Annotated in this window: 90 protein-coding genes and 1 tRNA gene (1 of these 91 cut by a window edge); 46 read left to right on the plus strand and 45 right to left on the minus strand. The window is 62.4% G+C overall.

Annotation, left to right across the window (positions count from 1 at the left end; all coding sequences use genetic code 11):
- Both IE095_RS08245 and IE095_RS08250 read right to left on the minus strand, forming a co-directional pair.
- Nucleotides 1-127, minus strand: the start of a protein-coding gene (locus IE095_RS08245) for a MarR family winged helix-turn-helix transcriptional regulator (RefSeq protein ID WP_189411149.1). 347 nt of this gene lie to the left of the window's left edge; only the first 127 of its 474 coding nucleotides appear in the window; it begins with the start codon at nucleotides 125-127; its stop codon lies beyond the left edge, outside the window.
- The gene (locus tag IE095_RS08250) at nucleotides 114-1,265 is read right to left on the minus strand and encodes an Acg family FMN-binding oxidoreductase (RefSeq protein ID WP_189411150.1); all 1,152 of its coding nucleotides are present in this window, start codon (nucleotides 1,263-1,265) and stop codon (nucleotides 114-116) included. The genes IE095_RS08245 and IE095_RS08250 overlap by 14 nt, the downstream gene beginning before the upstream one ends.
- A 124-nt stretch (nucleotides 1,266-1,389) precedes the next feature.
- Between IE095_RS08250 and trpB the strand changes: the two genes are divergently transcribed.
- The 3 genes from trpB to IE095_RS08265 all read left to right on the plus strand — a co-directional run bounded on the left by trpB (nucleotide 1,390) and on the right by IE095_RS08265 (nucleotide 4,028).
- Nucleotides 1,390-2,622 (plus strand): tryptophan synthase subunit beta, encoded by a 1,233-nt coding sequence (trpB, locus tag IE095_RS08255; protein WP_189411151.1) that lies wholly within the window; start codon nucleotides 1,390-1,392, stop codon nucleotides 2,620-2,622.
- Between the two features lie 324 nt (nucleotides 2,623-2,946).
- A complete protein-coding gene (locus IE095_RS08260) occupies nucleotides 2,947-3,462 on the plus strand; it encodes a hypothetical protein (protein WP_189411152.1) in 516 nt (171 codons plus the stop codon).
- An 8-nt stretch (nucleotides 3,463-3,470) separates the two neighbouring features.
- Nucleotides 3,471-4,028, plus strand: a complete 558-nt coding sequence (locus IE095_RS08265) for a helix-turn-helix transcriptional regulator (RefSeq protein WP_189411153.1) — start codon at nucleotides 3,471-3,473, stop codon at nucleotides 4,026-4,028.
- Here the strand turns inward: IE095_RS08265 and IE095_RS08270 are convergent.
- The 4 genes from IE095_RS08270 to IE095_RS08285 all read right to left on the minus strand — a co-directional run bounded on the left by IE095_RS08270 (nucleotide 4,013) and on the right by IE095_RS08285 (nucleotide 6,835).
- On the minus strand, nucleotides 4,013-4,390 hold the full coding sequence (locus tag IE095_RS08270) for a DUF2237 family protein (RefSeq protein ID WP_189411154.1): 378 nt from the start codon (nucleotides 4,388-4,390) through the stop codon (nucleotides 4,013-4,015). The two genes, IE095_RS08265 and IE095_RS08270, sit on opposite strands and share 16 nt — an antisense overlap.
- Before the next feature lie 79 nt (nucleotides 4,391-4,469).
- Nucleotides 4,470-5,507 carry a DUF2332 domain-containing protein gene (locus IE095_RS08275; protein ID WP_189411155.1) on the minus strand — a complete coding sequence of 346 codons (1,038 nt, stop codon included), beginning with the start codon at nucleotides 5,505-5,507 and terminating at the stop codon, nucleotides 4,470-4,472.
- A complete protein-coding gene (pth, locus tag IE095_RS08280) occupies nucleotides 5,507-6,199 on the minus strand; it encodes an aminoacyl-tRNA hydrolase (RefSeq protein ID WP_189411156.1) in 693 nt (230 codons plus the stop codon). The genes IE095_RS08275 and pth overlap by 1 nt, the downstream gene beginning before the upstream one ends.
- A gap of 48 nt (nucleotides 6,200-6,247) precedes the next feature.
- Nucleotides 6,248-6,835 carry an NAD(P)H-dependent oxidoreductase gene (locus IE095_RS08285; RefSeq protein WP_189411157.1) on the minus strand — a complete coding sequence of 196 codons (588 nt, stop codon included), beginning with the start codon at nucleotides 6,833-6,835 and terminating at the stop codon, nucleotides 6,248-6,250.
- 100 nt (nucleotides 6,836-6,935) lie between these two features.
- Here IE095_RS08285 and IE095_RS08290 point away from each other — a divergent pair, with 100 nt between their 5' ends.
- A complete protein-coding gene (locus IE095_RS08290; RefSeq protein ID WP_189411158.1) occupies nucleotides 6,936-7,514 on the plus strand; it encodes a TetR/AcrR family transcriptional regulator in 579 nt (192 codons plus the stop codon).
- Nucleotides 7,515-7,572: 58 nt separating this feature from the next.
- On the opposite strand, the gene IE095_RS08295 is transcribed toward IE095_RS08290, so the two are convergent.
- Both IE095_RS08295 and IE095_RS08300 read right to left on the minus strand, forming a co-directional pair.
- Nucleotides 7,573-8,169 (minus strand): 50S ribosomal protein L25/general stress protein Ctc, encoded by a 597-nt coding sequence (locus tag IE095_RS08295; protein WP_189411159.1) that lies wholly within the window; start codon nucleotides 8,167-8,169, stop codon nucleotides 7,573-7,575.
- A 59-nt stretch (nucleotides 8,170-8,228) separates the two neighbouring features.
- A complete protein-coding gene (locus IE095_RS08300; protein ID WP_189411160.1) occupies nucleotides 8,229-8,675 on the minus strand; it encodes an Rrf2 family transcriptional regulator in 447 nt (148 codons plus the stop codon).
- A gap of 49 nt (nucleotides 8,676-8,724) precedes the next feature.
- On the opposite strand from IE095_RS08300, the gene IE095_RS08305 reads away from it, so the two are divergent.
- A complete protein-coding gene (locus IE095_RS08305) occupies nucleotides 8,725-9,648 on the plus strand; it encodes an NAD(P)/FAD-dependent oxidoreductase (protein WP_189411161.1) in 924 nt (307 codons plus the stop codon).
- A 25-nt stretch (nucleotides 9,649-9,673) separates the two neighbouring features.
- On the opposite strand, the gene IE095_RS08310 is transcribed toward IE095_RS08305, so the two are convergent.
- Nucleotides 9,674-10,816: an alpha-hydroxy acid oxidase gene (locus IE095_RS08310; protein WP_189411162.1), complete on the minus strand. Its 1,143-nt coding sequence runs from the start codon at nucleotides 10,814-10,816 to the stop codon at nucleotides 9,674-9,676.
- Nucleotides 10,817-10,932: 116 nt separating this feature from the next.
- Nucleotides 10,933-11,394 carry an ester cyclase gene (locus IE095_RS08315; RefSeq protein ID WP_189411163.1) on the minus strand — a complete coding sequence of 154 codons (462 nt, stop codon included), beginning with the start codon at nucleotides 11,392-11,394 and terminating at the stop codon, nucleotides 10,933-10,935.
- Between the two features lie 162 nt (nucleotides 11,395-11,556).
- On the opposite strand from IE095_RS08315, the gene IE095_RS08320 reads away from it, so the two are divergent.
- Genes IE095_RS08320 through IE095_RS08330 form a run of 3 tightly spaced genes read left to right on the plus strand, consistent with a single transcriptional unit; the run spans nucleotide 11,557 to nucleotide 13,321 of the window.
- On the plus strand, nucleotides 11,557-12,360 hold the full coding sequence (locus IE095_RS08320) for a LytTR family DNA-binding domain-containing protein (RefSeq protein WP_189411164.1): 804 nt from the start codon (nucleotides 11,557-11,559) through the stop codon (nucleotides 12,358-12,360).
- Entirely contained in the window at nucleotides 12,357-12,746 is a 390-nt protein-coding gene (locus IE095_RS08325; protein WP_189411165.1) for a nuclear transport factor 2 family protein, read from the plus strand. Before IE095_RS08320 ends, IE095_RS08325 begins: the two co-directional genes overlap by 4 nt.
- Nucleotides 12,743-13,321, plus strand: a complete 579-nt coding sequence (locus IE095_RS08330; RefSeq protein ID WP_189411166.1) for a GNAT family N-acetyltransferase — start codon at nucleotides 12,743-12,745, stop codon at nucleotides 13,319-13,321. Before IE095_RS08325 ends, IE095_RS08330 begins: the two co-directional genes overlap by 4 nt.
- Before the next feature lie 134 nt (nucleotides 13,322-13,455).
- Here IE095_RS08330 and IE095_RS08335 read toward each other — a convergent pair whose 3' ends face one another.
- Nucleotides 13,456-14,697, minus strand: coding sequence for an AAA family ATPase (locus tag IE095_RS08335; RefSeq protein ID WP_189411167.1), 1,242 nt, complete (start codon nucleotides 14,695-14,697; stop codon nucleotides 13,456-13,458).
- Nucleotides 14,698-14,973: 276 nt separating this feature from the next.
- Here IE095_RS08335 and IE095_RS08340 point away from each other — a divergent pair, with 276 nt between their 5' ends.
- Genes IE095_RS08340 through IE095_RS08355 form a run of 4 tightly spaced genes read left to right on the plus strand, consistent with a single transcriptional unit; the run spans nucleotide 14,974 to nucleotide 19,855 of the window.
- On the plus strand, nucleotides 14,974-15,309 hold the full coding sequence (locus tag IE095_RS08340) for a DUF8846 family protein (RefSeq protein WP_189411168.1): 336 nt from the start codon (nucleotides 14,974-14,976) through the stop codon (nucleotides 15,307-15,309).
- Nucleotides 15,302-16,441, plus strand: a complete 1,140-nt coding sequence (gene dapE, locus IE095_RS08345) for a succinyl-diaminopimelate desuccinylase (RefSeq protein WP_189411169.1) — start codon at nucleotides 15,302-15,304, stop codon at nucleotides 16,439-16,441. Before IE095_RS08340 ends, dapE begins: the two co-directional genes overlap by 8 nt.
- A gap of 41 nt (nucleotides 16,442-16,482) precedes the next feature.
- Nucleotides 16,483-18,732, plus strand: a complete 2,250-nt coding sequence (gene rnr, locus IE095_RS08350) for a ribonuclease R (protein WP_189411170.1) — start codon at nucleotides 16,483-16,485, stop codon at nucleotides 18,730-18,732.
- A gap of 1 nt (nucleotide 18,733) precedes the next feature.
- On the plus strand, nucleotides 18,734-19,855 hold the full coding sequence (locus IE095_RS08355; protein ID WP_189411171.1) for a lytic murein transglycosylase: 1,122 nt from the start codon (nucleotides 18,734-18,736) through the stop codon (nucleotides 19,853-19,855).
- Here the strand turns inward: IE095_RS08355 and IE095_RS08360 are convergent.
- Entirely contained in the window at nucleotides 19,845-21,998 is a 2,154-nt protein-coding gene (locus tag IE095_RS08360) for a calcium-binding protein (protein WP_189411172.1), read from the minus strand. The genes IE095_RS08355 and IE095_RS08360 overlap by 11 nt on opposite strands.
- Before the next feature lie 391 nt (nucleotides 21,999-22,389).
- Here IE095_RS08360 and metG point away from each other — a divergent pair, with 391 nt between their 5' ends.
- The 7 genes from metG (at nucleotide 22,390) to IE095_RS08390 (ending at nucleotide 28,363) form a co-directional block, all read left to right on the plus strand.
- Nucleotides 22,390-24,108: a methionine--tRNA ligase gene (gene metG / locus IE095_RS08365; protein ID WP_189411173.1), complete on the plus strand. Its 1,719-nt coding sequence runs from the start codon at nucleotides 22,390-22,392 to the stop codon at nucleotides 24,106-24,108.
- 171 nt (nucleotides 24,109-24,279) lie between these two features.
- Nucleotides 24,280-24,435, plus strand: a complete 156-nt coding sequence (locus IE095_RS18315; protein ID WP_229804641.1) for a hypothetical protein — start codon at nucleotides 24,280-24,282, stop codon at nucleotides 24,433-24,435.
- Nucleotides 24,416-25,105: a response regulator transcription factor gene (locus tag IE095_RS08370; protein ID WP_229804642.1), complete on the plus strand. Its 690-nt coding sequence runs from the start codon at nucleotides 24,416-24,418 to the stop codon at nucleotides 25,103-25,105. Before IE095_RS18315 ends, IE095_RS08370 begins: the two co-directional genes overlap by 20 nt.
- Entirely contained in the window at nucleotides 25,090-26,049 is a 960-nt protein-coding gene (locus IE095_RS08375; RefSeq protein ID WP_189411175.1) for a sensor histidine kinase, read from the plus strand. Before IE095_RS08370 ends, IE095_RS08375 begins: the two co-directional genes overlap by 16 nt.
- A gap of 63 nt (nucleotides 26,050-26,112) precedes the next feature.
- Nucleotides 26,113-27,150 carry an aldo/keto reductase gene (locus IE095_RS08380; RefSeq protein WP_189411176.1) on the plus strand — a complete coding sequence of 346 codons (1,038 nt, stop codon included), beginning with the start codon at nucleotides 26,113-26,115 and terminating at the stop codon, nucleotides 27,148-27,150.
- 56 nt (nucleotides 27,151-27,206) lie between these two features.
- Complete coding sequence (locus IE095_RS08385) at nucleotides 27,207-27,842, plus strand: hypothetical protein (RefSeq protein ID WP_189411177.1); 636 nt, start codon at nucleotides 27,207-27,209, stop codon at nucleotides 27,840-27,842.
- Entirely contained in the window at nucleotides 27,830-28,363 is a 534-nt protein-coding gene (locus IE095_RS08390; protein ID WP_229804643.1) for a lipocalin family protein, read from the plus strand. The genes IE095_RS08385 and IE095_RS08390 overlap by 13 nt, the downstream gene beginning before the upstream one ends.
- A gap of 210 nt (nucleotides 28,364-28,573) precedes the next feature.
- Here the strand turns inward: IE095_RS08390 and IE095_RS08395 are convergent, their stop codons facing one another.
- Complete coding sequence (locus tag IE095_RS08395; protein ID WP_189411178.1) at nucleotides 28,574-29,425, minus strand: helix-turn-helix domain-containing protein; 852 nt, start codon at nucleotides 29,423-29,425, stop codon at nucleotides 28,574-28,576.
- Nucleotides 29,426-29,533: 108 nt separating this feature from the next.
- Here IE095_RS08395 and IE095_RS08400 point away from each other — a divergent pair, with 108 nt between their 5' ends.
- Nucleotides 29,534-30,463: a fatty acid desaturase gene (locus tag IE095_RS08400; protein ID WP_229804644.1), complete on the plus strand. Its 930-nt coding sequence runs from the start codon at nucleotides 29,534-29,536 to the stop codon at nucleotides 30,461-30,463.
- Here the strand turns inward: IE095_RS08400 and IE095_RS08405 are convergent.
- Complete coding sequence (locus IE095_RS08405) at nucleotides 30,439-30,846, minus strand: DUF983 domain-containing protein (protein WP_189411180.1); 408 nt, start codon at nucleotides 30,844-30,846, stop codon at nucleotides 30,439-30,441. The genes IE095_RS08400 and IE095_RS08405 overlap by 25 nt on opposite strands.
- A 126-nt stretch (nucleotides 30,847-30,972) precedes the next feature.
- On the opposite strand from IE095_RS08405, the gene IE095_RS08410 reads away from it, so the two are divergent.
- The 4 genes from IE095_RS08410 (at nucleotide 30,973) to IE095_RS08425 (ending at nucleotide 33,036) form a co-directional block, all read left to right on the plus strand.
- Nucleotides 30,973-31,518 carry an EF-hand domain-containing protein gene (locus IE095_RS08410; protein WP_229804645.1) on the plus strand — a complete coding sequence of 182 codons (546 nt, stop codon included), beginning with the start codon at nucleotides 30,973-30,975 and terminating at the stop codon, nucleotides 31,516-31,518.
- Nucleotides 31,519-31,586: 68 nt separating this feature from the next.
- Complete coding sequence (locus IE095_RS08415) at nucleotides 31,587-32,192, plus strand: RNA polymerase sigma factor (protein WP_373295406.1); 606 nt, start codon at nucleotides 31,587-31,589, stop codon at nucleotides 32,190-32,192.
- Nucleotides 32,193-32,195: 3 nt separating this feature from the next.
- Nucleotides 32,196-32,540, plus strand: coding sequence for a dihydroorotate dehydrogenase (locus IE095_RS08420; protein WP_189411181.1), 345 nt, complete (start codon nucleotides 32,196-32,198; stop codon nucleotides 32,538-32,540).
- A 4-nt stretch (nucleotides 32,541-32,544) separates the two neighbouring features.
- Complete coding sequence (locus IE095_RS08425; protein WP_189411182.1) at nucleotides 32,545-33,036, plus strand: periplasmic heavy metal sensor; 492 nt, start codon at nucleotides 32,545-32,547, stop codon at nucleotides 33,034-33,036.
- On the opposite strand, the gene IE095_RS08430 is transcribed toward IE095_RS08425, so the two are convergent.
- On the minus strand, nucleotides 33,033-34,400 hold the full coding sequence (locus IE095_RS08430) for a diguanylate cyclase (RefSeq protein WP_189411183.1): 1,368 nt from the start codon (nucleotides 34,398-34,400) through the stop codon (nucleotides 33,033-33,035). The two genes, IE095_RS08425 and IE095_RS08430, sit on opposite strands and share 4 nt — an antisense overlap.
- A gap of 127 nt (nucleotides 34,401-34,527) precedes the next feature.
- On the opposite strand from IE095_RS08430, the gene IE095_RS08435 reads away from it, so the two are divergent.
- The 6 genes from IE095_RS08435 to IE095_RS08460 all read left to right on the plus strand — a co-directional run bounded on the left by IE095_RS08435 (nucleotide 34,528) and on the right by IE095_RS08460 (nucleotide 40,678).
- Entirely contained in the window at nucleotides 34,528-34,809 is a 282-nt protein-coding gene (locus tag IE095_RS08435) for a DUF3572 domain-containing protein (protein WP_189411184.1), read from the plus strand.
- A gap of 46 nt (nucleotides 34,810-34,855) precedes the next feature.
- The gene (locus IE095_RS08440; protein WP_189411185.1) at nucleotides 34,856-35,548 is read left to right on the plus strand and encodes an HAD family hydrolase; all 693 of its coding nucleotides are present in this window, start codon (nucleotides 34,856-34,858) and stop codon (nucleotides 35,546-35,548) included.
- A gap of 84 nt (nucleotides 35,549-35,632) precedes the next feature.
- Nucleotides 35,633-37,189 (plus strand): trimethylamine methyltransferase family protein, encoded by a 1,557-nt coding sequence (locus IE095_RS08445; protein ID WP_189411186.1) that lies wholly within the window; start codon nucleotides 35,633-35,635, stop codon nucleotides 37,187-37,189.
- A 77-nt stretch (nucleotides 37,190-37,266) separates the two neighbouring features.
- Entirely contained in the window at nucleotides 37,267-39,018 is a 1,752-nt protein-coding gene (locus IE095_RS08450; RefSeq protein WP_229804647.1) for a DUF4153 domain-containing protein, read from the plus strand.
- 65 nt (nucleotides 39,019-39,083) lie between these two features.
- The gene (locus IE095_RS08455; protein ID WP_189411188.1) at nucleotides 39,084-39,677 is read left to right on the plus strand and encodes a heme NO-binding domain-containing protein; all 594 of its coding nucleotides are present in this window, start codon (nucleotides 39,084-39,086) and stop codon (nucleotides 39,675-39,677) included.
- Entirely contained in the window at nucleotides 39,674-40,678 is a 1,005-nt protein-coding gene (locus tag IE095_RS08460; protein WP_229804649.1) for a GGDEF domain-containing protein, read from the plus strand. The genes IE095_RS08455 and IE095_RS08460 overlap by 4 nt, the downstream gene beginning before the upstream one ends.
- Before the next feature lie 35 nt (nucleotides 40,679-40,713).
- Here IE095_RS08460 and IE095_RS08465 read toward each other — a convergent pair whose 3' ends face one another.
- Complete coding sequence (locus IE095_RS08465; protein WP_189411260.1) at nucleotides 40,714-41,511, minus strand: lytic murein transglycosylase; 798 nt, start codon at nucleotides 41,509-41,511, stop codon at nucleotides 40,714-40,716.
- Nucleotides 41,512-41,668: 157 nt separating this feature from the next.
- Here IE095_RS08465 and IE095_RS08470 point away from each other — a divergent pair, with 157 nt between their 5' ends.
- Entirely contained in the window at nucleotides 41,669-43,291 is a 1,623-nt protein-coding gene (locus IE095_RS08470; protein WP_189411189.1) for an FAD/NAD(P)-binding protein, read from the plus strand.
- Here the strand turns inward: IE095_RS08470 and IE095_RS08475 are convergent.
- From IE095_RS08475 to IE095_RS08485, 3 genes are read right to left on the minus strand one after another with little or no spacing between them, the layout of a single operon-like run.
- Entirely contained in the window at nucleotides 43,288-43,536 is a 249-nt protein-coding gene (locus IE095_RS08475; protein WP_189411190.1) for a DUF2934 domain-containing protein, read from the minus strand. The genes IE095_RS08470 and IE095_RS08475 overlap by 4 nt on opposite strands.
- 39 nt (nucleotides 43,537-43,575) lie before the next feature.
- The gene (gene glgX, locus IE095_RS08480; protein ID WP_189411191.1) at nucleotides 43,576-45,621 is read right to left on the minus strand and encodes a glycogen debranching protein GlgX; all 2,046 of its coding nucleotides are present in this window, start codon (nucleotides 45,619-45,621) and stop codon (nucleotides 43,576-43,578) included.
- 14 nt (nucleotides 45,622-45,635) lie between these two features.
- Nucleotides 45,636-46,874, minus strand: a complete 1,239-nt coding sequence (locus tag IE095_RS08485; protein WP_229804650.1) for a sugar phosphate nucleotidyltransferase — start codon at nucleotides 46,872-46,874, stop codon at nucleotides 45,636-45,638.
- 214 nt (nucleotides 46,875-47,088) lie between these two features.
- Between IE095_RS08485 and IE095_RS08490 the strand changes: the two genes are divergently transcribed.
- Complete coding sequence (locus IE095_RS08490; protein WP_189411192.1) at nucleotides 47,089-47,583, plus strand: PRC-barrel domain-containing protein; 495 nt, start codon at nucleotides 47,089-47,091, stop codon at nucleotides 47,581-47,583.
- A gap of 52 nt (nucleotides 47,584-47,635) precedes the next feature.
- On the opposite strand, the gene IE095_RS08495 is transcribed toward IE095_RS08490, so the two are convergent.
- Nucleotides 47,636-47,983, minus strand: coding sequence for a hypothetical protein (locus IE095_RS08495; protein ID WP_189411193.1), 348 nt, complete (start codon nucleotides 47,981-47,983; stop codon nucleotides 47,636-47,638).
- A gap of 265 nt (nucleotides 47,984-48,248) precedes the next feature.
- Between IE095_RS08495 and IE095_RS08500 the strand changes: the two genes are divergently transcribed.
- Together IE095_RS08500 and IE095_RS08505 are read left to right on the plus strand one after the other, a co-directional pair.
- Nucleotides 48,249-49,601 carry an MATE family efflux transporter gene (locus IE095_RS08500; RefSeq protein WP_189411194.1) on the plus strand — a complete coding sequence of 451 codons (1,353 nt, stop codon included), beginning with the start codon at nucleotides 48,249-48,251 and terminating at the stop codon, nucleotides 49,599-49,601.
- Nucleotides 49,601-50,038 carry a glyoxalase superfamily protein gene (locus tag IE095_RS08505; RefSeq protein WP_189411195.1) on the plus strand — a complete coding sequence of 146 codons (438 nt, stop codon included), beginning with the start codon at nucleotides 49,601-49,603 and terminating at the stop codon, nucleotides 50,036-50,038. The genes IE095_RS08500 and IE095_RS08505 overlap by 1 nt, the downstream gene beginning before the upstream one ends.
- A 60-nt stretch (nucleotides 50,039-50,098) precedes the next feature.
- Here IE095_RS08505 and IE095_RS08510 read toward each other — a convergent pair whose 3' ends face one another.
- Nucleotides 50,099-50,272 (minus strand): DUF1328 domain-containing protein, encoded by a 174-nt coding sequence (locus IE095_RS08510; protein WP_189411196.1) that lies wholly within the window; start codon nucleotides 50,270-50,272, stop codon nucleotides 50,099-50,101.
- Nucleotides 50,273-50,422: 150 nt separating this feature from the next.
- The gene (locus IE095_RS08515) at nucleotides 50,423-50,620 is read right to left on the minus strand and encodes a CsbD family protein (protein ID WP_189411197.1); all 198 of its coding nucleotides are present in this window, start codon (nucleotides 50,618-50,620) and stop codon (nucleotides 50,423-50,425) included.
- 120 nt (nucleotides 50,621-50,740) lie between these two features.
- Here IE095_RS08515 and IE095_RS08520 point away from each other — a divergent pair, with 120 nt between their 5' ends.
- The gene (locus IE095_RS08520; protein ID WP_189411198.1) at nucleotides 50,741-52,537 is read left to right on the plus strand and encodes an AI-2E family transporter; all 1,797 of its coding nucleotides are present in this window, start codon (nucleotides 50,741-50,743) and stop codon (nucleotides 52,535-52,537) included.
- A gap of 12 nt (nucleotides 52,538-52,549) precedes the next feature.
- Here IE095_RS08520 and IE095_RS08525 read toward each other — a convergent pair whose 3' ends face one another.
- Both IE095_RS08525 and IE095_RS08530 read right to left on the minus strand, forming a co-directional pair.
- A complete protein-coding gene (locus IE095_RS08525; protein WP_189411199.1) occupies nucleotides 52,550-53,641 on the minus strand; it encodes a sensor histidine kinase in 1,092 nt (363 codons plus the stop codon).
- A 140-nt stretch (nucleotides 53,642-53,781) separates the two neighbouring features.
- A complete protein-coding gene (locus IE095_RS08530; protein WP_189411200.1) occupies nucleotides 53,782-54,285 on the minus strand; it encodes a YciE/YciF ferroxidase family protein in 504 nt (167 codons plus the stop codon).
- Nucleotides 54,286-54,431: 146 nt separating this feature from the next.
- Here IE095_RS08530 and IE095_RS08535 point away from each other — a divergent pair, with 146 nt between their 5' ends.
- The 4 genes from IE095_RS08535 (at nucleotide 54,432) to IE095_RS08550 (ending at nucleotide 56,821) form a co-directional block, all read left to right on the plus strand.
- Nucleotides 54,432-54,956, plus strand: coding sequence for a hypothetical protein (locus tag IE095_RS08535; RefSeq protein WP_189411201.1), 525 nt, complete (start codon nucleotides 54,432-54,434; stop codon nucleotides 54,954-54,956).
- Between the two features lie 104 nt (nucleotides 54,957-55,060).
- The gene (locus IE095_RS08540; RefSeq protein ID WP_189411202.1) at nucleotides 55,061-55,579 is read left to right on the plus strand and encodes a hypothetical protein; all 519 of its coding nucleotides are present in this window, start codon (nucleotides 55,061-55,063) and stop codon (nucleotides 55,577-55,579) included.
- A complete protein-coding gene (locus IE095_RS08545; protein ID WP_189411203.1) occupies nucleotides 55,576-55,953 on the plus strand; it encodes a phage holin family protein in 378 nt (125 codons plus the stop codon). The genes IE095_RS08540 and IE095_RS08545 overlap by 4 nt, the downstream gene beginning before the upstream one ends.
- The gene (locus IE095_RS08550) at nucleotides 55,940-56,821 is read left to right on the plus strand and encodes a hypothetical protein (protein ID WP_189411204.1); all 882 of its coding nucleotides are present in this window, start codon (nucleotides 55,940-55,942) and stop codon (nucleotides 56,819-56,821) included. Before IE095_RS08545 ends, IE095_RS08550 begins: the two co-directional genes overlap by 14 nt.
- Nucleotides 56,822-56,875: 54 nt before the next feature.
- On the opposite strand, the gene IE095_RS08555 is transcribed toward IE095_RS08550, so the two are convergent.
- From IE095_RS08555 to IE095_RS08570, 4 genes are all read right to left on the minus strand, one after another.
- Nucleotides 56,876-58,429, minus strand: a complete 1,554-nt coding sequence (locus IE095_RS08555; RefSeq protein WP_189411205.1) for a phospholipase D family protein — start codon at nucleotides 58,427-58,429, stop codon at nucleotides 56,876-56,878.
- Between the two features lie 92 nt (nucleotides 58,430-58,521).
- Nucleotides 58,522-60,282: a sensor histidine kinase gene (locus IE095_RS08560; protein WP_189411206.1), complete on the minus strand. Its 1,761-nt coding sequence runs from the start codon at nucleotides 60,280-60,282 to the stop codon at nucleotides 58,522-58,524.
- 6 nt (nucleotides 60,283-60,288) lie between these two features.
- Entirely contained in the window at nucleotides 60,289-60,852 is a 564-nt protein-coding gene (locus IE095_RS08565; protein ID WP_189411207.1) for an RNA polymerase sigma factor, read from the minus strand.
- Nucleotides 60,849-60,980: a NepR family anti-sigma factor gene (locus tag IE095_RS08570; RefSeq protein WP_189411208.1), complete on the minus strand. Its 132-nt coding sequence runs from the start codon at nucleotides 60,978-60,980 to the stop codon at nucleotides 60,849-60,851. The genes IE095_RS08565 and IE095_RS08570 overlap by 4 nt, the downstream gene beginning before the upstream one ends.
- Before the next feature lie 130 nt (nucleotides 60,981-61,110).
- On the opposite strand from IE095_RS08570, the gene IE095_RS08575 reads away from it, so the two are divergent.
- Entirely contained in the window at nucleotides 61,111-61,920 is an 810-nt protein-coding gene (locus IE095_RS08575; RefSeq protein WP_189411209.1) for a response regulator, read from the plus strand.
- Between the two features lie 106 nt (nucleotides 61,921-62,026).
- Nucleotides 62,027-62,527 (plus strand): hypothetical protein, encoded by a 501-nt coding sequence (locus IE095_RS08580; RefSeq protein WP_189411210.1) that lies wholly within the window; start codon nucleotides 62,027-62,029, stop codon nucleotides 62,525-62,527.
- An 89-nt stretch (nucleotides 62,528-62,616) separates the two neighbouring features.
- On the opposite strand, the gene IE095_RS08585 is transcribed toward IE095_RS08580, so the two are convergent.
- The 9 genes from IE095_RS08585 to IE095_RS08625 all read right to left on the minus strand — a co-directional run bounded on the left by IE095_RS08585 (nucleotide 62,617) and on the right by IE095_RS08625 (nucleotide 71,246).
- Nucleotides 62,617-62,691, minus strand: a tRNA-Glu gene (locus IE095_RS08585).
- Between the two features lie 69 nt (nucleotides 62,692-62,760).
- The gene (gene recJ / locus IE095_RS08590) at nucleotides 62,761-64,503 is read right to left on the minus strand and encodes a single-stranded-DNA-specific exonuclease RecJ (protein WP_189411211.1); all 1,743 of its coding nucleotides are present in this window, start codon (nucleotides 64,501-64,503) and stop codon (nucleotides 62,761-62,763) included.
- Nucleotides 64,504-64,659: 156 nt separating this feature from the next.
- The gene (glpX, locus tag IE095_RS08595; RefSeq protein ID WP_189411212.1) at nucleotides 64,660-65,625 is read right to left on the minus strand and encodes a class II fructose-bisphosphatase; all 966 of its coding nucleotides are present in this window, start codon (nucleotides 65,623-65,625) and stop codon (nucleotides 64,660-64,662) included.
- A gap of 72 nt (nucleotides 65,626-65,697) precedes the next feature.
- A complete protein-coding gene (locus IE095_RS08600; protein ID WP_189411213.1) occupies nucleotides 65,698-66,996 on the minus strand; it encodes a homoserine dehydrogenase in 1,299 nt (432 codons plus the stop codon).
- Nucleotides 66,997-67,062: 66 nt separating this feature from the next.
- Nucleotides 67,063-67,233, minus strand: coding sequence for a hypothetical protein (locus IE095_RS08605; protein ID WP_189411214.1), 171 nt, complete (start codon nucleotides 67,231-67,233; stop codon nucleotides 67,063-67,065).
- On the minus strand, nucleotides 67,233-68,144 hold the full coding sequence (locus tag IE095_RS08610) for a pirin family protein (protein WP_189411215.1): 912 nt from the start codon (nucleotides 68,142-68,144) through the stop codon (nucleotides 67,233-67,235). Before IE095_RS08610 ends, IE095_RS08605 begins: the two co-directional genes overlap by 1 nt.
- 96 nt (nucleotides 68,145-68,240) lie before the next feature.
- Nucleotides 68,241-68,843 carry a TadE/TadG family type IV pilus assembly protein gene (locus IE095_RS08615; protein WP_189411216.1) on the minus strand — a complete coding sequence of 201 codons (603 nt, stop codon included), beginning with the start codon at nucleotides 68,841-68,843 and terminating at the stop codon, nucleotides 68,241-68,243.
- Between the two features lie 13 nt (nucleotides 68,844-68,856).
- A complete protein-coding gene (locus tag IE095_RS08620) occupies nucleotides 68,857-69,405 on the minus strand; it encodes a TadE/TadG family type IV pilus assembly protein (protein WP_189411217.1) in 549 nt (182 codons plus the stop codon).
- Nucleotides 69,402-71,246 carry a TadE/TadG family type IV pilus assembly protein gene (locus IE095_RS08625; RefSeq protein ID WP_229804660.1) on the minus strand — a complete coding sequence of 615 codons (1,845 nt, stop codon included), beginning with the start codon at nucleotides 71,244-71,246 and terminating at the stop codon, nucleotides 69,402-69,404. The genes IE095_RS08620 and IE095_RS08625 overlap by 4 nt, the downstream gene beginning before the upstream one ends.
- A gap of 335 nt (nucleotides 71,247-71,581) precedes the next feature.
- On the opposite strand from IE095_RS08625, the gene IE095_RS08630 reads away from it, so the two are divergent.
- Nucleotides 71,582-73,015: a Glu/Leu/Phe/Val family dehydrogenase gene (locus tag IE095_RS08630; protein ID WP_189411262.1), complete on the plus strand. Its 1,434-nt coding sequence runs from the start codon at nucleotides 71,582-71,584 to the stop codon at nucleotides 73,013-73,015.
- 29 nt (nucleotides 73,016-73,044) lie between these two features.
- Here IE095_RS08630 and IE095_RS08635 read toward each other — a convergent pair whose 3' ends face one another.
- The 3 genes from IE095_RS08635 to IE095_RS08645 all read right to left on the minus strand — a co-directional run bounded on the left by IE095_RS08635 (nucleotide 73,045) and on the right by IE095_RS08645 (nucleotide 75,774).
- Nucleotides 73,045-73,473: a VOC family protein gene (locus IE095_RS08635; protein ID WP_189411219.1), complete on the minus strand. Its 429-nt coding sequence runs from the start codon at nucleotides 73,471-73,473 to the stop codon at nucleotides 73,045-73,047.
- A gap of 31 nt (nucleotides 73,474-73,504) precedes the next feature.
- Nucleotides 73,505-74,809 (minus strand): tetratricopeptide repeat protein, encoded by a 1,305-nt coding sequence (locus tag IE095_RS08640; protein ID WP_229804651.1) that lies wholly within the window; start codon nucleotides 74,807-74,809, stop codon nucleotides 73,505-73,507.
- Between the two features lie 110 nt (nucleotides 74,810-74,919).
- Nucleotides 74,920-75,774 (minus strand): hypothetical protein, encoded by an 855-nt coding sequence (locus IE095_RS08645; RefSeq protein WP_189411221.1) that lies wholly within the window; start codon nucleotides 75,772-75,774, stop codon nucleotides 74,920-74,922.
- A gap of 212 nt (nucleotides 75,775-75,986) precedes the next feature.
- Between IE095_RS08645 and thyX the strand changes: the two genes are divergently transcribed.
- From thyX to IE095_RS08660, 3 genes are all read left to right on the plus strand, one after another.
- Nucleotides 75,987-76,892: an FAD-dependent thymidylate synthase gene (gene thyX / locus IE095_RS08650; protein ID WP_189411222.1), complete on the plus strand. Its 906-nt coding sequence runs from the start codon at nucleotides 75,987-75,989 to the stop codon at nucleotides 76,890-76,892.
- A gap of 63 nt (nucleotides 76,893-76,955) precedes the next feature.
- Nucleotides 76,956-77,138, plus strand: coding sequence for a hypothetical protein (locus IE095_RS08655; protein WP_189411223.1), 183 nt, complete (start codon nucleotides 76,956-76,958; stop codon nucleotides 77,136-77,138).
- Nucleotides 77,135-77,434: a type II toxin-antitoxin system RelE/ParE family toxin gene (locus IE095_RS08660; RefSeq protein WP_189411224.1), complete on the plus strand. Its 300-nt coding sequence runs from the start codon at nucleotides 77,135-77,137 to the stop codon at nucleotides 77,432-77,434. The genes IE095_RS08655 and IE095_RS08660 overlap by 4 nt, the downstream gene beginning before the upstream one ends.
- Here the strand turns inward: IE095_RS08660 and IE095_RS08665 are convergent.
- The 3 genes from IE095_RS08665 to IE095_RS08675 form a co-directional block, all read right to left on the minus strand.
- Entirely contained in the window at nucleotides 77,431-79,314 is a 1,884-nt protein-coding gene (locus tag IE095_RS08665; protein WP_189411225.1) for an AMP-binding protein, read from the minus strand. The two genes, IE095_RS08660 and IE095_RS08665, sit on opposite strands and share 4 nt — an antisense overlap.
- A gap of 78 nt (nucleotides 79,315-79,392) precedes the next feature.
- Nucleotides 79,393-79,743: a diacylglycerol kinase gene (locus IE095_RS08670; protein WP_189411226.1), complete on the minus strand. Its 351-nt coding sequence runs from the start codon at nucleotides 79,741-79,743 to the stop codon at nucleotides 79,393-79,395.
- 40 nt (nucleotides 79,744-79,783) lie between these two features.
- A complete protein-coding gene (locus IE095_RS08675; RefSeq protein WP_189411263.1) occupies nucleotides 79,784-80,494 on the minus strand; it encodes a M48 family metallopeptidase in 711 nt (236 codons plus the stop codon).
- A 115-nt stretch (nucleotides 80,495-80,609) separates the two neighbouring features.
- Here IE095_RS08675 and IE095_RS08680 point away from each other — a divergent pair, with 115 nt between their 5' ends.
- Nucleotides 80,610-80,855 (plus strand): DUF8831 family protein, encoded by a 246-nt coding sequence (locus tag IE095_RS08680; RefSeq protein WP_189411227.1) that lies wholly within the window; start codon nucleotides 80,610-80,612, stop codon nucleotides 80,853-80,855.
- Here IE095_RS08680 and IE095_RS08685 read toward each other — a convergent pair.
- Nucleotides 80,852-81,295 (minus strand): META domain-containing protein, encoded by a 444-nt coding sequence (locus tag IE095_RS08685; protein WP_189411228.1) that lies wholly within the window; start codon nucleotides 81,293-81,295, stop codon nucleotides 80,852-80,854. The two genes, IE095_RS08680 and IE095_RS08685, sit on opposite strands and share 4 nt — an antisense overlap.
- Nucleotides 81,296-81,452: 157 nt before the next feature.
- Nucleotides 81,453-82,286, minus strand: a complete 834-nt coding sequence (locus IE095_RS08690) for a glycoside hydrolase family 16 protein (RefSeq protein ID WP_189411229.1) — start codon at nucleotides 82,284-82,286, stop codon at nucleotides 81,453-81,455.
- Nucleotides 82,287-82,385 lie beyond the last annotated feature (99 nt).

Genomic DNA, 82,385 nt, shown 5'->3' on the forward strand with positions numbered 1-82,385 from the left:
GGCCGGGCGGCATCCGTGCCTCAAACATCGCGGCCGACAGTTGCGCGAGAATGCCGATTTCGTTGAACAGGACAAAGAAGGCGGCCAGCGCCGCCCCCCGATCCGATCCCTGTTCATCCTGCGCCATTTGCAATCCGTGTTTCCAACGGCCAGCGGGGGCTGGGGCCAACCTCTGGCCCGAAGCCGATCCTGCCCAACATCTGAACCGTCCCGCCATTGGGCGCAAGCCTTGCGTGGATGTCACGGTAAGGGCCGGCCATTTCCGGGAATTCCTGCAAGGCTTGGCTTAGCGGTTGCAGCGACAGCCCCGCCGCCGTCGCCGCCAGATGCAGGCGCAGCCAATCCTCGCCCACTGCCAATTGGCTAGCCCTGTCATTGGCGGGGGTCACCAGCCAGACATGGCCCATCGCCGTATCGCAATTGGCAAAGACGGCGGCCATGCCCTGTTGATAGACGGTGCTGGTCGTGTCCAGCGCCGTTTCGCGGGTGAATTGGCCGGTGGCCGCCAGCATTTCAAAGAGCGGGCCGCCAAAGTCGATCCCATCGGGGTTGGCATCGGTTTCCTTGGCCCCGATGCGGAACAGGTTGACGCTTTCGGCATAGGTGCGTGGCGTGGCTACTTCGATAGCCAGCGCGTTGTGGGTGAATTCGCGCAGGGATTGGACATGCGCCGGATCGACCGAAGCGCCAAAGTCGGAAAAGATCACCGCCTTGGCCATAGGTTCAAGCAGGGCAGAGGGCACGGGGCGGGTCAGGTCATAGGGTTCCTTGACCGAACGCCGCGCCAGAACCTGCGCAAACAGCGGGTCGGGCAGGGCCTTGCTGTCCGGCGTCAGGCGGATATGGGCGATGGGGCGGGCGTCTAGCCCTTCCGGGGTCTCGCCCATAGGAAAGGGCGTGATCTCGGCCCGCAGACCGTCTTGCAAGGCGGCCATCCGCAGCAGGCCAAGGAAGGCACCCAGCCCCACGGTGATCTGCCGGTTCATCGGGTCGGTTTCCGGCAGCAGGCGGTTCAGGTCGGCGAAAAGCGTGATTTCGTTAGGCGTTGCCAGATCGACCAGCCAAGGCTGACGATTGTGCGGGTTCGGGGCCAGCAGCGCATAGGACAGCGCCCGGATGCGCGGATCATCCCCTTGCCCCGCTTGCCCCCAGGGCAAAAGCGCCGTCTGTGGTGCGCGCATGGCGACCTTAGCCCCGACAGCGGTGGCAGCAAGGATGACACCCCCGCCCAGAATGAACAGCGATTTCCGACGCGACAGGCTCATGGCTTCCTCCATATAATCCGATATCGCACTATTTAGTGCGATATCGGATTATATGCAAGCCCCCTGATCCGGCTTTACCCTTGCCCCCAGCAAGGCTACATCACGGGGGACAGCAAAGGGGCGCGTGATGGACGACGGAATCAACAGCTATATGACCGGGCCGGACGAACAGGGGCGCTTTGGCCTGTTCGGGGGGCGGTTCGTCAGCGAAACCCTGATGCCGCTGATCCTAGAGCTGGAACAGCGGTATGAATTCGCCAAGACCGACCCCAGCTTTTGGGCGGAAATGGACGATCTATGGAAGCACTACGTCGGTCGCCCCTCGCCGCTGTATTTCGCACCGCGCCTGACGGAACATCTGGGCGGGGCCAAGGTCTACTTCAAACGGGACGAGTTGAACCACACCGGCGCGCATAAGATCAACAATGTCTTGGGCCAGATCATTCTGGCCCGCCGCATGGGCAAGACGCGGATCATCGCCGAAACCGGGGCAGGCCAGCATGGGGTGGCCACCGCCACGGTCTGCGCCAAGTTCGGGCTGGAATGCGTGGTCTATATGGGCGCGCATGATGTGGAACGGCAGGCGCCGAACGTCTTCCGCATGCGGCTTTTGGGGGCCAAGGTGGTGCCGGTGACCAGCGGTCGGGGCACGCTGAAAGACGCGATGAACGATGCCCTGCGCGACTGGGTGACCAATGTGCGCGATACGTTTTATTGCATCGGCACGGTGGCGGGCCCGCATCCCTACCCGGCCATGGTGCGCGATTTCCAAAGCATCATCGGCAAAGAGGTGCGCTGGCAGCTTGAGGAGCAGGAAGGCAAGGGCCGCCTGCCCGATACGGTGGTTGCGGCGATTGGGGGCGGATCGAACGCGATGGGGCTGTTCTTCCCCTTCCTCGATGATCCTTCAGTGAACATCATCGGGGTGGAGGCCGGAGGTAAAGGCGTCGATGATCGGATGCAGCATTGTGCCAGCCTGACCGGCGGGCGTCCCGGCGTGTTGCACGGCAACCGGACCTATCTGCTGCAAGACCCGGATGGGCAGATTTTGGAAGGTTTCAGCATCAGCGCGGGCCTTGATTACCCCGGTATCGGGCCGGAGCATGCCTGGCTGCATGATACGGGCCGGGCGGAATATGTGTCGATCACCGATGCCGAGGCGCTAGAGGCGTTTCAGCTTTCCTGCAAGCTGGAAGGGATCATTCCCGCGCTGGAGCCGAGCCACGCGCTGGCCCATGTGATGAAGATCGCGCCGAAACTGCCGCGCGAGCATATCATTGTGATGAACATGTGCGGACGGGGGGATAAGGATATCTTTACCGTCGCCAAGCATCTGGGCTTTGATATGAAGGTCTGATGAAAACGGCCCTAAACCAAAGTTTAGGGCTTTTTTTATTGGGATCACGGCCGTCCCATAAACCTTTTCCCGATAGACCGCCCGCCTGCCGCAGGGGCAAGGCAGGGAAGGGTCGGCACAGGTGGATTTGTCCGGCCTGGCAAAACCTTGCGGACCTCCATCCCCTTGGTCCGTTTGGGGTTGGCACCGGGCCTGTCACACACCGGTTGCGACCATGCTTGATCCAAGGTCTCTGCCCCTTCATTCTAAGGGGCAGAGATCAGATTTTTTGTGCCGTGATTCGCGGCAGTTTCGGGCCAAGCCCGGTTTGGGAAAGGATCGCCGATGCGGGCCAGTTTGTTGCCGCAGGCCAGTCTTGTGGGATTGCTGATGATGGCGGGGACGGCTTTGGCCAACCCGCTGACGGATGACCTTGTTGCGCAGTTGCGCGGGCAGGGGTTTCAGAAGGTTACAATCACGCGGACTTTGCTGGGGCGGGTTTTGATCCTAGGTTCAGCGGCCGAGGGCCAGCGCGAGATCGTGTTGAATCCCAACACCGGAGAAATCCTGCGCGATTATTTCCGGCCAAGGTCAGACATGGTCGTCTCGCCCGCGAACGGCGGAGATACCTTGCTGGTGCGGGGAGATCACGGTTTGGACCAACAATCAGGTAATGGGGGCGACCAGACGGCAACGGGGCCGACGGACAGGCCGGATGGCAGTAGCGATGAAACGGCGACGGGTCCCGTGGATGATCCGAGTGGCCGTGGGGGCGGTGGCGGCAAGACGCCCGCCGAACAGGGCAAGGGCGGTAAGGGTGGCAAGAACGCCGGGAACAACGGTAAGTCCAAGGAAAAATAGGCGCTTTCATGCTGCGGATTTTTAGTAAGCTTTCGATTGTCGTCCTTGTGGCGCTACTGGTGCAGGTCTTCAGTGCGGGTTTCTTTATTTTTGACATCCTGTCGTCGCTGTTCGGTTTCTGGACGGTGCCTTTTGACTGGCAGACGCGGGAATATCTGGAAATCGGTGCGGCGCTGGGGTTGCTGCTGGGTGTGATCATGGGGATCGTGACCCTGTATCATGCGCTTTGGCAGCAAAGCCGGGCCGAAGAACAACTGCGCCGGGCCAGTGTGGCCTTTATGGATCTGCTAGAGGAACAGTTTACCGAATGGGGGCTGACCCCCGCCGAGCGGGATGTGGCGCTGTTTGCGATCAAGGGCCTTTCGACCGCCGAAATCGCGGCGCTGCGGTCCACCAGTGAGGGCACGGTCAAGGCGCAAACCAACGCGATCTACCGCAAGGCGGGGGTCAGCGGGCGGCCGCAACTGCTAAGCCTGTTCATTGACGAGCTGATGCAGGACGCGCCGATGGCGCAGCGGCTGGCAAACGCAAATACGCCGGTGCAGGCGGTTCAATCGGCGGCGTAGCTCTGGAGCAGTTCCAGCGGGATCACATCCAACGCGCGCATATGCGTGGCCGCAAGGCGCACCTTGGGGGCCGCGCCTTCGGCATGGGCCTGAATGAAACGGGTGGCGCAAAGGCACCACTGATCTCCGGCCTTGAGCCCGGCAAAGCCGTATTCGGGGCGGGGGGTTGAAAGATCGTTGCCCAGATATTTTGACATCGCCAGAAATTCATCGGTCATGACCGCGCAAACCGTGTGCTGCCCCGCGTCCATCGGCCCGCTGTCGCAGCGGCCATTGCGGAAATAGCCGGTCAGGGGATCCTGCGAACAAAGCTCCAGCCGCCCACCAAGAACGTTGAGGGAAGGGTAACGTTCGCTGGACATGCGGACCTCCTACAATACAGGTTAAATCGTAAACAATCGCCACAGGTTAACAATCTGATTCTTTAGGTTGATCAGATGCTTAAACGATTTCGGGACTCCATATTATCCACCGACCGTGAGCATCCGCACGCCCTAGTTGCAATTGCAGCATTCCCGGCCAGAGCGTGATGCGCAGGCCGACACCCGGCTTTCGTCCATCTTCTTCCATCGCTAAATGCGCCAAAGGTGCGTCAACCGTGGCTTTGGCCCCGGCCTGTGCGATCAATCCCTCACCCTCGGCGCGCTCTGTAGGGGTCAGATATTGCCAGACTATGGTGTGATAGAGCAGGTGCAGACGTCCCGGATAGGCTATCGCCAAGCGTTTTCTGATCCACGGCAAAGCCTCTCCTTTTTCGGGCCGGACCCCAAGAAAAGCTACGAGATCAAGAGCCTTTTCCGTGCGAGCAAGCCTGTCGGCCTGGTCAGCCCATATATAGGAAAGCAAGCGTTCGCGGTCTCGGGTCGGATCAATCGGCGAGCGGTCGACACCCGCGCGGGACAGGACCACGGGGCTAACTGTCGGTGGAAAATCGCCTTCCCATTGAGGGGATAGCGTTAGGGGCGCGTCGTTTGGGCCGTAGGTTTGGCCCCCGAGGTGAAGGGCATAGTGATCCCAGATCATGTTCAGGCCAGCCGAGGCACCAATTTCAGACAGTTCCAATGGAAGTTTGAAACGGTCGCTGAGCCAATGGGCTGCCGCAATCAAAACTGCCGAACGTCGCAATTCATTGGTCTGGGGCGGACTGTCCAGCCACGCGTTCAGATATATTGCATGTTCTGCAAGGGCGGCCCGGAGGATGGTGATTGCTTGCTGGTCGTCAAATTTCTGGTTCGATCTATAGAAATTTTGCAAATCGGTCGCATTACCGGATCGAACAAGGCTGTGAAGCCCGCCAGCGAGCCGCAAAGGAAGAGCGTCGCTGGCGGGGCCAGGCCAGCCCAGAACACGTTCTGTCAGTGGATTGCCAAGAGCGATATCCGAGGCAAGCAATGAGAGAATGCGTGCTGTTAGCGGCGAACCCATCGCCAAACAGGACCGCGACTGTTGTAAGAACTGCTCGCGGACAGATTGGCCCATCAGCGAAACCGATCCATCAATCTTTGCAAGGAACTGCGGTTGTCTTCGTCTTTTGGCTCGGCCTTGGGGATTGTGGCGGCGGGCTCTCGTTCAGGTTTGGCCTCGGCCTTGTCCGACGAACGCGGCGGGTTGGTCCGCAGGGCCACGGCGTTCTGGAAGCGGCTGGCATCACCGCTGGCCAGTGAAACGGCCCCATCCGAAATGCCGCGCAGCAGGTCGTCCAGCCAATCCTGTTCGACCTTGGCGAAATCGTTCAGCACATAGGCGGCAACGGCATCCTTGTGACCGGGATGGCCAATGCCCAGACGGACGCGGTGATAAGCCTCGCCCAGATGGGCATGGATGGATCGCAATCCGTTATGGCCCGCATGACCGCCGCCCGTCTTGACCCGGCATTTGCCGGGGGCAAGGTCGAGTTCGTCGTGAAAGACGGTGATGTCACCAATGTCGATCTTGTAGAACGCCACGGCGGCTTGCACGCTTTCGCCGGACAGGTTCATGAAGGTCTGCGGTTTCAGCAGCAGCACCTTTTCCGCGCCCAACCGCCCTTCGCTGATCTGCCCTTTGAACTTGGCCTGCCAAGGGCCAAAGCCATGATCTGCGGCGATACGCTCCAGCGCCATGAAGCCGATGTTGTGGCGGTTGCCCGCATATTTCGCACCGGGATTGCCCAGCCCCACAAACAGCTTCATCACACTCTCCTTTCCCCCTGAAATAGGGGGAAAGCGGGCAAACCGCAATCAGGCGGCTTGGCGTCCCAAGGCGGCGACCTGTTCCAGCCATTTTTGGCGCAGGACATCGGTGGAATGTTCGACGGGAGAGAAATGGGTAAAGGCCGTGGGGCCAATGCCGACATAGCGCAGGATCTGGCGCGTGACCTGCCGCTTCATCGGGCTGCCCATCGCCCAGCGGAAATACCATTGCGGCGTGTCCGAGGTCAGGATCAGCCGCGCGGTGCGGCCTGTCAGCAGGGGCTTGGGCAGGCCCAGTTTCTTGATGCGCGGGTCAAAGGTGCGGCCGGGCAGGAAGGCGCGGTCGAACAGCGCCTTGGCCTTGCCGGGCAGACCGCCCCACCACATCGGCGTGGTGATCAGCAGGTGTTCGGCCCATTCCAAATGCGCCATGAAGGTTTCAAGGTCAGGCTCCAGCGCCTTGGCCCCTTTGAAGCCCGCCTGCCCGAAATCCATGTCAAAGGCCAAGTCATGCAGATGGCGGATGCGCGTTTCATGCCCCGCCTCACGCGCGGCCTGGGCATAGCTTTCGGCCAAGGCGCGGTTCAGCGACTGAGCGGCGGGATGAAGATTCAGGATCAGGATCTTGCGGGACATGGTGATTCTTTCAAATATGACCGCAGTCACATAAATATTGACCGTGGTCATATTGCAAGCATGAAATTGACCAAGGTCACGTTTTGCGCCATAAGGGGACATGGCCCGCCCCGTGCAACAGCGCAGCATCCAGACCCGCGACCGGCTTTTGCAGGTGGCGGGGGCTATGGCCTTGGATCAGGGGCTAGCGGGGCTGCGCACCGAGGCGATTGTCGAAAGGGCGGGGGTGGCCAAGGGCACGTTCTTTGCGCATTTCCCTGACAAGGATCATCTGGTGGCGGAACTCGTGGCGCGGCGGATGGCCGGGCTGATCCCGACGGATGCGCCGAATGTGGCGGGCTTTCTGGCGGGGCTGGAACCGCTGTTCGCGCTGATGACGGCTGAGGCCGAAGTCTTGGACATTCTGGCCCGCTTTGCCGGGCCTGCGGGCCAGGCGGCGGGGCTGGATGTGGTGATCTGCGATCTGATCGCGGCGCAGGCGGGGCAATTGGGGGCGTTGCAGGGACTGGGGTTGGTGCGCCCGTCGCCCGACCCGGCCACCTTGGCCGAAGGGGTCTTTGCCTTTTTGCTGCATGCCGCAGCCAGCGCCCAATGCCCTATCAGCGCGCCGGATCGTCTGGCGCGCCAGCAAGCGGCGCGCGACCTCTTGGCGCGGCTGGTTTCGGCGTGGATCACCTAAAACAAAACGCGCGGCAGGTTTCCCCGCCGCGCGTTTCGATTCGTCATCGCAAAGGCGATTATTCGGCGTCAGCCTCGGCCACCAGACCCGACGGTGCTGCGATGTTCGCAATCACAAAGTTCCGGTCGATGGTCGGCTTTGCGCCCGAAGGCAGCGTCACATCATTGATGTGAATCACATCGCCGATTTGCTTGCCGGTCAGGTCCACGGTGATGTGGTCCGGGATATCGCTTGCCAGCACTTCCAGTTCCACTTCGGGGCGCACAATCGTCAGTGTGCCGCCACGTTTCAGGCCGGGGGCGGCTTCGTGGTTGATGAAGGTGACATGGATGAACAGCTCGATCCGCGAATCATCGCTCAGACGCAGGAAATCGACATGCGTCGGCAGGTCTTTCACGATGTCGCGCTGAACGGCGCGGCACACCACATGAACATCCTTTTGGCCTTCGACCTTGAGGTTGATCAGGGTTTGCTTGAAACGGCCAGCTTTCAGCTTTTTCAGCAGTTCATAGTATTTCAGGTTGATCGGCTGGGGATCGGTGCCCCCACCATAGATAATGCCGGGTACGTAGCCATCACGACGGGCTTGACGGGCGGCCCCCTTGCCTGTCCCCGTCCGTACCACAGCGTTCAGATCCGGGATCTCACGCGCCATAGTTCTTCTCCAATGTATAAGTCCGCCGCCCTCCAAGGGTGCGCGGCGCGACCGGGGGGCTATAGCGGGGTTTTGGTGGGATGCAAAGGGGAAATTGCCCCATCCATCGCATCGGCCAGATCCTGCAAGGATCGCTCGCGGAAATGCCGCAGGATGACCTGTTCGGCCTCGGTTTGCGCGGCCTGGACGGTTTCGAACATGGCGCGCTGAATGGCGCAGGTGGTGGGACCAAGTTCGACGGGGCTGACAAAGGGCTCGGCGATGGCCGTATAGACATCGGCGACGGTGATCTGATCGGCGGGCCGCGCCAGTTGCCAGCCGCCCGCATGGCCCTTGTCCGACCGCACGACCCCCTGTTCGCGCAGCAGGCCCAAGACGCGGCGCACAACAACGGGATTCGTGGCGTTGTGCTGGGCAATCAGGTCCGAGGTCATGGGCGTGCCCGGCGCACGGGCCATATGGCCAAGCGCGTGCAGGGCGAGGGAGAGCTTGCTGTTCTGTTTCATGTAACTATATTGGTTACGAGAATCGTTATCATGAGGCAAGGCTATGGATATGGCAGTGGAAAGACCAGAGTTTGTTGACGTTGTGGTGGTCGGTGGCAGTTTTGCAGGGCTGTCAGCGGCAATATATTTGGCGCGGGGGCGGCGTCGGGTGGTTGTGGTGGACGAAGGGCTGACGCGGAACAGGTTCGCCCCGGCAGGGCATTCGCTGTTTGGCTTTGATGGTCGTCCCCCGGCGGAAATCCGGGCGGCGGGGATGCGGGATTTGCTGGCCTATCCGACTGCCCGTGTGGTGCAGGGGCGGGTGGCGACGATCACGGAAAATGCGGGGGTGTTTGATGTGAAAGGGCAGGGCGTGGCCTTGCGGGCGCGGCGGATCATTCTGGCGCATGGGATGCGGGACATCTTGCCCGACCTGCCGGGGCTGGATCAGGTCTGGGGGAAACAAGCGTTTCAATGCCCCTATTGCCATGGATATGAGGCGGCGGATCGGCCGACAGCGATCTGGATGAACGCGCATATGGGCGTGGATCATGCGCTGTTCCTACGGCAATGGGCGGGGCGTGAGTTGACGCTTTTGACCAATGGCGCGGCGGTGCCTGAGGGGGCAGAGCGGCTGGCGGCTGCGGGGATCGGGGTAGAAACCGGGCGGCTGCAAGGGGTTTCCCTGCGGGACGGACAAATGGTGGGTCTTGTGCTGGACAGTGGGGAATTGCCCGCCGAGGTGCTGTATATGATGCCCCGCAGTGAACCCGCCAGTGATCTGGCCGCGCAACTGGGGCTAGAGATGGTCGAGGGTCCAGCAGGGGCCTATGTGAAGGTGGACGAGATGAAACAAACCAGCCGCAAGGGCGTCTTTGCGGCGGGTGATCTGATCCGACCCATGTATGGCGCGGCCTTTGCGGTGGCCGATGGTGCGATGGCAGGGCCCGCTTGCCATCGGTCATTGGTGATGGAGGATTTGGGGAGAGGATAGCGCCATCCCCGGTGCGAGGGGGCCTTTAGCCCCCGTCCACCAAATTCTGCCGCCCCACATCCTGAACCGACCGTTCCCCGAGCAGCGCCATGGTCACGTCGATTTCCCTTTGGATCACCTGAAGCGCTTTTGTCACCCCCGGCCCGCCCATTGCGCCCAAACCATAGACGTAACTGCGCCCGATCATCGTGCCCTTGGCCCCCAGGGCCAGGGCTTTCAGCACGTCTTGGCCCGAGCGGATGCCGCTGTCCATCCAGACCTCCACCCGATCCCCCACCGCCGCCACAATGCGGGGCAGCATGCGGATGGTGGAGAGGGCGCCGTCCAACTGCCGCCCGCCGTGATTTGACACGATGATTGCATCCGCGCCGAAATCGGCGGCGATTCGGGCGTCTTCTTCGTCCAAGATGCCTTTCAGGATCAGTTTGCCGCCCCATTGGTCGCGGATGCGTGCGACCTTGGCCCAATCGAGTTTCGGATCGAACTGTTCATCCGTCCAGCGCATGAGCGAATGCAAATCATCGACACCCTTGGCGTGGCCCACGATGTTGCGGAAGGTGCGCCGTTTGGTCTGGGCCATGTTCCAGCACCAGCGCGGCTTCGTGGCCAGATTGATCAGGTTCTTGACCGTCAGGCGCGGGGGGGCGGTCAGGTCGTTTTTGATGTCCTTGTGCCGCTGGCCCAGAATTTGCAGGTCCAGCGTCAGCACCAAGGCCGAGCATTGCGCCGCCCGTGCCCTCTCGATCAGCGCGGCCGTATAGTCCTGATCGCGCATCACATAAAGCTGGAACCAGAAGGGCGCGCCTGTCGCCTCTGCCACGTCCTCGATTGAACAGATCGACATGGTGGAAAGGGTATAGGGCACGCCGAAATCGCGTGCGGCGCGGGCCGCCAGAATCTCACCATCGGCATGCTGCATCCCCAGCATCCCGATGGGGGCCAGCGCGACAGGCATGGAAACCGGCTGGCCCAGCATCGTGCTGGCGGTGCTGCGGCCCGACATATCGACAGCGACGCGCTGACGGAAACGGACCTTGGCAAAGTCGGACACATTCTCACGAAAGGTCTGTTCAGTGTAACTGCCGCTTTCACAATAGTCATAGAACATCCGCGGCGCACGGCGGCGGTGCAGTTGTTTCAGATCGTCGATGCAGGTGACGGGTGGCATGCTGGGGCCTTTGGCAACGGCAAAAGAGGTTGGCCCAAGGTCTTGCGGTGTCTGGCGCAGGTCAAGGCAAAAACGCCGCGGTTTTGGTGTTGCCGCCCGGCCCCTGCGCCGACAGATTATTCACCCAATTGCGCCATCAGGGCGGCGACTTCTTCGACATGCCATTGTTCGGTGATCCTTCCGTCGTGCAGGCGGAAAATGTCCACGCCGTCGAATTCGACCGGTTTTCCGGCGGGGGGATAGTTGAGGAAGGGGCCGGTCTGTGTTCCGGTGAAGGTGAAATGCACCATGATGCGGCCGTCGGAGAGGGTTTCGACAGTATTCAACTGGCGTTTCCCGTCGGGCAGTCCGGTGTTGAGGGCGGCGACAAGGCCAAGGATGAGATCACGGTCTGACGCCTCGGGCGGGCCGGGGATGCGGTCGTGGTCGGTGTAATCCTCGGCATAAAGCGCAGAAAGGGCGGCGGGGTCAAAGGGCTGGGCCTGCATGGTGGCGTAAAGGTTTTGGGCGAAGCTTTGGGCGTCTTGGGCTTGGACGGGAAGGGCGAGAAGGGTCAGGAAGGCGATGGATTTGAGCATGGGATCCTCCGGTTACTGTCGGCGCATGAGGCGGCTTTTGCGGGGCGAGCCAAGGGGAATGGCGTGAAAGGGCGCGGGAATTTCGTGAAATGCACTTGGCGTTGCGCGAAATGCAGGGGGATGGGCTGGGCGCTTGGGTTTCCGGCGGGATAGAGTGACGCCATGCATAGGGTCTTGGAACATCTGTCGGTCGATCTGCGCGCCTTTTTGGGGCAGGGGCGGGTTTGGGCCGTGCTGGCGGTGGCGATCCTGCTGTTCGCCTTGGCGGGGCCGTTCGGGTCTTATGGGGTTTTGGGTTTTCCCATGCGCTTGGCGATGTGGGCCTTGGTGGGGCTGGCGGCCTTTCTGGCGGGGGTGCTGGCGTTTTTCGGGACGCTGGCGCTGTTGCCGCGACATCCCTTGCAGGGATGGGTGGCGGCGCTGGCGGCCTCGGTTCCCGTCACGCTGACCGCGCTTTGGGTGGACAATCTGTTTGTCGCGGTGCCGATGACGTTGGAGCGGGCGGTGGCGGATTGGCTGCATCTGACGCCCTTTGTTCTGGTGCTGTGCTGGCTGCTGGGGCAGACGCCTTTGGCGCGGCAATCGGTGGAGGCTCGGCTGCTGACGCCTGCGCCCCTGCTGGAACGGTTGCGGCCGGGGATGGGGCGGAACCTCGTGTCGCTGACGGCGCGGGATCATTATGTGGAGGTGGTGACGGATCTGGGCCGTGATCTGATCCTCTATCGCTTTGCCGATGCCTTGGCGCAGGTGGAAGGCTTGGGCGCGCAGATTCACCGTTCGCATTGGGTGGCCGCGCGGGCAGTGGTCGGCCGTGAACGGCAGGGTGGCAAGCTGTGGGTGGTGCTGCGCGACGGGGCGCGGCTGCCGGTCAGCCGCAGCTATGCGCAGGCTTTGGGCCCCTTGCTTGGCGCGGGGAATGCCAGCAATCTGGGGCGTGATTTGGGGCAGAAGGAACGGGTCGGATGAGTGATGTGATCGCGCGCTATTACGCGGCTTTCAACGCGGGGGATGCGGCGGGGATGCTGGATTGCGTGACCGAGGATGTGGAACACCGCGTCAATGAGGGCGGCATCCGGCGGGGCAAGGCGCTGTTTGCCGAATTCTGCGGGCATATGGGCGTCAGCTATGCCGAGGAATTGCGCGACATGGTGATCTTTCAGAACGGCGCGCGGGGCGCGGCGGAGTTTGTGGTGCATGGGCGCTATCTGCAAACCGATCCGGGCCTGCCCGAGGCGCGGGGGCAGGTCTATGTTTTGCCGGCGGGCGCGTTCTTTGATCTGCGGGATGGGCTGATCAGCCGGGTGACGACCTTTTACAATCTGCGCGACTGGGTGGCGCAGGTTTCGGCATGATCATCCGCGCCCTGCGGGGCGAGGCCTTGGGGGCGGCGCTAGGGGATGTGGCGGCTTTGCGGATCCGCGTGTTCCGCGACTGGCCCTATCTTTATGACGGCGATCTGGAATATGAGCGGCAGTATCTGACAGCCTATGCTGCGCCGGGGGCTTTGGTTGTGGGGGCCTTTGACGGGCCGCGTCTGGTGGGGGCGGCGACGGCGGCGCGGATGGAGGATCACGCCAGCGATTTCGGGGCCCCGTTTCGGGCGGCGGGGATTGATCTGGGGCAGGTCTATTATGCGGCGGAATCGGTGCTGCTGCCGGAATACCGGGGGCGGGGGATCGGGCATCGTTTCTTTGATCTGCGGGAAGAGGAGGCCCGGTTGCAGGGGCGGAAAGCGATGGCCTTTTGTGCGGTGATCCGCCCTGCGGAGCATCCGGCGCGACCGGCGGATTATCGGCCCTTGGACGGGTTCTGGCAGGCCAGAGGCTATGCGCCGGTGCCGGGGCTGGTGGCGGAGTTTGGGTGGAAAGATTTGGGTGAGGCGGGCGAAACGCGGAAGCGGTTGCAGTTTTGGATGCGGGATTTGTGAAGGGTTTTTCACGCGTGAAATGGCATTCAACCATCTGATAGATAATTTATATTCATAAAGTTGAATGATTTATCGTGGCCGCTCGTGCGGGGATGCGGGCACGCCTTGACCAATTTTCCGCCCGATGAGCCAACCTAGGCCGCCGCAAGCAGGGCCCTTTGTAAAAGACCCTCGGCTTGGGCGGCTTGGGCAGGATCGTGGGCGTTGGCCAGAAGCCAGCCTTGCAATTCTGCCGGGGTGAAACGCGCCGCGCCCAGCCGTCGCACAAAGCTTTCGGCCATCTGCGGATCGTTGGGAAAGAACCGCGCAAAAAGCCGCCCGGCCGCGACCGCACCCACCCTGCCCAGTTCCACATGCAGATCGGCGCGGCCCGGACGGATCAAGGCCGGGTCCAGCCGTTCGATGTGGTTCGTTGTCATGATCAGCGCGCGGCCCTCTTGTGCGCCGACCCCGTCAATCGCGTTCAGCAGCCCGGAAAAGCTGATCCCCGCCGCCTTCGCGCCCACTTCGCGCTGGCGGAAAAGCGCATCGACATCTTCGAGCGTGATCAACGCCCGCTGCGGGGCCTGATTGAAGGCGCGCACAAGCCCGTCGTCGGTCAATCCTGGCCTTCCCAGATCAATAGAGGCGACGGCCAGACGCAATTCGCTGGCCAAGGCCCGGATGGCCGAGGATTTGCCCGTGCCCGGTGGACCATAAAGGAGGTAGCCGCGCCGCCAGGGCACACCGCGTTGCAGATACCAATCTTCGCTGGCCAGAAAATGACGCAGATCGGAGGCCAATAGGTCCAGCCGGTCGTCTTCGGTGATCACACTGGCCAAGGGGCGTCCACTGACATGGCCGAGGCTTTCCCAATAGCCGTCATCCAGCACATAGACCTCGGGGCCTTTGGCCTCGGCATTGGCCAGAAGATGGGCCCCCTGATCCAGCCATTGATGGATGGTGGCCAACCCGCCGCCCAAGATGGACAGGGTGAGCGTTTCTTCCATGCGGCTGGACTGGCCTTGGCCGACCTGCCTGCGGTCGCTGATGGCGCGTTCAAAGCGGCAGATCACGCCGCCAAGGCGGAACCAATGCGTGCCCGGTTCGGGGCCAAAGCGCGGGCCGCGACCGTCGCGCAGGTCGGTGACGCGCACTTGCCGGACGTGGGCCAAGACGCGGGAGTTTTCGAGCCAAGCATAGATCTGGCGATAGGCGTGGCTGCGGTTGTCAACCGTCAGTCGCGCAATGCAGCGGCGCGCAAGAAGGCGTTGCGCGGCTAAGAGGCCGAGTTGGGCGGAACGGAGAAACAGGCCGAGACAGCCCAAAACAAGGCCGCCGGCAAAGAAATCGCTGGCGGTGGCTTGGGTCAGATAAAGCGCAATCTGGTCAAACATAGGATAGCATCCATCCGGCGCGGGGCCGTTTCGGTCAAAGCAATGCCGGAGGATGGACCGTCAGTTTCGGTCAGACCGGCAGGTAAAGCGAGGGTTGGTTCAGCGTCGAAGTCATCAAGCCCTCCTTTCCTGCGGGGGTGTTGTTGCGAGAGGGGGGCGATACGACTGTTGGTTGATTCGGTGCAAGGGCTTTTCTATGAGGGCAACATGGCTGTTGCAGAATTGCTGCGTGGTGCTGCCCTTGACAGCCATGCCCCCGCGCGCCATCCAAACGGCATGGAACAAGAACCCGAAAAACCCGTCTCGAAACAGAAAGTCTATACGCTGGTGGTCGAGGTGGGCCGCAAGGCAGGGGATGGTTTGCCGGACAAGGCGACCGGGGCGGCGCTAGTGATCTATGCCAGCGGCGTGGATGAAGCCGAAGCGGTGCGGGAAACCGTCGCAGTGCTGAAGGTCGCCGATCTGGCCCCGTTGGATGTGTCGGGCTATGGCACGCTGGAGGAACGTTTGGCCGAGGGCGACGAGGTGCCCGAGGAGGAGCGGGAACTGATGCAGCGGGCCTTGGATGAAAACTCGGTCGTCGTGGCCCAGATGACGCCTTTCTATGATTGATGCGGTGGATCTGACGGCGCGGTTGATCCGCTGCCCTTCGGTGACGCCCGAGGAAGGCGGCGCTTTGGTGCTGTTGGCCGAGGTGCTGGAAGGGGCGGGCTTTACCTGCGCGCGGGTGGACCGGAACGGGACGGCGAACCTGTTTGCGCGCTGGGGTGTTCGGGGGGCGAACAAGACGTTCGGCTTCAACGGGCATACCGATGTGGTGCCGGTGGGGGATGCTGGGGCCTGGACGCAAGACCCGTTCGGGGCGGCGGTGGTGGATGGCTGGATGTACGGGCGCGGGGCGACCGATATGAAGTCGGGCGTGGCGGCCTTTGTGGCGGCGGCCTGTGATTTCGTGAAGGACACGCCGCCGGATGGGGCGATTGTGTTGACCATTACGGGGGATGAGGAAGGCGAGGCGAAGGATGGGACCGTCGCCTTGCTGGACTGGATGGCGGCGAACGGCGAAAAGATGAGCCATTGTCTGGTGGGGGAGCCGACCTGCCCGAACACAATGGGCGAGATGATGAAGATCGGGCGGCGGGGCAGCATGACGGCCTATTTCACCGCCGTCGGTGTGCAGGGGCATTCGGCCTATCCGCACCGGGCGAAGAACCCGCTGCATGCTTTGGTGACGTTGCTTTCGCGGCTGACGGCGGAACCTTTGGATCAAGGGAGCGATCATTTCGATGCCTCGACCCTGCAAATCACGACGATTGATTGCGGCAATCCGGCGAACAATGTGATCCCGGAAAAGGCGCGGGCGACGGTGAACATAAGGTTCAACGATCTGCATTCGGGGGAATCTCTGGGGCGCTGGCTGACGGAACTGGCGGGCGAGGTGCATCTGGAAACCGGGGTGCGGCTGGACATGCGGCTGTCGGTGTCGGGGGAAAGTTTCCTGACCGAACCGGGGGAGTTCGTGGCGCTGGTGGCGGGAGCGGTGCAGGCGGAAACGGGCGTGGTGCCGGAATACAGCACAAGCGGCGGGACGTCGGATGCGCGGTTTGTGAAGAACCATTGCCCGGTGGTGGAATTCGGGCTGGTGGGCAAGACGATGCATCAGGTGGATGAACGGGTCGAAGTGGCGCAGATCGGGCAGTTGAAGGCGATCTATGGCCGGGTCTTGCGGGATTACTTTGGTTAAGCGGCTTTCTTGGCTGGACTTGGCATGTTAGGCCAATAGCTATGGAAAACCTGCCCAGCAAAGACGAGATCCTGAATTTCCTGCGGGAAAATCCCGGCCTTTCGGCCAAGCGCGACATTGCAAAGGCTTTTGGCATCAAGGGTGCTGGCCTGCGGATGGAGTTGAAGCGGCTTTTGAAAGAGATGGAGGCCGAAGGGGCCCTGACGCGCAAGGCGCGTCGGATGCGGGCCTTTGGGGCTTTGCCGCCGGTGGCCTTGTTGCGGGTGATCGGGCCGGATGGGCAGGGCGATCTGTTCGCGGAAGCGACGGGGGAAGATATTGGTGAGGGGCCTTCGCCTCGAATCTTGGTTAGTCCGCAAAAGGGCGATCCGGCGCTGGGCGCGGGGGACCGGATTCTGGCGCGGTTGACGGCGACGCCGGGGGAGGGGGCGGATTACACCGCGCGGCTGATCCGGCGGATCGGGCACAATCCGCTGAAAATTCTGGGGATCTTCCGCAAGCAGGGCGATGGGGGGCGGATCGTGCCCATCGACAAGGGCGCGGATAAGGAATGGCGGGTGGCGGCGGATGCCACGAATGACGCGCGGGATGGAGAGCTGGTCGAGGCGGAATTGGCGGGGCCAAAGCGGATGGGTCTGCCTGCGGCGCGGATCACGGCGCGGCTGGGCGATCCGGGGGGGCCTAAGGCCATCAGCCTGATTGCGATCCATCAGCATGGTATTCCCGACCGTTTCCCCGATGCGGCCATGGCCGAGGCGGAGGCGGCGAAGCCCACGGCTTTGGGCAAGCGGACAGATCTGCGGGACATTCCCTTGGTCACGATTGACCCGGTGGATGCGCGGGACCGGGATGATGCGGTGCTGGCCGAGGCGGACAGCGACCCAAAGAACCCCGGTGGGCATATCCTTTGGGTCGCGATTGCGGATGTGGCGCATTATGTGCGGCCGGGCAGTGCGCTGGACGCCGAGGCGCGCAAGCGGGGGAATTCGACCTATTTCCCCGACCGGGTGGTGCCGATGCTGCCGGACGTTCTGTCGGGCGATCTGTGTTCCTTGCATGAACATGTGGACCGGGCCTGTCTGGCGGTGCGGATGGTGATCAATGCCGAGGGGCAAAAGATCGGGCATAAGTTTATGCGGGGGCTGATGCGGTCGCAGGGCAGTCTGCATTATGCGCAGGCGCAGGCGGCGATTGATGGTGCGCCGGATGATCAGACCGGGCCTTTGCTGGAACCCGTGCTGAAACCCCTTTGGGCGGCCTACGGCGCGTTGAAGGCGGCGCGGGCGGATCGGCAGCCGCTGGAGCTGGACCTGCCGGAACGCAAGATTGTGCTGGGTGAGGATGGCAAGGTTCTGTCGGTGTCTTTCCCGGAACGGCTGGATGCGCACCGTTTGATCGAGGAATTCATGGTGCTGGCGAATGTGGCCGCCGCCGAGGAATTGAACGCGCGGCGGACACCGCTGTTGTTCCGGGTGCATGAAGAGCCGAGCCCGGAAAAGCTGGACGCTTTGCGCGAAGTGGCGGAAGGGGCGGGGTTCACGCTGGCCAAGGGGCAGGTGCTGAAAACGCGGCATCTGAACAATCTGCTGGCGCAGTCGCAGGGGACGGAATTTGACGAGCTGATGAACATCAGCACGTTGCGGTCGATGACGCAGGCCTATTACGCGCCGGAAAACCTTGGGCATTTCGGACTGGCCTTGCGGAACTATGCGCATTTCACCTCTCCGATCCGGCGCTATTCCGACCTGATCGTCCACCGCGCGCTGATTGCGGCGCATGATTGGGGTAAGGATGGGCTGACGCCTGCCGATATCGAAAAGCTGCCGGAAACCGGCAAGCTGATCAGCGATAGCGAGCGGCGGTCGATGGCCGCCGAACGCGACACAAACGACCGCTATCTGGCCGCTTATCTGTCGGATCGGGTGGGGGCCTCTTTCGAGGGGCGGATTTCTGGGGTGCAGAAGTTCGGGCTTTTCGTGCGGTTGCTGGAAACCGGGGCGGATGGGCTGATTCCGGTGCGGTCGCTGGGGCGCGAGTTTTTCCGCTATGACGAGGGGACGCAGACCCTGACGGGCGAGGAAACCGGGCAGATTCTGGGGCTTGGGCAAAAGGTGACGGTGAAATTGGCCGAGGCGGTTCCGGTGACGGGGGGGCTGACGCTGGAACTGCTGGCAGTGGACGGGGCCCATCTGCGGCGGGCCGGAATGATCAAGGGACGGCGTGCGCCTGCGGGGCGGGGGCGGCCGGATGGCGGGACAAAGCGGCGCGTTGTGCGGCGGCGGAAGGGATAAGATGTCGGATTTTGAGAGCTGGAAAGCGGGTTTTGCAGAGCGGGCCGAGGCGGCTGGGCTGCCTTCTGACGTGGTGGCGGCGGCCTTGAAAAGCGTGTCGTCAGACCATGAGGTGATCGTGAAGGATCAGCGCCAGCGGGAATTCGGGATGCCGATCTGGTTCTATCTGGACAAGGCGGTGTCCGAGACGCGGCGCGAGGCGGCAAAGGCCGGATTGGAACGCAAAGAACGGCTGTTTGACAGCATTGATGCGGGCTGGGGCGTGGATCGGGCGGTTCTGGCGGCGATCTGGGCGATTGAAACCCAGTGCGGCGAGATCATGGGGGAGTTCGACACGATCCGTTCGCTGGCGACTTTGGCGCATGAGGGGCGGCGGGGCGCGTTCTTTGAGGCCGAATTGATCGCGGCGCTGCGGATTTTGGCCAGCGGTGTGGTGTCGGACCTGCGCGGCAGTTGGGCGGGGGCGATGGGGCATATGCAGTTCCTGCCCAGCACCTATTTGGCGCATGGGGTGGATGCGGATGGCGACGGGCGGTCGGACATTTGGGGGGAGGATCCCTCGGATGCTTTGGCCTCATGCGCGACCTATCTGGCGGGGATCGGCTGGCAGGCGGACAAGGTCTGGGGGGGCGAGGTGACGCTGCCCGAGGGGATGGATCTGCGGCAGACCGGCTGGGCCGGAACGCGGCCTGTGGCCGATTGGGTGGCGATGGGCGTTCAGGGTGATTTGCCCGTGACGGGGGATGTGGCGGTGATCCTGCCTGCGGGGATCAAGGGGCCGGCTTTCTGGATTGGCGAGAATGCACGGGTTCTGGCGCGGTATAACCCGGCGGAAAGCTATGTGCTGGCCGTGGGGATGATGTCGGATTCGCTGTGCGGGCGGCCTGCGGTGCAGAAGGACTGGCCAAGGGCGGGGCGTGGGTTGGCGCAGAACGAGCGGTTCGAAGTGCAGCGTCTGCTGACCGAGCTGGGGCAGGATCCGGGCGGGATTGACGGGCGGATCGGGCAGAACAGCAAGGCGGCGATCCAGAATTGGCAGGTGTCGGTCGGGCTTCCGGCGGATGGCTATGCCGATGTGGCGCTGCTGAAGGCGCTGGAAGAGGCGGCGGCCGCTAAAGGATAAAATCCGCCTCGGTCAGGGGTTTGGTGAGGTTGATCTGAAGGGCCAAGTCGGCACGGCCGTCGGCGTTCAGGTCAATCTCGACCCGCCAGCCTTGGGCTTTGATCAGCCGAACCCCGGCGTGTTCGCCATCGAAGGCGTCAGTGCCGAAGAAGCGGAGTTTGGGGCCGGTGAGGGTCGAGACGTCGATCTTGTCCTGACCGGGGCGGAAATCGGTGATCGTATCGGGCTGGCGCAGGTTGCTGTCGGCTTTGGTGGCAAAGACAAAGCGATCGGCGCCCTGACCACCGGTCAGTTGATCAATGCCTTGGCCGCCTGTCAGGCGGTCGTTGCCAGCACCGCCTTGCAGGCTGTCGGCGCCGCCAAACCCGATCAGGCGGTTGTTGCCGGTGTTGCCCTTGATCAGATTGGCCTGGGCATTGCCGGTGGCCCAAAGATGGGCGGAGCCCAGCAGGTCAAGCCGTTCGATGTGGTTGGCAAGGGTGAGGGATTTGAGGGTTTGAACCCTGTCCTGGCCTTCGCCTGCGCGTTCGGTGATGCTGAGGCCGTTAGCCCCAATCAAATAGAGGTCATTCCCGAGGCCGCCTTCGACGATCCCTTCCAAGCGGCCCAAGCGGCAATCGAAGGTGTCATCCCCGGCCATCAACTGGACGCTGCCGCGCATGAGCCCCGTGTTGACGACAGAGTCGCGCCCCTCGGCCCCGATGAGGGCGGCGCGACTGCCGTCAATGAGGCCGGCATTGGTGAGGGCGTTGAGGTCGCCCGCCAATTCGACCGCGGCGCCGCGCTTGGCGACGACCTGCCCCGTGGCGGCGACGCTGATCCAATTGCTGCCGTCCTGCCCGAGGAGGCGGATCGCGGCAAAGTCACCGAAGCTCGCCGAAACCTCAATCCGGCCAGCGACCGTGACGCCCGCGCTGTCGGGCCCGGTGGACTGGATTCCATGCTGATTGAGCAGGGTCAGAGCCGCATCTTCAGCGATGGTCAGACTGGCCCCCTGGGCCATCAATTGCGTCAGATGTTGCGCGCCCGTAAGGGTCGCCGCATCGTTGACCTGTGACACGCGCAGATCCAGAATGCGGGCCATTATATCGGTGTTGGGATTGGTGCCCTGTGTCCAGGCGGCCAGAAGCCGCCCATCGGCGAGCAGCGTAACGGACAGATGGGCTTGCTGGGTAGGGTCGGGGTCGTGGAGGCACGTGGCGGCGCCGAGTATCTGATCCTGTGCGTCAAAGCGCTGTATCCAAAGATCGCCGTATTCGCCCGCCGCCTTATCCCAAAGGACGGCATAGCCGCCGTCAGACAGGGCGACGAGGCGGATTTGTGTTGAGCCCATTTGGGCCGGATCGACCATAAAGGCGTCACTTTTGGCGGTGCCATCGGCCGAAAATCGTCGGGCCCAAAGGACGGCGGTCCCCGTGCTTTCATCGGCCCAAGCCGCCAGAAGATCACCATCGGCCAGTTCAGTGACCGCGGGGCTGCCTTGCCAGCCCGTGAGATTCTGGTTCAGGGCGAAAGGGGGGCCTAAGGGGGTGCCACTGGCATCGAAGCGGGCGGCAACGACGTCATAGCCTAGCGGGTTGACTTGTTCCCAGCAGGCGAGAAAGCCGCCATGGCTGGTGGGGGTGAGGCGGACATTGCCTTGGAGCAGCGCCGGTTGGGCGAGGAGAGGGACAGGATCCGATGGGATGCCCTGATCGTCGAGGCGGAGTTGCATCAACTGCTTTTGGTCGCCGTTCGCTTCGGACCAGGCGACATAAAATCCGTCGGTCAGGCCGAGGATCTGCGGCGTGGATGCGGGGCCTGGGCGGTCGGCGGTCAGGGTAGCGCCGGGACTGGAGGTGCCGTCCGGGGCGAGGGTGAGGCTTTTGATGCCCCAGCCGGCGGGTGTTCCGGTGGCCCAGACCAACCGCATCTGGCCATCGGCGCCCAAGGCGCCAGTATAGCCTGCAACGCCGCTGGCCAAAAGGATATCGCCGCTGCGGGGTTGGCCATCGGCGCTGAAAAGGCGGGTCATCAGTTGTGAACCCGTCAGCCAGCAAACTGCAAAACCGCCATCCGCAAGGGCAAGGGTGACCGGCGACTTCTGCGCCCCGATCGGGTCACTTTGGACGGTAAAAATAGGATCCGACAGCATGGCTGTCATGGCAACACCTGAAGGTTCTTTGGATTATTTGAATTTGCCTAAAATGCAGCCAAGGCCAGTCGATGTTCAAAAAGCGGCATTTGCAGAGAGTTGCTGCCCAATTGATTAATGAATGAATAACACCACCGGGGCGTGTTTTGGCGAATGTGAAGCGGAAGGTGGTGCAGAAGGTCAGTCCTTGTCGGAAAGGGATCAGCCGGAACACGATCGAGATCATCGGAGGGGAGGGTTGACGGGAACGATCCGATACCGCGATTTTGGTTTAGCGGCGAAGGTGGGGGCGGTGCGGCTGGACATCCGGGCGGCAATTGCGCGGCAACCGTAAGCAGGCTCTGGCCTTGCCATCGGAAGGGCGGTAAACCGCCTGCAAACCTAGGCGCGGGCGGCACATATGGCACGGATTCTGATCACCTCGGCAATTCCCTATATCAACGGGATCAAGCACCTGGGCAACCTTGTGGGCAGCCAACTGCCCGCCGACCTGTTCGCCCGCTACAAAAGGGGCCGTGGCGATGAGGTGATGTTCATCTGCGCCACGGATGAGCATGGGACGCCTGCGGAACTGGCGGCGGCCAAGGCGGGGCAGCCGGTGGATGTGTTCTGCGCGGAAATGCATGAGGTTCAGAAAGAGATTGCGGCGGGGTTCCGGCTGTCGTTTGACCATTTCGGGCGGTCTTCCAGCCAGCGGAACCACAAACTGACCCAGCATTTTGCGGGGGTTCTGGCGGACAACGGGTTTATCGAGGAGGTGGAGGAAGAGCAGGTCTATTCCATCGACGATGGGCGTTTCCTGCCGGATCGCTATATCGAAGGCACCTGCCCGAACTGCGGCTATGACAAGGCGCGTGGGGATCAGTGCGAGAATTGCACGAAACAGTTAGACCCGACCGATCTGGTGAACCCGCGTTCGGCGATCAGCGGCTCGACCCGGCTGGAGGTGCGGAAGACGAAGCATCTGTATCTGCGGCAAAAGGCGCTGAAGGGGCGGATTTCGGACTGGATCGACAGCAAGACGGATTGGCCGATCCTGACGACCTCGATTGCCCGGAAGTGGCTAGATGACGGCGAGGGGTTGCAAGACCGGGGCATCACGCGCGATTTGCATTGGGGCGTTCCGGTGCGGCGGGGCGATCAGCCTTGGCCGGGGATGGAGGGCAAGGTCTTTTACGTCTGGTTCGACGCGCCCATCGAATATATCGCGGCGACCGCCGAATGGGCGGATGCAAACGGCAAGGATGATGCGGCGTGGCAGCGCTGGTGGCGGACGGACAAGGGGGCGGCGGACGTCACCTATTTCCAGTTCATGGGCAAGGACAATGTGCCCTTCCACACGCTGTCTTTCCCCGCGACGATCTTAGGTTCGGGCGAGCCGTGGAAGATGGTCGATTACCTGAAATCCTTCAACTATCTGAATTATGATGGTGGGCAGTTTTCGACCTCGCAAGGGCGGGGCGTGTTCATGGATCAGGCTTTGTCGATCCTGCCTGCGGATTATTGGCGCTGGTGGCTGTTGTCGCATGCGCCGGAGAGCAGCGACAGCGAGTTCACATGGGAGAATTTCCAGGTTTCGGTGAACAAGGATCTGGCGGATGTGCTGGGGAACCTGGTCAGCCGCGTCACGAAATTCGCAGCGTCGAAATTTGGCGCGGGTATTCCGGCAGGCGGTTCGCATGGGCCGCTGGAAACGGCGCTGATCGCGGATATTGGCGCAAAGCTGCGGGCCTATGAGGCGGCGATGGACGCGATGGAGGTGCGCAAAGCCTCGGGCGAATTGCGGGCCATCTGGGTGGCGGGGAACGAATATCTGCAGGCGGCGGCGCCTTGGACGGTGTTCAAGACCGACCCGGAGCAGGCGGCGGGGATGATCCGCTTGGCGTTCAACCTGATCCGGCTTTACGCGGTGATCTCGCGGCCGTTCATCCCGGATGCGGCCGAGGTGATGATGAAGGCGCTGCATTGTGACGATTGGTCCTGGCCGGGGGATGCCTCGGCGGCTTTGGACCTGCTGAAAGCGGGCGATGCCTATGACGTGCCGGAGAACCTGTTCCGCAAGATCACGGATGAGGAACGGGCGGATTGGCAGGTGCGGTTTGCGGGGGTGCGGAAGTAGGGTTCCCGCCCTGAGACCAGCTGGGCCGTGCCCGCCGCCGCCATGGGTGGACCCGGTCCTTACCGCGATGAATGAGTGTTGATTGGCGGCCCTCATCAAAATCTGCACATCCTCTGCCCATGGCTTGCCCTTGCGGCCCCGCAGAAAGGCCCAAAGCAAAAGGGGCAGGACATGAAGAAACTGATTTTGCGCGGGGTGCCGCGGTCGATCTTGCAGGATGGTTGGTGGTTGGGGGAAACAGTGGGGGCTTTGCCTTTGGCCCCCCTTGCGCTTAACCTGCCCGAGCAATCGCAAGAACAGGCCCGCCGTGAAAATTCTGACCGTTGATGACGATCCGCGGATCCGCGAGGTTCTGACCATTGCCCTGGAACGGGCGGGGTTTCAGGTGATCACGGCGAATGACGGGCAATCGGCCCTGCGCAATGCGCGGCGGGACAATCCTGATCTGATCGTCTTGGACGTGGGCCTGCCGGAAATGGACGGGCTGGAGGTTTGCCGGAAGTTACGCGCCAGTTCAGACGTGCCGATCCTGTTCCTGACGGCGCGGGATGATGAGGTGGACCGGATCATTGGGCTGGAGCTGGGGGCGGATGACTATGTGACCAAGCCCTTTTCACCGCGTGAATTGGTGGCCCGGATCAAGGCGATTTTGAAACGTTCGGCGGCACCCTCTAGCCCCGTGCCGCGGGCGCTGGAATGTGGGGCGATCCGGCTGGACCGGGCGCGGCATGAGTGTTCGGTTTCAGGGCAGGCGGTGAGTTTGACAGCCACGGAAATGGCGATGCTGGCACGGCTGATGCAGGCTCCCGATCTGGTGGTCAGCCGGGTGCAATTGGTGAATGCGGTTTACGGGGCGCATAGCCCGGTGTCGGACCGGACGGTGGACAGCCATCTGCGCAATCTGCGGGCCAAGCTGGCCGAGGCGCTGGGCGGGGAAGACCCGGTGGAAACCCTGCATGGGGTCGGGCTGCGGATGAAGCAATGGCGCGACGCCTAGACCGGAAATGGCGGCCGCCGCTGCTGTTGGTGCTGGGCGGGGCCTTGGCGGCGGTTTTGACGCTGCCGATCCTTGGGTTGTTTGCCTTGCGGATGCTGGCCCCGGATTGGGGCTTTCGGCTGGCGGCGCTGACCATCGGGGCAGTGGTTCTGCTGGCGACGGCGGTGCTGGCCTTTCTGCTGTGGCGGCTGTTGCTGCGGCCGATTCAAGCCTTGGCGCGGCGGGCGGCACGGATCCGCGCGGGTCATGCGGTGGGCGATCAGGTGCTGAAGCATTTCGGAACGCAGGAATTGCGCGATCTGGGGCAAAGCGTGCTGGACATGGGGGCGACGCTGCAAAACCGGGAATCGACGATCCGCAGTTTCACCGACCATGTGACGCATGAATTGAAAACGCCGCTGACCGCGATCAAGGGGGCGGGGGAAATGCTGGAGGATGGGGAGCCTGCGGACCCGCGTTTGCTGGCGACGATCCGGGCGGCGGTGGCGCAGATGGAACGGCAGTTGGTGGCGCTGCGGCGGGTGGCGGCGGCGCGGGAACCGATGGCGGGGGGGCGTGCGACGCTGGACGATCTGGCGGCGGATCTGCGGGCGGCGCATCCGGGGTTGGAACTGGTGATTGACGGGGGGCAGGTGGCGCTGCCAATCGCGCCAGCAAGGCTGGAGGCGGCGTTGACGCAACTGCTGGCGAATGCGGCGCAGCATGGGGCGGGGCGGGTGGTGATGGTGGCGGGTGAGACGCCGGAACTGATTGTCGAGGACGACGGGCCGGGCATTTCCGAAGGCAACCGGGACCGGATTTTTGCACCGTTTTTCACCACGCGGCGCGAGACGGGCGGCACGGGGATGGGGCTGAACATCGCGCAGGCCATTCTTCAGGCGCAGGGGGCCGAGATCATTCTTCTGCCGGAACGGCCCGGCGCAGCCTTTCTGATCCGTTTCTGACAGCTGGTCTTGTGGCGACGGGGATGAAGGTTAATCTGCGGCGCAACAAGTAAAGGAATCGCTATGCCTTTGATCCCGCTTGGCCGGACCGGCCTGATGGTTTCCAATCTTTGCCTGGGGACGATGACCTGGGGCACGCAGAACTCTGAATCCGATGGCCATGCGCAGATGTCGATGGCGACGGATCACGGGGTGAACTTCTGGGACACGGCGGAAATGTATCCGGTGAACCCGGTCAGCGCCGAGACGGTGGGCCGGACGGAAGAGATTATCGGCACATGGTTTGCCGCCCATGGCGGGCGGGACCGGGTGGTTCTGGCCAGCAAGATCACGGGGCAGGGACAGGTGGTGCGGCCCGGTGCGCCGATCACGGGGGCAAGCCTGCGGGCGGCTTTGGAAGGCAGTTTGCGGCGGTTGCAGACGGATTATCTGGACCTCTATCAACTGCACTGGCCGAACCGGGGTTCCTATCATTTCCGGCAGTCCTGGCGCTATGCGCCGAAGGGGGATGCGGCGGCGATCCGGGCGAATATGGAGGATGTGCTGCGGGTGGCGGACGATCTGCGGCGCGAAGGCAAGGTGCGGCATTTCGGCCTGTCGAATGAAAGCGTCTGGGGGGCGGCGAACTGGTTGTCGCTGGCGGAAAGCCTGGGCCTGCCGCGGATGATGACAGTGCAGAATGAGTATTCGCTGCTGTGTCGGCAGTTTGACAGCGATTGGGCGGAATTGTCGGCCTATGAGGATATGCCTTTGCTGGCATTCTCGCCCTTGGCCTGTGGGTTGCTGTCGGGGAAATATGCGGGGGATGTGATCCCGACCGGGACGCGGCGAGAGTTGAACAACGACCTGAGCGGGCGGGTGACGCCGCAGGTGTTCCCAGCGGTGGCGGCCTACTTGCAGGTGGCGGCGCGGCATCATCTGGACCCGTGCCAGATGGCAATCGCCTTTCTGAAATCGCGGCCCTATCCGGTGATCCCGATCATTGGGGCGACCACGCTGGACCAGTTGCGGGTCAATCTGGGGGCGGCGGATCTGGTGCTTTCGGCGGAAGTTCTCGCAGATATAGCGGAGGTCAGGCGGGAACACCCCCAGCCCTATTGACCCGACGCATGGGTTTGGGCCATCTGGCGAAACAATCCCTGCCGGATGGAACGCCCATGCGCCGCCTGATCCCTGCCCTGTTCCTGTTGCTTGCTGCCTGTCAAACGGGGGGCAAGCCGAATGCGGCGGCGGAAACCGCGCCCATCACGGGGGCGATTGCGGGGCCTGAAGTGGCGACGACGGCGCTGGAGGCTCCGAAGGGGGGGGCAAAACCTGCGGTGAAACTGCCGGACCCGGTGGCGGGGGGGATGGTGGACGCGAGCATGGAGACGGGGACGGCAGCCTTGCCGGTGGAAAAGACCAAGGGCAAACCGGTGGCCGAACCTGTGGCCGAGACCCCGGCGGAAGATGCACCGCTGTCGCCCGTGCCCGAGACTGCCGAGCCGGACGACAGTCTGGATGATGCGGTGGCGGTGGAAGAAGCCGAGCCGGAACTGCCCCCCGCGCTGAAATCAGCGGCGCAGAAGAAATGTGAAAGGGGCGATGGCAGCTATGTGGCTGTGGGCGGCAACAAGGACATGCGGACCTGCGTGAAGCGGACGCGGGATGCGAACAAATCCTGCGATGCGGACAGCGATTGTCAGGGCAAATGTCTGGCGCGGTCGCGGACCTGCGCGCCGATTGATCCTTTGCTGGGGTGTAACGACATTCTTAACGACTATGGGCTAGTGCTGCGGGAATGCGTGCAGTGATCCGTTTCCTTGTCGGTCTGTGCCTGCTGGCCCTTGCGGCCTGTGGCGGCAAAGGGTCGCGGGAGTCGTTCCGGGATGCGGGGCTTTCGGTCTATTCCTCAACCATCGTGCAGCCGGGGGCCTTGGCGGGGAACTGGCAGCAGGCGGCGGGGTTTCAGCGGCCGAACAACCAGAATTGCGGTGGCGGGCAGGTGCAGTTCGGCGCGGTGGATGCGGCGGGCCGTGTGCCGGTGGCTTTGAACCTGTGCCTTTCGGGGCGGAGTGTCAGCTATCGGGGGCTGGCCGATGTGACGGGGCCGGGGCGGCTGCGTCTTTCGGGGGCGGATCCGCAGGGGATTGGGCAGGAATGGTGGATCCTGTGGGCCGACATCGACATGCGGACGCTGGCGGTGGGGACGCCTTCGGGCGATTTCGGCTTTGTGCTGAACCGGGGCGGGGCCTTGCCGGTGGACCGTTTGAATGCGGCGCGGGAGGTGCTGGATTTCAACGGCTATGATTTGACGAAGTTGCGGGTTTTCTGAAGGCTATGTCTTTGAGCAGGCCGACATCGCGGTGAGGGCCGTGCCCGCCGCGGGGGGGGCGCTGCAACGGCTGTTTCCCTTGATTTATGGTTCAAACCCGGACGACCTTGCGCTTGCAGCCAACCTTGCAATCGCGCCCGCCCGGGGGGGCGGCGGGTGCGGTCCGGCTGGTCGCCGGACGGGGTTTGTGGCGCGCGTGGTTCAGTTCAACTAAACCAGTCTGTCGCGCAGGCCTTGCAGATGGGCGGCAAAATCCCTTGCGCCCAAGGCGGATTCGCGGACCAATCCGTCAAAGTGCTGGCTAACGGCGGCGACGCGGGCGCTGTCGCGGAAGGCGATGTAGTGGCGGCCAAGGTAGACGACGGCGAGCAGCGGGCCAAAGATTGTGACCGGGGCGGAAAACAGGCGGCGGGCATCAAACAGATAGACGCGGAGCGAGGGGTAAAGCTGGTCATAAAGCGCCAGAAGCCGGTCGATCTGATCGCGGCGGATGTCCAAAGGCAGGCCGTGATAATAGCCCGTCGCGGTGGCGAAAGCCTCCAGTTCATGCAGGGGCAAAGCGATTTCATAATCAGAGCGCGCACCGCGCATCCATTGCAACTGATCCTCGAACGCACCCAAGGCCTGTTCGGCGGTGCGGCCCAGTTGGGGGCGATATTCCCATTCGACCATGGCGCGGGTTTTCAGCATGTCGGGCAGGGTGGCGGGGACATGGCGGATTTTGTAACCCGCGGCCTCACGGTGCCAGCCGATGATCGCCTCGTCAAACAGGGCGCGGGGGGCTTCGGTCAGTGTCAGAGAGGCCGCCAGAAGTTCCGCCATCGTACCGGGGCGGTCGGTCAGGCCCAAAAGCCAATCGGCGCTGGTGCCCAAGGCCTGCGCGCAGTCGGCGGCAAGTTGGGCGTTGGGCAGGCGCTGGCTGTCGGGGGTCAGAAGCTGGGAAATGGTGGAACGGTCAACCCCGGTGGCGCGGGCCAAGCCGCTTTGGGTGACGGATTTCTGCGCCATCGCTTGGGCCAGACGCTGGCGGAACAGGGGGGCGCGGTCGCGTTTGTCGATCATAGCCAGCCTATGGTGATGAAAATCAACAAAGTTGAGTTTACGTTGCCAAAGCCCGGAATTCCAGCCTTTTGCGACCGGGCGTATCCTGTTGAAAAAAGGATGCTTGTGATGGGGCAAAGGGCCGAATGGCCGACATTGGCGATGCTTGGGGCGAGCTATGGGCTTTGGGCCTTGGGGACGACCTGGGCCTGGGGTGTTCCGGTTCTGGCGATTGTGCTGACGGGGATCGCCATCGCGCAGTTTTCATCCTTGCAACATGAGGCGCTGCATGACCATCCTTTCCGGTCGCGGCGGGTGAATGAGGCGCTGGTGTTTCCTGCGCTGACGCTGACGGTGCCCTATCGGCGGTTTCGGGCGACGCATCTGGCGCATCACCATGATCCGATTTTGACCGACCCCTATGACGACCCGGAGTCGAATTACTTTGATCCGGCGGTCTGGTCGGGCTTGCCGAACGGGCTGCGGTTGATCCTGCGGGTGAACAACACTTTGCTGGGGCGGGTGCTGCTGGGGCCGCTGATCGGCAATCTTTTCTGGCTGGGGAATGAGGCGCGGCTTATCTGGATTGGCAAGCGTGGGGTTCGGCTGGCCTGGGGGCTGCATCTGGTGGGGCTGGTGCCTGTGATCCTATGGCTGTGGTTCGCGGCGATGCCGTGGTGGGGCTATCTGCTGGCCTGCTATCTGGGCCATGCTTTGCTGAAAATCCGGACCTTTCTGGAACACCGGGCGCATGATCTGGCGCGGGGGCGGACGGTGATTATTGAGGATAAGGGGCCTTTGGCGCTGCTGTTTCTGAACAACAACCTGCATGCGGTGCATCACATGCATCCGGGCCTGCCTTGGTATGATCTGCCCGCGACCTATGCGGGCCGGCGGGACCATTATCAAAAGCGGAACGACAATTACGTCTATCGGTCTTACGGGCAGATTTTCCGGCAGCACCTGTTGCGGGCGAAAGACCCGGTGGCGCATCCGATCTGGCCCGTTGAAAAAGGCGGGCTGGAAAAGGGTAATCAGTCCGAAACGGGTTCCGGCTGATGGCCAAAGCCGTGCATCCGTTTGGACCATTGGATGGCGACCATGATGCCCTTCATGCGGGGCAGCAGGAACAGGGACAGGGCGACGCAGCCCAAGCCAAAGACCCAGATCATCGTCATCGGCTCTAGCCGCCATTTCATATAGACGAACAGCAGGACGGGGGCGAGGATATGGCCTACGATCATGATGGTCAGATAGGCGGGGCCATCATCGGCGCGCTGGTGGTGCAGCGCCTCGCCGCATTTTGGGCAATTGTCGCGGACCTTGAGATAGCCTTGCAGCAATTTCCCCTCGCCACAGGCGGGGCAGCGGCAGCGCCAGCCACGGCGCAGGGCCTGGCCCATCGGGCGGTCATCGGGATCGTGCAGGGCAATATCGGTCATGACAGATTCCTTGTTGCCGAAGATATAGGCGATTGGGGCGGGCAGGACCATTGCAGAAAAGTGCAATCCGCTGCGACGGAACCGCACAGATGCGACGTTTTCAATGCAGAGCGACGGGAAAGACCCGTGGCCGAGCAGAAAATGGAGCAGAGAATGCACAGCGAGTTGAAAGCCCTGTTGATTGCCAGCGTGACCGTGATGGGTCTGGGCGTGGTGCCGGCCTTGGCCAAAGGCGGGCCGATGGGGATGGGTGGGCCGATGGGCGGTCCGGGGATGATGTTGAAGTTCGAGGATTTTGACGCGGACAAGGATGGCAAGGTCACCGAGGCCGAGGTGGAGGCTTTCAAGGCGGCGCAGTTTGCCAAGATCGACGCGAACAGCGACGGGAAGGTGACGGCCGAGGAACTGGTGGCCTTCCATGAGGCGCAGGAAGCGGCGCGGAAGACCGAGATGGCGGGCAAGATGATCGAGCGGATGGATACGGATGCGGATGGCGCGCTGACGGCCGAAGAACTGGCGGCGGGGCCGCAACCGAAATCTTTGTTTGAGCGGCTGGATGCGGATGGAGATGGGGCCGTCAGCAAGGCCGAGGCGGATGCGGCGATGGACCATCACGGCAAACGGGGTGAGCGCGGCGGCTGGATGCGTGGCATGATGGGCGGCGACAACTGAGCCTGCGCTGAGGAATGGCCCCCGCCCGCGTGATTGCGGGCGGGGGAGAAACCTTTAGACTGTTGCGGATGACGATGGCTTTGGACACGGGCGAGGCGGGCGAAAGCGACGAGGTTCTGGTGGCGCGCTATGCGGCGGGCGACCGGGTGGCGGCGCGGTTGCTGACGCTGCGGCTGGTGCCAAGGCTTTTGGGCTTTGCGCGGCGGATGCTGGGGGGCGACGGGGCCGAAGCCGAGGACGTGGTGCAGGAAACGCTGCTGCGTCTGTGGAAGGCGGCACCGGGCTGGCGGCCGGGCGAGATGCAGGTGCGGGCCTGGATTTACCGGGTGGCGGGGAACCTTTGCACCGACCGGCTGCGGGTGCAGTCGCGGCGGCGGCATCAGCCGATGGAAGCAGGCGAAGAGGTGGCGGATGGCGGGGCTTCGGCCGCGGCGCAGATGCTGGAGCGCGATCGGATGGCGGCCTTGCAGGCGGGGCTTGATGCCTTGCCGGAACGGCAGCGACAGGCGGTGATCCTGCGGCATATCGAGGGGCTGTCGAACCCCGAGATTGCGGTGGCGATGGAGATTGGTGTGGAAGCGGTGGAAAGCCTGACGGCACGGGGAAAGCGGGCCTTGGCCGCTGTGCTGGCGGGACAGAAGGCGGCTTTGGGTTTTGAAGATGAAGGGGTCTAGGGGATGATGACGGACAAAGAATTGGACGCCCTGTTCAGCGAAGCGCGGATAGCGAAAGCCGACCCTTCGGTGGATTTCATGGCACGGATGCTGGATCAGGCCTATGCGGCGCAGCCGGTGGCGGTGGTGCCGCAGCGGGCGGTTGTGGTGCAGAAAAGCGGCTGGCGGTCGTGGCTGGTGGGCTGGCCTGCGGGGCTGACGACGGCGGCGTTGAGCGGGCTGTGGCTGGGCTTTGCGGGGCCGGGCGTGGCGGATGTGGCGGGCGGTTTGGGCTTGGTCGAAGCGGCGCAGACGGTGGAAATGTTTCCGGGCTATGACACGGCGGATGTCATCCTGAGCGAGGGTTGATGTGATGAGCGAGCAATCTGTGGATCCGGTCGCAAAACCGCCGCGCAACCGTTGGCGGATGGCGTTCTTTACGCTGCTGGCGGTGAACCTTGGGGTGATGGGCCTGATGGCGGGGGCGGTGATGCGGGATGGCGGGCCGCGGGAAAGGATGATCAAGGATCTGGCCTTTGGTCCGTTCACCGAGGCTTTGTCGGAAGAGGATCGCAAGGAATTGCGGCAGGGATTTTTGCGGAAACTGCCGGATTTCCGGGCGGATCGGATGGCGATGCGGGCGGATGCTTTGGCCTTGATCGGGGTGCTGCGGGCGGATCCCTATGATCCGGCGGCGCTGCGGGCGGCTTTGGATCAGGTGCAGGGGCGGATGCAGTCGCGGGTGGCGGTGGGGCGTGACCTGCTGCTGGAGCGGATTGATGCGATGGATGTGGCGGCGCGTCAGGCCTTTGCCGACCGGCTGGAAGCGGGGCTGCGGCATGGTGGGGGCAAGAAGGGCGACTAGGCGGCGTTCTGCGCCGAGGTGACGCGGTTGCGGCCTGCGGTCTTGGCGCGCAAAAGCGCCTGATCGGCGCGTTCAATGACATCGGCCAGCGTTTCGGGGATCAGCAAGCCCGGAAGGCCAGTGGCCAGACCAATCGAGACGGTGACCGGAAGGCTGGTGCCATCGGGCAGGAGGCAAGGCCGGACATTCACGGTGTCACACAAGCGTTCGGCAATCCGGTGGGCCTGATCGGCATCGGTGTCAGGCAGGCCCACCAGAAATTCTTCGCCCCCCATGCGGGCCAGAAGATCGCCTTCGCGCAGGTTGGCGGTGAGGCGGCGGGCGACCTTGATCAGCACCTGATCACCCGCGGCATGGCCATATCGGTCATTCACTAATTTGAATCGGTCGAGATCCACGACAAGCACGGAATAGGGCAGGCCTGCTGCGTGGGAGCGGCTGACAATGCCGGGCATGTGGGCGAGCGCATGGCGACGGTTCCAGAGACCGGTGAGGTCGTCGGTGACAGCGGCGCGCATGCTATCGGCGACCGAGGCGCGGATACGGTCGGCATGTTGTTTGCGGCGAATCAGTTTGGTCAGGCGCAGGGCGAGTTCCGCCGGATCAAAATCGGCGGGAATCACCTGATTCGCGCCCAGATCATAGGCCATAGCGACGCCCGCCGCGCTGTTGCCGGTGCAGATGACACAGATTGCGGCATGGCGGGTGGTCGGTCGGCTGCGCAGTTCCGACAAAAGTTGCAGCCCCGCCTGACCCTGACTGCAATCCGCCTGAAGCAGGATGACATCCGGAGCCGGGCCAGCGGGGCCGCTGATACCCAAGGCCTGATTGGCGGTCACGGGTTGCAGCCGAGCCGCCAAGAAAGGGGTCAGGTCTTGCTGCCAGCGAAGGGTTGTCTGTTCCGCACCGGCGATCATCGCAATCAAGCCCGGGGTTTCGAAGATGGTGGGTTCTTCGGCGAGGCCGGTCAGAGCGGCGGGTTCGGCCCCCCCTGCGCTGCTGCCGACCAGATTGCGAAGACGGGCGATAAGCAATTGATCGTCAATGGGTTTGGCGATGAAATCATCGGCCCCGGCCTGCAAGGCCCGAAAGCGGAGATCGGGGTCACCGCAAGAGGCGAGATAGAGGATGGGAATGGCCGAAAGACCGGGGTCGGCGCGGAGCAGGGCCAGGGCCGTCAGCCCATCCATATCGGCCAATTGATCGGCGATCAGGATAAGATCAGGCTGTTCGGTTTTTGCGATATGCAGGCCCGTGGCGCCATCGGAGGCCAGAAGCGGGCGATACCAAGCCGCGGCCAACTTGGCCCGGAGCACGATGCGATTGGTCGCAACGTCATCAACGATGAGGATCTTGCCCGTCATGGCCCGGTTTGCAGCCCTTCCCAATTCCTGCTTCAATCTTCGCGCATACTGGTTAACAATTCCTTTCCAGTTTCCCGTCATACTGGCAGGAAGTTCCGATTTCAGGCTGTCGATTGCAGGTGCAGTGATGATTAAGCGCGAAGTGGCAGAAACCGTGGCGGTTCAGGCGTTGACTTGGATGGTGAGCGAGACCGAGGTTTTGCAGATCTTTTTGAATGAGACCGGGGCCAGCGCCCAGGATCTGAAGGAAGGGATCAAGGAACCGGAGTTTCTGGCCTCGGTTCTGGATTTTCTGATGCTGGATGATGATGTGGTGATTGCCTGCTGTTCGGCACTGAACCTGCCGAATGACAGTCTGCTGCGGGCAAGGATCAGCCTGCCGGGGGGCTTTGTGCCCGACTGGACCTGAGGCACGGGACGGGTTAGGCCTTGGTCGCAGGCAAAAGGGGCAGGGCATGATCCGGGGCGTGGTTTTCGACAAGGACGGGACGCTGTTCGACTTTCGCAAGGCTTGGGGGCCTTGGGTCGAGACCGTGGTGCGGGGTCTGGCCAAGGACGAGGCCGAGGCCGTGGCGATGGGGCGGGCGATTGGGTTTGACCTGCCGACGCATAGCTTTGCGCCCGACAGCCCGGTGATTGCAGCCACCGTGCGGGATTCGGCGCGGATTCTGCTGGATTTCCTGCCGGGGCGGGAATTGGACGAATTGTCGGACGAGTTGGACGCCGCCTCAATGGCCGTGACTTTGGTCGAAACGGTGCCTTTGGTCGATTTCCTGCAAGGGCTGCGGGATCGGGGGATCAAGGTCGGTCTGGCGACGAATGACACGGAAGAACCGGCGCGGGAGCATCTGGCGCGGTTCGGGGTGTTGCATCTGTTCGATTTCGTGGCGGGATATGATTCTGGTTTCGGGGGCAAGCCGGGGCCGGGGATGCTGAACGCGTTTCTGGCGCATACGGGGCTTGCGGCGGAGCAGGTGGCGATGGTGGGCGACAGCCGGCACGACCTGACGGCGGGGCGGGCGGCGGGCATGGCCTGTGTGGGTGTGCTGACGGGAATCGCCAAGAAAGACGAGCTGGCGCCGCATGCGGATGTGGTTTTGGCCGATATAGGGGCGCTTCCCGCATGGATCGCGGGGCGGGCGGCCTGAAAACGACAGATTTGGGTCGGCTGTGGAAGGGGTTTTCGTTCTGCGCCTAGGCATCCTTGGGGAAACGCAAGGCAAGGGGCGATCATGACCGAAGAACAGGGCCGCAAGCGTCGGGCCGGGGGCCGGGCGGGCATGAAGGAACGGGCGGGGACGGCGGCGATCGACCAGATGCCTTGGCGGCGGGTGGAAAACAGCGACCGACCGACCGAGCCTTTGGATGCGGACGGGGTGGCCGCGCTGCATCGGGGGGCGATGCGGATCCTGTCGGAGATCGGCATCGAGATGCTGAACCCCGAGGCGATAACGATCCTGAAACAGGCGGGTTGCCTTGTGAACGGCACGAATGTGCGGTTCGATGAGGCCTTTGTGATGGAAATGCTGGGCCATGCGCCGGGGCCGTTCAACGTGACCCCGCGCAATCCAGAGCGGATGATCACGATGGGCGGCAAGTCGATGGTCTTCGGGGCGGTCGCCTCGCCGCCGAATGCCTGGGATCTGGAGCGGGGGAAACGGTCGGGGGATTTCACCAGCTTTCAGGAATTCGTCAAACTTTCCCAATATTTCAACTGCATCCACATCAACGGCGGCTATCCGGTGGAGCCGGTGGATATCCATGCCAGCGTGCGGCATCTGGATTGCTTGCAGGAACTGCTGACGCAAACGGATAAGGTCGTTCACGCCTATTCGCTGGGCACGGAACGGATTGAAGACGCGATGGAGATGGTGCGTCTGGCGGGGGGCCTGTCGCATTCGGAATTTGAGGCGGCACCCCGGATGTTCACCAACATCAACTCCGTCTCGCCCCTGAAACATGACCATCCGATGCTGGACGGGGCGATGCGGATGGCGCGGCGGGGCCAGCCGGTGGTGGTGACGCCCTTTACGCTGGCGGGGGCGATGGCCCCGGTGACGATGGCGGGGGCGGTGGCTTTGTCGCTGGCCGAGGCTTTGTCGGCGATTGCGCTGCTGCAATATATCAAACCGGGCTGTCCGGTGATGATCGGAACTTTTACCTCGAACGTCGATATGCGGACGGGTGCGCCGGCGTTTGGGACGCCGGAATATATGCGGGCGACCCAGATGACGGGGCAGATGGCGCGGTTTTATGGGCTGCCAATGCGGTCGTCTGGCGTTTGTGCGGGCAATGTGCCGGATGCGCAGGCGATGTGGGAGACCTGCAATTCGCTTTGGGCGGGGGTGCAATCGGGCAGCCATATGATCTTTCATGCAGCGGGCTGGTTGGAGGGCGGGTTGATTGCGTCGCCTGAGAAATTCGTGATGGATTGCGAAGTGTTGCAGATGATGCAGCGCTATTTCGAACAGCCGACTTGGGCCACGACGGACGATGACATTGCCTTGGACGCGATCCGCGAAGTGGGGGCGGGGGGGCATTACTTTGGCTGTGCGCATACCCAAGCGCGGTATTCGACGGCCTTTTATGCGCCCTTCGTCAGCGACTGGCGGAACTATGAGGCCTGGCAGCAGGACGGGGCGGTCTGGACGGCCGAGCGGGCGCATCGGCTGTACAAGCAGATCTTGGCCGAGTTTGAGGCCCCGGCGATGGACCATGTGGCGCAGGAGGAACTGGCGCGGTTTGTGGCCAAGCGCAAGCAAGAGGGCGGGGCCCCGACCGATTTCTGAGGGTGAGGTTTGCCGCACTTCCCCAAGTGCCGCCAACGGGATAGCCTGCCGGAAATTCCTTTGGGGGCCTTGCTATGTTGACCGATCAATTGCGCCATCGCTGGATCATGGCGGGCCTGGGGGCGGCGGCGGGGCTGTCGATCTGGGCTTTGGCCGAGGTGGTGGAGGCCGATTGGCTGACGGGGCGCTGGGCGATTTTCATCTGCACGCTGACGGCGGGGTTCTTTGCGGCGCTGCTGGCCTTGGCCGGGCAGATGCGTTGGGGGCAGGCTTTGACCGGGGCCTTGCTGGCGGCGCTGCCGCCTGCGGCCTTGCTGACATGGGTCAGCCTGCGGCATGACGACCCCTATGATCTGTTCGATCAGGGTTTCGGCTTTCTGGCGGCCTTTGTTCTGGGGCTGATCCCGCTGCCGTTTCTTTTGGCGCGGGCGTCTGGTCCGCATTGGCGGGACTATGGCGCGCTTTTCAACCATGCTTGGGGGCTGACCATCCGTGCCCTTGCGGCGCTGGTCTTTGTCGGCGTCGTCTGGGTTCTGGTGTTTCTGTCGGATGCGCTGTTGTCGCTGGTGGGCATCACGCTGATCGAGGAATTGCTGCGCGAAGAGGCGGTGGGCTTTGTGCTGACGGGCACGGCGATTGGTCTATCGCTGGCGGTGATTTCCGACCTTGGCGACTATGTGTCGCCCGATCTGCTGATCCGGCTTTTGCGGTTGCTGGCCCCGTTGGTTTTGCTGGTGACGGCGGTTTTCCTGCTGGCCTTGCCGGTGAAGGGCTTGTCGAACCTGTTTGGGGGGCTTTCGGCAGCGGGGGTGCTTTTGGCGATGGCGGCCGTGGGCGCGGCGATGGTCAGCATGGCGATTGACCGGGCGGATGATCAGGCGGCGGCAAGTCCCGTGATCCGGCAATCGGCGCGGGGTCTGGCGGTTTGTGTGCTGCTTTTGGCGGGGTTTGGCGCTTGGGCCGTCTGGCTGCGGGTGGGGCAATATGGGCTTTCGCCGGAACGGGTGTTGGCCTTGCTGGCGGCCGTGGTGGCCTTGGGCTATGGGCTTGGCTATGCCGTGTCGGTGGCGCGTGGGGCGGCCTGGATGCAGGGTATCCGGCAGACGAATGTCTGGATGGCCTTGGGGATGGGGGCAATGGCCGCGCTGACGCTGACGCCGGTTTTGGATGCCGAACGGCTGTCGGCGAACAGTCAGATGCGGCGGGCGATTGCCTTGGCGGAACAGGGCGAGGTGGCCGATCTGCGGGCGCTGAACCGCTGGGGCCGGGCGGGGGCGGCGGCTTTGACGGCGTTGGAGGGACAGGCGAAGGCGTTGGCTTTGCCCAAATTGGCCGAGGCGACAGGGGCGGCGCGGAGTGAGGGGACGACGATCAGCTATGGGCCGACGCCGGAAATGAAGGCCGAGTTGAAGGCGATTTTGCCAGCGCAGCCCGCGCGTTCGGGCGCGATGCGAGACGGGCTGGTGGCTTGGATGGACGATTACCAGGTGATGGCGCTGCATGAAGCCTGCACGACGCCGCTGCCGGGGGGGACGCCGGGCTGTGTGGCGATGTTCTATGATGCCCTGCCTGAAGAGCCGGGGGAAGAAGCCTTGCTGCTGTATCGCGGCAAGTCTGGGGATCTGCGGGTCGAAGGCTATGGCACGACAGACGATGGCGCGACCTGGGTTTGGCAAAGTCTTCAGATCGACGGGCCGCAGATGTGGGAGAGGGCCGTGGGTGAGGCGCTGATTGCGCAACTTCAGGCGGGAGAACCCAAGCTGCGGCCCGTGACGCTTCAGGCGCTGGTGGTTGGGCAAAACGAAATTCTTTTCGTTCCGCAAAATTGAGGCCAGTTTTGGAAGGCAATTGTTAACGCTGGGCCGCTAGGCTGAATGCAGTTTTGGGGGCATTCATGCACGGTCTGGTCAATAAGGCTTTCCAATCTTTTGTGCGCGACACCTTTGGTGTGGCGGCTTGGATCAGTATCGCCCGCCACGCCGAACTGGGTTTTGAAGGTTTCGAGAGCCTGACCCACTATGATCCGACGCTGACTGGGCGGGTTGTTGATGCGATGGTGGTGGTGTTGAACCGCCCTCGCGAAACCCTGTTTGAGGATATGGGGAATTATCTGATCTGCCATCCGAACTGTCAGGCCTTGCGTCGATTGCTGCGGTTCGGGGGCGCGGGTTTTGTCGATTTTCTGTTTTCGCTGGATGAACTGCCGGAGCGGGCGCGGCTGGCTTTAGCAGATCTTGATCTGCCGCAAATGGTCTTGACGCAAATGGGTGACGATCATTTCGTTGTGCGGGTGCAGGGAGCCCTGCCGGGCTGCGCTTATGTGCTGGTCGGGTTGCTACGAGCCTTGGCGGATGACTATGGCACCTTGGCTGTCATCGAACATCACGGCGATGGCCAAGGGGGTGAGGTGGTGGGTGTCCGCGTTTTGGAACAGGGGTTTGCCGAGGGGCGCCATTTCGACCTGGCAACGGCAGGGGCCCTGTCGTGACGGGGGAACGCTGCGATGTTCTGGCCTTGGAGATGGATGCCTTGGAGTGTCTGATGCCGATGTATATGGCGCTGGATGCGGTGGGACGGATCATTTCGCTGGGATCGACGTTGCAGAAAATCCTGCCAAAGTCGGTTCGACAGGGGGCATTCTTCTTTGATCTTTTTACCGTGCGCCGCCCCGGCCGGGTGCATTCGATGGCGCAGTTGTGTCCCGGCAAGGGGCAGAAGGTGGCTGTGGCCCTGTCCGAACGGGGGCATGCCAGCTTTCGGGGGGCGGTGGTGCCCTTGGCGGGTGGTGGAGTGTTGTTGAACCTGTCGTTCGGGGCCGGAGTGTTGGAGGCCGTGCGACGGTATGCGCTGACGGAGGCTGATTTCGCGCCAACCGATCTGGCGATGGAAATGCTTTATCTGGTCGAGGTCAAAAGCGTGCTGACCGAAGATCTGCGGCAAAAGAACGCGCGGTTGGAGGGGGAAAAGACACAAGCCAAAGCCGAGGCGCAGACCGATCCGCTGACAGGGCTGTACAATCGGCGGGCCTTGGATCAGGCGCTGGACCAGTTCATTGCGACGCAGACACCCTTTGCGCTGATGCATCTGGATCTGGATTTCTTTAAGAGCGTGAATGACACCTTGGGCCATGCGGCCGGAGACTATGTGTTGCGCGAAGTGGCTGCAGCCCTGCGCCGTGAAATGCGCGAAAGCGATATCGTCGCAAGGGTGGGGGGGGATGAATTCGTGACTGTGCTGCCGGGCCTTGTGGCGGTGGCCAAGTTGCGTGCGGTCGCGCAAAGGATCATCGGACAAATCCTGCGCCCGATGGTTTATGAGGGGCGGCCATGCACCGTTTCGGCCAGCATCGGCATGACGGTATCAAACCATTACACCAGCCCAAAGGCCGCGGAAATGTTGGCTGATGCCGATATGGCGCTTTATGCGGCAAAACGCGCAGGGCGTGGCCGGGCGCGGATGTTTCAGTCTTTGATCCCGAAACCGGCCTAGATTGGGGCCTGCCGCAACAGACCCCGTGCAGAGGCCTAGCCGTCGATGCGGCCGCCCATGATGGCGATGGCCTGCTGATAGACGGTGGCCGCATTCCATTGCTTGATCACGGCAAAGTTCGGCTCGCCCTCTTGATAGCCCTTGCCCGGCTGCCAGCCCTTTTGCGCCAGAAAATTCGCGGTGGAGGCCAAGGCATCGGCCTGATTGGCCAGATCGACAGCGCCGTCGCCATTGCCATCGACGGCATAGGCTAAGACATTGCCCGGCAGGAATTGGGTATGGCCGACCTCACCATGGCGGGCGCCGATGGTCTGGGTGGTGATCACACCCTGATCGACCAGTTTCAAAGCGGCTTGCATATGGCCGGTGAAGAATTCGGAACGGCGGCAATCATAGGACAGGGTGGCGATGGCCGAGACGACATTGGTGTCGCCCATGAAATTGCCAAAGCCGGTTTCCATGCCGTGAATGGCGATGATCACGCCCGCAGGCACGCCATAGCGGGCCTCGAGCCCGGCATAGAAATCGGCGGATTTGGCCTTGCGCTTGCGGCCTTGGCTGACGATGGCTTCGGCCCCGCGCACCTCCATGAATTTTTCCAGCGAGTATTTGAAGGATTTTTGGCCACGGTCGGCCTTGATCGTCTGGGTGGAGTAGGAGGTACCCAGTAGCGCCTCGATCCCGCGTTTGCCCACACCGGCAGCCTTGGCTTCTGCGGCGGCGACGGGTTTCCAGGCCTCATACCCCGAACTGTCATTGCCACAGGGGGCGGCTTGTACGGCGCCAAAGGCGGCCAGACTGAGGGACAAGGAAACAATCGAAATCTTCGTCAGCACGCTCGCGGCTCCATCCTGCGAAATATTTCCCGCAGTGTAGGTTATTTGTGGATAATCGCAAGTTGCTGGCCAAAACTTGCCGTGATCAGGGACATTTGCAGCACGGAACCCAAGGGGTGAGGCGGGGGTTGTTCTGCGTCAAGAGGAGAGCGTGATGCCGCAGCGGATTGCGATTGTAGGAACAGGGCCGACGGGGATTTACACGCTGAAGGCCTTGGCCGATCTGGGGTTGGCGCGGGCTGTGACCTTGTTCGAAGGCGGGCCGCAGGCGGGGCGGGGGATGCCCTATGCACCGGGGCAGAACACGCCGGAAATGCTGGCGAATATCGGCAGTATTGAGATTCCGCCCTTGGGGCAAAGCTATCTGGATTGGCTGGAAGGAGCGGGCGCGGGGCGGTTGGCGGATTATGGGCTGGGGCCAGAGGTTGTGGATGAGCGGGCCTTTCTGCCGCGCCTTTTGCTGGGCGATTGGTTTGCCGATGAATTGGCGGGGCTGGTGCAGGCGACGGGTGCGCGGGTGTTGACCGGAGCCGAGGTGGTGGATGTGAAGCCGGGGGCAGGCGAGGTGCGGCTGGTCTGGCGGCAGGATGGCGCGCTGCATGAGGCGGAGTTTGACCGGGTGGTGCTGGCGACGGGGCATGTCTGGCCCGAGCAGGATCAGGCGGCGGTGGGGCGTTTCACCTCGCCCTGGCCTGCGATGGCGCTGGGCGATGTTGGGGCCGAGACCGTGGGCATTCTGGGCAGTTCGCTTTCGGCGATTGATGCGGCGCTGGCCTTGGCCTGTGCGCAAGGGCGGTTTGAGCGGGTGAAGGGGGAGTTGGACTATATTGGCGATCCGGGCAGCGAGGGGCTGCGGATGGTGATGCTGTCGCGGAACGGGCTGCTGCCCGAGGCGGATTTCTGGTGCCCCTTGCCCTATGAACCCTTGGTGGTTTGCACGGATGAGGCTTTGGCCAAGGCACGGGGTTTGGGCAGCAAGGGTTTGCTGGACCGGGTCTTTGCGCTGATGAAGGCGGAAATCACCCTGGCCGATCCGGGCTTTGCGGCGCGGCGCTATCTGGGCAAGGCGCGGGTGGAGGATTTTCCGGCGCTGGTCTTTGGGCGGCGCAAGAAGATGGACGCGTTTGATTGGGCCGAGGCCAATCTGGCCGAGACTTTGGCGAACCATAAGGCGCAAAAGGTGGTGGGTTGGCGCTATGCGATCCTGCGGCTGCATGAAGAGGTGGGGGCCTTGCTGCCAGCGATGACGGCGGCGGACCGGACGCGGTTTGAGCGGTTTTTAAAGCCGGTCTTTACCGACAATTACGCGGCAGTGCCGCCCTTGTCGATTGAACGGCTGTTGGCGCTGCATCGGGCGGGGCGGCTTCGGGTTTTGGCGATGGGGGAGAATTATCGGCTGCGGCCTGCGTCTTCGGGCGTGACGCTGGCCTGCAAGGCGGGGCGGTTCCGCTTTTCGGTCTTTGTCGACGCGCGGGGGCAGGGCAAGCGGGGGCAGGGGCAATGGCCCTTCCCGACGATGCGGGCGATGCTGGGGCGCGGGGCGGGGCCGATGGATCTGGACGGGGCGTTCCGGCCCAAGGGGATGGGGCGGGTGCATGTGCTGGCGCTGCCTTGGCTGCTGGAGCGGAACCCTTTCGTGCAGGGCATTGGGGCCAGCCGTGACTTGGCGGCCAGGGTGGCGGCGGCGGTGGCCGTGGAAAATGCGATGATCCCGGCGGAAGGGCCGGGATCTTTGGGTCTGTGGGCCAAGCAAAGGGCCGGGTCGCGCTGGGCTTAGCTTGCCTTGCGGCGGCTGCGGGGCGGGGCCTTTGTTTCGGTGGTGGCCGAGGCATCGGCCAAGGCCACCTGCGCGGGGCTGCCCTTGCCACGGCTGCGTTTGGGCTTCACGGCGGGTTCATTGGCGCGGGCGATGTCGTCCTGGGCCTGCTGCCAATGGCGTTCGCTGGCGCCTTCGGGGCGGCCCTCGGCCTCCCACATGTCATAGGCGCGTTCGCGGATCAGTTGTTCCTGATGGGCGGTCATGAGGATTCCTTTCGCTGTGAGAAGACACGGCCCGAAGGATCAGGCCTTTTCAAAGAGAGTGACGCTTTGCCAGCCAAGACCCACCTTGCCATGCTCTGTCCCATCGGCCAAGCGGCCTTGTTCGGTGCTGGTGTCGGCCCGACGGTGCCAATCGCCCTCGGGCAGGGTCAAGGTGGCATCATCGCCCCGGTTCAGCACGATCAAAAGGGCAGGGCGTTCTGCCCGTTCCATGTGCAGCGCAAGGGTGCCTGCCTGCGGATCGTGCCAATCGGCATCCTCCATCCAGCGGCCTTCGGGGTGCCACCACCCGGCTTTTAGGCTTTCGCCCCCGGCGAAGTCGGCGGTTGAGAGTGCGAGTTCCTGACGGAGCGCGATGAGGGCCGCGACGGTATCGGCCAGTTCGGTGCGCGGGTTGGACCAGTCGATCCAGGCGAGTTCATTGTCTTGGGCATAGGCGTTGTTGTTGCCCTGCTGGGACTGGCCGATTTCATCGCCCGCCAGCAGCATGGGCACGCCTTGCGACAAGATCAGGGTTGCCAGCATAGCCTTGGCGCGGCGGATGCGGGCGGTGTTGATGCCTTGGTCGTCGGTCGGGCCTTCGGCCCCCAGATTGTGCGATAGGTTGTTGCTGTGGCCATCGGCCCCATTCTCGCTGTTCGCGTCGTTGTGCTTTTCGTTGTAGGAAACCGTGTCCCAAAGGGTAAAGCCGTCATGGGCGGCGAGGAAATTGATGGACGAGGTGGCCGGGCGGCGGGAATGGTCGAATTGGGTGGGCGAGCCGAGCAGGCGCTGCGAAAGGCGGGGGGCCAAGGCATCATCGCGCCGCCAGAAGGCACGGGTGTCGTCGCGGAATTTGTCGTTCCATTCGCGGAAGGGCCAGGGAAAGCCGCCGACCTGATAGCCGCCGTCGCCGATGTCCCAAGGTTCGGCGATCAGTTTCACTTGGGACAGGACCGGGTCTTGGCGGATGGCGTTGAAGAACGCGCCTTCGCGTTCAAAGCCGCTCGATTCCCGGCCAAGGGTTGAGGCAAGGTCAAAGCGGAAGCCATCGACATGGCAGACCTGCACCCAATAGCGCAAGGAATCCAGCACCATGCGCAGGACCATCGGATGGGCGATGTTGAGCGTGTTGCCGCAGCCCGTGGTGTCAAAGCAATGGCGGGGATTTTCGGCCAGCATGTAATAGCTGGCATTGTCGATGCCCCGGAAGGACAGGGTGGGGCCCAGTTCGCTGCCCTCGGCGGTGTGGTTGTAGACGACATCCAAGATCACCTCGATCCCCGCGGCGTGGAAGCGTTTCACCGCCTCTTTCACCTCGCGGATGCGGCCGGTTTTCAGATAGGGGGCGTTGGGGGCGAAAAAGCCCAAGGAATTGTAACCCCAATAGTTCGACAGGCCCTTTTCGATCAAATGGCGGTCTTGGGCGAAGAAATGGATGGGCAAGAGTTCGATGGCGGTGACGCCCAGCTTTGTCAGATGGTCCAGCACGGGTTGGCTGGCGAGGCCTTGAAAGGTGCCACGGTCATCTTCGGGGATATCCGGGTGGCGCATGGTCAGGCCCTTGACATGGGCCTCATAGATCACGGTTTTTTCCCATGGGTGGGAAAGGGTGCGGTCGGCGTCCCAGTCAAAGGCGGGGTCGGCGACCACGGCCTTGGGCATGAAAGGGGCGCTGTCACGGTCGTCGCGTTCCAGATCCAAGCCGCCGACCGGATAGCCGAACAGCGCATCATCCCATTGCAGCGGCCCGCGAATTTCGCGGGCGTAAGGGTCGAGCAGCAGCTTGGCGGGGTTGAAGCGGTGGCCCTGTTCCGGCGCATAGGGGCCGTGGACGCGGTAGCCGTAAACCTGCCCCGGCCCGGCCCCTTGGACATAGCCGAACCAGATGCCGCCTTCCATCTGGGGCAGGTCAAAGCGGGCGATTTCGTTGCGGCCTTCGTCGTCGTAAAGGCAAAGTTCCAACCGTTCGGCATGGTCGCTGAACAGGGCAAAATTGGTGCCTTCGGCATCGCATTCCGCGCCCAAGGTTTCGGGGCGGCCCTTTTCGGGGACAAGGGTCAGCGTCTGTTTTTTCACGTCGAACATGGGGAACCTTTGGGTCAGGCGCGCAGCGGCGCGAATTTCGGGGCAAGGCCGGAAAGGGGCAGACGGCTTGGGCGACTCATCGCGCGGCGCACGATCATTTGGGTGGTGATCAGTGTGGTGCCGCCTTCGGTGCGGCGGAACCAGCGGGCGTCTTCCTCGGGGTCTTCGCCGACGACAAGGCCCGCAGGAACATTGGTGCCGGGGGCGACGATGACATTGCTGAGGCGAACGCCGGTGCCCAGACGCGCGCCGGGGAGGATCACGCTGTTTTCGAGCAGGGTCCAGCGGTGGGCGGCGTCGGGGCGGTGGCGGGGGGCGCGCAGCGACAGACCGGCGATGCCCAGGGAAAAGCCGAATTGCAGCGCGTCATGGGCGGAGGGTGCGCCAAGGCCAGGCAGGGCAAAGGGCGGCTGTCCGGACTGGAAATCCAGTTGCGCGGTGCGATAGGCGTCGAGGGTGCCGACATCGCGCCAATAAGGCTCGGCCCCGGCTGCGCCGCTGCGCCAGACCTGCATTTGGGTCGAATGCACCGCCACGGGCAGAATGTCCTTGCCGAAATCATGGCTGGACAGCGGATCGGCGGCATCGGTGGCCAGAACCGCGCGCAGCCAGCGCCAGTCAAAGACATAGATGCCCATGTTCACCAGCGAACGCCCCGGCGCATCGGCCAAGGTTGGCGGATGCAGCGGCTTTTCGACAAAGCCGGTGACGCGGCCTGTGGCATCCGCCTCGATCACGCCGAAACCGCGCGCTTCGGCCATGGGGACGGTGGTCGCCGCCAAGGTGACATCGGCCCCGCTGGCCCGATGGGCGTCAATCATCGCGGCATAGTCCATTTGATAGACATGATCGCCTGACAGAACGATGACCTGTTCCGTGCCCAAGGCATCCAGTTGTGCTGCATTGGCCCAGACGGCATCGGCGGTGCCCAGATAGCCGCGCGCGGTGGTGGCCATGCCTTCGCGCAGGATCAGCCCGTCGCTGGGGAAATGGCGGCCCCATTGCGCGGGGATATGCGCGTGCAGCGTTTCTGGGCGATACTGGGTGGCGACGATCAGGTTTTCGATGCCCGCCTGCACGGCATTGGCCAAGGTAAAGTCGATGATCCGCCGGTTGCCGCCGAAGAACACCGCCGGTTTCGCCTCGGCCTTGGTCAGTTCATGCAGCCGCGTGCCCTGACCCCCGGCCAGCAAAACGGCCGTCACACCTTTCATCGAAACATGCGACTGTTGCCGCTGAACCGCGATGTTCATCGTCCTCTCCCGTCTTTTATTGATGCGGGTGGAACGCGGCTGGGGGCGGTTTGGTTCCGCAACCTTGGCGGGTTTCTGCGCAAGCAGCATGAGGATGGGCCGCATTCCGCCGAAAGGGTGGAAAGGGCAGAAATGTCGGAACCATATCGACCGCCGTGCATTGGTTGGGCAAGCGTGATGACACGCCAAATATCGGAAAAGATGGAGAAATGTTATGAAACATCTTATGCTTTCCACGGCGCTTTTGGCCGGTTCGACCTTTGCAGTGATGGCGCAGGACACGACCTTGCCTGCGGAAACCGCCCCCGAAATCGTGGCCCCGGATGCGGGCACGGGCGATGTGGCGGTGGCGCCGGAAGTGATGCCGGAGGCGACCGAAGAAGCACCTGCCGTGGCCGACGCGACCCCGGTCGAGGACTATGAGGCTGTTGATACGGCAGCGCTGACCAGCGAAGAACTGACCGGCGCGCGGGTCTATGACGCGAATGACGAATGGATCGGCGAAGTGTCGGAACTGGTGCTGACGGACGAAGGCCAAATTGCCAACGCGGTGGTCGATGTCGGTGGGTTTCTGGGGATTGGCGAAAAGCCGGTTGCCTTGGAACTGGGCGAGATGAACATCGTGCGGGATGCCGATGGGTCAGAGCTGCGCATCGAAGTGGCGATGACGAAGGAACAGCTGGAGGCGCTGCCGCGCTTTGAAGGCTAAGCTTCGTCGCAAGAGGGGAAAGGCCCGCCGGTTGGCGGGCCTTTTTCCATGACTACCAAGCGCAGACCGAGACGGTTTCGTTCTGCCAACAGGCCTCATTCCGGCGCAAAGTGCCCAAGGGCGCATGGGCGCGGGAGGTTGGAACATAGGCCCCGCCGCTGTCTTGATCGGCGTTCCAATGGCCCATGGCTGTGCCATCGGGATCAACATAGACATAGGCGAACCACGGGTTGTCGGGCGCGCTGATCTGAAAATCGCCGCCATCGCCCATCGGGCTGAATTCACAGGGACCGTCCATATAGGTGGTCCCTTCAACAGTCAGTTGGCATTTGGCGGATTTGGCGAAACCGGGGCTTGCGAGGATGGTTGCCGCAAGGATGCAAAGACTAAGTTTGCGCATCAGAATGCTCCTAAAAGAAAATTCAAAATCGAGATCTGAGCGTAGCAAGCAAAGCTGCGACTTGGCCAGAGCGAAGTCAGCCGTTGCCCACGGCCTTGACACCCCCCCGCAAAGCCCCTAAGCAGACCGCCGGTATCGGGCACCGGCCGCCTGCGACGCAAGTCACGGTGAAGCCCGAGGAATGACAACTCACCCTCGAAGCATTTCGCAGGTGGGCAATGCAGGCTCCCATCCATCCTGAAATGCCTTGAAAGAGGAGTGAGCGATGTCAAAAGGGCACGCTGCGAACAATGCGTTTTTGTCGGCCCCGGTGGGTCGGCTTTTTATGTCCAACGCTTTGCCGATGACGGTGGTCCTGTCGATGGGCGGGATTCTGAGTGTGGTGGATGGGGTCTTTGTTGGCCATTTTGTCGGGGCCGAGGCCTTGGCAGCGGTGAGCCTTGGCTTTCCGGTGGTGATGATCCTGACGGCGCTGTCCACGCTGATCGGCGGGGGTATGTCTAGCCTGATGGCGCGGCAGTTGGGGGCGGGGGATAGGGAGGCCGCAGGGGCCAGTTTTGCGCGGGCGCATGGGCTGGCGCTGGTTCTGTCGGGCTTGGGTATCGGGTTGTTCCTGATGGGGGGCAGGGCGATGCTGGGGGCCCTCGCGCCGGAGGACGGGCCGGTTGCGGCGATGGCCTATGGCTATCTGCTGATCCTGATTTTGGCGATGCCGGTGCAGTTGATCTTGGGCCTGCACGCCGATGCCTTTCGCAATGAGGGGCGGGCGGGGCTGGTGGCGCTGCTGTCGTTTTTCGTAAACCTAGCGAATATGGCGGGCAATTATGCGCTGATCGTCTGGTGTGATCTGGGCCTTGCCGGATCTGCCTTGGGCACAGTGCTGGCACAGGTTTTGGGGTTGGGGCTGCTGATCCTTGTGCGGGCGCGGGCGGGGCAGGGCCTGCCCTTGGCGATGCTGTGGCGGCATCGCTGGACGGGGGGCTGGGGGCCTATGCTGCTGTTGGGCGCGCCGCTTTGTCTGGGGTTCATCGGGATCGCTGTGGTGGCGATGGCGGTGATCGTGACCCTGCGGATGGTGGCGGGGGCGGACTATGGCGTGCTGGTGGCGGGCTATGGGGTGGTGACGCGGCTGCTGGGTTTTGCTTTTCTGCCGCAGATGGCAATGGCCTTGGCGATGCAAAGCATCGTGGGGAACAACCACGGGGCGGGGTTGCAGGATCGGGCTGTGGCGGTGCTGCGGTTGGCGATGGTCTGCGCCTTTGTCTGGTGCCTGATGGTGGCGGTGGTGTTGGTGGGGTTGGGGCCAAGGGTGGGCACGATCTTTGCCAATGATGCGGCCTTGGGCGAGGCGGTGAGCGGAATGCTGCGGCCGATGATGGGGCTTTATGCGTTTTCCGGCCCCGTTTTGGTTCTGGCGCTGTATTTTCAGGCGGTGGGGCGGCCTGCGGCAACGGCTTTGCTGACCTTGGTCAAGCCTTGGCTGCTGACGCCTATTTTGGTGCTGTTGGCTGGTTTCTTGTGGGGGGCTGGCGGGATCTGGTGGGCCTATCCGCTGGCGGATGGGGGGATGGTGATGGCTGCGCTTTGGTTGCTGCGGTGGGTTCGGAAGGGGGCGTGATGCTGGAAACTGTTGGAGAGGCGAAGGCGCAGGCGAAATTGCTGCGCAGCAGGCTGCTGGCGGAGGGGCAGGTGATCAGCCACTCGGAGGCGTTGGAGCGGGTGGCGCATTTGGCGGGGGCGCGGGACTGGAACACGCTGCACGCGCGGCTGGCCAAGGGGCAAGCTCGGGTGGAGCTGGCCTTGGGCGATGCGGTGCGGGGGCAGTATCTGGGACAGGATTTCACCGGGCGGATCATGGCGCTTGCCGCCGAGGGCGACGGGCGCGCGGTGGAGATACGCTTTGACGAGGCGGTGGATGTGGTGCGTTTCGACAGCTTTTCCAACCTGCGGCGGCAGGTGCGGGGGGTGATTGATGCCTGGGGAAATTCGGCTGAGAAAACCTCGGACGGGGTGCCGCAATTGCGGGTGCGGCGGGTTTTGTCCGATCCGCGCTGATCGCAAGGGAAAAGCCGCCAGATTTCTCTGGCGGCTTTTGCCCTTTGGTCTGGCAGGGGATCAGACCGGGGGGCGTCCCTGAATCGCGCGGGCGATCATCGCCACCACGAACAGAACGATAAAGATGAAGAACAGGATCTGTGCGATCCCGGCGGAAGTGCCGGCGATGCCGCCAAAGCCCAAGGCGGCGGCGATCAAAGCGACAACAAGGAAGGTCAGTGCCCAACCCAGCATGATGGTCTCCTTTGTGACAGAAGGCGCGGTGTCGCGCCGATTGAACCGTTAACGCGATGGTCTGCGGGCGGTTCCAAGCGATGCAAAGAAAATCGGGGCGCAAAGAAAAAGGCCCGCCTTGGGGGCGGGCCTTTCTGGACTGGGGCGCGGTTAGAGGGTGCGCATCCAGTTTTCAACCTCGCGCTCGGCCTCTTCCTTGGCGCGGCCATAGCGGCTTTGGACAAGGCCCACGATCTCTTCGCGCTTGCCTTTGATCTTGGCCCAATCGTCGCCGGTGATGTCGCCCCAGGTCTGTTGGGCTTTGCCGGCGAATTGTTTCCAGCCGCCTTCGATCTGATCCCAGTTCATGGTCGATCCTTTCATGTTACATCTGCACCACAAACGCCCGGCGGCGCGGTTGGTTCCCGAAAGGTGCAGGGAACCGGCGGGGGGTGGCCGTTGTTCATGAGGATCAGTCAGGGGGGCGTCATGGGTTACATTCCGGCGGGCAAGGACGGCAGGTATTGGGTGCAGCCCCCGACGCAGGGGGGGGCGATCACGCCGACGGTGGTGATCAGCACGATTGTCGCGGTGGCCGTGCTGCATGTCGGGCAAGAGGTGTTCCTGCCGCTGGCGATTGCCTTGCTGATCACCTTTGCGCTGTCGCCCTTGGTGACGATGCTGCGCAAATTGGGCCTGCCGATGCTTCTGTCGGTGCTGGCTGTGGTGACCTTTGCCTTTCTGCTGATCGGGGCCTTTCTGTTGCTGGTCGTGTCGCAGCTGGGCCTGTTGGCGCAGAACCTGCCGACCTTTCAGGCGAATATCCTGACCAAGCTGGAGGCGTTGCAAGGCGAAGGAAGTGGGTTGATGGCGCGGTTGGCGGATATGCTGACCGTGATCAACGAACGGATTTCTGCAGCCGTGCCGGGGCCCGAGACGCAACAGCCGATGCCGGTGGAGGTGGTGGAAAAGCAAAGCGCCGTCGATATGTTGCGCGATCTGGTGCTGCCCTTGATCAGCCCGGTGGCGACGACGGGGCTGGTGATGGTGGTCGTGATCTTCATGCTGCTGGAGCGGGAGGAACTGCGGGATCGTTTCATTCGGTTGATTGGGGCGAATGACCTGCACCGGACGACGGAACTGCTGGAGGATGCGGGGGCGCGGGTCGGGCAATATCTGCTGATGCAGTTGTTGGTGAACACGATCTATGCGGTGCCGGTTGGGTTGGGCCTGTGGATGATCGGGGTGCCGAATGCGCTGCTTTGGGGGATGCTGACGCTGGTCTTGCGTTTCGTGCCCTATATCGGGTCGGTGCTGGCGGCGGCCTTTCCGCTGTTCCTTTCCTTTGCGGTGTCGCCCGATTGGTCGGCGGTGTTGTGGACCGGGGCGCTGTTCGCGGGGGTGGAGGCGCTGACCTCGAATGTGATCGAGCCTTGGCTTTACGGATCGCGGACGGGGGCCTCGCCCTTGGCGATCATTGTGGCGGCGATTTTCTGGACCTGGATCTGGGGGCCGTTGGGTCTGGTGCTGTCCACGCCCCTGACGGTCTGTTTGGTGGTGTTGGGGCGGCATATTCCGCAGTTTAAGTTGTTCGATATCCTGTTCGGGGATGAGCCAGTCTTGCCACCGCATGCGCGGCTGTATCAGCGGTTGTTGGCAGGCGACGCGGTGGAGGCGGCGGCGCGGGCAGATGAGGCTTTGCGGGCGCAGAAGCTGGAGGATTACTATCGCGATACCGGGATTCCCGCGCTGTTGTTGGCGCAGTCGGACTATGACCGGGGCGTGCTGAGTGCGGCGCAAGAGGACCGGGTGGCCGAGGTGGCGGGCCAGTTGGTGAATGATATGGCAGCGGTGGCCGAGGATGAGGGGCAGGGGGCCGAGGCCGGGCCGGGCGTGACGCTGGTCGGGGGGCGGACCTCGCTGGATGATGTGTCGGCGGTGATGTTGGGGCAGATGTTGGAGGCGCGGGGGCAGAAGGTGCGGGCCTTGACCCATGCCGATCTGATGCCCGCGCGGCTGGGGGCCTTGGCCGATGGGGGGCAGGCGGTTGTGCTGTGCTTTCTGGATCCGGCCCCGTCACGGGCGTCCTTGCTGCATATCCGGCGGATCAAGCGGTCGCATCCGGGGCTGCGCGTGGGGGTGATGATCTGGGGCGTGCCCGAGGGCCTGGACAAGAACGGCATCCGCAGCCCGGTGGAGGCCAAACTGGCCGAAGCGGGCAGTCTGGGCGCGGATTTTGTGGTGTGCAGTCTGGACGGGGTGATGGTGGAACTGGGAGTCGGCTGAGGCGCGGGCGTCTTAACGAACCGGCACCGCGTCAAAGGCCAAGGTTGACAGCGCGCCGCCACCCGGCGCGTTGGTGATGGTCAACTGACCGCCCAATTGCGCAGCGAATTGGCGGGCGATGCCCAGACCCAGACTGCGGCTTTTTTCGACGGCGAAACCTTCGGGCACGCCTGCGCCATGATCACGGACGGCGATGACGACATGGAAGGCCCCTTCTTCCTCGGGCGAGGGGGCGACCTGCATGGTGATTTCGATGGGCTTGTCTGGCCCAGCCTCGGCCCCGTGTTCGACGGCATTCATCAACACTTCGCTGACGATCAGGCCCAAGGGAATGGCCTTGTCATGCGCCAGCGCAAAGGACTGCGTTGACAGCGTGACCTTCTGCGCCTCGGCGGCGCCGGCGGCATCGAGGCAGTCGTCGACCAAGTCTTGCAGGAAAGCGCCGATGTCGATGCTTTGGATGTTGGGCGAATGCAGCCGCCGTTGCAGGCGTGAAATGGTGCTGATCCGAAGCTGCGCTTCGGACAGGGCCTTTTTGCCATCGGCATCCTCAACCCGGCTGGCCTGCATCCGCAGCAGGGCGGCGACGGTGGCCAGATTGTTCGACACGCGATGCTGCAATTCGTTGAACATCAACTCCCGTGCATGGGCGAGTTCAAAACTGCGCTTTTCTTCGCGCGCGAGGCGGCGGAGGGCGACACCGGTGGCGGCGATGAAGGTAAGTTCGGTCGTCACGACAAGGGTGTAGAACATCATGGCGACGATGGAGCCGCCGTTGATGTGAAAGCTCCAGACCGGTGGGATGAAGAAGAACCACGACGAAAGGCCGCTGACGACGGCCACCGCGATGCCCAAGCGCATGCCGGAAAATACCGAAGTGATCAGGACTGCGGGGAAGAAGGTCAGAAACGGAAAACCGGGGGGCAGTTGTTCATCAAAGATGAACCGCACGGCAAGGGCCGTGGCAAAACACAGCACCGCAAAAGCATAGCGGAAGGCCGGACTGCGGGGCGTCAGGATCAGTTCGCCCAGCTCGCCCAGAAAGTCGGGTTTTCCATTGCGGCGCTTTAAAGCCAATCCGCGCCGCCGTTCGAGTCGTTCCATCCGCACTCCTTGGCGCGTCATGATTCGCGGCCCGATCTATATGGACATTAACATCGGTTTGGCTGGGAACAGCAAGAGAACAAGATACCAAAACAGCCGCGCCTTGCGAGCGCGGCTGTCTGGGGTTGAAACGTGGATGTTTACGCAGCCTTGGCGTTCAACTGCCCCTCGGCCAAGGCCGAGAGCGACTTGTCCGCCGCGTATTCCTGATCGAGGATTCCCTTGATCAGCTTGGCGGCCTCTTTCATTTTCAACTGCACCGCATAGGCATGCATCGAACCGTAGCGGCTGATCTCATAATGCTCCACCGCCTGGGCCGAAAAGATGATGGCCGAGTCGTTGGCGGCGCCATCCTGAAAATCTTCCAGCAGGCTGGTCGCCTCTTCCAGAATGCCGTCCATCGCGTCGCATTTTTCGGCCTTGGGGCGTTTGCCCAAAAGTTCAAAGACCTGCTCCAGTACCTCGATCTGGCTTTGGGTTTCATCGCGGTGGGCGGTTAGCGCGTCTTTCAGCGCCGGGTCGTTGGCCGCCTTGATCATCTTGGGCAGCGAACGATAGATTTTCTTTTCGGCGTAATACATGTCTTTCAGGGCATGTTCGAACAGGGCGTCCAGACCCATCGTTTCCTTGGTCTTGGTGGTCATGTCATTTCTCCCATCAGGGCGGCGGTTGGCCGCGATGGGGACACAACGCGGGGATGTGGGACGGGTTCCAAGTGTTGTGAAAGGCGCGGCGGGGAACCGCTGGGCGGTTTGGGCGTTGTCGGCGCATCAGATGAAAGGTGCTTCCGATGAAAAACGCAGGAACATCGCAAAAGGGCCCGCTGTTGGTCGTCACTGCCGCTGCCATCGCGCATCCGGCGGTCGAGGCGCATGTGGCGCGGGGCGGGCGGCTGGTGGTGGCGGGGGATGATCCGATCCGCATGTCGCTGGCGGGGGCCTTGTTCCCGCAGGCCGGTCGGGTCTGGACGAACCTTTCGTCCTCGGCGCAGGTGAATGCTTTGGCGGCACAGGTCGGGCCTTGTGATGGGTTTCTGCATCTGGTGGCGCCGGGTGCCGATACGGCGCGTGAGACGATGGTGGTCATCGGCTTGATCCTGGCGTTCCTGCCGAACCTTTCGGCGGGGGCCAAGGTGCAGGTGGTGGGGTCGAATGCGGCGATGCTGGCCTCGCTGAACACGCTGGCGGCGCGGTTGAAAGGCCGCCGGATGCCCGCTTTCTGCTTTGATGGTGACACCGCACATGAGCCTGCGTTTTCGGCGCTGAATTTCCTGAAAGCCGCAGGGAACCCGATCGCGCGACCGGCGTTGATCTGACAGACGGACGGGCGATAGGTCGCCCGTTTTGAGAAAACCTAACAACCGTTCACTTTGAACCTGCCTTGGGGCGGGATGGTGAACTTTTGACGAAGGAGAAGGCCATGAACGCGACAACGATCAAAGACCGTGCGGCGGAAGCGGCAGAGAACCTGAAAGACGCGGCCCGCGAAAAGCTGGGCCAAGCAAGCGACAGCGCGCGCAGCATGGGCGTGACGGTGAAGGAAAAGGCGGGTGAAACGGCCAGCGCTGTTCTGGATGCCGCCGCATCGCGCGCCGATGTCGCCAAGGACAAGCTGGTGGACGGCGCGGATCGTCTGGAAAACCGGCTGCGGGACATGGCTTCGGAAGACGAAAGCCTTCAGGCCCGGCTGCTGGGTAAGGCGGCGGATGGTGTTTCGGCGGCGACTGACAGCCTGCGCGACCGCAAATTGACCGATCTGGCCGAGGATGTGAAGGCCTTGGCGCGGAAACATCCGGGGGCCTTTGCGGCAGGTGCGGCGGTGCTGGGTTTTGCCCTGGCCCGTTTCGTGCGGTCGTCGGCGCGCAATGCGCGGATCGCGCGGAATGTCGACAACGCCGATCTGGCGCGGCACTGGCCCAAGGATGGAGGGCGGTCGTGAACCCGCTGAATGACGTTCTGGCCAGCTTGTCCCGGTTGATCCGGGGCGAGTTGGCCTTGGCCCGGACCGAGGCGGAAGAAGCCGCCCGGCGGGCTGGTCAGGGCGTGGTGCATCTGCTGGTGGCTTTGGTCGCGGGCATGGTGGCGCTGAATGTTCTGGCCGGGGCCGCCGTGGCCGGTGTCGCGGCCTTGGGCGTCGGGCCGCATTGGGCGGCGCTGATTGTGGGCGTGGTTCTGGCGTTGATCGCCTTGGGCTATGCGCAATATGGGCTGTCGATGCTGAAAATTCGCTCGCCCTTTCGGCGTGCGGGCCGTGGCCTGCGCCGGGATGTGGAAACTCTGAAACAAGCAGGAGGCGACAATGCACATGCATGATCCTCAGATGCACGCGGCAACGCGGATTGAAAACGAGCTGGAGGTGGAACGCACCCGGCTGGCCAAGGCGCTGGAGGCGCTGCAAGAGCGGATCTCTCCGGTGACTTTGTTGCAGGAAAACCTGCATCTGCCGGTCGAGGCCATTGACCGCGCGGTGCGGCGAAACCCGATGGCGGTGGCTTTGGCGGGCGCAGGTCTGGTTTGGCTGTTGCTGGGCCGCAAGGGCGAGCCTGCGGAGGCCAAGGCCGAAAAGCTGATGCTGAAGCGGGATGAGCTGGTGCGTTGGGAAGATGAGGGTGGCCCGCCGCCGCCGGTGGTGGATGATCAAGACGACTGGATGGATGAGGCCGAGGCGCTGCGCCAGCGGGCCTTGGCAAGTCTGGGCCGTCTGGACAATGCCGCGCGGTCGCGCCTTGCCTCGGTCGAAGAGGTGGCGCGGGCCAAGGGCCGGGTTCTGGCCGATCTGGCCGATGATCTGAAAGGCGCGATGGGGCGTGGGCTTTCGGGTCTGACCGAGGCCGCACAGGCCAAGATTCTGGCCGCGCGCGAAAAGGCCTGGGAGGCGCGTGTGGCCGCCGGAGCAGCGGCAAGCGCCGGGATCGAGCGGCATCCCTATGCCAGCGGTCTGATCGCCTTGGCGGCTGGGGCGGCGGTGGGCGCGGCCTTTGCGCCGACCGAGACGGAAAACCGTTATCTGGGGCCGGAGCGTGACCGGCTGCTGGCGATGGCGCGCCAAGCCTTGGCCGATGAAAAAGCGCGGGCGGTGCGGGCTGTGCATGTGGCGCTGCATGACGGCGTGGCGCAGACGGCGCAGCAGGCGGTGACGCATGGCGAAACCTCGCCAAAGGCGGGTCAGCCAGTGTTCTGAACCGAGGCCCATGAAACGGAAAAGGCCGCTGCGATTGCAGTGGCCTTTTGTTGTTCAGCACATTTCTTCGGGAATGCCGGGCAGCATCTGGCCGAATTTCTCGGCGATGCGGATGTCATAGGGCAGGATGAATCCGCGCCGTTGTTCGGCCGGTTTGCGGGCATTCGACAGCGCCAGTTGCGCCCAAGCCTGCTGGGCGGTTTCCAGTTTGAAATAGGCCTCGCCCGCGTCTTTCGGCAGCCAATGGCCCAGGATGCGGCGGTGCAAATCAGCGACCTCGGCCGCCTTGTTCAGAAAGACCCCTGCCTCGGTATCCCAACGAAGCGAACGACCGTTCATATTGGCGGATGAGACGATGGCAGAACGGCCATCAAAGATGGAAACCTTGGCGTGGATATAGACCAAGGGGGCGCCCAGCATCTGGGCGCGACCCTTTTCCAGCGTGCGGCGCGGTTGTGCGGCCCCGCCGACAAACAGGCGGGGGCCAAAGCCCTTTTGCAGGATGCGCAGGGCACGGGCCTGAAGATATTCGCCATAGCGGTCATCCAGACCCCGCGCCTTTTCAAAGGCCACCTCTTCCGGGGCGGCGGGCAGGGTCAGGATCATCGTCAGCCGCGGATTGCGGATCGCCGCAGCGGCCAGATAATGCGCATAGTCGGTGTCGCGGAAATATTGGCTTTCGACATAAATCAGCCGTTCGGCCCGTGCCGTCAGCGCCTCATGCGCGGTTGCGATTTCCTGCAAGACGGGGCGCGGGCCGAAGAAGGGCAGTTGCAGCCGTCTTTGCCGCGACAGAGTGCGCAGGAAACGGCGTTGGCGGGGCGGCGGGGTCTGGCCCGCCGTTACCGCAAGAAAGCTTTCTAGATGCGCCTGCGCTTCGGCCACCACGGGGCCTTCGCTGATCAACTGCACGTCATGCCAAGTGTCGCTGCCGGGGCGTTTGTGATCGGGCGTGTCATAGCGGCGCTCGTCCAGATCCAGCCCGCCGATGTAAAGACGGGCACGGTCAAAGACCGCCAGTTTCTGATGATGCACGCCGGGGTAAAGTCGGGGCAATTGCGCCCAGCGGGGGCGCAGCGTGCCGTCGGCGCGTTCTGTCAGCGCCTTGCGGGCCAAGGGCATGTCGCGCAGCGCGTTGGCGCGCAGGGCGGGTTCTTTGGCGTTCAACCCTTTGGCCAGACAATGCACCTTGTGCATCGCCAAGGGCCAGACCGCCAGACGCGGCAAAAGGCCGGTTTCGGAAGGGTGCAGCGCCACCTTCATATCCAACTTCGCCGCCGGCCCCGCCATTTCGGCGGCTGACCAGAACATGCGGGCGGAACGCCAGGAATTGCGGTGCAGGTCGGGCCGGACGATGGGATCAAAATCGGAAATGACCATATGCACGGCCACGCCGCGCCGCAGGGTATGGACCATCAGGTCGAACCACGTTTGCCCCACGCGCCGCCCTTCGGTGGAGCGGAGTTCGGTTGTCAGATCAAAGACCAGAAAACTCGCCCAGATCTCTTGCCGGGCCGAGAGGAAAAGCTGTTCCAGCGCCGGATAAGCCTCGGCGGCGGTGAGAAGAATGCGTGTGGGCGCGTGGGGCTGAAAGGCGGAAAAGGGCATGGGCAGACCGATACATAATCAACTGGTTCGGTCGCGAACGCCCCATTCGCGCCAACGGTTCCCATTTTGCCCGGGCTGGAACGGGTTTGTGATCATAAAGTCGCAGTGTCCGTCTGGCGGATGTGGAAAGCCATCTGGAAAATGTCTTCGCCATCTTGGGTTTCATGACTGACCTGGCCCTGCAATTGCTGGGTAAATCCGTGGATCAGTTGCGCCCCGATGCGGGCCCCCGCCTGTCCGCCGCGGGCCAACCCTTGCCCCGGATCATGCGCCGGGGTGATCATGCGCAGCACGGCGCGGTTGTCGATGCAACGCCGCAGTTCGACGGTGGCCTGCGCCTGTCCATCGTCTTGACCGCGCCGCTGTTCGGACAGGCCCGACAGCAATTCGGCCAGCAACAGGGACAAGGGGACGGCCTGATCGGGGCCAAGGCGGATCGGGTCGATGTCGGTCTTGATCTGCAATTGCCGACCGGCCTGAGTGGCGACGGTCATCATCTGCGTCGCCACGCGGGTCAGCAGTTGGTCCATCTGCACCTCGGCCTGATCGGCGGTCTGGTAAAGGCCAAGGTGAACGGTCGCCAGCGACATGACTCGGTCATGCAGGCTGGCCAGCATTTCCTGAACCTCTTCGGACGGGCTTTGCCGCATGTGCATGCGAATGATCGAGGCGATGAGTTGCAGGCTATTGCCGGTGCGGTGGTGAACCTCACGCAGAAGCATCTGTTTTTGGCGCAGCAGATTTTCCAGCTCGGCCTCGTCCCGCAGGATGATGTCGATCATGTCCTGATAGGCGCGGCCCAATTGGCTGATTTCCTGCGGGGCCTGTTGCAGCGACAGATCCTGTGGAATGCGGTTGCCGCCGGCGAAATCGGTCATGGCGCGACCAAGGCGGCTGATGTGACGGACGACAAGGCGGTCCGCAGCAAGAAGCGCCACGAGCATGCCCGACAGCCACATGAGGACCGGCATCAGATAGGCGGACAGGGCGATGTCGTTGACATAGGCCTGCTGGTCGGTGCGCCAACTGCCCATGAGGAACAGGCCATCAGCCAGGGGAATGACGGAATAGTTGCGTCGGTAGTTGCTGTTTGACACGGCGGTAAAGGTGATGGGCGCGGCTGCGATCATCTCTTCCGGGCTGCGGTCCGAAGGCAGGCGGCGCGGCACCTCATTGAAGTCGCTGGTGGAGGCCAAAAGCGTGCCGCTGGAGTCAAAAGTGGCGAGGATGATCGGATCATCCCGAGAGACGGTCGGGGCCGGTTGCAACGCGGCCAGATCATGGTGGGGAATGGAGATCGAGACGACGCCGACCTTTGTGCCCGCCGCGTCGCGCACCGGATGCACCATACCCAAGATAGAGGTGCCCGAGATGGGGCCTGCGCGGTTGACCAGAAAGCTGGGGCCGTCGGGGCCGATCAGCCGGTCAAACAGGAGATGATTGGTGAAATCATAGGCCGTGCCGTTGGAGGAACAGGTCATCAGCCCGGTGACGGGAATGTAGGCGACCAAGGAATATTCGGGATGGGCCGCCTGAATGTCGGCCATCCGGTCGCGGCAGGCCAGCGTATCCTTGGCCAAGCCGTTCATCGTAAGGGCGAGCGTTTCAGCGGTCGCCTCGGCCCGACGGATCATCTGGATCAGCGGTTCCGCCGCTTGCAAGGTCTGGCCCCGCAGGGCGAGTTCGCTGCGGGCGTCCACCTCTGTCTGCATGGCTTGTGTCTGCACAAAGGACAAAGCACCCAAGGGCAGCATGGCCGCTGCGACCAAAAGCGCCAGCCGACGCCCCAAACGACCGGCCCCTTTGTGGGGCCGATCCGCTGTGGGGTCGGAACTGTCCTTGCTGTCTTGCATGAAGGGTTACGCGGCTGCCGAAATGGAGCGGCTGATCACGGCCGAGGTTCCACCGTCGCGCCCACCGAACATGCTTTCGCCTTCGGCCAAGCCCAAAAGTTCGGCCAGCCTTTTGCGGGCTCGGCTGGCGCGGCTTTTCACCGTGCCCACGGCCACGCCCATGGTTTCGGCCGCCTCTTCACAGGAAAAGCCCGAAGCCCCCACCAGAACCAGCACTTCCCGATGTTCGGGGGAAAGCTGGTCGAAGGCGCGTTCGAAATCATTCATCGCCAGCTTGCCGTCATGCGCGGGGGCGGTGACAAGCGTCTGGGCGTGGATGCCTTCGGGATCGGCCACTTCGCGCCGCGTCTTGCGCAGGGTGGAATAAAAAGTGTTCCGCAGGATGGTGAACAGCCAGGCCTGCATGTTCGTGGCCGGATCGAACTTATCCAAGTTCGACCAAGCCTTCAGCACCGTTTCCTGAACCAGATCGTCCGCCGCCGCGACGTTCCGCGTCAGGCTGATGGCAAAAGCGCGCAGGGGGCGCAGATGGTTGGCCAGATCGGCCCGCGGATCGGGATGGTCGGTCATTTGTCCACCGATTGCTGCTGATCCACCGCGCGCAATTGCGATAGCAAATCCTTGAAGCGGTCAGGCAGGTCTTCGGACAGCGAAGCCTCGTACACCCGTTTCAGATTCTCATCGATCTGGGCCCGCATCTGTGCCCGGGCCCTTGGGGGCTTGTTCTGCTCTGTCATTTCAATACCCGTCACTTTGTTGGGAACCAAACGCCACGCACCGCGTTAGGTTCCCCAGAAAATGCAAAAAACTTTCCCTTGGGAGAAGACCATGACTGCAACACCGACGATGGATCTGGCTGACAGCGTTGCGCGTCACCTGCCTTATCTGCGCCGTTACGCCCGGGCGCTGACCGGCAGCCAGTCCAGCGGCGACCGCTATGCTGTGGCCACGCTTGAAACCGTTCTGACCGATCCGTCGGTTCTGCGAAAGGCGCATGATCCGAAAGTGGGTCTGTTTCACGTCTTTCATTCCGTCTGGTCCAGTTCGGGCGCACCGGTGGAAGAGCCGGAAGACCGTGTCTCGGCAGCGGCCCAAGCCCATATGGCCCATCTGACGCCCAACACACGCGAAGCCCTGCTTTTGCACGCGATCGAGGGCTTTTCCCATGCGCAGATCGGTTCGATCATGCAGGTGGAAGAGGCCGAGGCCGGGCAGTTGGTCGATCTGGCGATCCGCGAGATGGAAAGTTCGGTGGCAGGCCGGGTGCTGGTGATCGAAGATGAGGCGATCATCGCGATGGACATCTCGGCCATCGTCGAAAGCATGGGCCATCAGGTGACGGGCGTGGCGCGGACTCGGGCCGAGGCGGTGGCGATGGCCAGCGCCGACCGGCCTGATCTGATTCTGGCGGATATCCAATTGGCCGACAATTCCTCGGGGATTGATGCGGTCAACGACATTCTGGCGCAGTTCGATGATCTGCCGGTGATCTTTATCACCGCCTTCCCCGAACGCCTGTTGACCGGGGATCGACCCGAACCGGCCTTTATGATCAACAAGCCCTATACCGAAGAACAGGTGCGTTCGGCGGTCAGCCAGGCGATGTTCTTTGCCTCGACCGAGACACTGCACGCCTGAGCTTTGCGCTAGGCCTACTGAAAGCGCGGGAACCGGATGCCGGTTTCCGCGTTTTCTTTTTGAAGCAGCGGGCAGCGCCTGCTGTGCAAAATCAAGGAGATCAGAAATGAATATCCAGAAAACGGGTCTTGCGGCCCTGATCGCGGCTGCCGGTTTCACAAGCTTTGTGCCGTCGATGGTGCTGGCCGAAGGCGTGCGCAAGATTGATGTGACGGTTGACTTGGCCGCCATCGAAAATGCCCAGGCGGCGGCCTATTGGGGCGCGCTGGAGGTGGATCTGGAAGCGGCCATTGCGGCGCGCGTGGCGGATCAGCTGTCGGAAGAGGGGGCCGATCTGAACATCGACATTACCGAGGTGGAACTGTCGAACGGGCTGCAAGAGGATCTGGGCATCGCCGATACGAAACTGGCGGCGAACGTGGTGCAGACGCACCCGACCGACAACAGCCTGTTCAAGAATTATGAGCTGATGGTCGATGTGAACGCCGCCAAAGCCTATCTGCCCGCGGGGGTGGATGTCGTGGTGCTGAAGGCCGACACGGCGGATTTCTACAAGGCGATGGTGGAAACCTTTGCCGATGCGGTGGCCGCACGGGTGAAAGAATAAACGCGAAAGGGGCAGCCAAGGCTGCCCCTTTTCACATCACCCAAAGGCCCGCGGAGCGCGGCATTCTTTGTAGAACTTCGGGGAAACTGTGGCAGCCCGTAGGGGAGTCGAACCCCTCTTCCCAGGTTGAAAACCTGGTGTCCTAACCGATAGACGAACGGGCCGCAGTCAGTGGAGCGGTGTCTAATTCCAGTGTGCCGGATGCGCAAGAGGGTATTTGCAGGTTTTTTGCATCAGGCGACAGATGCATCCTCCAGTCGCAGTTGCACGGTCGTTCGCCCGTTCCAGTGGTTCAACTCCAGCCGTCCCGCCAGATGAAAGCGCTGATGGCCCGCCTGCATCAGGGCTGGCCCCAAAGGCCCGTCAAAGGCGTTGAAAGCCACCGCCTCGATCCGGTTCGGCGCGGCATCGGGCAGGCTCAATTTCAGATGCTTTTCACCCATCTTGCGGGCATGCACTGCCTGATTGGCAAAGGCAAAGCGCGGGGCGGGGCTCGCCTGCCCGAAAGGCCCGGCCTTTTCCACCTGTTCGATCAGCGCCTGCGTGGCCCCTTGCGGCGCCAGCAAGGCATCGATCCGCAGGTCGCGCGGGGCTTCATCCGCGGCCCCCTGGCGTTCCAGCAGTTCGGAAAGCCGCGCCATCGCCGCCTCCAGATGTTCCCGCGCCACGGTCAGCCCCGCCGCCATCCGGTGGCCCCCGCCCTTTAGCAGCAAACCCTCGGCCGCCACCCGCTGAATCGCGGCCCCCAGATCGACACCGGGAATCGACCGGGCCGAGCCTTTGCCGATGCCATTTTCGAATCCGATCACGACCGAGGGCCGATGCACCGCCTCTTTCAGCCGGGCTGCCACGATGCCCACAACGCCCGGATGCCAACCCTCGGCCGCGGCCCAGGCCAAGGCCCCAATTCCCCGCGCTTCGGCCTGCGCCAAGGCCTCATCCCGCACGGCAGCCTCGATCGCGCGGCGTTCGTCGTTCAGGCGGTCCAACTCGGCGGCCAGCAGCATCGCCTTGGCCGCATCATCCGTCGCCAAAAGCTGCGCCCCCAGATCGGCCCGCCCGATGCGGCCGCCCGCATTCACTCTGGGCCCCAGAATAAAGCCCAAGGCATAGGTGCTGGGGGCTTGATCCATCCGCGCCAGATCGGCCAGGGCCTTTAGCCCCTCGCGCTCACGTCGGGCCATCACCTTCAGCCCTTGCCGGACAAAGGCCCGGTTCACCCCGGTCAACGGCGCCACATCCGCCACGGTCGCCAAGGCCACCAGATCCAGCATCGCCATCAGGTCCGGCCCCTGCTGCCCCTGCGCCTTGAGCCGCCGATTCGCCTCCACCAGCATCAGGAACACCACCCCCGCCGCGCACAGATGGCCCAGCGAACCATCCTCATCCTGCCGGTTTGGGTTCACCACGGCCAACGCCTCGGGCAGCGTCTCCCCCCCCAGGTGATGGTCCAACACCACCACATCGGCCCCTTGGGCTGCCGCAATCGGCCCATGCGACAGCGTCCCGCAGTCCACGCAAAGGATCAGATCATGCGCTGCGGCCAGTCCCTCCATCGCCGCCTCGTTCGGCCCATAGCCTTCGTCGATCCGGTCGGGGATATACAGCGTCGCCTGCCGCCCCATGGCGCGCAGCCAGCACAGCAGCAAGGCGGATGAGGCCCCCCCATCCACGTCATAATCGCCAAAGACGGCGATCCTTTCGCCCTTGGCCACGGCCGCCAGAAACCGTTCCGTCGCTTTCCCCATATCCCGCAAAACCATCGGATCCGGCAACAGATCCTTCAGCGTCGGTTCCAGAAACCCCGCCGCCTGATCTGGCCCGATGCCGCGCGAAACCAGCGTCTGGCAGACCGCCATCGGCAGGCGCGTCACCTGCATCATGCCCTCGGCCAGACGTTCTTCGGCCGGGTCCGGCCCCATCCAGCGGCGTCCGGTCAGCGAGGCTTCAACATTCAGGAATGCGCGATAGGTCATAGACAGCAACTGCCCCGCTTCCGTCAGCGAAGCAAGTCTTCCCTGCGCATTCATCTTGCCCAAAATACCTTAGGAGGGTGTGGGAGGACGGCTGTCCTCCCACCGCGCAGCGCAGCAGAGCCAAGAACTGGCTTGCGCCGAAGGCGCGCGATGGGATCAAGCCACCGGCGAGCGATAGCGCATCCGTCGCACAGAACCGGTTTTCGACCGCATCAGGATGGTCTCGGTTTCGACAAAGCCCGGCTCGCGCTTGATCCCCGGCAGCATGGAGCCTGAAGTCACGCCCGTTGCCGCAAAAATCACCTCGCCACGCACCAGATCGTCGCGTTCATAGATCCGGTCGAAATCAGTGATCCCCGCCCGCCGCGCCCGCGCCCGTTCATCGTCATTGCGGAACATCAGCCGCCCCTGCAACTGGCCGCCCATGCATTTCAGCGCCGCTGCGGCCAGCACGCCTTCGGGGGCACCGCCTTGGCCCATATACATGTCGATGCCGGTGATCCCCGGTTCAGCACAATGGATGATGCCCGCCACATCGCCATCGGTGATCAGCCGGATCGCCGCACCTGTGGCGCGGATTTCGGCAATCATCGCCTCGTGCCGGGGCCGTTCCAGCACGCAGACGGTGATGTCGGCTGCGGTGCCGCCCTTGGCCTTGGCCAGCGCCAGAACGCGTTCGGTGGCGCTCATCCCCAGATGCACCACCCCCGGCGCATAGCCCGGCCCGACCGCCAACTTGTCCATATACACATCCGGCGCATGCAGCAGGCTGCCGCGCGGAGCCATGGCGATGACAGTCAGGGCATTCGGCATGTCTTTTGCTGTCAGCGTCGTGCCTTCCAGCGGGTCCAGCGCGATATCGACCGAGGGGCCGTTGCCCGTGCCCACCTCTTCGCCGATGAAGAGCATCGGGGCCTCGTCGCGTTCCCCTTCGCCGATGACCACCACGCCCGCAATGTCCAGCAGGTTCAACTGCTCGCGCATGGCGTTGACGGCGGCCAGATCGGCGGCCTTTTCATCGCCCCGGCCTATCAGTCGCGCACTGGCCAAGGCCGCCGCCTCTGACACCCGTGCCAGCCCCAGCGACAAAAGCCGGTCCTGAAATTCTGCTGCATCCGCCATGTGATCCCTCCACTGTTGATCCGCCCCTAGCGAAGGGGCGTGACAGCGGCAAGACTGGTGGCGCTAACGGCGTCAGACTTCTTCGATGCGGATGGCGACAGGGTCACCGACAACCACGCCCGTGCCCGCAAACAGGCCCATGGCATGGGCGATATCCTGCCGCGTGGCCTTGTGCGTGACAATCAGCACGGGGGCGTGGTCATCCTGATGGCCATATTGGCGCATCCGGTCGATGGACACGCCCGCCTCACCCAGACAGGTGGCAATTTTCGCCAAAGCACCGGGCTTATCGACCAGCACCATCCGCATATACCATGGGGCAGGGGCCGCCGACTGGGCCGCCACAGGCGTGGCAAGGCTGGCGGCGGGCTGACCAAAGACCGGCAGGCGGAAGCCGCGGGCAATGTCGATCACATCGCCCATCACGGCGCTGGCTGTCGGGCCAGCCCCGGCGCCCGCCCCGCGCAGCACGATCTGGCCCACGGCATCGCCCTCGACTACAACCATATTGGTGCCGCCCTGCAACTGGCCCAGGGGGTGATCGGCGGGCACAAGGCAGGGGGTCATGCGCTGTTCCAGACCCCGACCCGTCATCTGCGCCACGCCCAGCAGCTTGATGCGGAAACCCATATCAGCGGCATGGCGGATATCGTCGATCGAGATGGCCCCGATGCCTTCCAGTTCCACCGCGTCAAAGCTGACCTGCGTGCCAAAGGCGATGGCGGCCAGCAGGGACAGCTTGTGGCCTGCGTCAATGCCGCCCACGTCTAGGTTCGGGTCGGCCTCAAGATAGCCCAACTGCCGGGCCTCTTCAAAGACCACGTCATAGGGCAGGCCCGCCGATTGCATCCGCGTCAGGATGTAATTGCAGGTGCCATTCATCACGCCCATGACGCGGCGGATCTGGTTGCCCGCAAGCCCTTCGGTCAGGGCCTTGATCACCGGGATACCGCCCGCGACGGCGGCTTCGAACCGGATAACCCGGCCTGCCGCTTCGGCGGCAAGGGCCAATGCATGGCCATGATGGGCGAGAAGCGCCTTGTTCGCCGTCACCACGTCTTTACCAGCGGCCAGCGCCGCCTCGGTCGCCGCTTTCGCGGGGCCGTCATGGCCACCCATCACCTCGACAAAAACATCCACATCCTCGCGTTTCGCCAGATCGACCGGGTCATTCTCCCACGCAAAACCCGAAAGATCCGCATCGCGGTTCTTGCCGCGGTCCCGCGCAGAAACGGCGGTGATCACAACCGGACGCCCCGCCCGCGCTGCGATCATGGCGCTGTGGCGCTGAATCATCTGAACCGTGCCAATCCCCACCGTGCCCAAACCGGCAATGCCCAGACGCAGCGGTTTCTTGGCGGGATCGGACATGGGGCAGGCTCCTTCGGAATTTGTCGGACAGACTGTTAGCCCGTTGCCCCGCCCGTTGCAACGCGCCTAAAGACCTGCCGCCCGTGCCCGCAAGGCGGCGGCCCGACTGGCCAAGGCCTCGGCGCTGGGCGGTGGCGGTGCTTCGACCCCCGCCAGAACGTCTTCGATCGGCAGAAGGGCGGGGCCGCTTTGCGCCCCGCACCCCGCCAAAGCCAGACAGATCAGCAGCAGCCGCATCAATGCGCCGGCCGTATGAAGGTGCCGTTCTTCAGATCGGCCATCGCTTGCCGGATTTCCGCATCGGTGTTCATCACAATCGGCCCGTGCCAAGCCACAGGCTCCTGTATAGGCGCGCCGGAAATCAGCAGAAAGCGAATCCCATCCGGCCCGGCCTGCACCGTCACCTCATCCCCCGTGCCGAATTTCACAAGCGTTCGGTTGCCCGACATGTCGCGGATGTTGACCTCTTCACCCCGCACTTCCTTTTCCAACAGTACACCTTGCGGATTGCTGGCGTCGCGGAAGGTGCCTTTGCCGTCAAAGATATAGGCAAAAGCCTTGCGATAGGTGTCCACCTTGAACGTCTTGCGGCGACCCGGCGGCACATAGATATCCAGATACTGCGGGTCGGCGGCAATGCCATCGACCGGACCCGTCTTGCCCCAGAAAGACCCGACGATGACCTTCACCACCGTTCCGTCATCATCCATGATCTCGGGGATATCCCGCCCCTTCACATCCTGATAACGCGGCGCGGTCATCTTCAGGCTGGCGGGCAGGTTCGCCCAAAGCTGGAACCCATGCATCTGACCCTTGGCATTGCCCAAGGGCATTTCTTGATGCAGGATCCCCGACCCTGCGGTCATCCACTGCACATCCCCGCCCTTCAGCACACCCCGGTTGCCCAGAGAATCGCCATGCTCCACCGAACCCGCCAGAACATAGGTGATGGTTTCGATGCCGCGATGCGGATGCCAAGGGAAGCCCTTGATGAAATCCTGCACGCGGTCGTTGCGGAAATCGTCAAACATCAGGAACGGGTCAAGCTCGTCCGGATTGCGAAAGCCAAAGGCCCGGTGCAACTGCACCCCAGCACCTTCGACGGCGGGCATGGCACGGGTTTCGGAAAGGACGGGACGGATCGACATGGCGGCCTCCTGTTTTGATAAGACCATCATGTGGGCAATCTGCGCCAACGGAAAAGGCCCGTTCGCGCAGATTGATTGTGAGAGGATGCACCGAGCCTAGTTGCAGGACGAAAGTGTAAAGTCACCATCGCGCGGCCGCTCGGACACGATTTCGTGGAAAACGTAAGAGTTGGTCATGGCCTGTGTCGACGTTCCACCAAAACCGCTGAAGTTCACCGCAAAGGGGGCCGAATAGCTCATACGGGTTTCCAGCAGAATATGCGTATCGCCATTCGCCATGATCGGCAGGGTGGTGTTCCGCATGGAGGCAAGATCGGCATTTGTCAAACCGCCGCCAAAGGCCGAGCCCCGACGACAAGACCACTGCACCTGATAAGCATCCGTCGGGGCTTGGAAATACTTATATTCGGTGATCCGAACGCTGACAGGGGTGTCGTTCAGGATCAGATAGTTCATCAGGCTGTGATAGCCCGTGATGTCGTCCGGACCCAGAGGCGTCGCTTTTTTTGTGCGCGAGATGATGTTGGAAATCGTATGCGTCGCCTTTTGAAACTGGTTCCGCACCCGGAAAGTGTCCCAGAAGGAATACATTGCAACGACTGTCCAGATCAGCAACGGCAGGATCAGCACAAATTCGACAAGAACCAAGCCCTTTTCGTCCCGAAGGAAACGCAGGACAGCCCTTTTCATGACTTCCATCTTGGCTGCCTTCCTAGCTAGGTTCGTTCACAAAGGCTGAAACCGAGGTCAGCCAATAGCGGCCTTGCGCATCATGCGGCAACATCCGGCCCAGATAGCCAAAGGTGTTTGCCACAATGATTTTCGCCTGGATACAGGCCCGCACGATAACGACTTCGTTCGGATCGGTTGGGTTCTTATACAGCTCTTCCGGTGGCTTGATCGGCACGGGCCGGTTCATACAGGGAATGCTTCCTGCCGGCATGATCCAAGTGTCCATGTCGACGGTTTCCATATTCACGACCAGTGTCGAGGTGCAGCTGGAAAACACCACCGCCCTTTCGCAGATCTTGGCTTTGACTTCGGCAAAGGTCGGGTTGGGCAGGATGTTCACGCGAATTTCGCGCATGGTGATATCCAACGCCCGCTCTAGCATCACGTTGCGGATCATCAACATGCCGGATTCAAAGGCCATGATGAACAAATACAGCATGAAGGGAACGACCAGCACGAATTCCACGCTGGCCGTTCCCCGTTCGTCGCGCAGAAACTGCGCGACTGGATTTTTGCTGGCCCGGATCATTGGGTCAGCCTCAGGTTGTTGATGGTCGAGCCAATGGTCGAGAAAGCCTCCGAGATCGTCATGCCACCCGGCTCAACCTTGAAGAAATAGGGTTCTGTCGGCTTAGTGGCACAGTTCTTGATCTGCGTTTCGCCAGCGGAGGGCGCATTGAAGGCGATGCCAAAGACGACGACGGGGTTCGAATTGGAGTCAAAAGCTGTCTTCGCCAAAGTGCAAGTCGCCTGAAGCTGAGCGTCCATTTGACCGACGGATTTCCACTCACCAACCATCTGTGTCCAACGAGCGTCGTTGTAAGTATTGCTGCGCGCCGCTGAATCGTTCCCGCCAAAGCCCCGAGCATACAGATGCCAAGCCACCCATTGTGGGGTCAGTTCGGCCCAGACTTCTGCCCAAGACAATTGCTTTGCCCCCGTCCCCGGCGACGTTCTCCATGCCTGCGAACGGATGGTTGTCGGGCTATTGGACCAAGACGATTGTAGGTGTGGCAAGAAGTACCACGGAACGTTCGCCGGCGACCAAGCTGCACCACCGGTCCTATTCCGCAAGTTGGTATTGCCATTAATTGCCGACCACTCGACGCGCAAGGCGTAGTTCCCGCTGCTATCTTTGTAGATAGGGGACATACCTGCGTTGAATGGTGATTTGATGCGACTGTGCGCCACGTGGGTACCGTCGGTCATCAGAACGATAACCTTTAGCGAGTCTTCCTTGTCGTAAGCAAAGGGACGGTCGGCGAACACTGAAGGGATGTCACCCGTTCCGACAAAGTAGTCGTAGATTGTTTCAGCGCTCGGGTCGATCAGCGCAACACCCCACTTCATGCCCAAGGTAATGGATGTATTGCCTGAAGCCCACAGCGAGTTGATCTTGTTGTTCAAAACCGTTGTATCGCTGGTCGGCATCATAACATAGCCTGCCGACGGCGGCTTTGTCGCCAATTCGCTGGTGTTGTAGGGGCCGCAAAAGAATTGGTCGTTGGTCAGGTCCGCCGACCGCTTTTCGTCCATGCCTGTATCGGAAATGCCGCTCAACGTGTCAGAACGGGCCATCCGGTACATCAAATCTGTTCGCGAAATGCCGCGCTGAGCGAAGGCCGCATCCGGCAAATCAAGGCAGTGAATGTCATTACGACCATGCGGCAAAGTTCCGCCATTCGGAACCGCCGCAGATGCATCAACTGTGTAGCGCGAAATCAGCTTCGGGCCCAAATTAACCTGTGCGTTGTAGGGAACGATGCCGATGCTAATGTGATCTTTGGAATCTGCCGTGATCATTTGAGCCACGAACTCTTTCGCGGCTTTGCGAAGGGCAGCAATCTTTGTCGATCCATTGCCATCCGTTTCACCCATCGAACCCGAAATATCGAGCACCAGCATGATTTCCAGATCGGTGATGTCCTGGCGGGCTTTAGACCCTGCATAGGCGGGCAAATCATCGACGCCAATCATTTTGGCCATGAAGAAAGGCACGTCCACACGCGCATTCGCCTCCACAATCCGACCATTGGCCGTTGCGGTCACCTTCACCTCTTTCAGCAGGGGAAGCATATCGGCCTTTTTCATGTAGTCCTTCACCACATCCTCGGGGTTCAGGGTCTGTGAAAGGCTGGCCGCGGCCAAGGCGGCACGGTCGAGCGTCTGGGCCAAGTCGACACGGACACGCTCATAGCGCATCATGTTCACGGCAAAGCCACCGATGATCAACATGCAGATCAAGAGCATCAGCCCGAAGATCAGCATCGCGCCGCTTTCGTCGCGCCGATAGTTGTGGACAAGCTGCCGCAAGCGGCCTTTTGTTTCCGATTTACTACCTACAAAACGGCACAGACTTTCGATGATCATGGTCACCACCCCCGCGGCGGAAAATGTTTTCAAAGCAGACGTACCCGGCGCCCGATGGCGCAGACTATTCCCCATCAATCAGATACCGCAAGCTTTGGGGCGGAAATATGGCGCTTTGGTCGTAAGTCGTGGAAAAACAGTGTAATTTTGCCGCTATTTGTCGATTTTGGCGATGAATGTTTCCGTAGCGGCAACGTTTGCAGGGCCAGTGTTGCGCGAATCGTGTCTGCCCCGCTTCTTCGAGTGCCCAAATATTACGCATCCTTCCGCAAAAACGGCTACACCAAAGGGTAACGATTCGCGTGCAATCTGCGACAAACAGGGAAGGAACGATGATGCAGGCCACAGGTGAACCCAGCTTCCGCCAATCCGTTGATCTGATGTTCGACAGGGCGGCGCGTTTGATGAACCTCTCCCCTGGGTTGGAGCAGAAGATCCGGGTCTGCAATTCGACCTATACCGTGCGTTTTGGAGTTCGGCTGCGGGGCAAGATCGAAACCTTCACCGGCTATCGGTCGGTGCATTCCGAACATATGGAACCGGTCAAGGGCGGCATCCGCTATGCCCTGTCGGTGAACCAAGATGAGGTGGAGGCGCTGGCCGCGCTGATGACCTATAAATGTGCGTTGGTGGAAACGCCGTTCGGCGGATCGAAAGGCGGTCTTTGCATTGACCCGCGACAGTGGGACGAGCACGAGCTGGAACAGATCACCCGCCGCTTTGCCTATGAGCTGATCAAGCGCGACCTGATCCATCCAGCGCAAAACGTGCCTGCCCCCGACATGGGCACGGGCGAACGCGAAATGGCCTGGATCGCCGACCAATACGCGCGGATGAACACGACCGACATCAATGCCAAAGCCTGCGTCACCGGCAAACCGCCGCATGCGGGGGGCATTCAGGGCAGGGTCGAGGCGACGGGCCGGGGGGTGCAATTCGCGCTGCGGGAATTTTTCCGGCATCCCGAAGACATGGCCAAGGCGGGGCTTTCAGGCAGCATCGCCGGTAAGCGGATCATCGTGCAGGGTTTGGGTAATGTGGGCTATCATGCCGCCAAATTCCTGTCTGAGGAGGATGGCGCAAAGATCGTCGGCATCATCGAACGGGATGGCGCGGTGCTGAATGACAATGGTCTGGATGTCGAGGCGTTGCGCCAGCATATGAATGCCAACAAGGGCAGCATTCTGGGCTTTACCGGCGGCAATCATCTGGCCGAAGGGGCCAAGGCGTTGGAAGGCGAATGCGACATCCTGATCCCGGCTGCGATGGAAGGGGTGATCCACAAGGGCAATGCGGCGGGCGTCAAGGCGCGGCTGATCATCGAGGCGGCGAATGGGCCGATCACCTTTGGCGCCGATGAAATCCTGCGGCAAAAGGGCGTGGTGATCATCCCCGACATGTTCGCCAATGCGGGCGGCGTCACCGTGTCTTATTTTGAATGGGTCAAGAACCTGTCGCATATTCGCTTTGGCCGCATGCAGCGCCGCGCGGAAGAGGCACGATCCGCCCTGATTGTGGAAGAGTTGGAGCGGCTTTCATCGGACAAGGGCCTCGGCTGGACGCTGGCCCCCGACTTCAAGCAGAAATTCCTGACGGGATCGGACGAATTGGCGCTGGTGCGGTCGGGGCTGGATGACACGATGCGCGGGGCCTACCGCGCCATGCGCGAGGTCTGGCACAGCCGGGGCGATGTGGAAGATCTGCGCGTCGCGGCCTATCTTGTGTCGATTGGCCGGGTCGCGCAGACCTATCAGTCAAAGGGTCTCTGAAAGAAAGGCCCCCAAAGGGGCCTTTCACCTTACCAATGGCCAGTGTTGCCCATGCTGGCCCAAGGCTCCATCGGGGCCAGCGAACCGTTCGCTTGCAGAATTTCGATGGAAACATTGTCAGGGCTGCGGACAAAGGCCATCCGCCCATCGCGCGGCGGACGGTTGATCACCACGCCATTCGCTTGCAGGAAGGCGCAGGTTTCATAGATATTGTCCACTTCATAGGCCAGATGGCCGAAATGGCGACTGTCCGAGGGCAGCCCATCATCGCCATCCCAGTTGTAGGTCAGTTCCACCGGGCATTCCGGCTGGCCAGGGGCGGCCATAAAGACCAGTGTGAAACGCCCGCCTTCGTTATCGATCCGCCGCGTTTCCTCCAGCCCCAGCAGCCGGTAAAACGCCATGGATTTTTCCAAGTCCAGCACGCGCACCATCGTGTGCAGATATTTTAGGGGCATGTCATCCTCGCAGGTTTCGGCCGTTTTGGCCCTAGAACCGCGACTCCCACCCGAAACCAACGCCAAGGTCAACCGTCTTGAACCGATTCACGTTCGACCAGGTTTTCCCCGCCGAGATGGTAAAGTTCGGCGTAAAACCCATCACCTGCGCCTCGGGCAGGCCCAGCGTCAGTTGTCCATTCACACCATAATCTTTCCGCTCGCCAAAGCGTGTCCCCCCCAGATTGGCCACGTCAAAAATTTCGACATTCGCGCTGATGCCACCGCTGATCTCGAAAGCGCCCACCGGCTTGCCCAAGCTGTAGTTCAGGCTCAGTTCCGCCTCTTGGCTTTCGTTCGGTGCATTGTTGGATCGGGTATCGCTGATTGAAAGACCAACCGCCAAACCATCGCCCGACGGCAAGTCGAAGGCCAATTCGCCTTGCAGGCTGGGTGTCAAGTCCCGGATGTCGCTGTCGAAATAATCGACCTGCCGGATGTCCGCGCCCAAAGTCGCCGTCATCTTGTCGCCAAAACGCAGATAGCGGGTCACTTCGATCTGACTATAGGCCGTATAGGGTGAACCCGCCGACCAACTGTGCCCCAATCGACCCGAAAGGACATAAAGGCCGTTGCCCGAGGCGGGCCGCATGCTATGGGCCAGATAAATTTCGACCGCCTGATAGGAAAAGTCGCGGCCCCTAACCTTGATCTGCTCGCGATCGCCATCGGCGCTCATCACTTCGCGAAAGGCGTCTTCGGTCAGGAACGCGCTGCTGCCCAAACCGCGAACGCCCAGCATTGTTTGTGATTTGTCTGATCGGGCCACCCGATAGGCGACGTCCAACTGCCCACCAATTTCGATGCCAGAAATGGCTTGGGCCGAATCATCATAGCGCAGCTCGATGGGGATGCCGAACCACTCGCCCGATCCCCCGGTTTCGCTGCTGCCGCCGTTCACATTGCTGGATGGCGTGGCGCTAAACGCCAGATTGATACGCCATGGCGATTGGCTGCGAATGTTGCCGATGCTGTCCGCGATTTCGGCCAGTTCTTCGGGATGGGTCGCAAAATCGCTTGCCCGCCGCAACCACCACATGGCGACACCATAATTCTGCCGGTCATAAGCCACTTTGGCCAGCAATTTGGCCGCCTCTTGCCGCATGGCGGGATCGTTGCGGCTAACCTGATACAATTTCCAAGCTGAGGGCCGGGCCTGCACAGGGGCCCCGGCCAATACGGCGGCCCAGGCTTTCACATGCAGGGCCTGCATGTCATTTGGGTCGCGCTGCAACAACCCGTCAGCCAAGACCGTTGCACGATAAGAATCGCCCGCCTCAAGAAACTGAAGCGCCAAGGCCCTGGCTTCATCGATGGTAAGATCAACCCGTTGATCCGCAGGTTGCTCAGACAAAACTGGCCCCGGGAGAACCCCCAGGGCCAGAAAAAAGATGACCAGCAGGCCTCTCAATTGCAGGGCACGCCCTTCTTAATCTTCTTGCAGCCGATCACGATCACACCGTGTTCCTTGCCGTTGCCGCCGACACCCGGATCGAAATCCAGACCGACCGCAACATTCTTGGCGTTCTGACCGCCGAACAGACCAGCATAATCCCCAATCGCCGAGCCGGTTGGATCGGTGACTTTCCCGACAAAGCTGCCATCGGACTTAATCTTTGTGATCTCGAGCCCGATAAAACGGAAATCTTCCGTGGTGGTAAACGGTGCCGGACCGACAACGCGGCGGTTGTCCACGCCGCCGTTGATCGCGCCGTTCGTAAAGTCGGCGTTGATCCGGACCACGCCCACAACACGCACCGGAGACCTCGGATCAAGGTTCCCGCCATTGTTCGAAGCCGCGTTGATCAGGCCAACATAGCGCCCTTCATAGGTCGCCAGCCCCGAGGAAGGCTGCGAATAGCTGCCAGTCCGCTGGACAGATGCGCCGCCCACATGGTTCACGAATTGATAACCGTCCGCCACGATGCCTGCGGTGACGCCTTCCTTCTCTGAGAAATAGGCTGTCAGCCTCCGCTGCGTCTTTGATTCTTGAAGCGTAAAGGCCTTGTAGCCCGGCACGTCCAACTGCGATGCCCGACGGAAAGTTGCCTCAACCGACGAGGCGTCGAGCACATCAAAATTGACCGATAGTGAATTGGAGGCCGCATTGTAGCTGGCTTGGTTCACACCGCCCTTGATCGCCGAAGGCAACATGTTGCTCCCCGACGAGCCGCCGCCGCCATTCGAGCCCGGCGTGTCGCCCGAGCATGCGGCCAGCGAGGATACCATCGCCAGCACTGCAAATTGTTTCCACATGTCCATCTCTCCGCCATGGCCCTTGCGGCCTTATTCCGCGCAACTGTCGGTTATTTCGGCCATTCAAGTCAACCGTCTTTGGGAATTTTCCTTGCTCGTTGCAGGCTTGCGTCACAAGGTTCATGTGGACAACTTTTGCCGCCTGCTCTCTTCACCGCAGGGCTGACACCAGATAGAGTGGACAGAGTTCCCGCAGCCCCACAGGATAGATTCCCGCCATGACCGTGACCCCCGAACAACAGGCCGAAATCGATGCATTGCGGGCACAGGCGCAACCCACCTTGCGCGCCACCAGCCCGGGTATGGAGGCGCATTTGTACCGCGCCCATCCGGTGCTGGACCACGGCTTTATCCGGGTGGTGGACTATATGGGGGATGACAGTGCCATCGTGCAGGCGGCGCGGGTGTCTTACGGGGCGGGCACGAAACATGTGTCGAATGATGAGGGGCTGATCCGCTATCTGATGCGGCATTGGCATTCGACACCGTTCGAGATGTGCGAAGTGAAACTGCATGTGAAACTGCCGGTCTTTGTGGCGCGGCAGTGGATCCGGCACCGGACGGCGAATGTGAACGAATATTCGGGGCGTTATTCGATTCTGGACCGGGAGTTCTATATCCCGGCACCCGAACAACTGGCCGCGCAGTCGACGGTGAACAATCAGGGCCGGGGGGCGGTGTTGGAGGGGGCCGAGGCGGCACGGGTGCTGGATCTGCTGAAATCCGATGCGAACCGGGCCTATGACCACTACGAATCGATGCTGTCACAGGATGGGCAGCAGGGGCTGGCGCGGGAACTGGCGCGGATGAACCTGCCTGCGAACATCTATACGCAATGGTATTGGAAGGTGGACCTGCACAACCTGTTCCATTTCCTGCGCCTGCGGGCCGATGCCCATGCGCAATACGAAATCCGGGTCTATGCCGAAGCGATTGCCGCCTGCGTGAAGGACTGGGTGCCCTTGGCCTTTGCCGCGTTCGAGGATTACCGGATGGGCGGCGTGACGTTGTCGGGCAAGGCGATTGCGGTGCTAAAACGCCGTCTGGCGGGGGAAGTGGTGACGCAGGAAACCAGCGGGCTGAGCAAGGGCGAATGGCGGGAGTTTGAGGCGGTTTGGGGGTAGGGCCGGGGAAGCCCACCGCGGGATGGCGTTGAATTTCTCAATCTCTCGCGCTATCTTCGGCGCATGAACAAGCAAGCTCCCCTGAATGCCGTTGAAGAATGGACCGAGGCCGCTGCTGCGGTGGCCCCGTCTGTTGCGGGGTACGAGGCTTGGTTGCAGGCCGAACTGGTACAAGGCGAGGCTGACTTGGACGCAGGCAAGACGGTTGCGCTTGCGGATTTGCGCAAAGATCTCGGGTTGGAATGACCGGAACCTTGCCGGTCGTTTTCTCCGACCGCAGCCGTGATCGGCTTCGCGCCATTCAAGGTCACATTGCTTTTCACAACATTCGGGCCGCGGAACGGGTGATGGCGTGCATTCTGGCTGCCGCGGAAATGCTGGGGGATCACCCTGAATTGGGTATGCTTTGGCAAAACGGCCCAACGCGCGCCCTGTCGGTGCCGGGGCTGCCTTATCGGATCCACTATCGTGTGGTGCGCAACCAACGGATCGAAGTGATCACCGTCGCCCACAATCGGCAACTTCCGCCCAAGGCGCTTTAACCCAACCCCACCCCCTTCAATGCCGCCCTGATCTCTTCCAGCACGGCCGGGTCGTCAATCGTCGCGGGCATCTTGAAGTCCTGCCCATCCGCGATCTTGACCATGGTCGCCCGCAAGATCTTGCCCGACCGCGTTTTCGGCAGGCGGTCCACCACCAGCGCGCGTTTGAAATCGGCCACGGGGCCGATCTGGTCGCGGACCAACCCCACGCATTCACGTGCGATTTCCGCATGGTCACGGTTGCAGCCCTTGTTCAGGCAGACAAAGCCCAAAGGGGCCTGCCCCTTCAAAGCATCGCTGATACCGATCACCGCACATTCGGCCACGTCCTTGTGCGCGGCCAGAACCTCTTCGATGGCTCCGGTGGAAAGCCTGTGGCCCGCGACGTTGATCACATCATCGGTCCGGGCCATGATAAAGACATAGCCATCATCATCGACAAAGCCCGCATCGCCGGTCTCATAAAAGCCGGGGAAATGGGACAGATAGCCCTTTGCGAACCGATCCTCGGCATTCCAAAGCGTGGGCAGCGTGCCCGGGGGCAGTGGCAGGCGCAGGGCAATGGCCCCCAAGGTGCCGGGCGGAACCTCATACCCACCCTCATCCAGCACGCGGATGTCATAGCCGGGCATGGCCCGGGTGGGGCTGCCGACCTTGATCGCCAATTCCTCGATCCCCAAGGGGTTGGCGGCGATGGCATAGCCGGTTTCCGTTTGCCACCAATGGTCGATCACCGGCACATGCAGATGCCGCGTGGCCCAGTGGATCGTATCGGGATCGGCCCTTTCCCCCGCCAGAAACACGGCTTGCAAGGCGGTTAGGTCATAGTGGCCGGGCAAAAGCCCTTCGGGATCGTCCCGCTTGATGGCGCGCAGGGCGGTGGGGGCGGTAAAGAAGGTGCGCACCTTGTGTTCGCTGATCACCCGCCAGAAGGCCCCTGCATCCGGGGTGCCCACGGGTTTGCCTTCGTAAACGACGGTGGTGCAACCCGCGATCAGCGGGCCGTAACAGATGTAAGAATGGCCAACGACCCAACCGACATCAGACGCCGCCCAGAACACATCCCCCGGCCCGACATTGTAGATATGCCGCATCGTCCAATTCAGCGCGACCAGATGGCCGCCCGTGGGGCGAACCACGCCTTTCGGTGCGCCGGTGGTGCCCGAGGTGTAAAGGATATAGGCCGGATCAGTGCCGCGGACGGGGGTGCAGGGGGCGGGCTCGACCCCCCGCTGCGCCTCGTTCCATTCAACATCGCCGGGGCGCATGTCGCCGGGATGTTCCGGGCGGCGCAGGATGATCTGGAAATCGGGCTTGTGCTTGGCCTGAGACAGGGCATCGTCCAGCAGATGCTTGTAGGGCACGATCCGCGCGGGTTCGATTCCGCAGGTGGCGGCGATCACCGCTTTTGGTGTGCAATCGTCGATCCGAACCGCCAGTTCATGCGCCGCAAATCCACCGAACACCACCGAATGCACTGCCCCCAACCGCACCACGGCCAGCATCGCGACCAAAGCCTCGGGCACCATGGGCATGTAGATCACCACCCGGTCACCCTTGCCCACACCCCGCGCCGCCAAGGCCCCCGCCAGACGGGCCACGCGGTCTTGCAGATTGGCGTAGGTGATCTGTTCCTTGCGGCCCGTCACCGGGCTGTCATGGATGATTGCGACCCGATCGCCGTGACCCGCCAGAACATGCCGGTCGACGGCATTATGGCAGGTGTTCACCAATGCATCGGGAAACCATTCGTAAAGCGGTGCGCGGTCGGCCTGGAGCGCCTGACTGGGCGGTTTCACCCAATCAATTTCCCGCGCAGCGTTCAGCCAGAATTGCTCCGGCGCGGCCTGCCATTCGGCATAGACCTTGTTGTAGGACATGGTTTCCTCCCCCGTCTGCACAACGATTACGGGGGCGAATGCTGCGCGTGCAAGGCTGATTGCGCAACCAAGCCGAAACTAGCCGAGGAGCAGCGCCACCCAAGCCACAAGCCAGGCCAAAGCCGTCACCGCCACCGCCGCTGACCCGGCATCCTTGGCCCGCCCCGCGCGTGGATCATGCGCTTCGGAAACGAAATCCACCGTTTCCTCGATGGCGGTGTTCAAAAGCTCCACCACCAGAATCAGAATACCAAGCGCCAGGATCAAGGCGCGCTCACCGCCCGAAAGATCCATCAGGCAAGCCGCAAGCGCCGAGACGGCGTTCAGGCCCGCCCATTGCCGCAAAGATTTCTCTCGCGCCCAGGTTGCCCGCCATCCCTGCCAACTGTAGCGCGCGGTTTTGCCCCAGCGCTTGAAATCCTCGATCATGCCTCGCCCCCGTTTGGTCAAAGCCTAGCGTTGGGCTGGCCTATTGGCCAGCCTCCAGCCGCGCGACCGTTTTCTGCACCAAAGCGATCCTTTGGGCATTCGGTGGGTGGCTACCCAGAAAGCGGTCGCCCGGATCTGGTAGGCGATTGAAGAACTGCGCGCCGCGCACCGGATCATAGCCCGCGGCCCAAGCGATTTGCGTGCCCAAGGCATCGGCCTCCAGCTCAAAGTCTTTCGAGTAATTTCGCACCGCCAGAACCGCCCCTGCATCGCGGGCTTGGGCGATACCGGCCTCATCCGCGCCAGACATGCTGGCGAGGACGGCCCCCATCATGGCGCCGGCCATCGCGGATTGTTCCTGACGGGGAATGTGTCCCGCAATATGGTGGGCTGTCTCGTGCCCCATGACAAAGGCCAGTTCGTCGGCATTCCGTGCGTCGGCGATCAGGGCGAGGGTAAAGCCCACGATCGGCCGGCCGCTTTCGTCCAGCGTCTGAAAGGCGTTCGGGGGCAGGTCGGGGCGGGTGTCCACCACGATCTGGATATCGCAATTCACGCCGCGCGTCGTTTCGCGGCAAAGCTGTTCGGCGATGGGCTCGATCCGGTTCACGACCTGCACAAATTGGCGCTGAACGGCGGGCGAAGGCATGGGGCCTGTGGTGCGCGGGGTCTGTTCCGGGCCGGGCAATTCGGTTGTGGGCACACAGGCCGACAAAAGAACCGCCAAGCCAACGGAAAGGAATCGATACATCATGCGCTGCCTGCCTTTTTTCCCAATGATAGGCGGTTGCAGGCCGACCGAACAGGCCGATCACAGGGATTTCAGCGGGATTGCGCCGGGCCGTTTCCCCGCCTAACCTGAGCCCATGTTTACAATCGAACACGAATTCGACGCGACCGTGATCACCCTGATCGATGAGGGGGAGGAGGGGAGTGCGCTTCCCTTGCAGGAAGACATCACGATTCTGGCGTTCGAGGAATGTGTGACGCTGGAACAGGAGGATGAAACGGGTGAACCGGTCCGGATCACCCTGTCGCAGGCCCAGTTGCGCGATCTGGCGGCGGCCTTGAACCTGCCTGAGGGCAGCTATCGCATCGTGGGCAAGGATTAGCTGTCGGTCAGCCGTTCCAGCGTGATCTGTTGGCTGTCGGCGGTGGTCAGGTGTAGGGTCTGACCCTCGTTGGACAGGCTGTAGAGGGTCACGTTTTGCAGCAGGGCCTGCATCTGGTTGTCGAAGTCTTCGAGTTCCGCGTCGCAATGGGCGACGGGTTCCACCACGGGATCGAGGTCCAGCATCACGGGGTCGCCTTGGTAGGGGCCGGTCAGATCGTTGCACCAGCCGCGGGCCCGGAATTGGCCGTCTTCGTTCAGGGTCAGCATCAGGGGTTGCTCGGGCAGGGGCAGGCTGCCGATTTCAAGGAACCGCCACTCTCCCCCTTTCGCCGCCGGATCCACGAAAACCGCCCCGATCATCGGCGGGGGCAGGACGCAGGCGAGGGTGGCTTGGGCGGTGAAGGTCAGGGTGAAAACGGGGGCAAGGAGGCGGCGCATGGTCTGTCCTTTCTCGGTTGGTTTTCTTTGAAACGCAGACCACGGTTCGATCCTTGGCGATAGTCAGGAAAATATGACCCCCTTCTTGCTTTTCACGCGTGAAAAGCAAGCTAAATATATGAATAAAAAAGATATTTCAATTTCTCTAAAGAGTTTCTTAACCCTGTTTGTCCTTGCGCCGCAGCACCTCGACCCAGTCCACCACCATCCGCCAACGCACTGGCGCTTGCCCCACGCTGGGCACCAAGGAAGGGTCAAACGCCTCCACCCAGCCCGGCCCCGGAACCCAGGTGTTGAAATAAAGATGCATCGGCCTTTGCGGCGCATAGGCCCGCCCCTTGCGTTCGCCCAAAAGCTGCCGCTTGCCCTTTGGACTGACCTTGTACCAAGCCACCCGTTTCAGCGACCATTCGATTTCATAGACCGCAAACTCGCCCGCATCGCCCCGGTTGGGCGGGTTCAGCGCTGCATGGGTGCCGTAAAGCGGGCTGCCCACCACATTGTAAGTGTCGGCATTGTTGTTCCAATCGACCCAGGTGGTCAGCAGAACCTTGTCTTTCGTGCTGCCCGCCGTCTGGTTCGTCATCCATTCAAAGTCAATCTCGTTGGAGCGCAGGGTGCTGCCATCCATGAAGGAGGAATAAAGAAAGATGGAATGCACCAGTCCCGATTGATCATGCGGCATCGCAAGCCTTGTGCGAAAGATCAGCGTTTCGCCGGGCTGCGGCAGGAAGGTCCGCTTGGTGCGCATCACCTGTTGGGCAAAGGTTTCGGCGTCGTCCGGGTGCGGGTTGGTGACGGCCAGCACCGCCTTGCCGTTGCCGTTCTTTTCGCCTGCGCCGGTGAACTGGCCCGAGCCTTGGGCATGGCCCTCACCCTGCCAGACGGCGGCGTTCACCGGGCCGGAAGTGCCCGCAAAATCATCGCGGAAGATTTTGGTTTGGGCATGGAGGGGGGAGGCGAGGAGGAGGGCGACGATCAGGGCACGCATAGGGGGCCTTTGGATGGGTTTGGGGGCAAGAGTCGGGACGGGCCCCGACCTTGTGTGTTTGTTTTGTGTTAAGGTTTGCCCCTGCGCTGCGGTCCAACG

Origin of the sequence: Neogemmobacter tilapiae (assembly GCF_014652215.1) — a bacterium.
Taxonomy (GTDB): domain Bacteria; phylum Pseudomonadota; class Alphaproteobacteria; order Rhodobacterales; family Rhodobacteraceae; genus Neogemmobacter; species Neogemmobacter tilapiae.

What these genes read in the sequence shown, in the direction of transcription:
- IE095_RS08525 (WP_189411199.1), bottom strand. Translation starts at nt 53,641, where the DNA reads ATGGAACGACTCGAACGGCGGCGCGGATTGGCTTTAAAGCGCCGCAAT.
- IE095_RS08315 (WP_189411163.1), bottom strand. Translation starts at nt 11,394, where the DNA reads ATGCTCAAATCCATCGCCTTCCTGACCCTTCTCGCCCTTCCCGTCCAA.
- IE095_RS08575 (WP_189411209.1), top strand. Translation starts at nt 61,111, where the DNA reads ATGACTGCAACACCGACGATGGATCTGGCTGACAGCGTTGCGCGTCAC.
- IE095_RS08325 (WP_189411165.1), top strand. Translation starts at nt 12,357, where the DNA reads ATGAGTGATGTGATCGCGCGCTATTACGCGGCTTTCAACGCGGGGGAT.
- IE095_RS08550 (WP_189411204.1), top strand. Translation starts at nt 55,940, where the DNA reads ATGCACATGCATGATCCTCAGATGCACGCGGCAACGCGGATTGAAAAC.
- IE095_RS08685 (WP_189411228.1), bottom strand. Translation starts at nt 81,295, where the DNA reads ATGCGCCGCCTCCTTGCCCCCGTTTTCACCCTGACCTTCACCGCCCAA.
- IE095_RS08265 (WP_189411153.1), top strand. Translation starts at nt 3,471, where the DNA reads ATGCTGCGGATTTTTAGTAAGCTTTCGATTGTCGTCCTTGTGGCGCTA.
- IE095_RS08425 (WP_189411182.1), top strand. Translation starts at nt 32,545, where the DNA reads ATGAGCGAGCAATCTGTGGATCCGGTCGCAAAACCGCCGCGCAACCGT.
- IE095_RS08310 (WP_189411162.1), bottom strand. Translation starts at nt 10,816, where the DNA reads ATGCCACCCGTCACCTGCATCGACGATCTGAAACAACTGCACCGCCGC.
- IE095_RS08600 (WP_189411213.1), bottom strand. Translation starts at nt 66,996, where the DNA reads ATGTCCGATCCCGCCAAGAAACCGCTGCGTCTGGGCATTGCCGGTTTG.
- IE095_RS08360 (WP_189411172.1), bottom strand. Translation starts at nt 21,998, where the DNA reads ATGACAGCCATGCTGTCGGATCCTATTTTTACCGTCCAAAGTGACCCG.
- IE095_RS08665 (WP_189411225.1), bottom strand. Translation starts at nt 79,314, where the DNA reads ATGTCCTACAACAAGGTCTATGCCGAATGGCAGGCCGCGCCGGAGCAA.
- IE095_RS08555 (WP_189411205.1), bottom strand. Translation starts at nt 58,429, where the DNA reads ATGCCCTTTTCCGCCTTTCAGCCCCACGCGCCCACACGCATTCTTCTC.
- IE095_RS08670 (WP_189411226.1), bottom strand. Translation starts at nt 79,743, where the DNA reads ATGATCGAGGATTTCAAGCGCTGGGGCAAAACCGCGCGCTACAGTTGG.
- IE095_RS08260 (WP_189411152.1), top strand. Translation starts at nt 2,947, where the DNA reads ATGCGGGCCAGTTTGTTGCCGCAGGCCAGTCTTGTGGGATTGCTGATG.
- IE095_RS08355 (WP_189411171.1), top strand. Translation starts at nt 18,734, where the DNA reads ATGTCGGATTTTGAGAGCTGGAAAGCGGGTTTTGCAGAGCGGGCCGAG.
- IE095_RS08535 (WP_189411201.1), top strand. Translation starts at nt 54,432, where the DNA reads ATGAAAAACGCAGGAACATCGCAAAAGGGCCCGCTGTTGGTCGTCACT.
- glpX (WP_189411212.1), bottom strand. Translation starts at nt 65,625, where the DNA reads ATGGCGGATGCAGCAGAATTTCAGGACCGGCTTTTGTCGCTGGGGCTG.
- IE095_RS08275 (WP_189411155.1), bottom strand. Translation starts at nt 5,507, where the DNA reads ATGGGCCAATCTGTCCGCGAGCAGTTCTTACAACAGTCGCGGTCCTGT.
- IE095_RS08445 (WP_189411186.1), top strand. Translation starts at nt 35,633, where the DNA reads ATGACCGAAGAACAGGGCCGCAAGCGTCGGGCCGGGGGCCGGGCGGGC.
- IE095_RS08605 (WP_189411214.1), bottom strand. Translation starts at nt 67,233, where the DNA reads ATGCGGCTGCTGCTGATCTGTCTGGCTTTGGCGGGGTGCGGGGCGCAA.
- IE095_RS08295 (WP_189411159.1), bottom strand. Translation starts at nt 8,169, where the DNA reads ATGGCGCGTGAGATCCCGGATCTGAACGCTGTGGTACGGACGGGGACA.
- IE095_RS08520 (WP_189411198.1), top strand. Translation starts at nt 50,741, where the DNA reads ATGGGTTACATTCCGGCGGGCAAGGACGGCAGGTATTGGGTGCAGCCC.
- IE095_RS08560 (WP_189411206.1), bottom strand. Translation starts at nt 60,282, where the DNA reads ATGCAAGACAGCAAGGACAGTTCCGACCCCACAGCGGATCGGCCCCAC.
- IE095_RS08635 (WP_189411219.1), bottom strand. Translation starts at nt 73,473, where the DNA reads ATGCCCCTAAAATATCTGCACACGATGGTGCGCGTGCTGGACTTGGAA.
- glgX (WP_189411191.1), bottom strand. Translation starts at nt 45,621, where the DNA reads ATGTTCGACGTGAAAAAACAGACGCTGACCCTTGTCCCCGAAAAGGGC.
- IE095_RS08305 (WP_189411161.1), top strand. Translation starts at nt 8,725, where the DNA reads ATGGCAGTGGAAAGACCAGAGTTTGTTGACGTTGTGGTGGTCGGTGGC.
- IE095_RS08420 (WP_189411181.1), top strand. Translation starts at nt 32,196, where the DNA reads ATGATGACGGACAAAGAATTGGACGCCCTGTTCAGCGAAGCGCGGATA.
- IE095_RS08565 (WP_189411207.1), bottom strand. Translation starts at nt 60,852, where the DNA reads ATGACCGACCATCCCGATCCGCGGGCCGATCTGGCCAACCATCTGCGC.
- IE095_RS08495 (WP_189411193.1), bottom strand. Translation starts at nt 47,983, where the DNA reads ATGCGCAAACTTAGTCTTTGCATCCTTGCGGCAACCATCCTCGCAAGC.
- IE095_RS08415 (WP_373295406.1), top strand. Translation starts at nt 31,587, where the DNA reads ATGACGATGGCTTTGGACACGGGCGAGGCGGGCGAAAGCGACGAGGTT.
- IE095_RS08380 (WP_189411176.1), top strand. Translation starts at nt 26,113, where the DNA reads ATGCCTTTGATCCCGCTTGGCCGGACCGGCCTGATGGTTTCCAATCTT.
- IE095_RS08335 (WP_189411167.1), bottom strand. Translation starts at nt 14,697, where the DNA reads ATGTTTGACCAGATTGCGCTTTATCTGACCCAAGCCACCGCCAGCGAT.
- pth (WP_189411156.1), bottom strand. Translation starts at nt 6,199, where the DNA reads ATGAAGCTGTTTGTGGGGCTGGGCAATCCCGGTGCGAAATATGCGGGC.
- IE095_RS08475 (WP_189411190.1), bottom strand. Translation starts at nt 43,536, where the DNA reads ATGACCGCCCATCAGGAACAACTGATCCGCGAACGCGCCTATGACATG.
- IE095_RS08655 (WP_189411223.1), top strand. Translation starts at nt 76,956, where the DNA reads ATGAACAAGCAAGCTCCCCTGAATGCCGTTGAAGAATGGACCGAGGCC.
- IE095_RS08620 (WP_189411217.1), bottom strand. Translation starts at nt 69,405, where the DNA reads ATGATCCGGGCCAGCAAAAATCCAGTCGCGCAGTTTCTGCGCGACGAA.
- IE095_RS08615 (WP_189411216.1), bottom strand. Translation starts at nt 68,843, where the DNA reads ATGGAAGTCATGAAAAGGGCTGTCCTGCGTTTCCTTCGGGACGAAAAG.
- IE095_RS08320 (WP_189411164.1), top strand. Translation starts at nt 11,557, where the DNA reads ATGCATAGGGTCTTGGAACATCTGTCGGTCGATCTGCGCGCCTTTTTG.
- IE095_RS08340 (WP_189411168.1), top strand. Translation starts at nt 14,974, where the DNA reads ATGGAACAAGAACCCGAAAAACCCGTCTCGAAACAGAAAGTCTATACG.
- IE095_RS08675 (WP_189411263.1), bottom strand. Translation starts at nt 80,494, where the DNA reads ATGTATCGATTCCTTTCCGTTGGCTTGGCGGTTCTTTTGTCGGCCTGT.
- IE095_RS08430 (WP_189411183.1), bottom strand. Translation starts at nt 34,400, where the DNA reads ATGACGGGCAAGATCCTCATCGTTGATGACGTTGCGACCAATCGCATC.
- IE095_RS08690 (WP_189411229.1), bottom strand. Translation starts at nt 82,286, where the DNA reads ATGCGTGCCCTGATCGTCGCCCTCCTCCTCGCCTCCCCCCTCCATGCC.
- IE095_RS08580 (WP_189411210.1), top strand. Translation starts at nt 62,027, where the DNA reads ATGAATATCCAGAAAACGGGTCTTGCGGCCCTGATCGCGGCTGCCGGT.
- IE095_RS08610 (WP_189411215.1), bottom strand. Translation starts at nt 68,144, where the DNA reads ATGTCGATCCGTCCCGTCCTTTCCGAAACCCGTGCCATGCCCGCCGTC.
- IE095_RS18315 (WP_229804641.1), top strand. Translation starts at nt 24,280, where the DNA reads ATGAAGAAACTGATTTTGCGCGGGGTGCCGCGGTCGATCTTGCAGGAT.
- IE095_RS08490 (WP_189411192.1), top strand. Translation starts at nt 47,089, where the DNA reads ATGAAACATCTTATGCTTTCCACGGCGCTTTTGGCCGGTTCGACCTTT.
- IE095_RS08660 (WP_189411224.1), top strand. Translation starts at nt 77,135, where the DNA reads ATGACCGGAACCTTGCCGGTCGTTTTCTCCGACCGCAGCCGTGATCGG.
- IE095_RS08395 (WP_189411178.1), bottom strand. Translation starts at nt 29,425, where the DNA reads ATGATCGACAAACGCGACCGCGCCCCCCTGTTCCGCCAGCGTCTGGCC.
- IE095_RS08385 (WP_189411177.1), top strand. Translation starts at nt 27,207, where the DNA reads ATGCGCCGCCTGATCCCTGCCCTGTTCCTGTTGCTTGCTGCCTGTCAA.
- IE095_RS08515 (WP_189411197.1), bottom strand. Translation starts at nt 50,620, where the DNA reads ATGAACTGGGATCAGATCGAAGGCGGCTGGAAACAATTCGCCGGCAAA.
- metG (WP_189411173.1), top strand. Translation starts at nt 22,390, where the DNA reads ATGGCACGGATTCTGATCACCTCGGCAATTCCCTATATCAACGGGATC.
- IE095_RS08505 (WP_189411195.1), top strand. Translation starts at nt 49,601, where the DNA reads ATGCTGGAAACTGTTGGAGAGGCGAAGGCGCAGGCGAAATTGCTGCGC.
- IE095_RS08485 (WP_229804650.1), bottom strand. Translation starts at nt 46,874, where the DNA reads ATGAACATCGCGGTTCAGCGGCAACAGTCGCATGTTTCGATGAAAGGT.
- IE095_RS08470 (WP_189411189.1), top strand. Translation starts at nt 41,669, where the DNA reads ATGCCGCAGCGGATTGCGATTGTAGGAACAGGGCCGACGGGGATTTAC.
- IE095_RS08530 (WP_189411200.1), bottom strand. Translation starts at nt 54,285, where the DNA reads ATGACCACCAAGACCAAGGAAACGATGGGTCTGGACGCCCTGTTCGAA.
- IE095_RS08645 (WP_189411221.1), bottom strand. Translation starts at nt 75,774, where the DNA reads ATGGACATGTGGAAACAATTTGCAGTGCTGGCGATGGTATCCTCGCTG.
- IE095_RS08250 (WP_189411150.1), bottom strand. Translation starts at nt 1,265, where the DNA reads ATGAGCCTGTCGCGTCGGAAATCGCTGTTCATTCTGGGCGGGGGTGTC.
- IE095_RS08500 (WP_189411194.1), top strand. Translation starts at nt 48,249, where the DNA reads ATGTCAAAAGGGCACGCTGCGAACAATGCGTTTTTGTCGGCCCCGGTG.
- recJ (WP_189411211.1), bottom strand. Translation starts at nt 64,503, where the DNA reads ATGACCTATCGCGCATTCCTGAATGTTGAAGCCTCGCTGACCGGACGC.
- IE095_RS08270 (WP_189411154.1), bottom strand. Translation starts at nt 4,390, where the DNA reads ATGTCCAGCGAACGTTACCCTTCCCTCAACGTTCTTGGTGGGCGGCTG.
- IE095_RS08440 (WP_189411185.1), top strand. Translation starts at nt 34,856, where the DNA reads ATGATCCGGGGCGTGGTTTTCGACAAGGACGGGACGCTGTTCGACTTT.
- IE095_RS08540 (WP_189411202.1), top strand. Translation starts at nt 55,061, where the DNA reads ATGAACGCGACAACGATCAAAGACCGTGCGGCGGAAGCGGCAGAGAAC.
- IE095_RS08510 (WP_189411196.1), bottom strand. Translation starts at nt 50,272, where the DNA reads ATGCTGGGTTGGGCACTGACCTTCCTTGTTGTCGCTTTGATCGCCGCC.
- dapE (WP_189411169.1), top strand. Translation starts at nt 15,302, where the DNA reads ATGATTGATGCGGTGGATCTGACGGCGCGGTTGATCCGCTGCCCTTCG.
- IE095_RS08680 (WP_189411227.1), top strand. Translation starts at nt 80,610, where the DNA reads ATGTTTACAATCGAACACGAATTCGACGCGACCGTGATCACCCTGATC.
- IE095_RS08375 (WP_189411175.1), top strand. Translation starts at nt 25,090, where the DNA reads ATGGCGCGACGCCTAGACCGGAAATGGCGGCCGCCGCTGCTGTTGGTG.
- thyX (WP_189411222.1), top strand. Translation starts at nt 75,987, where the DNA reads ATGACCGTGACCCCCGAACAACAGGCCGAAATCGATGCATTGCGGGCA.
- IE095_RS08285 (WP_189411157.1), bottom strand. Translation starts at nt 6,835, where the DNA reads ATGTCCCGCAAGATCCTGATCCTGAATCTTCATCCCGCCGCTCAGTCG.
- IE095_RS08400 (WP_229804644.1), top strand. Translation starts at nt 29,534, where the DNA reads ATGGGGCAAAGGGCCGAATGGCCGACATTGGCGATGCTTGGGGCGAGC.
- IE095_RS08390 (WP_229804643.1), top strand. Translation starts at nt 27,830, where the DNA reads ATGCGTGCAGTGATCCGTTTCCTTGTCGGTCTGTGCCTGCTGGCCCTT.
- rnr (WP_189411170.1), top strand. Translation starts at nt 16,483, where the DNA reads ATGGAAAACCTGCCCAGCAAAGACGAGATCCTGAATTTCCTGCGGGAA.
- IE095_RS08405 (WP_189411180.1), bottom strand. Translation starts at nt 30,846, where the DNA reads ATGACCGATATTGCCCTGCACGATCCCGATGACCGCCCGATGGGCCAG.
- IE095_RS08300 (WP_189411160.1), bottom strand. Translation starts at nt 8,675, where the DNA reads ATGAAACAGAACAGCAAGCTCTCCCTCGCCCTGCACGCGCTTGGCCAT.
- IE095_RS08435 (WP_189411184.1), top strand. Translation starts at nt 34,528, where the DNA reads ATGATTAAGCGCGAAGTGGCAGAAACCGTGGCGGTTCAGGCGTTGACT.
- IE095_RS08455 (WP_189411188.1), top strand. Translation starts at nt 39,084, where the DNA reads ATGCACGGTCTGGTCAATAAGGCTTTCCAATCTTTTGTGCGCGACACC.
- IE095_RS08570 (WP_189411208.1), bottom strand. Translation starts at nt 60,980, where the DNA reads ATGCGGGCCCAGATCGATGAGAATCTGAAACGGGTGTACGAGGCTTCG.
- IE095_RS08330 (WP_189411166.1), top strand. Translation starts at nt 12,743, where the DNA reads ATGATCATCCGCGCCCTGCGGGGCGAGGCCTTGGGGGCGGCGCTAGGG.
- IE095_RS08290 (WP_189411158.1), top strand. Translation starts at nt 6,936, where the DNA reads ATGGCCCGCCCCGTGCAACAGCGCAGCATCCAGACCCGCGACCGGCTT.
- IE095_RS08630 (WP_189411262.1), top strand. Translation starts at nt 71,582, where the DNA reads ATGCAGGCCACAGGTGAACCCAGCTTCCGCCAATCCGTTGATCTGATG.
- IE095_RS08625 (WP_229804660.1), bottom strand. Translation starts at nt 71,246, where the DNA reads ATGATCATCGAAAGTCTGTGCCGTTTTGTAGGTAGTAAATCGGAAACA.